Here is a 90,055-nt window from a genome sequence, read left to right as displayed (position 1 = left end):
TTGAAAAATTAATGGAATCTTAGATTTATGGTGCTTTTCGACCAGACACTATTTACAGGCAAAAAAACTTGTTTTTACTTTAATTATATTTGGCTATAAGTAGGGTGAAAAATGTACTTACAGCCAAATATAACTTCACTTTAGAGAAAGGATATGCCATGAGAAACAAAGGCAACAACCTTTATTTTTTACAATTTCCTGAGCCCCAAAGGGGTGACATTTACTGAACGAAGGGTGCAGCCCTTCGTTTCTAATCAGTCTATTTGTTTGATCTTTCCGCATAAATCCACTTTTTTTCAAAAAATATTATTAAGCCAAAAGCCTTTTAAGTAAAGGGTTTCTGTAATTTTCTCATCACTAAATGGAAATTATTTCATTTCATACAGTACTTTGTGTTGCATAGTACCTTTTTTTGTTCATATCTTTGTGTTGTCAATTTCTAAAACTAAAAAACAAAAAATCATGAAAACTAAAATTTTAAGCCTCGCATTAATCATTTCATTTTTGCTTATTCAGCAAAACGATTTAAGTGCAAAAGAAAAATCCGATATACATCAGCGTATAGATATTGAGCAATACATAAAATATCCTGATGCTGCCCGGTCCGACAATTTAAGCGATCAGGTAATAGTAACATTCCAGGTTGATTCAACGGGAAGAGTTGAAATAAATGCTGTAGAAAGTCAGTACGAAATATTTAAAAAGGCCATTCAGCAACAAATGAGTAATATTATCTTGAATCAACTGGATACAAACAAACTCTACAATATTATCATCAATTTTAAACTAATGTAAAATGAAATCGAATGAACTTAGAAAACACTAAAATACAGATGCGCAAAGGGGTGTTGGAATACTGTATTCTTTCGGTGATTTCCAGTAAGGAGCTCTATGCCTCGGATATCCTGGAAATACTGAAAGATGCAAAACTGATCGTTGTAGAAGGCACCTTGTATCCGCTGCTTACCAGGCTCAAAAATGCCGGTTTGCTCAGCTACAAGTGGAAAGAATCAACTTCAGGACCACCGCGCAAATACTATCAACTGACGGAGATCGGTAAAACCTTTCTCCTGGAACTGGAAGCCACATGGAATGAATTGCACTATGCCGTAAAAGTCACTACATCAATCAATAAATCTAAAGACAATGAATAAGACATTAAGTATAAACCTCAACAGCCTGGTTTTTCAAATCGATGAAATAGCATATGAAAAACTCAGCAATTACCTGAAAGCAATAGCCAACCGCTTCGAAGGAATGGAGGGTGCAGATGAAATCACATCTGATATTGAGGCGCGCATTGCCGAAATGTTTTCCGAAAAACTAAGCAATACAAAACAGGTCATTAGCCTTGCTGATGTTGAAGCTGTAATAGAAGTGATGGGACGTCCTGAGGATTTTGAAACAATCGAAGATGAGTTGGAAGCTGAGCCCGCCCCTACTAAAGGCAAGAAATACCCGAGAAAATTATTTCGCGACACTGAAAACTCAATAGTAGGGGGTGTGTGCTCTGGAATCAGTGCCTATCTTGGAATTTCTGATCCTATTTTTCTGCGCCTAATTTTCCTGATTGCATTCTTTGGATTTGGTTCCGGTTTCTTGCTCTACATCATTTTGTGGATCGTTATTCCAGAGGCTAAAACAGCTTCTGACAAGCTGCATATGCGTGGCGAAGCTATCAATGTTTCTAATATTGAAAAAACCATCAAAGAAGAGTTTGACAACATAAAAAAAAACATTGACGGAAATCAATCCGCCAATAAGATAACAGGACTAGCTAAAGAACTGGTAAGCAATATTTTAAACGTACTCTATGTATTGTTAAAAGCCATTCTAAAAATTGCAGGTCTCCTCTTTGTGATTATTGGAAGTATCGCACTCACTGCATTGCTTGTAGTTCCGCTTGTATTTTTGTTTTCAGGTGATGCTTCACTAATGACCTTTTCAGATTTTTATTTTGAAAACAGCATCCACAAATATTGGAGTTATATCACAATTTTAACCCTAGTGCTCATTCCGCTTTTAACCCTGATATACTTGGGCTTGCGATTTCTTGGTGGCAGGCGCTTCAGAATTCCTGTGTTTTCAAAAAGCATGATTCTGGTCTTTTTCATTACGCTAATTAGCATAATTGCACTTTCTGCATATACTGCCACTTGTTTTTCAAGCAGCAGCAGCGGAAGTAAAAAAGTAATGCTTCAATTGCCGGAATCACAGCGCATACATCTTGAAGGACAAAAAATAGCACCGGCAGGAAAACCAGTTGTCTATTTTTTCAATCGCGATGAATACATTGTAGATGAGGACATGCTTTGGCTCGGGGATAAAGTAAAATTAGATGTTTTACAAAGCCCGGATGAAACAGCTTTTTTAGAGATCATCACAAAGGCTAAAGGCAGTTCAAGAGGCCAGGCATTCGACAGGCAGGAATCCATACAGTTTAATATCAGTATGCAAGATTCAGTGCTGCGCATTCCTGCACACTTCCCGATTGAAGACCCTGAAAAACTGCGCGGACAGGAAGTACAATTACATCTAAGGCTGCCACTGGGGGCACAAGTATATTTAGCCGAAAGTTCTAAATCAGTGATTTATGATATCAAAAATGTGACCAACACCTATGATGGAAATATGATTGGCTATACCTGGGAAATGCGACCTGCCGGACTCACATGCATAGATTGTAATGGTGTTGCTTTAAACCGTCAACAAAATTTTTCCATGGAGGAATTGATTTTGAATGAAGATTTTACAGAGGTTGAAGCCAATGGGGCTTTTGATATTCACATTTCGGAAGGGCCCTTTTTATTGCAAAGTGATGGGGAAAATGAGATTGAATATTCTGTTAAAAACAATCGACTGCAAATTGAAAACAAAAAGCGCAGCGGCTTCTTCGACAGGCAGACAAAAATCAACCTGCAAATGCCCGAACTTTCTGAGCTCGAACTCAACAGTGTTGCAGATGCATCGATTAAAGGCTTTGAAAACAGCAAAATGGACATGCGTATTTCAGGAGCCAATAATTGCAGAATTGATATTCAAGCGGAGGAACTCAACCTGGAAATCAATGGTGCAGCAAAAGTCAATTTAGAGGGGGAGAGTGAAAAGCTTTATTTGGAAATAAACGGTGCCTCTAAATTGGATGGGACAGCCTTTAGGACCGAAAATGCAAAAGTTAAAATTGCAGGTGCCAGCAAAGTAGATGTCTGGGTAACAGACAAATTAGATGCAAAGGTTTCAGGAGCCAGTAGTTTGAATTATAAAGGATTGCCTGAAATAGTATCGGATGTGTCCGGTTTTTCATCCATAAAGCCGATTCAATAAACAATACCCTTTTCGTTCCTATTGTTGGGAAATGTCTCTTGCTGCGGTGAGGGGCATTTCCTTTTATGTTTTGCATAATTCGGGTTTAATGCGCAATAAATAGCTCACTTTGCAATAAATTAATAGAAATACTTACCTTTGTTACTTCCAAATAAACATATAAAATTGATTATCATGAAAAATGTTTTGCTTGTTTTTGTCATCTCGCTAATAGGCACCAGTGTTTCTGCCCAAATTTGCGATACAATTACTAATTTTAATTTAGCAACTGATACACCCACACTATATGGAGCTCAGGGAGGAGGAGCCCTTATAGGCCACAATAGTTTTGGTGTTTATGGTTTTGCTGAAAAAATCACAAGCTCTTTTTCCAGTGCAGAAGTTACCGAACTAAACTTTGTATTTGGTAGAGCTGAAACCAATAATCCAGGGAGTGCTGTTGTAACGTTAACTGTATGGGAGGATGACGGTGGCAATGATGCTTTTGGTATTCCAAATGCGCCAGGTACTGTAGTTGCTACTAACGATGTTTTGATAGCAGATATTGAAACAGATGTAGCAAATCAGGATTTTACTACTGTAACTTTTGCTACCCCACCTGTTGTAAGTGGTGATTTTTATGTTGGTTTTCAAATCTCATATGCGCAGGGAGATACTGTAGGTCTTGTTACAAACAGGAGCGAAAGTGTTCCTTCCACTCTTTTTACAGATGTTACACCTCTTGGCTTTCCCGGTTGGGGCAGAATGGATTCTCTGGCAGGAACAAATATTTCGGGATTAATACTTGTAGATGTTTGTTTTGTTTGTCCAAATATAAGCGGGATAACTTCTTCAACAGAAAGCTCCTGTGATACTGATGACGGCACAGCTGAAGTTGTTGCATCCGGTGGAGACAGCCCTTACTCTTATGAATGGTCAGACCCGCTGAGCCAAACTACTCCAACTGCTAATAACCTCGCCCCAGGTACTTATACTGTAACCATTACAGATAATAACGGCTGTACAGCAACTGAACCGGTAATTGTAGATGAGGCAGAAAGTCCCACAGTAATAGTAAATGATGCTACTACCTCTGCTTGTGGCAACAGTGATGCAAGTTTAACAGCCAATGCCAGTGGTGGTGATGGTAATTATTTATATACCTGGACAGGTGGAACAAATGGGGGTACATTAAGCAATCTTGGAGTTGGAAGCTATGATGTTACAGTAACGGACGGAAACGGATGTACTGCCTCAACTTCAGCTTCTGTAAGCGATCCTGGAAATCTTTCTGTAATTTTAAATGTACAGCACATTAGTTGCAATGGATTTGATGATGGAGAAGCAAATGCTATTGTGAGTGGGGGTTCCGGTTCAGAAACTTTTACATGGTCTGATACCGGAAGCGGTTCTGCAATTACAGGACTGGAACCGGGTTCCGTTTCTGTAACTGTTACAGACCAATCTTGCAGTGCTGTAGCCAACAAAACAATTACAGAACCGGATGCTTTGACATTTAATCAATCATCTGAAGATGTAACTTGTGAAGGAGGCTCAGACGGCTCTGCAAGCGTGACTGTAAGCGGAGGCACTCCTCCTTACAGCTATGCCTGGCCTTCTACTAATAGCGATTCTGTTGAAACAGGGCTTTCTGCAGCAGATACTGTAAGCTTAGTTATTACAGACTTAAACGGATGTCAAACTACAGCCAACTTCAACATAGCTGATGGAGAAAGTCCTTCGGCCACTGCAACTGCTACAGATGCTACCGGTTCTGATGACAATGGAAGTGTTGAAGTACAGGCAACTGGCGGAGCAGAACCATACACCTATGAATGGGATGATGATGACAATCAAACTACTGAAATCATCACTGATCTTAGTACAGGAACATATACAGTAACTGTAACAGATAATAATGGTTGTGAAACTACTGCATCGGCCACAGTTGACAGAGATGTTGCAGTTGAAAACATAGAAGAAATCATAAGCTTTCAGCTTTTTCCGAACCCTACCAATGCAAATGTAAATTTGAAAATGAACATGAGCAGATCTGTAAATGTATTGTTGGAATGGGTTAATGTACTTGGCGAGCGCGTGATAAAAGAAGACCTGGGCAATACCTCCAATATCAACAGAAGCTATGACTTAGGACAATTTGCTTCAGGAATTTATTTTGCAAGAATAAGCATAGGCGATCAAACCATTATCAAAAAAGTGATCGTGAATAAATAAAAAATAATCTTCCTTCTATTATTAGAATAAAGGCTGTTTTGCATCTGTAAAACAGCCTTTATTATTTTTTACACCTAAGGAATACCGATCAGTACATTTTCTAAAGGCATAATGCGGGTTAAAATAAACTAATAGAATTCTTTACCTTTGTTGCTTCCAAATAAATCACAAAAATTATTGCTATGAAAAGGACTTTTTTAATATTTATGTCGGTGCTGTTAAGCGCGGGCCTATTTGCACAAACTTTAGATACTTTAGATTATCCAATAACAAATGCTACTGGTTTTACTGCACCTGGTGCGCCTAATGGTGGTGGTGCTGCGGGTAGCAATATATTTGTGGATGAAGTAGGCCAGGTTTTTAGCCATCCCGGTGGTACGGTAGAACAAGTTATTTTTTGGCTGTTTGACGTAATAACTGTAGGTAGCCCGGATAACTTTGAGTTCAGTATTTATGATGTGTCTAATGGCTTTCCAACTGGGGCACCTTTGGCTACGGAAGTGGTGTCAGCTTCAAGTTTTAATACTGGTTCGGTATTAGACACAAGTACTACTGTAATTACTTTTTCAAATCCACCCACAGTTTCTGGAGATTTTGCGATTGTAGTGAATGTCGATTTGTCAACTAAAAATGATTCTTTGATTTTTGTTACAAATAATTTTGGGGATGGTTTGAATGCACAAAATTCCATTGCTAATTTTAATGGCACAAGCTGGACTCCAGGTTGGGATGCATTGGATGATTTCTGGATAGATTGGGATAGGGATATAATTATGTTCCCGGTAGTTCAAAGTTCCACACCACCACCTGTTGGTACTTGCGATACATTAATAAACATTGATCTGGCAAATGATACTTTAACCATTTATAATATTACAGGAGGTGGAACATTAGCCGGACACAATGCTGAAGGTTTTACAAGATTTGCTGAAAAATTTATTTCACCCTATACCAATTCTGAAATAAATGAAATTTCTTTTGCATTTAATGATGCGCAAACGAGTAATCCGGGCACTGCAACTATAACTGCCAGAATTTGGGAGGATGACGGTGGCCAGGACTTTTTTGGCATACCAAATGCTCCGGGTACAGTAATAGCATCTGAGGACATTTTGATCACTGATATTGCTACAGATATTACTAATAATGACTTAACAACGGTTACTTTTACTACCCCACCTGTAGTTTCCGGTAATTTTTATGTTGGCTTTGAAGTTACTTATGCTGCAGGTGATACAGTGGCTTTAATTACAAATCAAGATGAGAGCATACCTTCAACTTTATTCACAGGACTTCCTACAGTCTGGGGTCGGGTTGATTCTGTTTATGGATTGGATATTTCAGGTTTGATACTTGCAGATATTTGTGAATCCACTACACAGCCTGCACCTGTTGCCAATTTTGAAGTTAACAGAAGAACAGTACTCGAAGGCAATGATGTTCAGTTTACAGACTTATCGACTAATAACCCAAGTTCATGGAGCTGGACCTGCCCCGGTGGAAATCCAGGAAACCCAACTCAAGAGAATCCATTGGTCACCTACAATACTTCAGGGGTTTATGATGTCAGTCTTAATGTAAGTAATTCAGGAGGTTCTGATGATATTACGGCAAGTGATTTTATAACTGTTTTAGAATGGCCTGCTTTGCCCGACTGTGATACAATTTCTAACTTTTCACCTGAAAATGATGCATTACTGATTTTAAGAAGTCCCTTTAATGGTTATGTTGCAGGACACAATGCATTCATGGATCAAGCCAAAGCAGATAAATTTAGTGGCCTGAATGCCGGAGATGAAATAACTGGTGCAGCACTTGGCTTTGCAGTTGCAGATTTTGCCAACTCCAGCTCCAGTATAGATGTAAATGTTTGGGACAACAGCGGTACAGGAGGTGCTCCAGGAGCAATATTGGCTTCTGAAACAATTACGATCCAGTCTATTGCAACAGATATTTCCAATAATTCATTGACTTATGTAAACTTTACCAATCCTGTAACAGTAAATGCCAGCACTGATTATTATGTGGGCATTTCTTTTACTTATGCTGCCAATGATACCGTAGCACTTTATGTTAATGCTGACGGAGAAGCGGCCCCCGAAACAGCATGGGAGCAATTTGCAAGTGGTAACTGGTTTCCTTATTCAGATACTGATAGTTCATGGAATACAGAGAGAGCACATCTTATTTCCCCACTTGTTTGTGCAGGTTGCCCAACAATCGGAACTACTATAAACACAACAAATGCCTCCTGTGGTGCCTCTGATGGAACTGCTACAGTTAATGTTATGGGAGGAGCAGCTCCATACAGCTTTTTGTGGTCAGATGGGCAAATGGCTTCAACTGCCACCAATCTTGCCGCAGGTTCTTATGATGTAACAGTTACAGATGCCAACAACTGTACTGCAACAGCATCAGCCAATGTTTCCGATACGGGAAGTCCAAGTGTTACATTAGATGATAGCGGAGAGGTAAGTTGTAATGGAGGCAATGATGGTTATGTTTCAGTGGTTGTAACAGGAGGAACACCACCTTATACTTACACCTGGAGCTCAGGTGGAAATACCGCTACTGAAACAGGTCTTTCTGCAGGCACTTATGATCTCACAGTAGAAGATGCCAATGGTTGTTCTGAAACATTCTCTGAAACAATTGCTGAGCCTACTGCACTTTCAGTAAATATAGCTTCAGTTACCGATCTCGGTTGTGCATCTGTAAACGATGGTGCTGTTGATATTAATGTAAGTGGAGGCACATCACCCTATACTTTTGCCTGGGACAATGGAGACAATACTGAAGACATCAGCGGACTTGCTGCCGGTACTTATGAAGTAACCGTAACCGATGATAATGGCTGTACAGAAATGGCTACCGCCACAGTTGACCCACCTGCTAATCCGCTATCAGTATCTGTAAATAATGCACAAACAAGTGCTTGTGGAGCAAATGACGCTACCCTTACGGCCAATGCAAGCGGTGGTTCAGGTGGCAATAGTTATAGTTGGACAGGTGGCTTGTCAGGCGCTTCGGTCAATAACCTGAGCCCTGGAAATTATACCGTTACAGTAACTGATGGCAGCGGTTGTACTGCAACGGCTTCAGCTTCAGTAAGTGATCCCGGAAGCTTGTCTGTAAGCCTTGACATTACGAATGTGAGTTGTAATGGTTTTAGCAATGGTGAAGCTACTGCAAATGTTACGGGAAATATCGGCACGGTAAGTTATAACTGGGATGTTTCTGGAAGCGGATCTACAGTTTCTAGTCTCGCGCCAGGAGCTGTTTCCGTAACAGTTACCGAAGGCAGTTGTTCTGCTTCTGCCAATGGAACAGTTACAGAACCAGACCCGCTTAATGTTTCTGTTACTCAAACAAATGTCACTTGTAATGGTGGCATCAATGGAACAGCTTCTGCTTTTGTAACAGGTGGAACAGGAAGTGGAACTTATTCTTACCAATGGTTGACAAACCCAATAAAAACCACTTCTTCTGTTACTGGGCTTGAAGCCGGGTCAATTATTCTGAACGTAACCGATGCCAATAACTGTCAGGCAGCTCCCGTAACAGTAACCATTACTCAACCTTTAGATATTTCTGTACAATCTATCAATACCACACCGGTTACCTGTTATGGAGATAATGATGGAACCGCAGAACTGATAGGGGTTAGTGGAGGTACAGCTCCTTATGCATACAACTGGAGTGCTAGTGGCTCTGCTTCACTGATTACAGGCTTATCGGCTGGAAGTTACCAGGTAACCATAAGCGACATCAATAACTGTCAAAAGGTACTTACTGCCAATATAGGAGGCCCAGATTCAATTTCCATATCTGTAGCCAATGTTTCAGATGCATCATGTAACGGTGATAGCGATGGAAGCATTAGCTTAAGTGTAAACGGTGGCAATGGAGGATACAATTGGTCAAATGGACAATCCGGAGCTTCTACTACACTAAGCAACTTGGCTGCTAATAATTATTTTGTAACTGTAACAGATAATGAAGGGTGTTCTAAAATTTCTGAATCAATTGAGGTTGACCAACCGGATCCATTAACACTTACACCTTCTTTTGAAAATGTAACCTGTAATGGTGGTTCAGACGGAGAAGCAAGTGTTGCAGTAAATGGAGGCATCCCACCATACAGCTTCAGCTGGACCCCTGGCTCTAACAGCGATTCTGTTAACACAGGGCTCCCGGCAGGCCCTTTTACTGTTGTTGTAACTGATGATAATGGATGTGACAAATCAAGCAGTTTCAATATAGCTAATGGTGCTTCTCCAGCTGTAAATATTACTTCTACTGATGCATCTGCAAATGCAGATGACGGCACAGCTACAGCTGTTGCTACAGGAGGTGCAAGTCCTTATACATATAGCTGGGACGACCCCGACAACCAGGATACTCAAACCGCTACGGGTTTAGCACCGGGCACATATACTGTAACTGTTACAGATGCCAATGGCTGCCCTACAACTGCCACTGTTGAAGTGGAAAGAAGCGTATCTATTGGTGACATTGCTGATATCAGCAATTTACAATTGTTTCCAAATCCAACTTCAGGAACTGTTAATCTGAAATTAGAGCTCAGCACTACTGCCAAAGTCCAAATCGAATGGATCAATGTTTTGGGCGCACAGGTAGCTTCTGAATTTTTTGGAACAACTACTACGGTTAACAAAAGCTATGACCTAGGTCAATTTGCTGCCGGTATTTACTTTGCCAAAATCAGAATTGACAATGAAATGATCGTTAAAAAAGTGATTGTTAGCAAACAATAGGTTTTCTTCATACAGATTAAGAAAGGCTGTCTCATTTTGGGGCGGCCTTTTTTATTTTCTGGCATTCTGAGCACTAAAGAATTTCCGAACTCAGGTTATAAAATTGAAATCCTGTACTTTCCTTTATACGCAAAGCTGTAATTTTGCAAAAAGATCCCCCATGAACGAAAAATTGCGCAGCCGCATGAAGCATTTGTTTTTTATTTCCCTGCTTCTCGGCATGGCATTTATCGTTTTTTTACAACACAGAAGGAAGTCCGGTATTGAAGAAAGTTTTTTCTTTCCCTATTCAAAAACACTTCATAAAACCGAATACTACGATAATGGTAAAATTAAAAGCATGGGTACTTTTCGTGGCAAACAAAAAGACGGGGACTGGTATTACTGGGATACCAGTGGCAACAAAACAAAACTGGAAATTTACGAATACGGGGATTTAAAGGAAGTGAAAATGCTGGATGATGGAAAGAAATAAAGCCGTAGCTATCTGGTTGTTTATCGGGGTAGTCATGCTGTTTTTTCAGATTATCATTGGTGGCGTTACCCGCCTTACCGGTTCCGGACTCTCAATTACCAAATGGGAAATTGTTACCGGAACATTGCCTCCACTTTCCGAAGAAAATTGGGAAGATGAATTTGACAAGTACAAAGCCACCCCACAGTATCACAAAATCAACAAAGGCATGTCCCTGCCCGATTTTGAATTCATTTATTTCTGGGAGTATTTTCATCGACTCTGGGCGCGGAGCATGGGTCTGGTTTTTTTATTTCCGCTTATATGGTTTTTGTGGAAGAAAAAAATCAGGAAAGTTTTAAAACCCCACCTTGCAGGCGTTTTTACTTTAGCGGCACTAGTAGCCTCTTTTGGCTGGATCATGGTGGCCAGCGGATTAGTAGATCGACCCTGGGTGAACGCCTATAAACTCACCGTGCATCTTTCGTTGGGAATACTCCTTTATGCCTGGGTACTTTGGCTGGCGATGGATGAATTATTGGTGCATAAAAGAACAGCAACACCACAAATACACAAATGGACGAGTATATTTATCGGTCTTTTAACATTGCAAATTATTTTGGGCGGATTGATGTCGGGCATGAAAGCCGCTCTGATTTATCCCACCTGGCCAGATATGGGGGGCAGCTTTATTCCTCCTGTTTTACTTGATTTTTCCAATTTCAGCCTTTCTGCTTTTAAAGATTATGATAGCAATATTTATGCTATGGCCTTCGTGCAGTTTTCTCACCGCAACCTGGCTTATCTGCTTACAATTTTCGGATTTGCACTTTGGGTGAAGGCAGGAAAACCTCAAATTCAAGCATTGAACTCTGCCCGGCATCTATTTTTGCTAATGCTCTTTGTTCAGGTCGCACTTGGGATTATCACAATTTTGATGAGCAAAGGACAAATTCCCGTTTTCTGGGGTGTGGCACACCAAGCGGGGGCTATTTTGCTGCTTTCAACAGCGCTTTATTTGTTTTTTGTTTCGGGGAAAAGGAAAAGATAACTTTTTGGGTTTAAACAAGTCCATCACATTGCTGCTGGATATGATACAAATGAGCCTTTCTGTTCGAAATGATCAATGGTTTTACATTTCCATAGGATTTGAAGTTGAGATTTGACTTAGGACAAGATTATGGAATACTTGCTGTTTCTACACGGATGAATAAAGAGAGAATATTTTAACCTAAAAATCCAAACACATATAGTGTAATATTATCCGAAATTATTAATTTTAGCGCATATTTATTCTGAAAACAACTATGTTACTATTTACTAATTATTATTATTTATTTAAGGGTTTAAATTCAAAATAATTCTTCATCAAAAAACAAAACCATGAAAAAGACAATTATTTCAATCCTCACTTTTGTGATATTTTCACAAGGAATTCTTTTAGCTGACGACTCTGCAAAACAAATTGAAGCAGCTCTTCAAAGCAATGACAACAAAAAACTCGAAGAGCTATTTAGCAGTGGAACTGACCCGAATATCAAAAATGCCAATGGAGACCCTTATTGCGTTACGGCTGCTATTTGGCCGGAAATGATTGAAGCGTTTATCAAAGCTGGAGCTAATGTAAACGAAGCCGGTAAATCCGACTATTCTCCCCTACTGATGGCTGTTACAATGGCAAGTGAAGAAAGCGTAAAACTATTGATAGAAGCAGGCGCTGATGTCAATTTTTCTCAAAAAGCAAATGGGCTTTCTGTACTGCACTATGCTACATGGAGGAGCAATTGCGGTAAATGCATTGAATATCTTATTGCAGCGGGAGCCAATGTAAATGCTTTAGACAATAACAAGGAAACTCCAGCAACACTAATGGTAACTGCAATGTCTCCTGAAGAAAGGGCAAGTACGGTACATTACACCACCAATGCAATGAAAAATTTTGGCTACAATAATTTGCCTGAAAAATATACCAACCCAAAAGCCGAGGATTGGGACAGCCCCGCAGATATAATGGGCTTATTGCTTGATGCCGATTTAGATCCAAATTTAAAAAACAAGCAAGGCGTAAATGCTTTAATGAATGCAGCCTATTTTAATAAAGTGGCCATTATGGATAAATTGGTCAAAAATGGAGCTAAACTCAAAGACAAGGATAAATTGGGGAAAACAATTTGGGCTTATGCTATTGATGGTGGTGCAGGAGATGCCCTGGTTTATATGATCAACAATAAAATCGCGAATGTAGATGAAACATTTACCTGGTTTGATGATAAAATGGGCATTAACATGAAAGGCATGACTGCTTTATCTGTAGCATCTGTAAACGGGAGTGCAGAAAGTATAAAAACCCTTTTGGATTTAGGTGCTAAATGTTATTCTACCTCTTCCGGAAATTTTTATTCTGGCGGATGTCTTGGAGTGGTAAAAGACAAAACACCCTTGGTTTATGCCATAGAATCGGGAAAGTTGGAAAATGTAAAAGTAATCATCGAGAATTGTGAAAAACCGAAAATATGGCAAAACTGGTCTTTATTTGAAGTTCGGCCAACTAAAATCGCGAAATACAATCATTGCTATGGAGGTAAGTCTTGGCTGAGACCATGGACCTATGCTGAATATTATGGCTTTTCGGATATAGCCGATTACTTACAAAAAGAATTTGACACCTATACTTTAGGTAAAGCGAAATGATTTCTCTGTGCTTCGCTAGGGATTAATCAGGAGAAAGGTAAGATTGATCAAACAACATTCCTCAAACCCTATCCGTAGCGCCCTCGCTACGGATCAATCACTTCATTGCTTCAAATCCTTTTCCAACAAATCCTGCAAGGCATCGGGCAGTTTGGGTTTCAAATTGACCAACTTTTTATAAAATGGTATTAGAGACAATGCCGCTAAAATCACTACTATACCAAATACAAAATAAACCCAAACCACCCTGCCTTCAGTAGTGAAAAAAGCATTGGAAATTAGTGCCACAATAACTATTCTAAACAGCACATTCATGGTCATAAAAACGCTGCTGCTGCGCCCGATCAGTTGATTGGGAATGTTTTTGAAAAAATAAGTCACGCGCATAATACGAATACCTGCATTGCAAAGTCCCAACAGAAATGTTACCGCATAAAACCAAAACAGATTGGTATTAAAACTGTTAAATACAAAAATTGCCCCACCGCATACCGATAAAATGATCACAGCCTTTACCATAGTAAATCCATAGAATATCCTGGTGATGGCCAAACCAGCCAGCACACTGCCAAAGGCAAAATACATTTCATATGCCGCATACACATCTGCTGCCTGTAGCAAGTGCTGTTTGATATAAATGGGTTTGAGGTAAAAATTGCTGATCAGTACACCCAGGAAAACCCCAAATGTGGCATTTCCAAACAAAAACAGCAAGGGATTTTTCCTCAAGAAAATCAAGCCGGTTCTTACTCTTTCATAGACCGTTTGAATTTCTTTCACCCTTGTTGAAAAAGGCACAAAACGGATCTGACTGACCAGAAAAAATGCAATGAGATAAGTAGAGGCATTCAGCATAAAGACCTTTTGCAAACTCCAGGGCTGAATTTCAAACCCCACAGGAATAGCAAATCCAAGCAAATTTAAAGTCCCATCTTTAGTGCCTGCCAGTAGAATTGCAGCAAGGGCTCCGGCAAAAGCAGTGGTGGTTTGCCCCTGTATTTCAATATAGGAAGTAATGCGGCTGTAGTTTTTCGGCTCGGTAATTTCCTGCAAAAAAGCATAGAGATTAGGATAGTGGATATTATAAATCAAAAAAGTAAACCCAAAAACCATGGCTACCAAAAGTGCAGGCACAAAACCATTCAACATTCCAACCGCAGCCACAACAGATAAAAACACGGTACCAACAAGTGTATAAACCTGCATGATATTTTTCCTGTTGAACCGATCAATCAAAGTACCGCTGTACAATCCCCAAAACAAAGAGAGAAAAGCAATGATCAGATAAATCTTTCCAAACAAAGCAGGTTTTTCCAACTGATTGCTGAAATACCAGGGAATTGCGATCATACTGATGCCTTGTGCCATTCCTGAAACGGAATTGGCAGAAAATAGAAAAAACAATGCTTGTTTGTTTTTCAAAGCATTAATACTTTTAAGCGAGTGAAATTACTCATTTTTGAGCCCTGCTTATGCAAACAGAAAAGATCCTTCTTAAACTTATGCGCTATTGTGCCTACCAGGAACGTTGCCCGGCAGATATTCGAAAAAAAGCTGCAAAGTTTGAAATCTCAGAAGCTGAAACAGAAGCACTGATTAAAAGGTTAATAGAAGAAAACTATATCGATATAAAGCGTTATGCCAGTGCCTATGCACGAGGAAAATTTCATCAGAACAAATGGGGAAAAGTAAAGATAGAACAGGGTTTGAGGCAAAAAGAAATTGATGAGAAACACATAGATTACGGGCTGCGGGAAATTTCCCGAAAAGAGTATTCAGATACACTTCAGAAACTGATTGCCCAGAAATGGAAATCAGCTAATGGCAAAAATGATTTTGAGAAAAAACAAAAGCTTGCTGCTTTTTTGCTGCGAAAGGGCTATGAATCGGATTTGGTTTGGGATTTAGTGAACCAAATAAAATAACAGACAGGTGATTTGTTAAAAGGCTCCTTAAATAAGAAGTACAGTCCCCTTCATTTCGATGTAATAACTACCTTTAGAGAAATGAAATAGCCAAATGAACGTATAAAAAAACCTCTCAAATTCTTGAGAGGTTTTTGCTGTGTTGACCCACCAGGGCTCGAACCTGGACTCTTCTGGACCAAAACCAGACGTGTTGCCAGTTACACCATGGGTCAATGGAGCCACAAAAATAAGCATTAAAACAATTACAGCGCAATACTCTGTAGATTTTTTTGATCATTCTTAAATGTAGAAAGCCTTAGAATATCATTAGCTTTGGTTTTCAATAAGAGATTTAGTGGCAGATAAGGCAAAAATAAAATCGCGTTTTTGGTGGGTGGTCAGGAATATTTTATTTCCGGTCGCTGGTGTTTTACTGCTTTATGTGGCTTTTCGCGGAAAAGATTATTCGAGTATATGGGAAGCGATGAAAGAAGCCAACTTGTGGTGGTTTTTCCTTCCGCGTATTTTCATGCTTTTATCACATTGGGCCAGAGCCTGGCGCTGGGTGCTGCAATTGCGCACCTTTGGACACAATACTTCTATCCACACTGCCTTTCATGCAGTGCTGGCTACTTTTTTTGTCAATATTTATCTTTCAAAGGTGGGGGATTTTTATCGCTGTTGGGCTTTAAAAGAAACAGAACAAATTCCATTTAGCCGATCTTTTGGCACATTAATAATGGAAAAATTAGTTGATCTGATTATGCTTATCGGTTTCTTTGGCCTTGCTACAATACTTAAGTACAAGGAAGTTTCCGGTTTTTTGAAAAACCAGATTTGGAACAACCTCAAAGAAAAAGTGCTTTTAGTCCTGCCGCAGGAATACTGGCTGCCATTAATGGGGGGATTTGTCTTGCTGGCAATTATAGCTTTTTATATCTGGCGAAAATACAATTCGGGACAAAGTACTTTTCAAGCCAGGATAAAAGAAATTTTCACCAATATATGGCAGGGCGTAATTTCTATTAAAAACATAAAAAACAGCAGTGCTTTTATTGCATTGAGCTTCTTTATTTTCCTATGCTATCTGATTAATTTTCAGCTCTGTTTCTATGCAATGGAAGGCACTGCACACCTCAATATTATTGATGCACTTTTTATTTTCGCCACAAGTGCATTCAGCCAGGCAGCTCCGATTCAGGGTAATATTGGCGCTTTTCACTGGGTGGTTTCAGAATCGCTTCAGGTTTTAAAAATCACTCCTGAAATTGCACTGGCCTGGGCAACTGCAATGCATGCAACGGGCATGGTTTTTAGAATAGTTACAGGTTTGATCAGTGTGCTTTATTTAAAAAGCAGAGGCGTTGGGATTGCAGCGCTTGGAAAGCAAAATGAAGAAGCGCACAAGGGATAAAAAAGAAGTTTATATTTGCTTTGGACTAAGCTAAATCCTGAAAATATTTTTTTTAAAATGAATTGTCGATAGATTATAAAATGATCAATGTTACTAAAACCTTTTTGCCACCAAAGGCAGAATATGATAAATACCTGGATCGGATTTGGGCATCAAACTGGATCACAAATAAAGGGCCATTAAGTGCAGAGTTGGAAAAGAAACTGGCTGATTATCTAAATGTGAAGCATATTATACTTGTTTCCAATGGCACAATCGCTCTACAACTTTTATACAAAGCACTGGGGCTTAAGAATAAGGTAATTACAACGCCCTTTTCATATGTAGCCACTACTTCCAGTATAGTATGGGAAGGTCTGGAGCTGATTTTCTGCGATATTGATCCCGAAACACTTTGTCCTGACTTCAAAGCCATTAGATTAGCTCTGGAAAATGACAGTTCAATTTCAGCAATTGTACTGACCCATGTTTATGGCAATAGCGGCCCCCTGGAAGAGTATCAGCAATTGGCCGATAAGTACAATATTCCATTGATATACGATGCTGCGCATAGTTTTAATGTGAAGTACAATAATCAATCGATCTTAAATTTTGGAAAAGCAGCCACATTGAGTTTTCATGCTACTAAATTGTTTCACACTATTGAAGGTGGTGCCATAGCTACCAATGATGATGAACTTGCTACAAAAGTGGAATACATGAGGCGTTTTGGACATGATGAAATGGGTGGTTTTTTCGGCCTGGGTATTAATGCAAAATCATCGGAATTCAATGCTGCAATGGGTCTGGCTGTTTTGCCCTATGTTTCAGAAATAATTGAAAAACGCAAAGCAATATTTGAAATATACGATAGGTATTTGACCGGAAAAGTAATTCCTCTTAATTGGAATGAGGCGCTGGATCAGAATTACGCATATTACCCTGTTTTTCTAAAAAGTGAACCTGATGTAATTAAAGTCAAGGATTTTTTACAGAAAAAAGACATTCACCTAAGGCGTTATTTTCATCCTTCTTTGAATCAATTGCCATATGTAGAGCATGTTTCCTGCCCGGTATCTGAAGACCTTGCATCAAGGGTTTTGTGTTTGCCACTGGATATTGACTTGGATGAAGCAGAAATAAAAAATGTAGCTGAATTGTTCTTGCAAGCTTTAAACTCCTGATCTGCCAAAGCAGACCTCTATTTTTCTAAAATCACAAAAAACCCTTCGGCCAATTTTTTCTTCTGTGAATTAAAAACCATCATGCGGTATTCTCCGGGTTCAGGAATTTCATACCTAAAACTGGTATATTTCCAGCGTGCTTTAATTGCAAATTTTTGAGTCCGCTTGTGGTTGTTAAAACGTTTTGAAAAATCTTCCTTTTGATAGAGCTCTACAATGAGCTCGCTGTCATCAAACTGTTCCTGAATTTCAAGAAAAACATAAAAATAATTGCTCGATGCCTGTTTGTAAAATACAGTACTTACCCCAACCGGGACACCATTGTTTACGCCTCCACAAAAAACAAGTGAGGTAGGTTTTGGAAGCGCCATAGATTTACTAAGATCTTTGGATTCTGTACCTTTTGTTTCTTCTACAGTTTCCAGTGAGATATTGTAGATATTCTCATCGTCTATATCTGTGCCGAGATCTTCAAGTGAAGCAGGTGGAGTGTTTTTTTCGTCAGCCCTGGGTTCCATCGTAATTTTACCACTGTCAATTTTTTCAGGATCAATTTTTTCTGTTTTCTGCTCCGGCTCATCATCGGGAATATATTCCCCAGCTACTTTACTTTTCTCTTCCAGGTCACTGGTTTCTTCAAATTCCCGGTAACCAACAATTATTTTATCCCCAACTGACAAATTGTTGGACTTCATATCGTTCCAGGTCTTAATGTCCAATACAGAAACCTTGTATTGGCGCGAAAGGCTGTAAATGGTATTGCCCTTTTCAACCGTATGGAAAACAGGTTTTTGCGTTTCCTGTCCCCAAAGCAAGATACTGCTCAGAAAAAAAGAAATATAAAAGCTGTATGTCAATAGTTTTTTCACACTTGAAGATAAATATACTGATAGAAATCAGATTTCCTCATTCAAATTATTTTTTTGGGAGCTTTCATTAATGCGGATAATCAATTTGCACTTGACAGCGCATTGCTAAGTTCTGAAAAATTCAAAGCAATTTCTGATTATGTATTGAATTTCTGTTTGTGAATAAATCATTCATGTAGACTCAACAAGTGGTTTTAAAGCATATGCATTACTAATATTTAAAATCGCTTAAAATCGAAAAAATATCGCGTTCGGCCTTTACTTGCTCTACATGAATACCCAGTTCAGAAGCGCCTTCAAGATGCATTAGCGTATCATCAAGAAAAAGGGTCTCTTCAGGCACTAAACCATTTTGTGTGAGTACATGCTCAAAAATTTCTGCATCGGGCTTGCGCATAGCTACTTGCTGAGAGTAATAGCAATTTTCAAAAAAGGAGCTTAAGTCTTCAAGTTGATGTGCTCTATTCAGAATTTGATTGAATGCGCGATAATGAATAGTATTGGTATTGCTCAAAAGGAAAATTCTGTAATTGTTTTTAATCTTGTTCAAAAAATTCAGGCGCTCTATAGGAATTGAACCAAGCATTGCATTCCATGCTGCATCAATTTCTGAATCGCTTAGATTTTCGCCAGTAAAATCTCGAATGTACTGCCTGAATTGAATATCGCTGATTTTACCTTTTTCGAAGGGATAAAAAATTTGCTGTTGTGCTTCAGGGGATTTTAGCACATGTGCTTTTTCTCCGAGTAATTTATAAAATGCAGCTTCTGTGGCCGACATATCCAGGTTAATAATTACCCCGCCCAGGTCGAAAATGATGTTTTTTATAAAATGCATGGATAGTCTATTTGTTTTGACTGCAAATATGTAAATTTGCATTTCATTTTTCAGCAGCATTCTATCTGCAAACAGAAAAAGGGCCTATAGCTCAGTTGGTTAGAGCAGTGGACTCATAATCCATTGGTCCCAGGTTCGAGTCCTGGTGGGCCCACTTTTTTTCCTTTCTTTCTATTATTTTATTCCTGAACTACAAAGCGTTTAACAGCTAAGCCATCATTCAGTTGAATTTGGATAAGATAAACTCCTGTCGGCCAATCGCTCACATTAATGCTAAATTGAGTTGTATTTTGCCCCATCACTTTGCTCCAAATAGATTTTCCATTCAAATCAAAGATTTCAGCATGCTCAGCTTTTTCATCGCTGTTCCATTCTATTTGCACTGAAGTGCTTGCGGGATTGGGATATATTTTCAAAAATCGACTGAATTCTGCGTCCTCAACATTAACACTGCTGTCCATTGGCACTTCAATTACTGTTTTCAACAAACAGCCATTGGCATCTATTAAATTGAGAGAATAACTTCCTGCAGCAATATTTTTCAATGTATCTGAACGGGAAGGCCCCTGCCATTGATAAAGATAGGGAGGAGTTCCACCCTGTGGATTCAATACTATACGGCCACTTCTGTTGCCATTGTCAGGCGTTACTTCTGGGTTGATATATAAAGAATCTGCCTGGTCAATAAAAACTGAATCGGTATAGGTACAGGAATTACTGTCTGTAAGCGTAAAACTATTGTAAGCATACTCAAGCTGATTATTAGTAAATGTATTTTGCCCATCTTCCCACAAAATATCAATGGGACTTACTCCTCCTGAAGGGATAATAGTGGCAATGCCATCTGAGCCCCCATGACAACTCACATCTTCCAGAATGGCATTAAAGGTTAAAGCATCAGGCTCTGTAATTTCAAAAGCAACTTGCTTTGAACATTGATTACTGTCTGATACAGTTACCTGGTAATTGCCTGCCAATAAATTGCTGTCAAAAGCAGTAGTAATACTACTGTCCTGCCACTGATAGGTATATGCACCAACTCCACCACTTACATCAATAGCAGAAATGCCATCTGCATTACTATTGCACGTTACAGGTGTCGTATTGATATTGATTTCGAGCGAATCGGGCTGCTCGATTGAAAAACAAATTTCTTTGGTACATCCTGTGCTATCCTTTACGGCAAGTGTATGTTGTCCTTTCGTCAGGCCAGTGAAAACCGGGCTACTTTGATAGGTTTCACGGTCTATCGTATAACGGTAAGGAGGAGTCCCTCCTGTAGCTGCAACCTCTACCATTCCTGAAGTATCACCAAAACATTTGTTGTCTTCAGTACTTACTAACTGCAGATCAAGCCCACTGTAATAGCTGCAACTGTATATTGTGTAATCAGTAATTACAGTACCATTTTCATCAATCACCTCTAATGTTACAGCATTGTCTCCATCAATTGATATCTTCCCAAAACCGTCATTGGTATTTAAATTGCCTATGCCCTGACCACCTTCGCTCCAGACTAAGCCAAAACTCAAAAGGGGCACAGTTGTTACCAGTGCTGAATTGGTTTGTGACAAACAACCGGCCATTATTTCCGGCAAACCACCTGCCTGGCCATTATCAATTCCCGAAGTATGCGTGTCTCCACTCATCATTACTACCCCGTCAATATTTTCGCGATTCACCATGTTAATAATAGAATCCTGATCCATAGGATAGCCGCTCCAACAATCAACCAGGGCAGATGCCAGTGGCAACCCTGCAAGATTGGGTAAATTTAACACACCCTGAATAGCATCTCTGTAGGTGAGATTAAAAGCAGTAGCTGTAGTAATAAATTTCCAGGTAGCAGTGGATTTTTTCAGGTTTTCCAATAGCCAGGCTCTTTGCTCGTCTCCTAAAATTGAATGTCCGGGAGGAGGTGCGTAAACATAGTCTCCATTGACTTCCTGTATAGCGTCATTTACAGGCGATCGGGCAGCACGATCATCCAACATAAAAACTTCAATATTTCCATAGCGGAATTTGTGATAAGTTCCCTCGGAAGAGTCCACCGGTTCAAAGCCTGGAAAAAGATCGTAATATCCTTTGATAGCATTTCGCCTGGTGCCCGGAGGAAAAGGGATTTCCAATAGAGTGGGGTTTGTCCCAAAATCTGTATAGGAGGATGTATTTCGCGAAGTATTGTCATCCACATAATCATGATCATCCCAAACATAATCCATCCATGTGGTTTTCAGGAATTCTTTCATGTGCTGATAATCGTACTTGTTTTTATAGGCTTCAATTACACGTGAGTAATCTGCCGGAAAAAAATCATTGTTATTTGGCAAATTATCTGTATCATCAGGATATCCCCAATCGCCTATTTGCAAGAAAAAGTCTGCCGGATGATTGAGCATTTCTGCAAAAACCTCATCATTGCTTCTGTTTTCGTTTTGACAAGACCCCATCAGGAAAGTATAATTGCCACTTTCTCCATCACATGGTTTTGTCTTAAAAGTCCCCACATCAGAAGCGGGGCTTCCACCTAAATAGGCCTGGTGATAATAGCGGGTATTGCTTTCAAGCTCGTTTAGATTGAATTTTAACACATTTCCATTGGCCGGATCGCTGCTTGCATTTATTGAATCGTAGCTGCTGAAATTGGCCTGTTTAGAATAGCGCAACTGAGCATTTATGCTTTGATCGGCAAAGAAGAGCACTTTTGCTTTATTTTGAGTAACTCCGCCCGTAACAGGTCCATGAGTAATGTTCTGGGCAAGAGCTATAAGACTTCCTGTGATTAAACAGAAAAGTAAAATAATGGATTTATTCATTGAGTATTTGCTTTAATTCTTTTGGATAATTGGTAATAATACCCGCCACATTCCGGGCAATCATCTTACGCATTTTCTTTTCTTCATTAACAGTCCATATATAACTTGAAAGAGACTTATTATTCACTTTATTTAAAAAAGCTGAATTGACAAAGCTTTCGTTAGGGTTTATTCCGCTGATACTTACTTTATTTTTCCTAAAATAGTTTCCCCATTTCAAACTGTGGTCAATATATAAAGGGAATCCCGGATAAATACCCACTAATAATTTATAAATGGGAGCAGTAATACCTGTTTTTTCCATTTGTTCCAGGGAATGATCATAAAAACTCTGAAATTCTACCCATTCCTCTGCATTCATTTCCTTTACTAATTGCCAGGCTTTTTGCTCAATTTCAGGATAATAATCACTGCCTTTTTTTACTTCTATTAATAGAGGACATTTACCCACACATAGTTGCAATACTTCTGAAAGTTCAGGAATTTTAGTCCCGCTGAACTTTTCATCATACCATGAACCTGCATCAAATTCTTTTAATTCATTTAGCGTAAAATCCACTACATACCCTTTTCCGTTTGTTGTGCGATCAATTGTAGCATCATGAATCACAATGATTTCCCCGTCTTTACTCAGGTGGATATCAATTTCTACCATATCAACACCAATTTCAAGTGCTTTCTCAATTGCCGGAATTGTATTTTCAGGACAGTAGCCGGAGGCTCCGCGATGCGCAATGATTTTCGGATCTTGTCCATACTGAAAAAGGGGCATGCTTAAAAGCAGAGTGAGTATAAAAAGGAATCGATTCATTATTGCTTTGAGCCTGTAAAAATAAGCAAAATGATATACAGTCAAGTAGCAAAAACAGTAATGCAATTACTTAATGGCATAAAAAATTAGCTGCACTTGTGGCAAATAACAAATCGGGTTTGGCCTTAGCTGTAAAACCCATTGATTCTGCATAACCTACAGCCGCTTTATATACCTTGAAGGATGGAAATTCAGGACTTTTATTGAAATCCAAATCGATTTGCTTTATTGAATAACCGCAATGTTCGCGGATATATGAGGCCAGGTCTACAGAACGTTCAAGTTCTCCCCATAAGCGCGGCCATATCGCTGTTATTTTATTGACCTTTTCCTTTTTGTAAACCACATGTGCCCCATTTTGATAAAAGCGAAATAAAACAGTGCTTACATAAACGGTGTATCGGCTGTAGTTTTGACTATCACAACCTACATATATCTCTACATCTGGGTGCAGTTGCCTGTATTGACAAATATATTCTGCCAAATCGATCTTTTGACTGTTCCCCATTTTTATAAATGCATTCATTATCCGTATTTTTCAGAAAAATAAATAGTAACCTGCCCAAAAGACAATGCCTTTTGATAAAAAGCATCGAAAAAATAATAAAATAGCTTTAAAAACTTTAATTAGTTTATAAACAAGTAGAATGAACATAAAATTAGAACAACTGATTCCCTTTCCCCTAAAAGAAAGAGACTTAAGTAACTCACAAATTTGGAATCGGTCATTTGAACTGGAAAATGGCATAAGCTATCAGATTCAGGCAGCATCGGGTACCGGAAAATCAACTTTCTTACAGATCATTTACGGCAATCGCAAAGATTTTGAAGGCAAAGTGTTTATAGAAGGCAAAGACAGCGCAAAGTTAGGGGTCAATGATTGGGCAAGTTTGCGGAAAAACCGCTTTTCAATTGTTTTCCAGGATTTAAGGCTCTTTTCAGAATTGAGCGCTGTAGAGAATTTAAAACTTAAATTTCATCTTGAATCTGAGCATTCCTGGGAAAAAATTGAAAATATGATTGAAAAACTTGGGGTAGCCCATCTTTTGGACAGAAAAGCCAAGCACCTATCTTATGGAGAAAGACAACGATTTGCAATTATCCGGGCTTTAATTTCTCCTTTTGAATGGTTACTTCTTGACGAACCTTTTAGCCATCTCGACAAAGCAAATGCTAAAAAAGCTGCAGAATTGATCCAGGAAAATTGTAAAGAAAGAAATGCCGGAATGCTTGTGGCCGGCTTAGATGAAGATGCCTATTTTAATTATGACAAAACTTTACTGCTATAATGATTCGATTATTGTCTAAAATTCTCCTTGCACGCCAGGGACTTTTTCAGCTTTTGTTTGCCATAGGCGGACTGGCACTGGGGATATTTATTGTGATGATGGCCTGGCAGCTCTATACAGATGTGCAAATCCTGCTTAGTGATAAGGCTGAAGAGTCGGAATACATCATCATTAATAAAAAAATAACACTTGCCAATACAATGAACAGCAGTGTGTCTCAATTCAAGCCAGAAGAAATTGACAGCATAAGAAAACAGGATTTTGTGTTTGATCTGGCTGGTTTTGACAGGAATACATTTAAGGTCAATGCCGACTTTTCCTTTGATGTGGGCTTTGACGCCAATTTTTTCTTAGAAGCTGTTCCTGAAAAATTCCTGGACAAAACACCCGAGGATTTCAAATGGCAAAAGGGCGATAAATTTATTCCGGTAATGATTTCTGCAGAGTTTGTTCGCCTCTACAATTTTGGTGTAGCCACTTCACAAGGCCTTCCGCAAATGCCGGAAAGCGCCATTCAAATGTTCCCTTTCAAAATCATTATTTCCGGAAACGGAAAAGAACAGGTTTTTGATGCACGCGTTGTAGGGTTTTCCGAAAGAGTGCCTTCAGTTGTAGTCCCTACAAATTTTATGAATTGGGCCAATGAAAATTTCGGATCAAAACAATCCAAGCCCAATAAGCTGATTGCAAAAGTTGACCTGGAGAAAGAGGAGGCGATAAAATCTTATTTGAGTGAAAATCATTTGCAGACCAATGAAGAAAAACTGAAGAGCAGCAAAATTGCACAGGTTTTGCAATGGGTATTGACAGCAGTCGGGTTTATTGGAATGGTTTTTATTGCACTTTCGCTGGTTATTTTTGTGGTGCATTTCCAATTGCTGATTTCTAGAGCACAGACAGAAATTTCACTATTACTCGATATCGGATATGCTACGGGCAAAATTCAATTGGTGCTCAATTTACTTTTAATACCTGTGATTTTATTGATTGGGATTTTGGCTTTTTACTCAGCCCTTGTAGGCATAGAAGAACTTCATACGCTTTTGAAGATAAAAGCAGCAATTACTGATTTGAATATTCAATATCGAAAACTTATTGAGATTACGATGGGAATTTTACTGTTCACCCTTATCATTAACAACCTCTTCATTTATAAAACTATCAGGGGTAAAGTGTAAAAATCATTTCATAGGCAATCTCTGGTTTTCAATATTGAATGTTTCCTTTGTTTTTCGCTCCTGAAAATCGTCTATCATTCTTCCGTTGATATAGACGAAACCAATTAGCAAAATACAAAGCACCACAATCAGTACATTGATGGTCTGGTTTTTCTCCATTTTTCTCATTCTGAGTTTCATGGCTTATAGTTTTGACGCTTTAATAATACAGAATTTACAAAGAATTATTGTATTAATAAAGTCCTTAAAGCCAAAAATTGTTGAAAACCTATAAAAATCAGTTGTTTAATTGATACTCCTGATTATCAAAACTGGGTGTTTCAGGTGTTTTAATTTGAATATAGGCGTGTTTAGAAGAATTGTGGCAATTGTTGCACTCTGTAATTAATAAGCGATAGGCGGATTCAAAACTTTCTTTATTTTTAAGATTTTCTTCAAAAGTTTCTACTGCCTTCAGACCAAATTGCTTCATTAATGGACTGATCTCCACTCCATCGTAAATCATATTCACATCATGGATACGCTCCATACTTTCTTCTATTTCATGCACATAAAAATCTGTTAGTTCTTTATTGCCAGCCTTGCCTGAAAACCAAAGTTTGTCAGCATAGGTAAGTAGGCGTTGCATATGCACAGCCAGTTCTATTTCTTCCTGATCTTGCTCAGAAAGTGAATCTATTTTCTGTTCAATCTGACCAATTTTTTTTGCGCTTTGTGCCTGCTCAGAACGCAGGTTTACATTTAAAAATAACAAATAGGCATTGAATGCCACTATCAGGAGAAATGCAATAAAAAGTATAGTGTTTTTCATATCTATTAAGCTAAGAAAAATTTATTTTCTACAAAACTGATCAATAAGTTGCTGATGTTGTGGATAAATAATAGAAAGTTTTGATTTTTCAGCCAATTCAAAGTCGGAAAAATCAAACCCCGGTGCTACAGCACAACTTACAAGACTATAATTTCCTTTGGTCTCAGCAGCAAACCAAGAAAGTGCCGGAATACAACATTGCAAATCTCGTTCAGCACCCAATTCATAGCACTTATAAGTACCGTCTTCCATAATAACATGAATATTCAGGTCAGCACCGCGATGAAAATACCATAATTCATCAGACTGAATGCGGTGGAATGCTGAAAAATAATCTTTTTCCAACAGGAAATAGATGGATGTTATGTAATTTCGTGCTCCTGAAAAGCGCTCAGGTAAAGCTGCTTTCGATATAGACTCACTGCTTCTAAAAACTTCTTTGTAATAGCCTCCCTCGGGATGTGCTTTCAAGTTGAGCTTATTTACAAGGTTATTATGTTCAGACATGTGGTGAAGTTTTGTAAATAATGTGGTTTTACAAAAATACAGTGTTAAATAATTAATTGTGTTTAGCAGAAACTCTATACCATTTTCCACACTTTTTATCAAAGTCGTGAATGATAAACCTTTTAGAATGTTCATAATTTTGACTTAATCTAAATTATTGATTTTCTAAATTGTCGAAAGAGTTTTACCCCGTTTTTCCATTTGTGTTGGTTTACCGGTTTTTTTTATTTACTAAATTCAATAAGCTATGTTCACCACAAGCGATGCTGCCTCCAATTCTAAATTATCAGAAATCACTACAAGTTTGAAAAAGAAGAAAACATACACTTATGAAGAAGCACTGGAAGCTTCAAAAAAATATTTCAACGGAGATGAACTCGCTGCCGGTGTTTGGATTAATAAGTATGCGCTGAAAGATTCTGATGGGAATATATACGAGTGCACACCTGATGATATGCACCGCAGAATGGCAGGTGAAATTGCGCGGATAGAACAAAAATACCCCAATCCATATTCTGAAGAAGAGATTTTTCAATTGCTCAAAGGCTTTAAATATATAGTGCCGCAAGGTGGACCAATGACAGGTATTGGCAATGAATATCAAATAGCATCGCTTTCCAATTGTTTTGTAATTGGCAACGATGGCAATTCCGATTCCTATGGCGGCATTATGAAAATCGATCAGGAGCAGGTTCAGTTGATGAAAAGACGCGGTGGCGTTGGGCACGATCTTTCCCATATTCGCCCAGGTGGCTCTCCCGTGAAAAACTCTGCGCTTACTTCTACGGGCGTTGTGCCTTTTATGGAGCGCTATTCAAATTCAACTCGAGAGGTGGCGCAAGATGGCAGACGTGGCGCATTAATGCTGAGTATTTCCATCAAACATCCCGATGCGGAAAAATTCATTGATGCAAAAATGGACGGCACCAAAGTAACCGGTGCTAATGTTTCTGTGCGTATTGACGATGATTTTATGAAAGCTGTAAAAAATGGAACGCCATATATACAGCAATACCCTGTTGACAGTGCTGATCCATTGATCACTAAAGAAATTGATGCGAAAAAGCTATGGAATAAAATCGTTCACAATGCCTGGCAATCGGCCGAACCGGGCATTCTTTTTTGGGATACCATAATCAACGAGGCCATTCCCGATTGCTATTCCGATCTGGGTTTTAAAACAGTATCTACCAATCCATGTGGTGAAATTCCACTTTGTCCCTACGACAGTTGTCGTTTGCTGGCCATCAACCTGTATTCCTATGTGAAAAATCCATTTGAGAAAAATGCGGAATTTGATACTAAATTGTTCAAAGAGCATGTACACATGGCGCAGCGCATTATGGATGATATTGTAGATCTGGAAGTTGAAAAAATTGATCATATCCTGGAAAAAATAGAAGCTGATCCAGAAGATCCTGAAATAAAAAGAATAGAGCACCGCCTTTGGAAAAATATCCGCAAAAAATGCCGTCAGGGTCGAAGAACAGGTGTGGGCATTACCGCTGAGGGCGATATGCTGGCAGCTTTGGGCATTCGCTACGGTTCTGATAAATCCATTAAATATTCAGAAAATTTGCACAAAACCCTTGCAACTGAAGCCTATCGTTCGTCTGTAGAAATGGCTAAAGAAAGGGGTGCTTTTCCCATTTATGAAGCCGATCGGGAGCAAAACAATCCTTTCATCATGCGATTGAAAGAAAACGATCCTGAACTGTATGCCGAAATGACCAAGCACGGCAGAAGAAACATTGCCCTGTTGACCATAGCGCCAACCGGTACAACAAGCTTGATGACTCAGACTACTTCCGGTTTAGAGCCTGTATTTATGCCCGCATACAAGCGCAGGAGAAAAGTAAATCCCAATGATAAAAATGCTCGTGTAGATTTCACGGATAATGTAGGAGATTCCTGGGAAGAATATGCCGTTTTTCATCATCATTTTGCTACCTGGTTAAAAACCAATGGCTTTGACCTGGAAGCAGTTCAAAAAATGGACAATGATCAATTGCAGGAGGTTATTGCCAAATCACCTTATTACAAAGCCACTGCCAATGATGTGGACTGGGTGCAAAAAGTAAAATTGCAGGGCGCTGTGCAAAAATGGGTAGATCACTCCATTAGCGTGACCGTGAATGTGCCCAATGAAGTTTCTGAAGAAATGGTGGGCAATATTTACCTCACAGGCTGGGAAAGCGGTTGCAAAGGCATTACCGTTTATCGCGATGGTTCCCGTTCCGGTGTTTTGATTTCCGATTCGGATAAAAAACAGGAAGGAAAGGTCAATGAGTTTTTGGAAACCAATCCACCCAAACGACCCGATGTATTGGATGCAGAAATAGTGCGCTTTAAAAACAACAGCGAAAACTGGATTGCCGTGGTTGGAATTTTAAATGGCAGGCCCTATGAAATCTTTACCGGAAAAGCTGAGGATTCCTTCTTTATGCCCGATTATGTGCAAAAAGGGGAAGTGATCAAAAATCGCAATAAAGACAATGGGCTTTCTCGCTACGATTTTAGATATGTGGACAAAGATGGTTACGAAATTACCATTGGCGGGCTTTCCCGTGCTTTCGATTCAGAATATTGGAATTATGCCAAATTGATTTCAGGTGTATTGCGCCACGGAATGCCACTGCCCTATGTAGTGGATATGGTTTCTGAGCTGCACCTGAGCGATGCTTCTTTGAACACCTGGAAAAATGGTGTGGTGCGCGCTTTGAAAAAATTCATTGCAGACGGCACTGCCCCTACCGATAATGTTTGCCCCGATTGTGGTGATGCGGCCTTGATTTATGAAGAAGGCTGCCTCAACTGCAAAAGCTGCGGACATAGTAAGTGTGGCTAAAGAAAAATTGAAAACCTATTCTTTTTTATGCGCAAGCTGGGGATCAGCCAAAAGCTTTTTGATATTGCCCAGGAATCCTTCTTAAACGGTACAGAGCTTGAGGTCATTAATATGAAAGTTGCTTAGTGCAAGTTTCACGCAAAGAACGCCAGGGAATATCGCAGCACTCGCAAAGATTTCTCTCTGCGGACTTTGCGTGGTGGAATATAGAGACTCCAGAATCTTATTGACTTTGAAATTAGGTGGAAACAAGAACCCTGAGTTAAAATTGTTTGTTCAGCGATTTATAAAAGAGCTGTATAAAAAACACAATACTGTAGATTAACTTTTGCCAAGTTTATTATCTTTAAATAGCCTGAAAAAATCAAAGCAACATGATTACAAAATCACAAATCATTGATTCCCTTGATAAACTGCCAGAAAAATTAAGTATTGACCAGGTGGTAGATCATTTGATATTTTTGGAGAAAGTCCATAAAGGCCTTGATGATTCAAATAAAGACAAGGTAAATACCAAAACAGAGGCAAGGAAAAAGCTGAAAAAATGGCTAAAGTAGTATGGACTGATAATGCCATTGCTGATCTTGAAGATATTGGTGATCATATTTCAAAAGATTCCGTCCGTTATGCAGAAATTACAGTAGAACGATTGTTTGAATCAGTTGATATACTTGAAAAACATCCGAAGTGCGGAAAAAAACTGGCGACCTTTAATAATGACAATTTAAGGGAGTTAATCAGGGGAAATTACAGAATCGTTTATTTTATCAAAGACAGTTTAAGAATTGATATTCTTACGGTTCATAATTGTGCAAGAGAGCTGGGCAATACTTTTGATTTTACCGATTGGGTTGATCCCATAGAAGATTAATACGCAAATGAAGATCGTTTGGAAGTATTGGTAAATTGGCATTCAAAGAAACACAACCCAAATACACCCGTCATTCTGGAAAATTTTCCCTAGAAAATTTATCAAAAATCTTCATCTATGGAAATGATTTTTTCACACAAAGAACACCAAGGAATATCACAGAGCAAGCAAAGATTATCCTCTGCGGACTTTGCGAAAAAGCTTTGCGCACTTTGCATGGAATATAGGGACTCCATAATCTACAGCGGGATGGTTTTGAAACGGTTTTTTTGCAGAAGAACTGCTACGCTAACTTTCGCAAGCGGGGCTATGTAAGATTCTTGATGAACTTTGAGTATTCATCTAATACTGGTTTGTAATCTTCTGTAAATTCTTTAGTGACTTCGTTTAATGATTTTAAATTAACCTTGAAACTAGTATGAATCTCGTCAACTACAGTTATAGGTTTTTGAATTTCGACTAGTTTGTATATGTCAAGTTCAGGTAATTGAAAGTTTTGCGATTTTAAGTCTTCAACAAACTTTATTGAGTGGTTTATAATCGAAATATAAATTTTATCATTTAACCTAAGGTTACAAGTCACAAAATTATAGCAATCTTTAGCATCTTGATATCCACTTAACAGGTAGTCATTATCTTCTCTGCTAAATAAATCTTCAAATCTACTTTTAGTGTAAATTGACTCAAAAACACAGCCGTGAGTTAAGCTCGAAATTGTAGAGAAAGGATATTTTTCAAATAGTTCTGTTGGTTCTCCCATTACAGGTATTGTTTCTCCATAATACCTATCGAAGCCTGAGAAATAATTATGTTTCACCTCAGTAATTTTTATTTCAGCTGTCTCTTTTCTTCCATAATCTTTATAGATAGTATTAACTATGTGATGACCTAACTCATGATAGAGTTTCCTTTCAATTTCTTTATAATTCATTATTTTATTTGTTTTAAAACCTCCACCAACTCCGCAATCATCATAGCGGTGGCGCCCCAGATGACTTTTCCTTCCAAATCGAAATAGGGTGAATTGATTTCCAAACCTCCGGCTACGGTAATCTTTTTAAAGCCCCGGTTCTTTTCTTCTAAAAACACCTCAATAGGTGTGGTGTGGATTTGTGCCACTTCAAAAGGATCGCGCACAAATTCATAGGGCGGTCGTAAAATGCCAATAAAAGGAGTTACCAAAAAATTACTGGGTGGAATATAGAGCTCGGTGAGTTTGCCTACCAACTTTACCTTTTCTTCCTGAAAACCCACTTCTTCCCGTGTTTCGCGCAGGGCGGTATGCTCTAGGTCTTTGTCTGTATCGTCTTTTTTGCCCCCGGGAAATGCCATTTGTCCGCTGTGTACGCCTTCGTATTTTGAGCGTTCTATCAGCACCGTGTGAATGCGTCCTGCTTTTTCGAAAAAACCGATCAACACTGCTCCTTCCCTAGCATTTTTGCTGTAGTGCGCATATTGAGAGGGGGTCATGCGGCCTTCGGGTGCCATTTTGTATTGGGCTTCCAATCCCGGTAGGCCATTGGATAGGGCTTTTTTCAATCGCTCTTCAAAAACATTGATTTTTAAATCCACTACAGTAATTATCAGTTTATAACGAGTTGTTTATAAAAGCTGTCAGCATTATTTATATCGGTTTTTTGACACACCTCTTATTGTATTTAAGTTGCTCAAAGATTCCATATTTTCCCTTTCATACAAAATCTTAGGGATTTATAAATAGCGGGTTCTTTGATTTTTTCTCTGTACTTTTTTCTTGAAAAAAAAGTACCAAAAAATTCAAGGCGCGACCAATTGGGCTCATAAAATCTACGCAACACTGCGTTATTGCGACTAAACTTGCTACGCAATTAGCAGGAAATTTTGTAAAAATTTCCTGATTGCTGTGCTTCGGACAAAGTCGCAATAGCCACTCCGTTTATGCTTGTTTTATGGCTCAATTGCTCAATGCCGAATAAAGCCCGATTTAAGCTTCCAGCATCTAATTTTCTTTTTTTATTAAAAGAACATTGATCTTCAAGTTCACAGCCTACATATTTCTGCGGTACTGCCCGCCCACTTCAAACAGTCCTTCGGTTACCTGCCCAAGCGAACAATACTTGGTGGCTTCCATCAGCTTCTCAAAAATATTTTCATTTTGCACCGCTGCTTCTTTAATCACATTCAATTGCTCGGCTGCTTGTTTTGCATTGCCTTTGTGCAATTGGTTTAGGTTGTCGATCTGCGCTTCTTTCTCTTCTTTGGTTGCGCGGATTACTTCTCCAGGAATCAGCGTAGGAGAGCCTTTGGAGTCTTTGAAGGTATTTACGCCCATGATTTTTAGCTCACCATTGTGTTTCAAAGTTTCGTAGTAAAGACTTTCTTCTTGAATTTTTCCACGCTGATACATGGTTTCCATAGCGCCCAATACACCGCCTCTTTCAGTGATTCTATCAAATTCCGAAAGCACCGCTTCCTCCACCAAATCGGTCAATTCCTCAATGATAAAAGCTCCCTGCAAAGGATTTTGGTTTTTCGCCAGTCCCAACTCGTGATTGATGATGAGCTGAATGGCCATGGCCCTGCGCACCGATTCTTCGGTAGGCGTGGTGATGGCCTCGTCATATGCATTGGTGTGCAGCGAATTGCAATTGTCATAAATGGCATACAGCGCTTGCAAGGTCGTGCGGATATCATTGAAACCAATTTCCTGTGCATGCAACGAACGGCCCGAGGTCTGAATATGGTATTTCAGCATTTGGCTACGGGCATTCGCACCATATTTTTCTTTCATGGCTTTTGCCCAAATTCTCCTTGCCACCCTTCCGATTACGGCATATTCCGGATCGATTCCGTTGGAGAAAAAGAACGACAGGTTGGGCGCAAATTTATTGATGTCCATGCCTCGACTGAGGTAATATTCCACATAGGTAAATCCATTCGCCAGCGTAAAAGCCAACTGCGAAATGGGGTTGGCACCAGCTTCCGCAATGTGGTAGCCAGAAATGGAAACGGAGTAAAAATTGCGCACGCCCGTATTGATGAAATATTCCTGCATATCGCCCATCAGACGCAAAGAAAATTCGGTAGAAAAAATACAGGTGTTTTGTGCTTGATCCTCTTTTAAAATATCTGCCTGTACGGTGCCGCGCACTTTTGGCAGGGTTTCTGCCTTGATTTTATCATAGACCTCTTTTGGCAAAACCTGATCGCCCGTAACGCCCAAAAGCATCAAACCGAGCCCATCACTTCCCTGTGGCAAATCGCCCAAATATTCTGGTCGCTTGACACCTTTGTCTTTGTAGATTTTTTCAATTTTCGTTTCAATTTCAGCTTCCAATCCCTTTTCCTTGATATACTTTTCACAAGCCTGATCGATGGCGGCATTCATGAAAAATCCGGTGATGATCGCTGCAGGGCCATTGATGGTCATGGAAACGGAAGTGCCGGGACTTGCCAAATCAAAACCTGAATAAAGCTTTTTGGCATCATCCAGACAGCAGATGGAAACGCCAGAGTTGCCGATTTTCCCGTAAATATCCGGTCGGTGGTCAGGGTCTCTGCCGTAGAGCGTTACCGAGTCGAAAGCAGTGGAAAGTCTTTTGGCTGGCAATTCGTAAGAAACATAGTGGAAACGCTTATTGGTTCGCTCTGGCCCGCCTTCGCCCGCAAACATTCGCGTAGGATCTTCGCCTTCTCTTTTGAAAGGAAAAACACCTGCGGTGAAAGGAAATTCGCCAGGTACATTTTCCTGCAAATTCCATTTCAACAAATCGCCCCAGGCCTTGTATTTAGGCAGGGAAACTTTGGGTATTTGCAAATGAGACAAAGACTCCGTGTGAGTTTTTACGTGAATGTCTTTTCCGCGCACTTGATAAATAAATTCATCTGCTTTGTAGCGTTTGAATTTCTCTGGCCACTCTTCAATTAATTTTTTGTTGCGAGGATCAATGTCCAATTCCAGTTTCTCCTTGCTGCTTTTTAAAGCGTCAATGGCAGATTGTTCTCCGCCTGTTTCTTCCAGTAAATCAATCGATTTTTGAAGGCTGTATAATTTCTGTGCAATTTCAGATTGCTTTTCTACCCAATCATCGTAGTGTCGGTTGTTCTCAGAAATTTCAGACAAATAGCGTGTCCTGTTGGGTGGAATGATGAAAATCTTTTCCGATTGCTCATTGCCCGCTTCAAAATTGGAATTTAAATCTGTGCCCGTTCGCTCTGTGATTTTGTCCATCAAAATTCGGTAGAGCTTGTTCATGCCGGGGTCGTTGAACTGCGAAGCGATTGTGCCAAAAACAGGCAGATATTCATCTTTGCTTTCCCACAACTGGTGATTTCTTTTGAACTGTTTTTTCACATCGCGCAAAGCATCAAAAGCACCGCGCTTGTCAAATTTGTTGAGCGCAATAACATCTGCAAAGTCCAGCATATCAATTTTTTCGAGCTGGGTTGCTGCGCCATATTCAGGGGTCATTACGTACAAGCTCAAATCGGAATGATCGATGATTTCCGTATCGGACTGGCCAATGCCGGAAGTTTCCAAAATCACCAAATCAAATTTGGCAGCTTTAAGAATATCCACCGCTTCCTGCACATATTTGGAAAGTGCCAAATTGGATTGACGTGTGGCCAAAGAGCGCATATAAACTCTATTGCTTGAAATCGCATTCATGCGAATACGGTCGCCCAACAAGGCTCCACCCGTTTTTTTGCGAGATGGATCTACCGAAACAATGGCAATTCGTTTGCTTTCAAAATCAACTAAAAATCTGCGCACCAATTCATCTACCAATGATGATTTCCCGGCTCCACCGGTTCCGGTAATTCCCAAAACCGGGACTTTATTTTTTTCGGCAGCAGCTTTTATATCAGGACTGAATTTTTTGTATTCATCGGCAGCATTTTCAGCTATAGAAATAACTCTGGCCAATTCGCCACTTTTCTTTGCTTCCAATTTATCGAGTTGGAAATTTAATTTTTCTTCCCAAACAGGAAAATCGCATTGCTCAACCAAATCATTGATCATACCCTGTAAACCCAATTCACGACCATCATCTGGCGAATAGATGCGCGTGATGCCATAAGCTTCTAATTCTTTGGCTTCATCGGGTAAAATTACCCCACCGCCTCCGGCAAATATTTTGATCTGCCCTGCATTGTTTTCGTGCAGGAGGTCGTACATGTACTTGAGGTATTCCACATGTCCGCCCTGGTAGGAAGTCATGGCGATGCCTTGTACATCTTCCTGAATGGCGCAATCCACTACATCCTGCACGCTGCGGTCGTGCCCTAGATGAATCACTTCACAGCCAGTGGACTGTATTATCCTGCGCATGATATTGATAGAAGCATCGTGGCCGTCAAATAGCGAGGCGGCCGTTACAATTCTTACTTTATGTTTGGGTTTGTATATTTTTGGTTGATTCATTTCCACATGGTGTTTGTCCCTCAAAATTAAGGAATTTGTGGTGGGGATAATAGGATGCTGATTACACTGGTTGGGCTGAGTTTTGCTTTAGTGGTCGGAAGAGCTGGAGTTGTCCCGTCACTGTTTGAACTTTAAAACAAAAACAGAAGGTTTGTATATTTGGATTGGAAACTTAATCATCAGTTATGAAAACACATACCTATCGCATATTGCTTACCGAAGAACCTGATGGAGGATATACCGTAACTGTTCCTGCACTGCCTGGCTGCGTAACATATGGAGAAACCATGAAAGAGGCTGTTGCTATGGCAAAAGACGCCATTGCACTTTATATTGAAAGTCTTGCTGCACATGGCGACCCAATTCCAAGTGAAGAAGTTATTTTTGAACATATGGTTTCTGTGGCCGTATGAGTTCTTTGCCCTCATACACTCCAAAAAAATTAATCAAATTACTATTGAAAAAAGGATTTTTACTCGATAATCGAGATTTAAATGCTCCGAGGCTTGCCTCTAGATCAAAAATATTTTTTCAAATAAATACTTCGTGGGCTTGCCCCGAGGATTTTTTTACTTGACAGAACTTCGGGCAGCCATCACATTTACATGCTTCCCGACCGCTCTAAAAGAGTGATCGTCCCCAAACACAATAAAGATATTCCCAAAGGGACATTGATCAGCATTATCAAGCAAGCGGGCATTGATAAAAGTGAGCTGTAGAGTGTTGTATTAGAATGTAAACATCCATCATGTTACTTAATTGAACTTTAAAACAAAAATATAAGGTTTGTATATTTGGATTGGAAACTTAACAATCAGCTTATTATGAAATCACAAAATATACTTATAGCACACCCCAAAACTGATGAAGAGGTAAATGCCCTGAAAGCTTTTATGAAAGCACTTAAAATAAAGTTTGAGGTTTCCCCGGAGTCAGAGTATAAACCTGAGTTTGTAGAAAAAGTACTGGACAGTCGAAAAGAAGCCAAAGAAGGAAAGGTGACAAGGGTGAAAAAAGAAAACTTAAAAGACTTCCTAAATATAAAGTGAGCTATCATTTAGATTTTACGGATACAGCAAAGAAAGATATTTCTGCACACAAAAAAGCGGGAAATAAAACTGTACTCAATAAACTCTTAACGCTATTGGAAGAATTAGCGGAACATCCATTTACAGGGACTGGAAAACCTGAACCCCTAAAACATAATCTTTCTGGCATGTGGTCGCGAAGAATCAGCAGGGAGCATAGGCTTATTTACGAAGTAGAGGCAAATACAGTAAATATCCTTTCAGCTAAAGGACATTACAAATAAGTTTGCTAAAGTTGAAGGGTGGTAGGTGGTGTTTGGAATGACTTTTTTAGAAAAAAGGATTTTTACTCGATAATCGAGATTTAAATGCTCCGAGGCTTGCCTCGAGATCAAAAATATTTTTTCAAATAAATACCTCGTGGGCTTTCCCCGAGGATTTTTTACTTGACAGAACTTCGGGCAGCCATCACATTTACATGCTTCCCGACCGCTCTAAAAGAGTGATCGTCCCCAAACACAATAAAGATATTCCCAAAGGGACATTGATCAGCATTATCAAACAAGCGGGCATTGATAAAAGTGAGCTGTAATTGTTAAATGAATTACGAACCATTCCTATCAACTTTCCCCGTTGATAAGTTTCAATCCATTTAATAGCTGAAAATTTCTGAAAAGCGTACTTTTGATTTCAAACTAACCCCCTGAATTATGCCAAGCGTTCAAGACCTAAAAAACATTGCCCAACAAGTAAGAAGAGATATTGTAAGAATGACCAATGGCGCAAGTTCCGGGCATCCGGGCGGATCCATGGGTTGTGCAGATTTTTTTACGGCTCTTTACTTTTCAGAGTTAAACCACTCCACGGATTTCAATATGCAAGGAGATGGAGAAGATTTGTTTTTTCTTTCCAATGGACATATTTCCCCGGTTTGGTACAGTGTTTTGGCGCGCTCAGGATATTTCCCCGTGGAAGAATTGAGCACTTTTAGGAAAATTGATTCCCGGCTTCAGGGCCATCCCACAACAATGGAAGATTTGCCAGGCATTCGTGTAGCCTCCGGTTCTCTTGGCCAGGGGCTTTCAGTTGCCATTGGTGCCGCTTTATCAAAAAAACTAGATGGAGATACGCAAATGGTATATTCATTGCACGGTGATGGGGAATTACAGGAAGGACAAATCTGGGAAGCTGCTATGTTTGCTGCGCATAATAAAGTTGACAATCTGATTTCTACCATTGACTGGAACAGCAAACAAATTGACGGTGATCTAAAAGATGTATTGGATTTGGGCGACTTACGCGCAAAATGGGAAGCTTTTGGCTGGGATGTAATGGAGATAAATGGCAATGATATGGAGGCTGTATTAAAGGGATTGAAAGAAGCCAAATCCAGAACCGGAAAGGGAAAACCCGTAATGATCCTGATGAAAACCATTATGGGAAAAGGCGTTGATTTTATGGAAGATGACCATGGGTGGCATGGCGTAGCACCAAATGATGAACAATTAGAAACTGCCCTGACACAATTAGAATCGTCTTTAAGCGATTATTAATAAGTATAAATCAATTTGCCTTGAGTCCTGTTAAATTGTTTTTTTATGGACTGATATTTTTATTGCTGTGTGTTTTTTCACTTTCAGCACAGGATGCCTATTCAGAAAAATATTTCGCTCAAAAAACCCGAATATTACTAATACTGGACGCTTCCGGCAGTATGAACGAAACCTGGGAAGGTCAGCAGCGCTTTGAAATCTCTAAGTCAATTTTGAGCAATATGGTGGATAGCGTAGAAGCCAGCAACAAGGATGTAGAGTTTGCCCTACGTATTTTCGGACACCAATCGCACAAAGACGAACGCAATTGCAAAGACAGCAAATTGGAAATTCCCTTTGGCACAAATAACTCCAAAAAAATAAAAGCAAAACTAGCATCAGTCGAACCACAGGGCTGGACACCCATCGCCTATTCACTTTTGCAAGCTGCCGATGATTTCACCAATGTACCGGGCGTAAAAAATGCCATTATTCTGGTAACGGACGGGCTGGAGAATTGTGGCGGTGATTTATGTGCCGTAGCCGAAGCCTTGCAAAACAAAAGAATTACACTAAAACCATTTATAATTGGTGTAGATATTCAGGAAAATGCCTTTCCGGAATTCGATTGTGTGGGCTACTATTTTGATGTTTCCACAAAAGATGCATACAAAGTAGTGCTGGATAAAGTAATTTCCCAGGCACTGAACACCACCACTGTTCAAATCGATTTGCTCGATGAAGCCAAAAAAGCCAAAATCACGGATTTAAACATCAGTATATACGACAGTAAAAGCGGTATTTTGATTTATAACTTCATCCATACTTTTAATAAAAACGAATTGGCCGATACTTTGCTGCTCGATCCTGTTGGCAGATATGATTTTGTAGTCAATTGTATTCCTCCTGTAGAAAAAAACGATGTTGAATTGATTGCAGGAAAACACAATATTATAAAAATAGAAGCTCCACAAGGCCACCTCTATTTAAGCACAGCTGACGGGCAAAGTCATTCCAATACAAAATGCCTTGTTATGCGAAAGGGAAAAAATGAGATATTGTATGCCCAACGTATTAATAGCAGGCAGCGCTATCACAGTGGTATTTACGATCTGGAATTGCTTACACTACCGAGAATTCGCATGAATGGAATTAAGATTGGAGGCGATAAAATAAAAGAAATAAGAATTGCAGCTCCCGGAACACTTAGTACTTATGGCAAAACAGATCAGAAAGCCACAATATTTAAAGATGATATTGATATGACCTGGGTAGCAGAACTGGAGAATATCAATGGGAAAAACCAATTGCATTTACAACCAGGTGCATACAAGCTTCTTTTACAGCCTGCTAATTCAGAACATACTGAGGATAGTAAAGTAATTGATTTTTCAATTGAGTCAAATGCAGAAAATGTTTTAAGATTTTGAGCAAGGGATTTTCAAAATATGCTTTACTTTTTTTGCTCCTTTTTTTGGGACAAAATGTTCTGGGACAAACAGAACAAAGAACCCGTATACTACTACTGCTCGATGCTTCAGGGAGCATGAACAATTCCTGGAATTCGGCAAGCCCTATTTCCAAAATGGCTTCAGCCAAGCAAATACTAACTGAATTGGTTGATAGTCTTAACAAAAATCCAACTATAGAAATTGGCCTTCGAATATATGGGCACCTTTCACCCTTGTCTTCCAGAAACTGCCAGGACACACGTCTGGAAGTGGGGTTTAGCAGAAGTAGTGCTGATTTTATCAAAAAGAAGCTACGCAATCTTCGCCCCAGGGGAATTACGCCTATAGCCTATTCTCTTCAGCAAGCTGCAAGTGATTTTCCAAGCACCAATGCCCGGAATATTGTGATTCTAATGACAGATGGGGAAGAATCTTGTGATGGCGACCCTTGCGCTGTAGCAAGAGAACTGGAAGCCAAAGGAATTGTATTGAAGCATTTTGTAATAGGTGTTGGGCTCGAAGGTGATTTTCAGGAAGCTTTTAACTGCTTCAGCGGATTTTTTGAAGCAAAAAACCCCCTAAGCCTGAAATCTGCACTTGATAATATTATTTCGAGAATTGTGAATAAAACCACTACACAGGTACATTTACTTAATAAAAAAGAACTGCCTGAAATTACTGCTTTGCCAATGGTCTTTTTTGATCACTTTGACCACAAAGCAGATTATACATTTTATCACAAGCTGGATAAAAACGGAATCCCGGATTCATTAAATATTGATCCCATTACAGATTATGACCTGCGCATTTACAGCCTGCCTGTCGTTCAGAAAAACAAAATTACACTTACACCAAATGAGCACAATACTATAAAACTAAAGCTTTTAGAGGGCAGCTTACAGCCTAATATTCTTGGAAAAACCCTGAATAATAACCTCAACAATCAGATAAAATGTTTGATGAAAAAACAGGACGGCACACTTTTTCATGTACAAGACCTCAATACACAACGAAAATACCTCAGCGGAAAATATCAGATTGAGTTGCTCACATTACCACACAAAAAAATGGAGCTTGAAATAAAAACAGGGGAACTGAGCAAAGTGGAAATTCCAACACCAGGCATTGCCAATATTAAAAAGCCCTATAAATTCATCGGGGATATTTACCTTGATGAAAAACGAATGAAAAAAATCTACGCAATACAGGAACGTGATGGGACAGAAACAGTAGCTTTGCAACCGGGCAAATATAAATTGGTTTATCGCATACAAAATGCCCGTTCTATGCACGAGACCAAAACCATTTCATTTGAAATTAAATCAGGAGAATCAATCTTACTAAATTTGTGATATGCTGGAAAAAATAAAAGTAACAGGAGAAAAAGATACCCGCTCCGGTTTTGGTGATGGGATGACAGAATTAGGAGAGAAAAACAAAAATGTAGTAGCACTGTGTGCTGATCTTACAGGCTCTTTAAAATTGGGGGATTTTGCAAAAAAATTTCCTGATAGATTTGTTCAAACAGGAATTGCGGAAGCCAATATGATGGGCATTGCTGCCGGATTAGCCATTGGTGGTAAAATCCCATTTGCTTCTACCTTTGCCAATTTTGCTACCGGCAGAGTCTATGACCAAATTCGACAGTCCATTGCCTATTCACAAAAAAATGTAAAAATATGTGCTTCACATTCCGGATTAACTTTGGGAGAGGACGGTGCTACCCATCAGATTTTAGAAGATATTGGCTTGATGAAAATGCTGCCCGGAATGACTGTAATCAATACCTGCGATTACAACCAAACAAAAGCGGCCACATTGGCCATTGCAGAACACGAAGGCCCGGTCTATTTGCGATTTGGACGTCCTAAGATGCCCATTTTCGTTCCTGAAGATCAGGAATTTAAGATTGGCAAAGCATGGAAAATATGCGAAGGAACAGATGTGACAATTCTTGCTACCGGACACCTTGTATGGAAAGCCGTAGAAGCTGCCCGTGTTTTAAAAGAAAAAGGCATCAGTGTTGAATTGATCAATATACACACCATTAAACCACTGGACGAAACTGCAATTTTAGAATCTGTGAAAAAAACAGCTTGTATCGTGACCGCAGAAGAACATCAGATATTTGGCGGAATGGGCGAAAGTGTTGCGGGTCTGCTGGCCAGAAAATATCCAGCCCCAATAGAAATGGTAGCAGTAAATGACAGTTTTGGAGAGAGCGGGAAACCGCATGAATTGATGACCAAATACAATATAGACACTGCCGATGTTATTGCCGCTACTGAAAAAGTGCTCAAAAGAAAATAAAACTTGCCTTTGCTTAATAACTTTTTCTATCGGCTATAGATCACCATTCTTGTCAACTCTATAAATTAAGCATGCGGGATCTGGATCGGGAAATATTGAAGCTATTCAAAGTAGAAGTCACAAAAGAACAGGGCTTTAACCTGCTTGTAAAAACATACAGCGAAAAACTATACTGGCAAATCAGAAGAATGGTTTTTCTGCATGAAGATGCCGATGATGTGCTGCAAAATGTATTTATTAAAGTATGGCGCTACTTAGATAATTTCAAGGAAGACGCTGCGCTGCACACCTGGCTCTACCGTATAGCTTATAATGAAAGCATCAGTTTTCTCCGCAAAAACAACAAGCATCTGGTAGTTGAAGATCAAGAAGCATCAGCTTACCTGACTGAGCAAATAAAAGCCGACCCTTATTTTGACGGGGATAAACTGGAGCTGAAATTACAGGAAGCAATTGCCGCCCTTCCGCCAAAACAGCGCATGGTCTTCATTCTGAAGTACTATGATGAAATGCCCTATAATGAAATGAGTAATGTTCTGGAAACTTCAGAAGGCGCACTAAAAGCCAGTTATCATCATGCTGTGAAAAAAATTGAAGCATTCTTTAAAGAGGATTAAACCTTTTCGTAAAAAATCATTCTAAAACACAATGACTCAGAATAAAGACATAAAAAAGCTGCTTGAACGGACAAAAGCAAAAGCACCTAAATCAGGGCTTACTGTTCCTGGCAATTATTTTGAACAATTGCAGGAAAGGGTCATGCAAAATGTGCTTGATCAAAATACTACTAAGGTAGTACCCATTGCGCATGGGCCCGGAAAAAATGTTGCCGCACTTTTAATAGCAGCTTCTTTCGCAACTGTTTTATTTCTGGTAAATATGGGCTCGGATAAAATAAAATCTGAAAACCCTGTACTTATGGATTATACTACTGAAGTAATCAATGATTATTTAGAAAAAAACACAAGTGAAATTGAGCTGATGGCCTATGCCGATGAAATTGAAATGTCTTTGATTGCAAATAATGACAATGAACTTTCCGGCATTCAAAGTAAAATGATCGGTGATTTCCTTATGAGTGAGTCTGATGAATCTGATTTGGGTGAATTTTACGATTATTAATTTACAAAATATATAATTATGAAAAAGCTAATTTTAATAACCTGCATTGCACTTGTAAGTTTAAATATTTTTGCCCACAGGGGTTATGGACAAGAGAGCCATGAGAAAATACAAAAAATGAAGGTGGCTTTTCTTACTGAAAAATTGGACCTCTCCGTTGAAGAAGCACAAGCTTTTTGGCCTGTTTATAATAATTATGAAAAGCGCAGGCGAGAATTGAGGGAAAAATATAAGCCTAATTATAAAGATGAAGATTTCGATATTGAGTCGCTTTCAGATAAAGAATTAGAGGCTTTTATTGACGGTAAGTTGGAATATGAAAGGGCAAAGCTGGAATTAAAAACAAATTATCACGAAGAACTAAAGCGTATTTTTTCAAATAAAAAGATAGCTCAACTCTACTCTTCAGAGCATGCTTTTAAAAAGTATTTATTCAGCGAAATGAAAAGCAGATCGGAAAAGTGTGAGGGAAAGAAAGATAAATAATTTCCTAATTCAGGTTATTATGGCCACTCAAGATCAATGTTTTTTAAGGGTAAAATAGAAAGTTGTTCCTATTCCCGGTTCCGACTCTACCCAAATCTTACCACCATGTCGCTCAATTATATTTTTGCAAATGGCAAGCCCCATTCCAGAACCTTTAAATTCATCGCGGGTATTTAACCTTTTGAAAATCTCAAAGACTTTCCCTGCATATTTTTGTTCAAATCCTATACCATTATCAGCAACAGAAAAAAGGTAATGATCTCCCTTGTCCTTTGATATTATTTTGATTTCAAGCGATCTGTCAGATTTAAATTTTATGGCATTGCCAATCAGGTTTTGAAACACCTGAGCCATATTTGACGCATCAGCTTTTAATTCGGGAAGCGGGCCAGCAGTAATCTTAGCATTGCTGTCCTCTATTTCCTTGTTCAGCTTTTCAAGAACTTGTTTTAATACTGTATCTAAAGCTACCGGTTCTACATCTTTTACATTTGTACGTATATGAGAATACTCAAAAAGATCATTAATAATGCTGTGCATTCGTCTTACACCTTCTTCTACGAATTGCATGTAATTTTTTGATTTTCCTTCTACAAAAATGTCTTTATGCCTGCGCTGTATCAATTGCATATACGAGGTAATCATGCGCAGAGGTTCAATCAAATCGTGGGTAGTAACATAGGCAAATTGCTCAAGATCGGAATTGTAGCGCTTCAATAATGTCTCTGCCTGTTCTTTTATTTTTTCGTTGCTCAGAATTAGTTCTTTCTGGCTTTTGCGCATTTCAAGCATCATTATATTAAAAGCCTGGGTAAGTCTGCCAATTTCATCCTTTGATCGAATGGGCAATGCCTTGAGTTCCAGATCACCTGAACTGATTTTTTCAGAGGCCTGAGTAAGCGTTTCAAGTGGATTTGTGATTTTTCTGGTAAGATATATTGCCATTAAAATTGCAATAATCAATATAAATACAATGGTTATAGACGTTGTGTATATTGTTGATTCTATAGTGTCGCTGGTAAATTGAAGAATACTCAAACGATTCTTATTTACGCTTTTTAGGGCTTGCTCTACCGGTATTTCAACTATCACAATCCAGTTGTATTTGTTGCGATAATGAGAAATCAGTGTTTGTTCGCGCAAAAAGGTGCCGCTTTCATTTTTAAGCATTTGTTGGATATACCTGTATTTAGAATAATCTGAATTTTGCGACATTTCTTTGGGAGATGGATGTGATATCAGCTTACCATCAGCAGAGACCAAATAAATAATGCTCTTTTCATCTAATCGGGTACTGAGCAGGTAATTGTTCAAAAAAGTAAGATCAATTTCAAAAATACAGCCGCCCTTATAGTTACCAGCCATATCAATAATAGGCTGTGCTATCAGTACAAAACTTGATTGATTGCTGTTGGAGTGCATTACATCAGAAATATAAGATTTGCGCTTGGAGAGGCTGTCATTTATCTGTGTCAATAAAGTAGGAGCCACATCCTCTGTGTTGAGCGCAATAAACCCTTCGCGTTTCAGAACAATTTCAGCAAACTCATTGATTACAAATGCTTTTAAAATAGCCGGCTCGCTTGCTATTAGATTTGAAATATAGCGATTGATTTCATTGTGGTTAAAATCAATAAAATCGGGAGACAGCGTAAGTGCATTGAGTTTGTTGCCAATTCGGTCAATTTCCAGCTCTATGTTCAAGCCTTCATTACGCGCAATATTTTCATTTTTTGAGGATATTTCTTCCCTTAGTACTTTTGAGTTTTCCTCAATTAGATTTTGTTCCAGTTGTTTTATATTATCACCTAAAACCCAATAAAATGCAAAACCGGTAACCAACACCGGTACAATTGCAATCAAAAGGTATGGGATCAGGTATTTGTAAAACAATCTGCTCATAATGGAAAAAGCTAAGGTATGCCTGCGCCTAAATTACAAAAGGCTGAATCAATTTTGCTAAGGCATGTGTATTAATGTGTCTAAGATTTCTTGATAAATATTGAAATTCTAAAATCCCTACACTTCATATTGGGCTCAGATGCTTACTTTTGCAGCGTAAATCCTTATTGAGTGAAAACTATACTACTATTTGCTATTGCGTTTATTTCTATTCCATCACTGTCAGCTCAGGAAAAATTTACCTTAAGTGGTTACATCAGAGATGCTCAAAGCGGAGAAGAGCTTATTGGCGCATCAGTGTCTGTACCGGAGATTAACAAAGGTGCTACAACAAATGTATATGGATATTTTTCCCTGACGCTACCAAAAGCAGGCTATACTTTTGAAATCCAATACCTGGGCTACAACAAATTAATTCGGGAAATTGAACTCAACAAAGATTTAACCCTGAACTTTGAATTAGAGGAAAGCAGTGAAAAATTAGAAGAAGTAGAAGTAGTAGGCGAGCGCAGCAGCACTAAAAATATAGAAAGCGTAGAAATGAGTGTTACGGACCTTTCAATTGCTACCATAAAACAAATTCCCGCAGTATTTGGTGAAGTAGATATAGTAAAGAGTATACAATTGTTGCCCGGAATTACTAATGCAGGAGAAGGTGTTGGCGGTTTTTTTGTGAGAGGCGGGAGCGTTGATCAAAACCTGATTCTACTGGATGAAGCTACTGTTTACAATCCCTCACATTTGCTGGGGTTTTTCTCCGTATTCAATCCTGATGCTATAAAGGATGTGAAACTCTACAAAGGAGGCATCCCTGCAGAATATGGCGGGCGCTTGTCTTCACTGATGGACATACGTATGAATGAAGGGAATATGAAAAAATGGAGTGTAAGTGGTGGTATTGGCTTGATTTCCAGTAAACTTACAGTAGAGGGACCATTAAAAAAAGACAAAGCATCTTTTATAGTTTCAGGACGAAGGACTTATGCAGATTTGTTTCTGAAACTTAGCAGGGATGAAGCACTTAGAGACAACCAACTGTATTTTTACGACCTAAGCGCCAAGGTGAATTATAAAATCAATGATAAAAACAGGGTTTTCCTCTCTGGCTACTTTGGGCAAGATCGATTTATTTTGGGCAATGCCTTTTCTACCGGATGGGGAAATAGTACCGCTACCATGCGTTGGAACCACCTGTTTTCTCCAAAGTTGTTTTCCAATTTCACATTCATCTACAGCAAATTCAATTATTCACTCGGTATACCACAGGGCGCCTTTGCTTTTGACTGGGATGCTTCTATCCGGGATTTTTCAGTAAAAAGTGATTTTACAGCTTATGTCACCCCAAACAGTACTTTAAAATTTGGATTTCAAGCCATACATCACACTTTTGAACCGGCCAATTTCCAACCAAGCGGAACGGAGGATGAATCATTTTTAAAAGCATTTAAAGTTCCGAACAAACACGCTATAGAACCCGCTGCATATTTCAGCAGTGAACACAAAATCGGAAGTCACGTAGTTTTACAATACGGCCTGCGCTATTCGGCTTTTTACAATATAGGACCGGGACAGGTTTTTGAATATGAGGAGGATGGCGAAACTGTGAAAGACACTACTTTTTATGATTCTTTTGAAGGCATAAAATTCTATCACGGACTTGAGCCACGTGTTTCTGCCAATTTTATCATAAATGCAGATAATTCGATAAAAACTTCTTACAACCGCACCCGGCAATATTTACACCTGATTTCCAATTCCACAGTTTCTTCTCCCTTTGATATATGGGTGCCTAGCGACCCATTTATTAAGCCACAAATAGCAGATCAAGTTGCGCTGGGCTATTTCAGAAACTTTTTTGGGGGAGGCCTGGAAACTTCAATAGAAGTGTACTACAAAAAAATGCAAAACCTAATTGATTATAAAGACAATGCAGAATTGCTTTTAAATGACAAACTTGAAACGCAATTGCTTAGTGGAGATGGACGCTCCTATGGTGCTGAGTTTTTTATTAAAAAACCAAATGGGCGTATTACCGGATGGATCAGCTATACGCTTGCCCGAACTGAACGTGAAATTCCGGGTATAAATGATGGCAAGGTATATCCTGCAACGCAGGATCGCAGGCACAACCTCAGCGTAGTGAGCAGTTTTAATATCAATGAAAAATGGTCTGTTTCTGCCAATTGGGTGTATTATACCGGATTGGCCGTCACTTTTCCTGTTGGCCGTTTTACCTACGATGGTGTTGTTGCACCAATTTTCAGCGAACGGAATGGTTACCGCTTGCCGGATTACCATCGCCTGGATCTGGCAGTAAATTTTTCCTGGCAAAAACGCAAAAGATGGTCCAATCAAATAAACCTGTCATTCTATAATTTATACAATCGGAAAAATCCATTTTCCTATACTTTCAGGCAATCAGGTGAAAATGATACAAAAGCTGTAAAAACCTATCTTTTCGGTATTGTTCCTTCATTTACTTACAGTTTTAAATTATTATAAATGACACAACAAGCCATAACAATCTTATTTTTAGCTTTCAGCACTTTATTTTTTCAGTCCTGCGAGGAAGAAGTTGATATTGATCTGGACAATATAGATCCTGTGCTAGTGGTAGAAGCTTTGATTAGCAATGCCCCTGATAAAACTCCATATGTAAAATTGAATATGAGTGGGGACTATTTTGACAACAAAGCGCCAGAGACCGTTTCTAATGCTCTTGTTATAATTACTGAAGATAATCTTCTGAGCGATACGCTAATGGAGACCAAAGCCGGTTATTATGAGACACAGAATATACAAGCAGGAAAAATAAATTCTGATTATCGACTGTATATTAAAACAGCAAATGGAGAAATATATGAAGCCGATGGGCGCTTACATCCAGTTGCTCCACTCGATTCTCTAAGTGTGTTTTACCGGGAGGAGACCCCTTTTTCTTATGAAGAGGATGGCTATTATGTTACCATAAATTTTCAAGAACCCGCTGCTACCAGAGATTTCTACCGCTTAATTTTCTATCTGGGCGAAGAACAATACGATTCGGAAGAACTGATCTACGCTAGCGATGACCTGGCAAACGGCCAGTATATCCGAAACATTGAGTTTTCAGAATTTGTGGTTTTTCCGGGAGATACAGTCCGGGTAGAAATGCATTCACTCACAGAGCAGTATTATAATTTCCTGAGCTCATTAGATGAAAATCAAAATTCAGGTGATTTATTCGACACTCCACCTTCTAATATTCAGGGCAATATTTCCAATGGTGCATTTGGTTATTTTGCCACATCTGCCATTACACAGATAACAACTATAATTGAGGAGTAAACCATTGCTTTATCAGGGCTTGACTAAAGCCTTCCTTTTCTTATCTTCTCCAAAATAGAATTACTTTTGCCAAAAAGAAAAAACATGCAAAAGCTGTCTGTAAATAACGAATGGAGCCGACTGGATAAAGTAATTATTCACCGCCCGGATGACGGGATTGAACGCGTCACGCCCAAAAAATCAGAGCAGTTTCTTTATGATGATATTGTCTTTTTGCCCCGTATGCGCAAAGAGCACGATGTGCTTACAGGTATTTTTAAAATGTTTTTGGGCAAAAAAAATGTACTCGAAACTGAGCAACTATTTTATGAAGCTCTTCAACAGCCCGATTCGCGCAAAGAGGAATTGCTAAAATATGTGGCCGAAGAAGAAAATTTAAATACAGAAAAACTCAATATTCTTAAAAACCTGGACAATGAAGCACTCACCTATACTTTGTTTACAGGGATTTTAAAAGAAAGCAATAAAATCATTTTAGACCCTTTGCCCAATTATGTATTTACCCGCGATATTGGAGTAATGATCAAAGACCATATTCTAATTTGCCAGGCATCAAAAAAAGCCCGTACCCGGGAATCTCTAATCACTTATTTTATTGTCTATTTCAATCCGCTTTTTGCAGAGCAGGTAAAAGACAAAAAGATCATCGACTTCACCGAAGAAGCAGATGAAGTAACTTTGGAAGGTGGAGACGTGATGATGTACGACAATGATTATTTGTTGGTAGGGTGCAGTGAGCGCTCTACCCCTGAAGCATTTGATGCGTTGAAAAAAAAGGTGTTTGAGAAAAAATTACTCAAAAGTATTGTCAAAATTGAAATTCCAAGAGAACGCTCATGTATGCATATCGATACGGTTTTCACCCAGATCAGCAAAGATCATTTTGTGATTTTCAAAGCTTTTTTGACCGGTGAAAAAACTGTGATTACTGAATATACAAGTGAGGATGCAGAGCTAAAACACAATAGTCTTGAAGCTTTTTTGCGCAGCAAAAACCCCAATGTAGAATTCATCTATTGCGGCAATGGCGAATACCCTTATGACGAGCGCGAACAATGGACTGATGGATGTAATCTTGTGGCACTAAATGATGGGGTGGCTATTGCATACAAACGCAATTACAAAACTGCTCAAGCATTGACAGATAAAGGATACAAAGTAGTAGATGCACAAATTTTACTCAAAGCCTTTGAGCAAGGGATTGTAAAACCGAGTGAAATTGAAAAAACTATCATAAGCATTCCTTCTACCGAATTGTCACGTGCCAGGGGCGGGCCACATTGCATGAGTTTCCCTCTGAGCAGGGTTTAGCAATATAATTCTTAAGCCTATTGAGCAGTTCATTTAATTTATTTGGCAAGAAACTTAATTTTTTATATTATAAGTAGTAAATTGAAAACTAAAAATAAAAGCAATGCCAACTACACAAACAGCCCCCGAAACCCAAGAAAAAAAAGCCACTGCAGAATTCAACAATACTTCAAATGCAGAGATCAAAAGAATTTTTGACCTACAACAAGGCAATAAGCAAAATGTAAAAGACACTACTGTAAGTCAGCGCAAAAGAAAATTGCGCACACTCAAAAAAGTGATCATGCAAAAGCGGGACAAAATTCGCCAGGCTTTGTTCGATGATTTCAAAAAACCATTTTCAGAAACAGATCTCACAGAGATTTATCCCACTACTTCTGAAATCAAACATGCTATAAGCGAACTGGGCAACTGGATGAAGCCTCAAAAAGTAGAAACACCGATCTCTTTTGCCGGTTCTTCATCCTATATTATGTACGAACCCAAAGGGGTTTGCCTTATCATTTCACCCTGGAATTACCCATTCAACCTCTGTTTAATTCCCTTGGTTTCTGCTATTGCGGCAGGAAATACGGTTATTTTAAAACCCTCTGAGTTTACTCCACATACCACAGAAATTGTAAAAGAAATTATATCGGAATTATTCGATGAAAATGAAGTAGCAGTAGTTGAGGGCGATTACACTGTTTCCGGTGAATTGCTCAAGCTCAAATTTGACCATATTTTCTTTACCGGCAGCCCAAACGTTGGCAAAATCGTAATGCGCGCTGCTGCCGAAAACCTTACATCAGTAACCCTGGAACTCGGTGGCAAATCTCCTGTAGTACTGGATGATACGGCAAATATCAATTCTGCTGTTAAGCGGTTGACCTGGGGGAAATACCTCAATTGTGGGCAAACATGCATTTCGCCTGACTATATGATGGTGCACAGCAAAAAATACGATGAAACTCTTGAAAAGCTAAAAAAGAATATTGAAAAGGTCTATGGTGCTACAAAAGAAGAACAGCAAAAAAATGAATCTTATGCCCGTATCGTTAATGAAAAACATTTTCATCGCCTGAAAGGATTAATAGAAGATGCAGTAGAAAAAGGTGCCAATATTTACTACGGTGGAAATATGGATGAAAGCGAAAATTATATTCAACCCACTATTTTAACCGATGTTCCAGACAATGCCAAGATCATGCATGAGGAAATTTTCGGCCCCTTATTCCCCATTCAAAAAATTGATGACATTAAGGATTCAATAGAGATTATAAGGAGTAAAGAAAAGCCACTGGCCATGTATATTTTCAGCACTAAAGACAGCAATGTCCGCTATTTGCTGAACAACACTTCATCAGGTGGAGTTACGGTAAATGATACTGTGCTGCATCATTCTCAACCCAATTTGCCTTTTGGCGGAGTAAATCATTCCGGGATTGGCAGCGGCCACGGTATTTTTGGCTTCAAGGCCTTTTCACACGAAAGAGCTGTCATGAAACAGGCGTCTGGCTTCAGTGCTGCTGAAGGTATGTATCCACCTTATGGAGGTATTAAAGACAAGCTTATTGACCTTACTATCAAGTATTTATAAAATAAATTTCATGAATAGAATCACTCGGATAGCTGGCAGCTTACTTCTATTTTGCTTCTTTGTACTAATGCTTAATGCCTGTAGCAAAGAAGATGATGGGATTAGAAAAGACACGAGTATCGATGGACAATTCAGAGGAACGATAAAACTCACCGCAAACCATATTTATCGCCTGAGTATACCACAAGAAGACAGCCTTGCAGAGAATGCAAAAATCACGCTTTACAGGACCTACGAGGATCTATCTTATGAAAAATCTCCCGTTATCAGTGGAACAACTGATTCTCTTGGCCGGGCTAATTTCTACCAGTTGCCGGATTCAGTTTATTATATCAATGCGGTATATAACAATGAAAGCGTAGAAGAACAGGTTAACTTGAGCGGTGAAATCAATTTTGTAGAAATCAATTTTTATTAAAGATTAAGATATAGTATGCCCAATTCTGAAAAACTGAGGTATTTGAGAAAGAATTATGGAATTAGTGTTTTAGAGTTGGAAAAAATGGAAGCAGATCCATACACAGAATTTAAACAATGGTTTTCCAAAGCACTTTCCTGTGAAGAGATAGACGAGGCTAACATTATGGTTTTGGCAAGTTCAGGTGAAAACATGCAGCCCTCAGCCCGTATTGTCTTACTTAAAGGATTTGAACCAGATGGCTTGATTTTTTATACCAATTACAAGGGCAGAAAAGGAGAACAACTGGCAGAAAATCCTAGGGCTTCACTTTTGTTTTTTTGGGGCCCTTTGGAAAGACAAGTGAGAATAGAAGGAAAAGTGGAAAAAGTAAGCCCTGAAGCCTCTGATGAATATTTTCATTCCCGTCCCAAAGGCAGCCAACTTGGAGCAATTGCCTCAGAACAAAGCACTGAAATTCCTTCTCGCCAAGTGCTGGAAGATAGATTAAGCGAATTGGAAAAGAAATATGCTAATACTGATAAAATTCCACGCCCTGAACACTGGGGCGGCTATACTTTGAAACCCCACTACTGGGAATTTTGGCAGGGCAGACCCAATCGCCTGCACGATAGAATAGCATACCAGCTTGATGGATCAGGGGAATGGAAAATGTCAAGACTTGCGCCCTGAGCGGTGATTAAGCCTTTCTAACCTGAGTTCGATAATTATTTAAGAGCTCAGAAATTCACTAAAACGTAATAGGCAAGGCGCATTTGAGAAGGTCTATCGGGATAAACCAAGCAAATGCAACGCTGCATATTGCGTTTTATGGATTTCAAATGCCGGAAAACAGCAATCTTCTTCCTGGAAATATCTCAAAATAGCCCGCTATTCCATCAATATTTCCAGTCGAATCTCACTGTTTTCTGGCATTCTGAGCAATAAATAATTTCCGAACTCAGGTTTCTAATCTTCAATCACTTCGGTTTCAATTTCAAGCGCATCTGGAGCTTTCAGCACTTTGAATTCGGTTCTTCTGTTGTCCTGGTGTTTTGCCCTGGAGCATTTAACACCGTTTGAACATTCATTTACCAATAGAGATTCGCCATAGCCTTTGGGTGTTAATTGATTTAATTTTGCCCCTTTATCTATCAGGTATTTCACTGCTGATTCCGCTCTTTTTTCTGAGAGCCACTTATTATAGGTGTCGCTTCCACGGCTGTCTGTATGTGATCTTAGCTCAAGTTCCATTTCGGGATATTTTATCAGGTATTTTACAATCCGATCCAATTCCTCAGCCGCATCGGGACGGATATTGTACTTGTCAAAATCATAGTAAATATTTTCCAGCTTAATTACGGCACCTTCATCGAGTCTTGTCATTTCAAGCTTGGTCATTTGCAAATCCTGGTAAATTAATTTTGAAGTATCAAAAACTGCTAAACTTGTATTAATTCTTTTTTCACTCACCAAAAACCAGGCATGTTTTTCAGCACTCAATACATATTCCATATCGTAGTCAATAGGAAAGCTAAACCCTCCGTTCTGATCAGACATCATTGAATCCAGGGCTTCTCTTTCCTGGCTTTCAAGCAATACCATTGCATCCGGTATAGGATTTTGTGACTTCAATTCCACCACTTTACCTTTAAGCACAAGATCACTTCTATACAAAGGTATTTTAACCGGGGGCAATTCTGCATCCAGGTTTTCTGTACTTACATTTTTTTGATTGGGTTGATAAGTGATTTTCGCAGCTCCAATGTCATAAACATTTCCCAGCGCTACCCAAAAACCAAATTTGCCCAAACTGTCTGTTTTCATTTGATCCAGTGTATCCCCATTTTCAACTAAATATACGTCAGCACCTTCCAGTCTTTTATCGGTTTCACCATCATATACAAAGCCCTTTAGCAGCATTCCTTTGTCATCAAAAGAAAGGATATTGTCATTGTCAAAATCACCGCCCCTGTTGGAAGATAAATAACCTGTCTTTTTATCTTTTCTCATAATCAGCCCAAAATCATCCGCATTGGTATTGATCGGGTAATTCATATTGACCGGCTCCGACCAAGCGGTATTTTCTTTTTTGGAATAATACACATCGAGCCCGCCCAGTCCTTTTCGGGCATCGGAGGCAAAATACAAGGTGCCATCAGGATGTATATAGGGAAAGGATTCCTCTCCGGCTGTGTTGATTTCAGGGCCGAGGTTTTTGGGTTCTCCAAAACGGCCATTGCTGTCAATTTCTACACTGTACAAATCAAGAGTGCCATACCCGCCTGGCATATCCGATGAAAAATAAAGCATTTTGCCATCTTGCGTAAGTGTGGGGTGGCCGCAGGAATATTCATCGCTGTTAAAGGGCAGTTCTTTAAGGTTCCCCCAACTCACATTTGAACTATCACCACTGCTTTTTGCAGAAAATATTTTCAATCGCATAATATTTTCCTCTCCGGTTTCTTTTTTGCGCTTAACATAATTATTGCGGGTAAAGTACATTGTGGTGAATGAGGTATCAAAAGCCAGCGGCCCTTCGTGATACCTGTTGTTTACATCAGAGTCCAGTCTTTTGGGCTTGGCATGGCCCGAATCACTCATTTCAGATATATAGAGATCGAAAAAAGGTTTGTTGTACCAGTAATCGTCTATTTTGGATCCTTCATTTCTCGATGAGGGAAAAACAATACTGCTGTCTTTATAAAATGCCGGGCTGAATTCCTGCGACTCATCGTTAAAATCGAGAAATTGCACACCGAAATACAATGAATCTTTTATCAGTTGTTTGACCTCTTCATAGCTGACATTCAATAGTTTACTACGGGGATCCTCAGGAGCCAATTCTGCATATTTAATGAAATTTTGCTGTGCCTTTTCATAATCCCTCACAAAGCGCAGGCATTGCCCGTAGTGCAGATAATCTTTTGGGCTCACATTTGCAGTGTCAGCAACTACTTGTTCGTACCAACCCACAGCAGTAGCATAATCCCCACGTATACGGTATGCATTCGCTAAGCCGTGAATGGCTTCAAAATTTGAAGGGTTCTTTTCCAACACTTTCTCGTAGGTTTCCACAGATTTATCAAAATCAAAGAGATTGAGTTTTTTATCTGCTTTATTGAGTTTCATTTTCTGGGAAAATGACTCTTGCACGCTTATTCCCGTAAGTAAAATCAGGAGGATGAGTAGTTTTTTCATAATTGTGCTGTATTGAAAATCTTTTAGACTTTAGTAAAACCAGGAATCAAAAATATAAAAAATACAATTCGTTTCAGACAAATATTTAAGATTAATGAGAAAAATTCAGTGTGTAATAATTTATATGAAATAGTAATTCAAAAATTTATATGGAATAAAGCTTTCGAGATTAAAAATGCCTGACAAATGTATGTTTTAACTCCAGTAGTATTCCGCTAAATGTTTGCAAATTAAAGTTATATTATTTACAATTTCCACTTTTAAAGTAGAAATTTTAATTCTGTAAAGCAGCTTCTATAAATTATAAATATAGCACATTAATATCAGTTAATGTGCTTCAAGCCAATTCTTTCCGGTTCCCATTTCCACAAGAATAGGGACTTTTAGGTCTAATGTATTTTTCATACAGCTTTCTACCAGGGGTTTCAGCTCCTCTAATTCATCTTTGTGCGCATCAAACACCAGTTCATCATGCACTTGTAGCGTCAATTTCGACTTCCAGTTTTTTTGTGCCAATTCTTTATGTAAAGCTACCATTGCAATTTTTATCATATCAGCAGCACTGCCCTGAATAGGGGTGTTGATGGCATTACGTTCTGCAAATCCCCTTACCGTTGCATTGCGGGAATCGATGTCGCGCAAATAGCGTTTTCTGCCCATCAGTGTTTTTGCGTAACCGTTTTTCTTTGCAAATTCCACCGATTCCGTCATGTATTTTTTAATACCGGAATATTCCTTGAAATAATCTTCAATCATCTGTGCTGCATCTCTTCTTGGAATATTGGCCCTTTGCGAAAGGCCATAGGCAGAAATGCCATAGATAATCCCGAAGTTGACCATTTTGGCATTGCCGCGCATTTTTCGTGTGACTTCTTCCAAGGGCACTTTATACAATTTTGCCGCAGTTGAAGCGTGAATATCCTGTCCCTCCTTGAAAGCATTGAGCATGGCCTCATCTCCGCTAATATCAGCTACCAACCGAAGTTCGATTTGCGAATAATCAGCGGCCATTATTACATATTCCTCGCTACGTGGAATAAATGCCTGTCTTACTTTCCTACCGCGCTCTGTGCGGATAGGTATATTTTGCAAATTGGGATTATTGGAACTGAGCCTACCGGTAGCGGTTACAGTTTGCAAAAAGTGGGAATGTACCCGCCCGGTTTTGGGGTTGATGGCATTGGGCAATGCATCCACATAGGTAGATTTGAGCTTGGTCAGCTCACGATAATCGAGGATATATTCCACGATTTCATGTTCATTGGCCAGCTTTGAGAGTTTTTCCTCATTGGTGGAATACTGCCCGGTTTTGGTTTTTTTGCCGGTATAGGGAATTTCCATCTTGTCAAAAAGCACAGTCCCCAATTGCTTTGGAGAATCCATATTGAATTCCGTGCCGGCCAGTTCAAAAACTTTTTCACGGTGCTTTAAAATATCCGTGTTCAGCGTTTCAGAATATTTTTTCAGAAAATCGGTATCCAGCGCCACGCCTTCCTTTTCCATTTCTGCCAATACCCTTACCAAAGGTGTTTCTATTTCATGGAACAGTTTATCCATGCCTTCTTCCTTGATCATGGGTTCAAACTTTTCGCGCAATTGCAGGGTAATGTCCGCATCTTCCGAGGCATATTCTTTTATTTTATCGAGCGGCACATCGCGCATACTGCCCTGGTTTTTTCCTTTTTTCCCGATCAGTGATTCAATATCTACCGGGGAATATCCCAGGAAATTTTCTGCCAGACGGTCCATTTTATGGCTTGAATCGGGGTCGAGTAGATAATGTGCAAGCATGGTATCAAATAGGCTGCCCTTCACAAAGACATCATACCACATCAAAACCACAATATCGTATTTCAGGTTTTGCCCTGTCTTCTCGATTTTCTCATCCTCAAATACAGCTTTAAACTTTTTGAGCAGGGCTTTGGCCTTATCCTGATCTTCTGGAACCGGCACGTAATAAGCCTCTTTTGCTTTTAGGGAAAAAGAAAGCCCCACCAGTTCGCAGTTGTTGGCATCCAGGGAAGTGGTTTCTGTATCGAAGCAAAAGCCTTTGGATTTTTCAAGTAGCGCTATTAGTTTTTCAATTGCACTGTCGCTTTCTACAAGATGGTATTTGTGGTCTGTATTTTCAATATGCTTTCCTCCATTGTCAGGTTTAAGTTCATCTACAGGCGGATTATTGCTGCCTTCATTTTGACTAAAAAGATCCAACTGCCCTGTCTTGTTTACTTTCTTTTCGGTATTCACAGAAAAGTCATCCCCCAGTATCCGCTTGCCCAAAGCCCTGAATTCAAGCTCGGTAAAGAGTTCTTCCAGGAGTTTTTTATTGGGTTCAGAGCGGGTCACATCTTCCTCGTCCAGATCAACAGGAGCATCAATTATAATTGTGGCGAGCTGCTTGGAGATGAACGCCTGCTCTTTGTTTTCTTCTACCCGTTCTTTCAGTTTGCCTTTGAGCTCATCTGTATGTTCGTACAACGCTTCCATAGAGCCGTATTCTTTTAAAAGCTTGACCGCTGTTTTGGGCCCCACGCCAGGTATTCCGGGAATATTATCTGAAGCATCGCCCGACATGCCCAGCATATCTATTACCTGGTCTATTCGGTCGATGTCCCATTTTTCCTTTACTTCCTTTATGCCCAGAATTTCCCTGGGCTTTCCCTGGTAAGAGGGTTTATACATAAGAATATTATCGCTTACCAATTGCCCAAAATCTTTATCGGGCGTAACCATGTAGGTGGTATAGCCTTCCTTTTCTGCCTTTTTGGCCAGGGTGCCAATAATGTCATCTGCTTCATAGCCGGCCAGTTCCATTGTTGGAATTTGAAAGGCTTCCAGCAATTTTTTGATAATAGGAATGGCAAGTGCAATATCCTCCGGCATTTTCTCCCGATTGGCTTTGTAAAAATCATGCTCGGCAGCGCGGTCTGTAATTTGCTCCATAGAGTCGAATACCACTGCAATATGAGAGGGGTTTTCCTTGTTGAGCAATTCCATTAAAGTATTGGTGAATCCATAAATAGCCGAAGTATTCATGCCTTTGGAGTTGACAATGGGACTTCTGCTGAAAGCAAAATAGGAACGATAGATCAATGCAAAAGCATCGAGTAAAAAGAGTCTTTTGTCTGAATTGGCCATTGGTTTTGTTTGATGTTTAACAGGCGAATAAAGTTACATTATCAGCTTGACTTGTTTTAGTTTTTGGATTTAAAGCACCGGTAAAATAGAATAAGCATCAGAATTTTTTATGCAAATTGAAAGTTTAAGTTTCAATATGCAAGATGCTTTTATGTGAAAATGCTTTTCAATTTTTCGTAAATTCAGGCGGGAAATAAAATAACATAGATGAATTTAGATTTAAAAGGAAAAAACGCCCTGGTTTCCGGCAGCAGTAGTGGAATTGGTCGCGCCATCGCTGAAGAACTTGCCTTGCTTGGTGCCAATATCACTCTTGTTGCACGCAGTGCCGACAAATTGGCCAATGTAATGCGCCACTTGGATGACAGCGTGGGCCAAAGCCACGAATACCTGATAGCCGATTTCGGCAACCCGAACGAGTTAAAGACCAAGATAAACGCACATTTAAAAAACAACAATAAAAAATTTCAGATTCTTGTAAACAATACCGGTGGCCCTCCTGGAGGAATGGCCATTCACGCAAGAGTAGAAGAATACCAAGAGGCTTTCAGGAAGCATTTGGTCTGCAATCATATTCTTGTTCAGGCGGTACTTGATGGAATGAAAAAAAGCGGCTATGGACGCATTATCAATGTGATCTCTACTTCTGTAAAACAGCCGCTGCAAGAGCTGGGCGTATCCAATACCATTCGCGGAGCAGTGGCCAATTGGTCCAAAACACTGTCCAATGAACTGGGAGAATTCGGCATTACGGTAAACAATATATTGCCGGGTGCTACTGCAACCGAGCGCCTTGCGGAAATTGTAGAGAGCAAAGCCTCTAAAAAAGGCCTTTCCAAACAGGCAGTAGAGGAAGCCATGAAAGCAAAAATACCATTGAAACGATTTGCCGAGCCCAATGAAATAGCGGCAGCAGCGGCTTTTCTTGCAAGCCCGGCAGCAGCATATGTCAATGGCATCAATATGCCCATAGATGGCGGAAGAACAGGATCTTTGTAATGGAAAAACTACTGAATTATATCAATGGCAAACTCATAGAGCCGGAATCCGGACAATGGCTAAACAATATTGAACCCGCCACCGGAAAATGCTATTCTAAAATCCCGCTTTCTAATAAAAAGGATTTAGATATTGCAGTAGAAGCTGCACAAAAAGCTTTTCCGGAATGGAGCAATTGCGGTCATGAAACCCGCTCAGAATGGCTACTGAAACTCTCCGATGCCATTGAAGCGCATATGGATGCATTGGTAGCTGCTGAAAGCAAGGACAATGGAAAACCCGAAAAATTGGCCCGTGCAGTGGATATCCCAAGGGCTTCAGCCAATTTTAGGTTTTTTGCCAAAGCAGCTTCGCAATTTGCCTCAGAATCGCATTTTATGGAAGGCGAGGCCATCAATTATACGCTGCGCAGACCTTTGGGAATTGTGGGCTGTATTTCCCCCTGGAATTTACCTTTGTATCTTTTCACCTGGAAAATAGCTCCGGCACTTGCAACAGGAAACTGTGTGATTGCCAAACCCTCCGAAATCACCCCGATGACGGCTTTTATTTTGAGTAAAATCTGTATTGAGATAGGTTTTCCAAAAGGTGTATTGAATGTTTTGCACGGCAATGGAGCTGAAATCGGGCAGGAAATTGTATCGCACCCGAAAATCAAGGCAATTTCATTTACGGGAGGAACACAAACTGGCAAACAAATAGCAGCCACCGCAGCACCGATGTTCAAGAAACTCTCATTGGAATTGGGCGGAAAAAACCCCAATATTATTTTCGATGATGCCAATTTTGAAAATGCACTGAATACTTCTGTGAAATCCTCATTTGCCAATCAGGGACAGATTTGTTTGTGTGGTTCCCGAATTTTTATCCAGGAAAGCATTTACAAAAAATTTAAAACCGCATTTGCAGCAAAAGTCAAAGCTTTGAATATTGGCGATCCATTAGATCCTAAAAATCAGATGGGGGCAGTGGTTTCAAAAGCACATTTGGAAAAAATTGAGCATTATGTTGATCTGGCAGTGAAAAGCGGAGGAAAAATAATAGCAGGAGGAAAACGTATTTCCCTTGATGGCCGCTGTAAACAGGGCTATTTCTTTGAACCCACAATCATCGAAGGACTAGATGCTTTTTGCCAAATCAACCAAGAGGAAATATTCGGCCCTGTAGTCAGTCTGATTCCTTTCAAAGAAGAACAGGAAGTTTTGGAATTTGCCAATAGCACAGCTTATGGTCTATCATCTACAATATGGACGAATAATCTAAACAGGGCACATCGTATGGCGGAAAAAATAGAAAGTGGCATTGTATGGGTCAATACCTGGCTTTTGCGCGATTTGCGGACTCCCTTTGGAGGCACCAAACAATCAGGTGTGGGACGGGAAGGTGGCTGGGAAGCCATGCGTTTTTTCACAGAAGCAAAAAACATTTGCATCAAATACCAATAATTATGAGTGACAAAACATACAGCGATAAAGCACCTAAGCCGGTTGGCTTGTATCCTCATGCCAAGAAAGCGGGAAATTTATTATTTCTTTCGGGAGTAGGGCCTCGAAGGGCCAATTCTGATAAAAACGATTCAAAAGTTCCGGGACTGGAATTGGACCACAACGGAAATTTCAAGGAATTTGATTTTGAAGCACAATGCCATTCTGTATTTCAGAATGTAAAAGCCATTTTGGAATCCTCCGGAGCTGAATGGGAAGACTTGGTGGACGTAACGGTTTTCCTTACCAATATGAAAAGGGATTTTCATGCTTTCAATCGCATTTATGCGGAGTATTTTAAGGAAAACCAACCTTGTAGAACCACGGTGGAAGTAAACAGCTTACCCACTCCTATTGCAATAGAGTTAAAGTGTATTGCAGCCTTTAAGGCATAAATTCTTTTCGGAATTCTTTCACGCCCCATTCCTTTAATTCCAATTCTGTCCAGAGTTCGGGATAAAAAACAATGAACTGGTTTCTCGGAGGCAGGTATTTTTGCCAATTGGTACCGCCTGTTGCTTTAATGTCTTCAGGATCTTTTTGCAGATAACGCACAGCAGAGCGGTAGTGCATTAATGGCCACTGCACATTTGCATAATGGTCTAATTTGCGCAGCTCGTGTTTTAAATTATCCAGGTTTTCTTTGCTTTCCCTTTTTAGCTTGCGATATAGAAAATAAAGGTTTTGCTTGCGATATTCATCGATCATTTCTATGAAATCATCTCCATATTTGACCTCAAATTGTTTGAGTGTTAGCGTTTTCTTTTTGGTTTCCAATTCAGTTGCCCCTTTTTTCCAGTAAAGGTTTTTGTACAATCTTTTGGCGTCTGTCCGCTTATCGAACTCTGCTCTTTTTTCATGCCATGTCAAAAGGTAGGCATCGGTAGCCATCAACTCAATTATTCGATATTGAGCAGATTGAAATCCACTGGCAGGCAGCAGAGCCATTCTAAATTTCAGAAACTGCTGCTTGTCCATGCCTTCGATCATTATTTCAAAAGACTTGATCAGACTTTCGAAATAACTGTTCATGCGCTTCACCTGCGTGGTAAAAAAAGATGACGTAAGTTTATCTCCGCGCTCCCTCACTTGCTCTCCTGCATGCAATACCAAGCGAAAATAAAGCTCTGTAATCTGGTGGTATAGGATAAATATCTTTTCATCGGGATAGGGTGTACGGGGAACTTGTAAGTTCAGTAGCACATCAAGGCGGATATAATCCCAATAAGTCAGGTAATCAGCATAAAGCAAACCGTCAATATAGGACAGCATATCCTGACCCATAGCAGCATATTTCTCCCGGAGTTTTTCAAGTTTCTCGGTCAATAGCGGATCCTGTTCCATATTAGTAATTTATTCTTTTTTGTGCTTTTGCATTCTTTTTCCTTTTTCGTAAAGCAACTGAAAGATCAAAAACAGCGCAAGGCAATAACCCACCCCCATTAAAGTATATTGAAACTTCCATTCTGCAAAATTTTGATAAACCAAATAAACCAGTGGAATGGAAATTAAAGAGATAAGAAAAAGCACGACAGCAACCCACCTGTCGGAGAGTCCGAGATAGGCCAGATGGTGCGTGATGTGGTCTTTCCCGCCAACAAATGGCGATTGTCTTCTTGCAAGCCTTCTTATAAAAACAGTTGTAGTATCAATCAGTGGCACTATAAAAAGCAAAGCTGGAATAATGAATTGACGGAGCTCAAAAAACTCAATATTATTGCTCCTGAAATTCCAGAAAAACAGCATACTTATGCCTGCAAGCAATACACCCAGGAATTGGCTACCGGTATCGCCCATATACATTTTTGAAGGATGCCAGTTGAAAAACAAAAAGCCTATTAAACTTCCTAGAACCCCAAGAATTATAATCAGGTAATGATTGTCTATATACCCGTTTAGCAAAATCAGCAATAAAGCGCCCAGCAGAATAGAAATAGACACGGATGTAGTAATGCCATCCATATTGTCCAGCATATTGATGGAATTCATCAGCCCAATGACCCAAATCATTGAAAGCAGGTAATTGAGCTCTGGAATATTGGTTGCTTCTATGGTGTATCCGGTGAGTATAAGCAGGCTTGCACAGGTAAACTGCCCTATAAACTTCACCAGTGGATTGGTATTATAGGCATCGTCTGCAAGTCCAAGTAAAAAGCCCAGGCTTGATGCTACCAATAGGCCAATCAATTCTTTGCTGAAATATTCATTGCCATCTAAGGGCGCAATACCCAATACAGCTATGGAAATCAGAAAAACAATATAAAAGCTAAAGCCCCCGAGTGAAGGTTTTGATTCAGCACTCCACCTGATCTGTTCTCCGGCTTCCTGCACATTCCGCATTCCAAGATTTCTTGAAAACCTTAAAATCAAGAAATTAATCAATATTGAAAAAAATATGGCAATGGCAAAGAAAAGGCCGAAAAAGACCAGATTAAAAACAGGGATTTGTTCTAAACTATTCAAAACTCAAAAGTTATAAATGATTGTTGCCAATTTGTCTATTCAACTAAAAAAACGCCTGAATATAGATTTTTTTTCTTTTAAATCCTCTACATAGTAACCCGACCCTGTTCCGTATCCATAGCCATAACCATAACCGTAGCCATAGCTGTAGGAGTATGCAGAATCACTTCTGCCAATATCATTCAATACAATAGAAAGCTTTTTGAGCTCATTCTCTTCAACCAGTGTTTGCAAGTTAGTTACAAAATTTATTTCAGAGTAATCTGCTCTAAATACATAGATCGGGTAATCTACCCATTTTATAATTTCCAGACCATCAGTAACCAAACCCACAGGAGGTGTATCAAATACAATATAGTCGTATTCCGCTTCGAGTACATCGGTCATTTTTCTGAAATTTTCAGAAAGAATAAGTTCAGCGGGATTCGGAGGGATTGGCCCTGAAGTGATGATATCAAATCCGGCTTTTCCAGACTGGTATATGCAGTCATCCAATTGATCTCTACCGGCCAGTATAGTGCTGAGTCCTTTTTCATTTCCTATTTCAAAAATAGAATTGAGTCTTGGACGTCTCATATCCATATCTACCAGTACAACTTTTTTACCGAGCTGGCTTAATATACCGGCCATATTCAAAGCTATAAAAGTTTTTCCTTCTCCTGAAATGGTGGAACTGATCGCTATTTTCTTACACTCCTCCGCACTTGTCAAAAATTGCAGATTGGATCGGATAGTCCTGAAAGCTTCAGCAATTTGGGATTTTGGTTTAGTCTGAACAATAACCGTAGAAAGCAGGTCTTCCCCTTTTAAGGAAGGAACAATTCCAAGAATATTGGCACTGGAATTGGCTTTTATTTGCTCTATTGAAACAATGGAATTGTGCAATAAATACCTTAAGACAATAAGCAATAAACCTAAGAACAAAGCACCTGCAATAGCCATCAACCAAATTACAGCAGCATCTAAACCAACAGGGGTTTTAGGCAGCTTTGCCCTTTCAAGCACTATATAATCTGTGACTATTCCTGCTCTTGCTATAGAAATTTCAGCCTGTTTTTCAAGCAGGTTCAAATAGTAAGACTCATTGATCTTGTATTTTCTGTTCAGCCTTTCAAATTCTGCTTCTTTTTCAGGCAATTCAAAAAACCTAACAAATTCCTCCTGGTAATTTTTCTCAACATTTTTCAATCTGAAATTCAGGCGCTTTATATTATTCATCAATTCCTGATTCAATCTGAATTTTATATCATTGATCTCTTTATCAATCAATTTCGCTTTTGGATGCTCACTGGTAGTTTTTCTCAATAAAGCCTCTTTTTCTTTTTCCAACTCTATCAAGGTATTCACATATTGAATAGAACTTGACAACTGCTCTTCCAAAAGCCCGGGAGATATCATCCTCAGATCCTGTAACTGATCAATATAGCCCACATACCAGTCGATGATATTGAGGTCATAGCCGAGCATTTCTTTTTGTTCTTCTAATTTGCTCAATCTCTCAAAGATATTACTGGCTTCATTTTCAGGGCTGAGAAAATTGTTTTCTAAACGGAATTGTTTTAAGGAATCCTGGTACATATTGAGCTGCTCGGTAAAGTTCCCAATTTGAACCTGAAGAAATTCCAATATATTATTGACACTTTCCTGTTTTCTTTCCAGATCATATTTTCTAAACTCCTCTGACACCGTGTTTACAATGTCTGTAGCTTTAGATTGGTTTTCATCTTTATAACTGATCTCCAAAGTCCTGGTACTGGCATTAATAGGAGAAACAATGAGAAGACGGGCAATTTGAGAGGCATAGGCGTCTGAATCATTAATTATAAAAAAATAATCACCAGTTAGATTTCCTGACTTATATTCTTTGTCACTAATTTCAATTTTTCCACTGAAATAGCTGTTTTCAAAATATTCTCCAATTCTTATGCGCTGCTGTTCTGATTTATCCCTTACCACATAATTCAATAGTGCAGTTCCATCTTGATAAAACTCGATATTAATTTTTATTCCGTAGATAGAAGAATTATAAATTTGATCGTATTCAAGCTCAAAAGAAGCTGTAGGATAAAGTTCTGCAGATATTAATTTTGTCCGTCCTTTCCGGTAATAGGAAATGTCAAAATCCAGCTTTTCAACTACCCTTTTGGTAAAAGCAGTCGCCTTAATGAGTTGAATTTCCCTTAATATCTCATCTCTGTCCAATGCAAGAAATTCATTGTCCGCCCCAAGTAGTTTAGCGGTTTTTTCCGATTTCAGCATCAGGGTGGAAGAAGCCTGATAGACCGGATTGGTATAGCGCAAATACAATATAACACTGAGGGCTGCTATAAATATAAAAAGCACCACCCATACAATGCTCTTTTTTGCAATTGATATAAACAAGCCCAGGTTGAAGTCTGAACCCAGGGCCGATTGTATAGACCTTAAAAAATTATTATTACCCATTAAACTCTCCTGGTAATTAATAAATATATTGTAAGCAAACTTGAGAGTAAGCCCAAGATTGGCGTTACTTGTTTCAACAGTTCTGCAGCAACCGGAGTTGTAGGCGCTACTATAATCAAATCATTGGGTTGAATGATCATATCTGCATCCTTAAGTCCAGCTATAGTTGACAAATCAATTTTTCTAATGCTTGGATTTTCATAATCGCCACGAATCACCCTTATGTTCCGGGACTTAGAACCTCTTGTTACCCCACCTGAGGCTGCAAGCACTTGAATAAGCGTCATATTGTCATTAATAAGGGGCACCACTTTGGCACCTTCAAGCCCCATAAATACATAGGCTCTCCGATCTTCCATTCTTACCATCACAAAGGGATCGTTGTACAGGTAGGAATACTTTTCTTCCAGCAAATCTTCCAGTTCAGTTCGAGTAAGCCCCTCTACCAGTATATCTCCTATTACCGGAAGCTCCACCATACCATCAGGTTTGACCATATACTGCGCCCCTCCACCTCCGCGCAACATTTGCTGCATGTTCATGTTGTTCTGTCCATCAGTTTGTGTGCCGGTGGTCATATCGATCAACTGAATGCCACTTTGTGTGGTTAAGGTAAAGCTGATCCAGTCACCGGGAATAATTTCCAATTCCTGCTTTTTCAACTCTTCAATTTCGTAGTAAAAATAGCTTTGGTTTTCCCTGAGCATATAATTGGGGAAAATCACTTTACAAGAGCTCATTGAAAAGAGACAGAACAAAGTGGCAAGCAGAAATAAGTAGGCGTGTTTTCTATTCATAATCAGTGTAAAAATACAAATTATAATTTGCTGCAAGTTCAGGATTTTATATTCAAAAGTTGATTGTATAAATTCTCTGTATCACTGACCAGTCTTTTGTAATTAAATTTGTTCAGGGCGTGTGCTGCACTGTTTTTGCTCATTTTCATCCGAAGGGCATCATCTTCAACCAGCTTCAATAGGTTTTCAACGAATTGATTTTCATCCCCTGAAGGGCTCAAAAGAGCCGAAGTCCCTTCTTTCACCACATCCCGAATTCCACCTACTGCTGTACTCACAATGGCTTTATTTGCTGCCTGTGCTTCTATCAGACTCACAGGAGTGCCTTCATTAAAAGAACTCAGTGCGACAATATCCAGTCCGGCATAAGCCCAGTCTATATTCTTTATCCAGCCTGTAAAAACTACAGGAGATTTATTTTCCGAAAAGTCTTTAAGGGCATAATTCAATTCCAATTCCGTACACAAATGCTGCAGTTCTGCCCTCAATTCTCCGTCACCGATAATGATAATACGCACTTTTTTATTGCTTTGCTTCAATAATTTTTTCACCGCCCTGAAAAAAAATGCATGATTTTTAACTGGAACCAAACGACCTACAATACCAATGGCAATTTCATCTTCTGCCAATGCATAATGCGCTCTAAAATCCTTTCTTTTTTCATCAATATTTTCCTGAAATCTACTCAAATCAAAGCCCAGGGGAATGACCACTGATTTTTCTACCGGACAGATATTAAAATCTTCGCAAATTTCCTTTTGCTGCTGCCGACTAATGGTAATGATCCGGGTGCTGATACTTGCCAAATAGCGTTCAAGGCTAAGGAAAACTTTTGTTTTTAAGGGATTAAAATAAGAATGGAATACATGACCGTGAAAGGTGTGCAATATAACCGGAACCCCCTCTCTGTGCGCTGCTATCCTGCCCAGTGCCCCGGCTTTGGCAGCATGGGTATGGACTATGTCGGGCTTGTATTCCCTGATAATTTTTCGAATGGCACGATAAGCTGGAATATCATTGAATGGATTTATGGCGCGGTGCATTTTCTCGATATAAACCGGCTCCAATCCCAAATTTTTGGCAATAAACTCAGAGCTTGCTTCACTTTCATCTTTCATGCCCGCTACCAATAGGGTCTCGTAATCGCTACTAAGATATTTCGAAAGATAGGAGGCGTTGTAGGTCGGCCCTCCCAAATTCAATCGATTGATTATTCTTAAAACTTTTGGCACTTTATCTATTTAGATCATGTATTTTTTCCACCAAGACTGAAAAACAATAAGCGCCCATATCTGTGCATGGACTTCGCCAGGGTCATTGGAAAACAATTTCCTTTTCAGGGCTTCAATTTCATGCAAATTAAATATTCCCTGTGCACTAATAAAATCTTTTTCCAGCCATTCATTTTCTATTCTGCTTCGAAGCGATGTTTGAAACCATTTTAACAAAGGCACTTCAAAACCGTGCTTTGGCCTATTGTACAATTCTTCAGGGAGCAATTCCCTAAAAGCATCTTTCAAAATCCTTTTGCGAAATCCGCCCCCTATTTTATATTCTTCAGGCAGTGCAAATGCAAAATCTACCACATTGTGGTCCAAAAAAGGCACCCTCACTTCCAAGCTATTGGCCATAGACATGGAATCTACCTTTACCAACATATCGTTTTGCAAAACCAATTGCATGTCTGCTCTTAAGGTATCATTGATATTATTTTCCTGCTCAAATTCATCCAAATACTTTGCTTTGAGTTTCAGGAATGCTGCCTGGTCTTTATGGCTAAATGTTTTCAAAAGCTTTTCGGCAGCAGCTTCATCTACAAAAGCGCACCAGCGCCAATAGCGTTCTGCCGGTGATTTTTTCAAGCCCGTAGCAAAGCGGTCCAATTGTCGGAATAAATTGGAAAACTTGTCATTCCTGGATTTAGGCAGGGCTTTCCAAATTGGGGATCCTGCTTTGACCAATGCATTTAGAAAACCTCCCTTTCTCGCCCTGTAATCTGCCAAGTGCTTGTTGTAGCCCGAAAAGACTTCATCTGCACCATCTCCGGAAAGCGAAACCGTTACATGTTTTCTGGTCAATTTGCTCAATATATAAACCGCAATGGCAGAGCTATCGGCAAAAGGCTCATCTATATAATCCAGAATATCATCCAAATGTGCATACAAATCGTCATTGCTGAGGGAGAATACGGTGTGCTTGGTTTTATATTTTTTAGCAACTAGGTTGGCATATTTTGTTTCGTCAAAATAAGGCTCATCCTTGTAACCAATCGAAAAAGTATTGAGCTGACGGGTGTGCCTTGATGCCAGTGCCACAATTACTGAAGAGTCTATTCCTCCGCTTAAAAACGCGCCCAGCGGCACATCGGCAATCAATCTTTTTTGTACGGATGCTTCCATTCGTTTTATCAATTCTGCCTTGGCCGCTTCGTAATCGTATTTTTCAACTGATTTTTCTGGCAGCTTATAATATTGTTGTTTGGTGATTTCACCATCCTTATTAATTTGCAAATAAGTGCCAGGGTCAATTTTCTCGATTCCTTTTAAAATACTGAGTGGCGTGGGGATATAATTGAGTTGTAAATAGGCTTTAAGCGCTACAGGATTTAATTCGCGCGTTATGGGCAACTCCATCAAGGCCTTCATTTCAGAAGCAAAGGCAATCATGGAATCATCGCGATATAGGAGTAAGGGCTTAATTCCAAAACGGTCGCGGGCAAGGAACAGGTCCTGCTTTTCTTTATCATAAATGGCAAAAGCAAAAAAACCATTGAACATTTTCACGCATTCCACTCCAAAATGGATATAGGCATAGAGCAAAACCTCCGTATCCGTACCTGATGTGAATTTCACCCCCTTTGATTCAAGCTGTGCAGCTATTTCCTTAAAATTATAAACCTCACCATTGAAAACAATAGTGTACCGACCAGCGGAATCGCTCATGGGTTGATTTCCGGCAGCAGAAGTGTCGATAATAGAAAGGCGGGCATGGCCTAATATAGCATTGGGAAAACTTTGAATTTTTTGGAAATCGGGACCGCGTTTCGACAGGCAATTGACAGCCTTGGCCATATATGGCTCAAACCTTTCCACCTCTGATATTCCAAAAACCCCTGCTATGCCACACATACGCTGCTGCTAAAATTCATAAGTTGATGCAAGATAAAAGGATTGAACACAATTTTGAAACTTGACTATTTGAATAGACTTATAAAGTTATTCTTATTGGCACTAACAGAAAACTCTGATTTTATTTTTTCAATTGCAGCCTTTCCCATTTTAATTCTCAGTGCTTGATTATTCAACAATTCTAAAATACGCTCTTCCCATTCTTCAGGAGAATTACACCAAAAACCATTGATTCCATTATCTACTATGTTTTTATTTACCGCCACTGGCGAAACCAGTGCGGGAATACCCAAAGACATGTATTGCAGGGCCTTGAACCCACACTTCCCTCGGGTCCATTCATCATCTGGAATGGGCATTAAACCAATATTAAAGCGCAGCAAATCCCCTACTTCCGTTTCCTTTGTCCAAGGAATAAATTTCAGGGACTTCAGGTTCCAGTCAGGTTTGCGGTCAGATATCAGAATAAACTCGAAGTCAATTTGATCTTCTAATTTTTTAATTACTGGAATAATTTCATTTAAATACTTGACAGTAGAATGAGACCCGGTCCAGCCAATAGCAGGTTTTTTGCTGTTTTGGTCTTTCACTTCTTTATGTAAATTTTGCCTATCAATCGTTGTGGGATTTAAAACCACATTTTGATTGAACTGACGGGCATACTCACACAAGTATTCATTTCCACATGAAATTTTATAAGCCCATTGAATTATTTTTTTTGTCTTTCCATAAAATTTGGTTTTAGAAAATAGCTTATTGGAATCAGACACATTTTCCAACCATATGGCATCGTCAAAATCAAAAATTATTTTTTTGCGAAAAACTTTAGCTATCAGATATTCAAAAACAGGAGGCCCTATTGGTGCTGCTTCCCTGTGAATAAATACGTAATCGTATTTTCTGAGCTGAAACAATATCAAAAATCTTCTTAAAAAGCCTTTCAGTATGCCCAACAGCTTCTTTAATACCCGTCCTTTTTGATACAATACTTTCCAGGTTGCATCATCTATAAAAGACTGCACATCAAATTCAAGACCTTTCTCTTTCAGAAATGTAAAGTACTGTTCGAAACGAAAACGCTGTGATGGAGCAGAGCTCTGTGGATATGGTACCAAAAACAAGAGCTTCATTGCTGCAATATTTCATTATATACTTCCCAATAACGATCTACACCAAGTGAAAGGTCGTAATATTTAAAGGCGCCTTTTCTAATATGTGCTTTATCAAATTTTGAATCCTCTAATTGTGAAAGTGATGCTTCATAAGCCGAATAATTGAATTCATTTACACATACTCCACAGTTGGTGTCCTCAACTATCAAATCCACATCCCCAACTCCTGAATTGCAAATAAGCGGAATGCCCATGCCCATAATCTCGCCCATTTTAGTGGGAGAAGAGCCACTTTTTGAAAAAACAGGCTTGATAAAAAATATAGAATAATCAGCTACAGCCAAATGCAGCGGCATAGCATCACGAGAGCTTGCTGTTATTATAATTTCAGATTCCGGGATTTTTTTTGCACGCACTTTTTGCAGAATAAATTCTGGCTGCTCAGTAGTGAGAAACAAAAACTTAGTTGAAGAGTATTTTTTTCTAAAAACATTGTAAAAATCGAGCATTTCATCGGGCAAATACCAGGTGCCAACAGAACCACTATACACAAGTACTTTTTCTCCTCGGTTGATGCCCAATTTAGTTTTCAGGGCATTTATTTCTTCCTGATTAACTGATCTATAATCAAAAAGCTCCAGATCGGCACAACAGGGAATGACCTGAATAGGGACAGGATTGTTTTTCACTTTTTCCCAGGAATGAATAATCGTCTTGCCTTTTTCCGTAAGGCTTACGGTGTAAGCGGCATTTTCAAGAAATTCCAATTCTTTCCTTTTGAAAAACTGATATACTTTCCGAAACAAAAAATTGCTTTGTTTCCAATGACCACCATCAACCCGTTCATCGGCATAAAAAGCACGCATATCGAATACAAAGGGAAGCTTGAAATTCAATTTCATTCTCAATCCTACCATAGAAGTGATGTAGCCCCGGCAGTGTATCAAATCAAAGTTGTGTTTTTTATCTAACGACTTAACTTTTATAAAAAGACGTTCAATATCAAAAAGAGTAGAAAGTACTGGGGGCTGCTTGGTATACTTTAAGGGATGCCAGTGAATATTAGCTTCCTTTAAAATTGTACTTATTAAAGCCTTGTTTTTTTGAAAGGCTTGTTTTTTTTCAAAACTAATGAGGTGGAACGCCACGCCTTTTTTAGCAAGTCCTTTTAAATAGGGAATTACCTGCGATTGGCCAAGCGGATCTGTCATCCCGTCATAACAGAGATAGAGTGCGCTTATTTTTTCTGATGCTTTATCCATAAATTCGCTCAATCATGCTTATAATTCACCGTCAAAAGCTTTGACACACGCAAAAGTAAATAAGGCTTATTTACAATGGAATTAAAAGACCTTTTTCTCACACCGATTTACTTGCTGATTTTTTATGCAATTGCATCGAGAATTAAAGGTAAACATTTTTCAGATCATCCTTTTGCGCCCTATTTTATGCCAGCTCTTTACGTGAAATTTGTTGGAGCTATTGGCGCTGGAATGGTTTATTGGTTTTATTATGGATATGGGGATACCAGGGGTTTTTACAAGAGGGGTGTATATCTTGCAGAAGCCCTTATGGACAATCCGTCTCATTTTTTTCATTTAATGTTTCCTTCCAATGATGGCAATGCTTCAATGGAAGTAATGAATATACTCCATTCATTGCGTGCCCTTGAAGACCCTGCCTCCTACTTCATGTTTAAAATATCTGCAATACTCTCATTTTTTACTTTTTCAACTTACACTTGTATTGCTCTGTTTTTTGCATTTTTTTCCTTTCTGAGTTCTCTTTACTTCTACAAGGTACTGTATCGAAGATTTCCTGAATTATATAAAGAGATTGCCATTGCCATTTTTTTTATTCCCTCTGTATTTTTTTGGGGTTCAGGCCTGTTCAAAGACAGTCTTACAATGTCAGCTTTATTTTTAGTAGCAGGGGCTTCTTTTAATATTGTTGAACGCTACAAAACACAAAAGTCATTTTTTATTTTGCTTTTTGGGGCTTATCTGATATTAAATATCAAAGCCTATATATTGTTAAGTTTTGCACCTTGTTTTGGTTTGTATTTGTTCTTGTCTTATAATTACAAAATAAAATCAGTTTTACTAAGAGGTATGCTATTGCCTTTTTTTTTAATTGTTGGTATTGGAACAGGGTATTTCTTACTCCAACAAGTAAGCTCATATGCGGGTGGATGGTCTCTGGAAAACATTGAAGACAAAGCATACGATATGCAGCAATGGCACAATCAGGTGAAAATTTATGAAATGGAAGGGAAAGGGTCGGGGGGAGGATCCTCCTATTCTGTGGGAGCAATTGGTGATTTTTCTATTACGGGGATGTTAAAAAGCTTTCCCAAAGTCATAGTTATTACCTTCTTCAGGCCTTTTCTTTGGGAAGTGAGCAGCCCCACTATGCTGTTTACTTCACTTGAAGGCTTGTTTTTCTTGCTGCTCACCTTAAAAATCGTTTGGAAAAACGGCTTTAGAATCTTTTTTTCCGGGATTTTCAACAATCCCATTGTTTTGTTTTTTCTTTCCTTTGCACTGATCTTTGGTTTTGCCGTAGGCTATACCAGTTTTAATTTTGGCGCATTGTCCAGGTATAAAATTCCGGCATTGCCCTTTTATTTATTGTTTCTTTATTTCAGCAGCTATTTTATGAGAGAAAAGACAAATCAACAGGAAAAACCTATTCCTCAAAAGCAGAACTTGAATAACTTACACACACAACACGCCCTTAACTAAAAAGAATGGATTCAAATCAAACAAAATCAAATGATTTAATAGTTGTTGGCGGAGGCATAACTGGACTTAGCGCTGCCTATATTGCAGCAAAAGCAGGTAAAAAAGTAACAGTAATTGAAGCTGGCAAAAGTTTTGGCGGGCTATTAAACACTTTTGAAATAGGAAACAACAGGCTTGAACACTACTACCATCATTTTTTCACACATGACAAAGAGCTCAATTGGTTAATTAAAGAACTTGGATTGAGCGATAAGCTTTTCTTCAAAAAAACTTCAATGGGTGTGTACAGAGGAGGCGAAATTTATGACTTCAATACACCATTTGACTTGTTGAAATTCAGTCCAATCACATTAATAGATAAAATTAAATTTGGATTTACAAGCCTTTTCCTCGGTAAATTTGCCGATTGGAGAAAATACGAGCATATTTCTTGTTTGGAATGGTTTAAAAAATGGTCCGGTAAAAGCACCACTTCATCCCTTTGGCTCCCAATGTTAAACATAAAATTTGGGCCTTATGCCTCTAAAGTCCCCCTTTCCTGGATGATCGGAAGGCTCAGGCAAAGAATGAATTCACGAAAAAGCGGAGATGAGAGATTGGGTTATTTGGAAGGCAGCTTACAAGTGCTATTAGACAAATTACTAGCGGAATTAAAAAACTTAGGAGTAGAATTGATATCCGGAGAACCACTTCAAAAAGTGAATACAGCAGAAAATAGAATTTCAGGTATCGAGACTACAAAACAGGAATACAAAAGTTCAAAATATTTATTTACCATTCCTGGAAATTATTTGAGTGAAATTATTAAACCAAATCTTCCTGATTTATCCACTCAACTTGCCAACATAAAATATTTCGGTGCTATCTGTATCATTCTTGAATTGAAACATAAGTTGAGTGACACCTATTGGCTAAACGTAGCCGATGAGGGTTTTCCATTCGGGGGAATTATTGAGCATACTAATTTTATTCCTCCCGAAAACTACAATGGAAGTCATATTGCCTACCTCTCGCGATATTTTGCCATGGAAGAGAATATTGCCAAAATGAATGAAGATGAAGTCAAATCCATGATGATCAGTCATTTGCCAAAAATTTATCCTGGCTTTAAGGAATCCTGGCTTAAAAATATTTTTATCTTCAGAACAAATACTGCCGCAACTGTTTGTGATCTGAATTTTTCAGGGAAGATTCCCAATTGTAAAACGGCTGTAGAAAACATGTTTATAGTGAATATGAGTCATGTATATCCGGATGAACGAAGCACCAATAATTCAATTAAAATTGCTTCTGAAGCATGTAATGCAATGGGAATTAAAAATAAAATTACAGATAAAACCAATTCATTAGCAGGTAAAATCGGGTTTAAAAAATGATATCCATAGTCATTCCATTGTACAATGAAGAAGAAAACATTGATCAGCTTTACACAAGACTGAGCAATGCAAGTAGTTCATGGGGCGACACCTACGAGCTTATATTGGTTGATGATGGTTCTTATGACAATACCCCGGAGCTGTTGAAAAAATTGAGTGAGGAAGATGCGCGGGTAAAAACCATAAAATTGTCCAGGAATTTCGGGCATCAGGCAGCCATTTCTGCCGGTATAAAGTATGCCAAAGGCGATGCTGTGGTTATTATGGATGGTGACTTACAGGATCCCCCCGAAAAACTCTCTTTGTTTTTAGATAAATGGCGCGAGGGCTATCATGTTGTTTATGCCATAAGAAAAAAACGCAAGGAAGGATTATTTAAAAAATTGGCCTACAAAGTGTTTTACCGATTGTTGTCATTTATCAGCGATATAGATATTCCACTTGATTCCGGTGATTTCTGTGTAATGGACAAAAAAGTAGTAAAAGTCCTGAACCGTGAAATGACTGAGCACACGCGCTTTGTGAGGGGATTGCGCGCCTATGCGGGATTTAAACAAATAGGCGTGGAATATGAAAGAGACAAAAGAGCAGCCGGTGAAGTAAAGTACACCTTCAGAAAACTGCTGAAACTCGCATTAGACGGTTTGCTCGACTTTTCTACTTTCCCATTGAGAATAGCGACTTACCTGGGCTTCCTGATTGCGATTCCCTCATTTTTGGCAGGTGTTTTCTTTATTGTGCACCGAATAGTCGGTTTCAATGTATTGGGCTATTCACCATCCGACACCCCTGGACTGGCGTCACTTGCCGTAGGTGTATTTTTCCTTGGGGGTATAATGCTGATTATCCTGGGAGTTATCGGGGAGTACATTGGAAGAATTTACTTTGAAGTAAAAAAACGTCCTTTCTACATTATTGACGAAATCTATAATGACAAAGAGTAAGATCGTCAAATTTCTCTCCGGAAGCATCGGGATTCTTATTTCCATAGCCCTGGTCTGGTACATTGTAAAAAGTTATGACCTCAGGCAATCCTGGGAAATCATTACCTCCACTTCCCCGTGGCTATATTTCAGTATGGTACTGGTTTATCTTTCTACCTTTTATTTTCGCACATTGCGGTGGAAATTAATGCTGCTCAATATTTCAAAGCTCAATTTTGGATTGCTTATAAAAAGCATTGTCCTGGGCTTTGCAGGCAACAACCTGATTCCTGCAAGAGGTGGGGAATTGCTCAGAATGGAATATTTCAGTAAAAAAACCAAAATCGGACGTACAACTTCATTCGCATCGATTGTTTTGGAAAAAATACTGGACGCAAGCGTTTTGCTTTTCTTTTTGTTTTGCGCCAATCTTTTACTGGAAGCAAGGAACGAGGCAATTGCAAATACCATTAAACTGGCGTCATTGTTTGTATTGCCTGTTGTTTTAACCCTGGTGATACTAAGAATTAAAGGACATATTTTTATTCACCGGATCCAACAAAATGAACATAAAATATTTAAACTGTTGGGCAGTAAACTGGAAGAAGTTTACTCAGCGCTATTGTTCTTGAAATTTGACCGCAGAACCATTCAGGTAATTGTTTTGAGTTTAATGATCTGGCTGCTTGAGGGGCTTGTATTTATTATTGGCATTCAATCCATTGGAATTGATCAATTGGTTTTTCCTATTGGCATGATTGCTTTGTGTATCGTTAATTTTGGGATATTAATTCCTTCCTCACCGGGCTACATTGGAGTTTTTCAAGCTGCAATATTGATTGCCCTGGGCTCATTTGGTATATCTGAAACCGATAGCCTTGCAGCCGCAATTATCATCCACAGCAGCCAGTTTATCCCAATTACGCTTATTGGTTTGATGATATTTTTGTTTGAGTATTTTAGAAATCAACAAAGTATCATTAATAAAGCCACATAACTATTCCTGCGATTTCTTAATAACCGCGAATTTTTCACCGCTTTTTTCATCAGTAATAATCTCTTCTATTATTGGTTTAAGCTCATCGGGAATTGCTGTATTGGGGGCAATCATCAAATAGTCGATATTATGGGCTTTGATAAAGCGCGCCTGTGCAGCTCCAATTGAAATAAATTGGCCTCCTGCTTTTAGCTGATTGACAAAACGGGTAAAAGGGGCATTGGCCACTTCGCGGGCTACTGTAGTACGCGCCTGGGTTTTAAAGCTATCAACCGGTATTTCTACGGTAGTAAGTGAAATCTGTCTGACTTCACTCTTAATGGATTTAATATACACAGGTGGTTGATGATAGGGGATTGCAGCCCAGTAAGAATTCAATTTTTCGGGGTTGAGGATATGCGCAATTATTACATCTTCTTTTTTGTTCAATGCTTCCTCAATCTCTTTCAGATAATTTACAGAGCGACCCACAATTTTGAAGAAACTGAAAAATTCATTGTTCTTGCCAATGGTGGCATAATTGACCAATAACAAAACACCAAGCAATCCAATAAAAACTTTGTATGTATGCTGATTCAATTGTTTGAGTTTTTCAACAAACCAGGCTAGCAGAGCAAAAAGCAGGATATTTAAACTAATAATTGAAGGCAGGACATAGAATTGCACCGAATCCTTTAAAATATTGGTAAAACTCCAGGTTAAAAGGCCTATGGCATTAATCAATATGACCATTATTATAAGATATAGATAGTTGTGCGGTAATTTCAGTTGCTTGTGGAAGAACATTGCACAAAGCAGCAACACTATATGCAGGAAATATATAGACAGCATGATTACTACTGTTCCTCCAATTATGAGCAATGGGCGCAAGGGGTAATCTTTCAGCCCATTTAATATTTCATCCGGGCTGAATTCACGGATTGGTTTTTCTGGGGAAAATTGGGCAGTCAGAAAATAGAACAACACAATAAAACCGGCAAGCAAAACCGGTAAAAACACCATCAGCTGATGTTCCTTTGTTTTGAAAAAAGAAAACCGGTATCCAGCCATTCCCATCAAAAACAAAGCGCCAAAAACTGCCGGTAAATTGACCACGTTTGCAATGGGCAATGCCAGTAGTGGAATAAAAAAAAGCCTGTTGTTTTTAATCAGCATTATAAATGCAGGAAGAATCAACAGGGCTATCATCATGTTTTTGGTATTGTCGCCCACTCCAAAAACGAAAGTTGGTGTTTGGGGAAGAAACTCCCATAGAGGAATACCTGAAAAAAAGATAAAAAAAGGGGCGAGAAAGTGAATGGCTTTGATATTGGTAATGGCCCGGGAAAGGGCAATAAACCCCATTGCCAATATTGACCCGAGCAATGGAAACAATCCAGTAACCTGTGCCTCCACACTCAATACATCAAGTGTCTTGTAATAAAGACTTGCCAACCAAAGCTCTGTGTGGTGGTACAAGCCTGGACCGTATAAATTTGTGTTGATCACATCAATCATCGAATCCCTGGTCTCTACTCCATATTTAGTATAGGCTTCCAATACAATGCTGTAAAAATTGTAATCACCATGGGGGATATTGTTATACGGGATATTGTAATACAAACTGCCATTTAGCACAAACAATACCAGGGCTAAGAACTGTAGTGTTAACAGTGGTAGTATATGCCTCTTGCTGAAAGCAAATTGCTTTTCACCCATTGCTCCATAAACGTATTTATTCCTCAGCCACATGGCCAAAAGACCAAGCAGCACAAATCCCCATTGAATGCTAATCCCTTTTGTAACAACGACCGCATATACTACAATGATGGCCAGTATTCCCAAAAGGGTTTTGGCAAAGACATTTAAAAAGGCATCTTCTATATTTTTAAATCCACTGACATAATATACAATTGACCCCAATAAATAGGCCATTAGCAGTAATGCGCTTGTAAAAACAGGAACAGTATATGAAAAAAGCGCAAAAGGAATATCAGGCATTGATATAATATTCAGGTCTGTTGAGAAAGTAAATTATATAGATTCATTTTTGAGAAATCGCTGCATAAGAATCATCAACCACAAGCGATTGTAAAGATAAGTTTCTCCCTTAAAAAACCGTTGAACATATTGATGCACAGTAGAATAATTGAACACCGCTGCATCTTCTATGGCTTCTTTACTTAGGTATTCTTCAATCAAAAACCGCCATTCCCCTTGCAGCCACTCCACCAGGGGAATGCTAAAGCCCCATTTGGGGCGTTCAAACAAGGCTTTGGGCACAAGCTCATAAAGCACTTCCTTCAGTAAATATTTAGTAATTCCTTTTTGCTTCCGCAGGTCTTCACTCAAATTCAACGCAAAGGCGATCAACCTGTGATCAATCAAAGGCACCCGAACTTCAAGGGAATGCAACATGCTTGCCCGGTCCACTTTCACCAGCAGATCATCCTGCAAATAGTATTTCATATCAAAAAGGGATTGCTGTTCGGGGAAACTTAATGCCCTGCCAGGGGTAATGATTTCCTCATTAATAGAAAAACCACTTTTATAATCAGGGCTCAACAGTGCGGTGATTTCCTTTTCAGAAAACAAATATTGTTCCTGGGAAAAAATATGGGATTTAAGGCGTTTTTCGCTTTGATAATCAAATAAGCCTGCTGCTCTTTTAAATCGGCTATTGCCACGCTTTAACAGCTCATGTGCCGGTTTTTTTAAAATTTTTGAGAGCGGGTGGCTGAGCCGTTTGCCCCATTCATAGCTTCCATAACCGAGGTAACTTTCATCTCCCCCATCTCCCGATAAAATGACTTTTACATGCTCACGGGCAAATTTCGATACCAGCATGGTGGGAAATGCAGAACTGTCGGAAAAAGGCTCATCATAGGCTTCAAATACTTTGTCCAGACGCTCCAGGGCATCTGCATAGGAGAGTATTTTTTCATGGTGATTGGTTCCCAGTTGTTTGGCCACTTTAGCTGCATAATTGGCCTCATTGAATTTACCTTCCTTAAAACCAATGGAAAAAGTATTTACGGGTTTGTCCGAAAGTTTTTGTGCTATAGCGGTTACCAAACTTGAATCAATACCGCCACTCAAAAAGGTGCCCAATGGCACATCACTCACCATCCGGTATTCTACTGCACTGAACAAGAGTTCCCGCAATTGCTTTTTGGCCGCATCCACATTTGAAATCACCTCACTTTTGACCTGTTCTTCCAGTTTCCAGTAAGTTTTAATTTCAAATTGATTTTTACCTACTACTGCATAGGCACCCGAAGGGAATTTTTGAATATTTTGATAAATACTCAAAGGAGCCGGAATATAGCCCATGTAAAGGAAATCATTGATGGCCTGTTTATTGATTCCGCCTTTTTCAAGGGAAGCTATTTGTTTTAAAGATTTGAGTTCGGAAGCAAATAAAAAATCATTGTCATGGCGATAAAAATACAAGGGCTTAATGCCCATGCGGTCGCGATAAACATAAAGCAATTCATCCCTTTTATCATAAATAGCAAAGGCAAACATGCCATTCAGTTTTTCAACAAAACCCGGGCCCCATTTTACAAAGGATTCCAGCAACACCTCTGTATCGGAATGGGTTTTCAAACCGGTATCTAATGCTTTGGACAGTTCCCTGTAATTGTAAATTTCACCATTGAAGACCATCACATACCTGCCACAGCGGGAGTGCATGGGCTGATTGGCATTGTCTGACAAGTCGATAATACTCAGCCTTCTGTGTCCCAGCCCGATAGTATTGTCGTAATAATAACCCGAAGCATCCGGTCCCCGGTGTACAAGGCAGTCGGTCATGCTTTCCAAATCGGGTTTGGAAAAATGCCTGTCAAAACTTAAAAAACCACTTATGCCGCACATTTGAATAATACTTAACTCACGGAAAAAGGATGTTGTGCAGGAGCCAATTTTGCAAAAGGGTGATAATCGCCTTTCAGGCCAACGGGTTTCATGCTCCTGATTTGTTGTACGATTTCGATGGATTTCCGGGCCTCAGCTATTCTGTAACCATTTCCTTTTAGAATATGCTCATAACTCAGGGTATGCAGGTCGGTGAATCCGCTGCTGAATTCGATCTCCTCATCCTCCAGTTTCATAGAACGATAGGTTCTTTTGTCGGTTTTTTTCACTTCATCAGGCAAAGTATCGGCATTGATGCTTAAAAACCAGCGCACCCTGGCTTTCTCAAATTCCAGGTAACCGGCAGCGCGGTCGTGGCTGTGCACATGTACCGTATTTTCCTGTATGTTTCCAAAAATCCAGGACAGCATATCAAAGAAATGCACTCCAATATTGGTGGCAATTCCCCCGGATTTTTGCAAATTCCCTTTCCAGGAAGTATAGTACCAATTGCCCCTGGAAGTGATGTAAGTCAGGTCAAAATCCAGTTTTTTATCATTGCTGAGCTTTGCCACCTTTTGCTTCAAATCAATAATGGCAGGATGTAACCTGAGTTGCAGGATATTATAGATATTTTTCCCGCTTTCCTGCTCTAAAGTTTCAAGGGCATCAATGTTCCAGGGATTGAGCACCAGGGGCTTTTCGCAAATTACATCTGCATCATTTCGCAGGCCAAAACGAATATGTGAATCGTGCAGGTAATTGGGAGAACAAATGCTCACATAGTCTATTTTAGAACCTTTTCTTCTCAGCTTATCGATGTGCCGGTCGAAGCGCTCAAACTCCGTGAAGAAATCCGCCTGTGGAAAATAGGAATCAATAATCCCCACACTGTCAAAAGGATCAAGGGCGGCAACTAAGTTGTTATTGGTTTCTTTTATGGCTTTCATATGCCGGGGGGCAATGTATCCGGCTGCCCCGATTAAAGCGAAATTTTTCATGATTGATCGTTCGGTTTATTAAAGTGTTTTGTTTTTAAAAAATATACTGAAAGCGTTTATTTTTATCTATACTGCTTGCTCTGAACCGAATTGCAAGGTAATCAAATTATCAGAATCAGGGTTACTGTCTATTTGTGTACTTCAGTGTTTGGAAATTGAAAATCACTATTTTTGAAGCTCTGATTTAAGCATTTGGGATATTAAAACCTGAGTTCGGAAATTATTTAGTGCTCAGGACTAAAGGGTTCTGCCTTTTAACATTATATTGCTTTAAATTAAAAACCATACTGGTGTCATGTCAAGCACTAAATAACGGTCTGTCGGCTATAATACCTCTGCAAACCTACCCGAACCCCGCCTAACGTCAGTCGGGCAGATGGGACAGGCGGGAAGCCGTCTGACCGTTCGGGTTAAACCGTCAAAGTATGTTTGACTCTACACTAGTATAAACAAATTTTTATACGTGAAAAAAGTACTCTTGATCACTTATTTTTTTCCCCCTGGAAATTTTGCAGGCAGTTACAGGATGAAAGCCTGGGCGGAGCATTTGCACAAATTTGGATACTACCCGATAGTGGTAACCCGGCATTGGGCCGATAATGAAACAGATTTTACAGCTATAAGTAATGAAAAGGAAACGACAGAAAAAATACATGAAAACTATACAGTTTACAGGCTTCCCTATTACGGAACCTTTCGGGACAGATTGATCAAAAAATACGGTGACAAAGCTAGATTTATCGGTAAAATATTTTCTTTTTTTCAGTTGATTGCCCAAAATTATTTTCTTCGCAGCATACCTTTTGTGAATTTATATGATTTTGCGCGAAATTATTTAATAAAGAATCCTGATATCAAAATTGTATTGACAAGTGGGCGGCTTTTCCATCAGTTTCAGTTCTGTTATTTGCTAAAAAAAGAATTTCCGCGTATTGAATGGGTTGCCGATTATCGGGATCCATGGAATACCAATACCAATAACAAACAAAATTTAAGAAGAAGGTTTTTTGAAAATATTGAAAGGAAATTTGAAAAAAAATGGACAAGTTCTTGTGCGTTTTTCACCAGCTGTTCAGAAGGATTTGTTAAAAGCATAAAGCAACTGGTCAATAAAGAAGGCTATGTAATCACCAATGGTTTTGAAAAATTGATTGACACAACTAATAATATCCCTAATAATAAACTTACCATCGCATATATTGGCAACTTATATCCGACACAAAAAATTGAAGTTTTTTTAAGCGGCTACAAAAAATTTTTGAGGCAAAACCCCAAAGCCAATATTATTCTCGACTTTTGGGGAATTAGTGTGAATATCGGACAAAAAGCAAGAATTGCTAAGAACTTAAAGGGTTTTAAAAGTTTTTATAATATTAAGCCCTGGGTAAAAAAAGAAACCATGATGGTGCAAGTCAGAAACGCTGATTGTTTTTTAATTTGTGGTATTCCCGAACGAAAAGGCACACATTCTGCAAAGTTTTTTGATTATCTGTCTTTAAAAAAACCAATTATTTTATCCCCTTCTGACAGGGATGTTTTGGAAACAACAATTTCAGAAACCAATACAGGTTTTATTTTAGATAATACTGAAGCGGTTTTTGACTGCATAAATTTCTGCTATAAAGAATGGCTCACTTCAGGCAAGATTACCTATCAGGGTAATGAAAGTAAAATCATGGAATACACTTATGAGAATCAGGTAAGTAGATTGGGGGAATTACTTTCAAAGCTAAACAAATAGAATCTGAAACTCCGGATGAATAAGCATGACTATAATATTGTTCCTTTTGAAAAAAAACACCTGCACAAGCTTGCAAAGCTGATGAAAATTCTTTGGGGCAAAATGGAACAAGAGGAGATTGTTCAATTGCTTGAATGGCGCTACCTACAAACGCCCATTCAACATATTCCGCACAGCTTTGTTTTGGTTAAAAATGATGAAGTACTTGCTTTCAGAGGCTGGTTTATTTTGAAGTTGACACACTGCGATCAAATATTCTATACTGCAAGCCTGGCCGATGCGGTTGTGCATCCATCAGAAAGACGAAAAGGTTGGTTCGAAAAAATGACAAAATTTTCATTAGGGCAAATACAAAAATGCAAAAGTGTACCATTTACAACTGCAATCAGCTCAAATGAAAAAAGTATTCCCGGCTATTTAAAAATTGGATACAGGGTATTATTTGAAATTAATGAATCATACAACATTAGGCCTTTTTCATTTTTATTCACACAGAAAGTTCACTTCAACAAGGATAAGGAAATATATACTAATAATGTACTGATAACCGAGGTCCCGCAACTGCAAATTATGGAATTCTTGTTTGAGGAGCGGATTAAAAATAACAGAGGGGCATTGCAGGTCAAATGGGATAGTGGATATTTGGATTGGCGGTTTAAGAGACCAGATAGTAAATATGTGTTCTCATATCTTTGTAATGAAGATGCAACAATTGGGTTTTTAATCTTCAAGTCATGGGGCAATGACAGGTACTCTTTGGTTGAATTTGTAGCGGATACTTCACAAGATTTTTATAAGATATTAAATGCTTTTGTTAAAGTGATGAAACCTAAAATTATTTCCTGTTGGGAGCATGCTTTAAAAAAACAAAACATCAATAATCGCTTTTTCGATGGGTTTTATTCCATTCCAAAGTGTTTTAATTTCAAAAAGAAAAGTACTTCACACCCGCTCCTCTATATGCCAAACTCAAATATTGAAAATTTATCTAAAAGTAGCGAATCCGACCTTTCTGATCCAAGAATCTGGCAAATCAATGAATTGTATTCTGACAGCATTTGATTTACCTAGCAATCATTGAATGAAATCCGGCTATTTTAAATAAATTTTCAGATATACTGGCATAAAAAGGCTCAATTCTATTTACAATATAAGGTTTGTCTTCAGGGAGGTTCTCAATTGCTTTTTCCCCGGTCAATTGAATGTATTCGTAGCCGGCATCAATCACTGTTTGCAAACTTCTTTTATTATACAAACCATTGGGAAAAGCAAACCGATCAACTTCACAATTCAGCTTGTTTTCTATTATTTTTTTAGTTTCTATTATTTCCCTTTTTAAGATTTCTTCTGAATGGTTTTGGGATAAATTTATATGGGTTTTTGTATGGGAGCCCGGAATAACCAATCCTGTGTCGGTTAATTTTTTTATTTCATCCCATTTAAGCATAGGGGTATATTTATAATCACCCTTTAGTTGACGTTCCCAAACATCAATTTGATCTTGGATTTCTGCTAATTTAAAAGTGGATAAGTGCCTGAATATATCCAAAGCTATTTGTCCTTCATTTCTGTCTGATTCAAGTTTTGGCAATTCCAAGCCCATTAGTTCAGGTTGAAGATTATTGATTGCAAAAGCCTCAACCAAACAATTGATTTTTTGGGTCCAATTAGGCAGTCCTGTTTCCGCACAATCTGTTATTACATTCATAGTAACAGGGACATTTAAATGTTCCAAAACCGGAAAAGCATATTCAGCAAAATCTGAAAAACCATCGTCAAAAGTTATAATAGCCAAAGGTTTTTTACTTTTAAAATTGTGCCCTAATTCAGTAAAGTCAATTATTTTAAATCTGTCATTGACAAAATCCATTATTCCTGAAAAAACATCGGGATTTAGAGGTGAGTAAGCGGGGCTATATTCTATTGAAACACGATGAAAATACAATACATAGAGCCTGTGTTTTTGCAAATAAAAAACAGTATTTAATAACCCTGCTCTTTGCGCTATTTGAAATAAATACGCCCTCATTCAATAATCATTAAATTTTTCTGAAAAAAACAGCGGATTATATTTTGTGTATTATTAGCGTATCAAAAACCAATATTTTTTCTTCCCCAGCGTTTTTTGGGTTTCAGGTGATAGCTGATCAGTATTTCATGTGCATTTCCCATTTGGATCCGTGTCTCATTAATGGCCTGATCAAAGGCATAACCAATTTGAACGCGCTCTTTTATCATAAAGCCAATCTCCGCCACCATGGTCTTGCTGCTTCGATAGGCCGCACCTACCCAGAAAATTTTCTTGTAATTGAACCTCAGGTGTCCATCAATCTGAAAGGGCGCTCCATTTACATATTTAAACCACACCATAGGCTCAATGAAAAACTTGTGATGTGCCTTTGATTCAACCAAAGGAATGCTTCCGCCCATTACGATATAGTGGTGCAATTCCCTTTGCATGATGCTTTCGCCCATCGGATCGGAAAAGCTGATATTAAAAGGCACCAATTGCGGAACCGAATAACCCAGGTAAAACTCATCAAAGTAATAATAAAGTCCTACCCCAAAATTGGGCATAAAAGCAGACTGGTTGCTGTTCATCAAAGCCTGGTCATTGGACTGCTCCATTTGTATGTCCGAAGCATTCAGGCGGTACTGGTACACCGCTCCCGAAATACCAAAAGAAAGCCTACTCCGCCTGATAAATTCCGGCCACCTGAAAGGATTGATCTTTGCAAAACTAATTTGGTAATTGTAAGAAATATTAATTCCCATAAAGGAGGTTGGCCCTGTTTTATCATAAATGATCTGTCCCCCCAGACCCATACTGTAACGCGGGATGGGACTGCGGTAATTGGCACTCATGGTGCGGGGATTGCCTTCCACTTGTGTCCACTGCTCCCTATAGGTTATGGAGCCAATTGCATGATCCTCTGATCCCGCTATGGCGGGGTTCAGCACAAAACTGTTGTCCCGGTACAAACTAAAAATGGGCAATTGCTGCGCCATTAAAGCCTCAGCCGAGAAAAATATACATAGTGCAAAAATGACTTTCTTCATAATTGAGCCTATTTAATAATGGTTACGTTTCCACTGACCACTTCATCAATATTGTTCAGCCGGATAAAGTAATAGTATGTTGCTGCCGGCAATTCCTTGCCGTTGTAGGTGCCACCCCAGTCGTTGTTGTAGGGCTTCGCCTGGAACACCTCATCGCCCCAGCGATTGAGAATGATCACCTCATTGTCCGGGAAAAATTCCAGGTCGCGAATTACCCAGGTATCGTTTACGCCATCCGCATTTGGCGTAATACCATTCGGAATGAAAATATTCACATCGTCTTTCACATTGATCACGATGGAAGCCGTATCAATACAACCGGTTTCAATATCAGTGGCAATCACAAAATAATTCTCAGAACGCTCGGGACTTGCCACCGGATTGAAACAATCATAGCAATCCAGCGAAGTGCCTTCGGGGAACCAACCTAAATTCAGGTCTTCCCGGTCGTTCAATACAATGACTTCCAATTGTACTTCATCACCTTCAAAAATGGTTTGCGGAGATTCGGGTTCCAAATCTATTTCCGGTGCATCAATCTCATTAATTGTAAATTCAAGTGTGGTATCACATCCATTGGCATCCACTAAAGAGACTGTATACTGACCAGTCGTCAATGAATCCGCAGTCGCTTCATTTAATTCTGAGTCATGGCTCCAATTATAGGTAAACGGTTGGGTGCCGCCAATAAAATTCAGGGCAATCCTGCCATCATCATTTCCACAATAAACATCCTTAACCTGTGCACCCAGGAAGTCGGGGCTATTGATGTCATTCACCTGAATGTTCAATACCGTATCACAGGTACTTGCATCACTGATGGTCACCGGGTATGTTCCTGCAAAAAGCTGCGTTGCAGTATTGCCGTTCAAAGTGCTATCATGCGCCCATGCAAAAGTCAATGGCGGATCATCCGTACTGACATCAATGGATATCGCTCCATTGTCGTCCATACAGGTACTTGATGTTACATCTATTGCATTTACCTGTGGACCCGGTCGCTCTACTATAGTTGCAGAAACGCTATCCGTACATCCATTGGCGTCTTCGATCAGCGCAAAATATTGGCCTGTTCCCAAATCCGCAATTGAATTACTTGTGTCTGTTACATTTAAAGTAGTGCTAATCACCACAAAGCTTCCATCTGTCCAGAAATAGGAAAATGGTGCTGTACCTCCGCTTGAGCTTACGGTCAATCCACCGGTTTCCCCACCATTACAATGGGTATTGCTGTCCACTTGTATGGTCAAAAGCAATTCATCCGGTTCGGTGATTAAAACGGAGTCCATGCTTTCACAAGCATTGTCATCCGTCACCGTAACTGCATATGTTCCTGCACAAAGCCCATCTGCAATGGAATCCGTTGCTCCATTTGACCATTCAAAACTGTATGGCAAGGTGCCCCCTGTAACTCCAGCTACGGCTTCACCATCACAGGATTCAAAACAAGTCAGGTTACTGGAATCAATTATGCCCAACTGTAAAAGTGCAGGTTCAATGATTTCAACGCTGATAATGGTATCGCAGCCATTGGCATCGCTCACTACCACATCGTAAACGCCTGCACACAATCCTGAAATAACAGAGCCGGTATCCCCATTGCTCCAGTTATAGGTATAGGGTGCAGTACCCCCGGAAGCACTTACAGTAGCTGATCCATCACATTCTCCGTTACAGCTTACATGGGTGGTATCAGAAATGCTGGCTGTAAGAATTGTTGGTTCGGTGATGTTTACACTTACGGTTGTATCACAGCCATTGTTATCTGTAATCGTTACATCGTATGCTCCAGCACAAAGTCCTGTGGCTATTGAATCTGTTTGTCCATCGCTCCAGACGAAGGTATAAGGCGAAGTCCCACCTGTTGGTGTTACCGTAGCAGAGCCATCGCATACACCATTGCAGCTTACCATTGTAGTATCACTGATTAAAGCGGTCAATACAGGAGGCTCGGTGATTGTAACACTGATAACCGTATCGCAGGCATTTGCATCACTTATGGTTACATCATAGCTTCCGGCACAAAGTCCTGTGGCTATGGAGTCTGTTTGTCCATCACTCCAGGCGAAAGTGTATGGAGGGGTACCGCCCGTTGGAGTGGCAGTAGCTGAACCATCACAAAGTCCGCCACAACTGATCATTACTGTATCAGAAATGCTTGCTGTTAATAAAGGCGGTTCTATGATGTCAACATTGATAATGGTATCGCAGCCGTTGGCATCGCTTACTGTCACATCATATGTTCCAGCACATAGGCTTGTGGCTATGGAATCCGTTTGTCCGTCACTCCAGGCAAAAGTATATGGTGCAGTGCCTCCGGAAGGTGTCACCGTTGCCTCTCCAATACATTCCCCGTTGCAGACAAGGTGCAAAGTATCCGTTATACTTGCTGTCAATACAGCAGGTTCTGTAATCGTTACATTGATTATCGTATCGCAAAGATTGGCATCACTAACTGTAACGCTGAAATTACCAACGCATAGTCCTGTAGCTATGGAATCCGTTTGCCCATCACTCCAAATATAGCTATAAGGACCTGTTCCTCCGGCAGGTGTAACTGTGGCTGAAGCATCACATTCCCCATTGCAAGAAACCATTGTGGTGTCCGTGATACTTGCCGATAAAACAGCAGGTTCTGTAATCGTTACATTGATCACGGTATCACAAAGATTGGCATCACTTACCGTTACATCATAGGCTCCGGCACAAAGACCCGTGGCTATAGAGTCCGTTTGTCCATCGCTCCAGGCAAAAGTGTATGGAGGTGTGCCGCCTGTTGGTGTTACCGTGGCTTCGCCATCGCATGCACCATTACAACTGACCATTGTTGTATCACTGATTGATGCTGTCAAAACAGGGGGTTCGGTAATGGTAATGCTCAGTACCGTATCACAGCTATTGGCATCGCTTACCGTTACATCATATGTTCCGGCACAAAGTCCCGTAGCTATGGAGTCGGTCTGTCCATCGCTCCAGG

At 39.3% G+C, this 90,055-nt stretch carries 72 protein-coding genes and 2 tRNA genes; 44 read left to right on the top strand and 30 right to left on the bottom strand.

What is annotated here, in order from left to right:
- Positions 1-462 precede the first annotated feature (462 nt).
- The 8 genes from WD048_08305 (at position 463) to WD048_08270 (ending at position 13,461) form a co-directional block, all read left to right on the top strand.
- Positions 463-795, top strand: coding sequence for a hypothetical protein (locus WD048_08305; protein MEX0812205.1), 333 nt, complete (start codon positions 463-465; stop codon positions 793-795).
- 11 nt (positions 796-806) lie between these two features.
- Positions 807-1,154, top strand: coding sequence for a PadR family transcriptional regulator (locus WD048_08300; GenBank protein MEX0812204.1), 348 nt, complete (start codon positions 807-809; stop codon positions 1,152-1,154).
- Positions 1,147-3,324, top strand: coding sequence for a DUF2807 domain-containing protein (locus WD048_08295; GenBank protein MEX0812203.1), 2,178 nt, complete (start codon positions 1,147-1,149; stop codon positions 3,322-3,324). Before WD048_08300 ends, WD048_08295 begins: the two co-directional genes overlap by 8 nt.
- A gap of 174 nt (positions 3,325-3,498) precedes the next feature.
- Positions 3,499-5,538 (top strand): T9SS type A sorting domain-containing protein, encoded by a 2,040-nt coding sequence (locus WD048_08290; protein MEX0812202.1) that lies wholly within the window; start codon positions 3,499-3,501, stop codon positions 5,536-5,538.
- A 182-nt stretch (positions 5,539-5,720) separates the two neighbouring features.
- Entirely contained in the window at positions 5,721-10,316 is a 4,596-nt protein-coding gene (locus WD048_08285; protein ID MEX0812201.1) for a T9SS type A sorting domain-containing protein, read from the top strand.
- 160 nt (positions 10,317-10,476) lie between these two features.
- Positions 10,477-10,791, top strand: a complete 315-nt coding sequence (locus tag WD048_08280; protein ID MEX0812200.1) for a hypothetical protein — start codon at positions 10,477-10,479, stop codon at positions 10,789-10,791.
- A complete protein-coding gene (locus tag WD048_08275; GenBank protein MEX0812199.1) occupies positions 10,778-11,821 on the top strand; it encodes a COX15/CtaA family protein in 1,044 nt (347 codons plus the stop codon). The genes WD048_08280 and WD048_08275 overlap by 14 nt, the downstream gene beginning before the upstream one ends.
- A gap of 332 nt (positions 11,822-12,153) precedes the next feature.
- Positions 12,154-13,461, top strand: coding sequence for an ankyrin repeat domain-containing protein (locus WD048_08270; protein ID MEX0812198.1), 1,308 nt, complete (start codon positions 12,154-12,156; stop codon positions 13,459-13,461).
- 102 nt (positions 13,462-13,563) lie between these two features.
- On the opposite strand, the gene WD048_08265 is transcribed toward WD048_08270, so the two are convergent.
- Positions 13,564-14,883 (bottom strand): MFS transporter, encoded by a 1,320-nt coding sequence (locus WD048_08265; protein ID MEX0812197.1) that lies wholly within the window; start codon positions 14,881-14,883, stop codon positions 13,564-13,566.
- A 50-nt stretch (positions 14,884-14,933) separates the two neighbouring features.
- Between WD048_08265 and WD048_08260 the strand changes: the two genes are divergently transcribed.
- On the top strand, positions 14,934-15,386 hold the full coding sequence (locus tag WD048_08260; protein MEX0812196.1) for a regulatory protein RecX: 453 nt from the start codon (positions 14,934-14,936) through the stop codon (positions 15,384-15,386).
- Positions 15,387-15,528: 142 nt separating this feature from the next.
- On the opposite strand, the gene WD048_08255 is transcribed toward WD048_08260, so the two are convergent.
- Positions 15,529-15,601 (bottom strand) — tRNA-Gln (locus WD048_08255).
- Positions 15,602-15,723: 122 nt separating this feature from the next.
- On the opposite strand from WD048_08255, the gene WD048_08250 reads away from it, so the two are divergent.
- Positions 15,724-16,782, top strand: a complete 1,059-nt coding sequence (locus WD048_08250; protein ID MEX0812195.1) for a lysylphosphatidylglycerol synthase transmembrane domain-containing protein — start codon at positions 15,724-15,726, stop codon at positions 16,780-16,782.
- A gap of 80 nt (positions 16,783-16,862) precedes the next feature.
- The gene (locus tag WD048_08245) at positions 16,863-17,945 is read left to right on the top strand and encodes a DegT/DnrJ/EryC1/StrS family aminotransferase (GenBank protein ID MEX0812194.1); all 1,083 of its coding nucleotides are present in this window, start codon (positions 16,863-16,865) and stop codon (positions 17,943-17,945) included.
- Positions 17,946-17,962: 17 nt separating this feature from the next.
- On the opposite strand, the gene WD048_08240 is transcribed toward WD048_08245, so the two are convergent.
- On the bottom strand, positions 17,963-18,814 hold the full coding sequence (locus tag WD048_08240) for a LysM peptidoglycan-binding domain-containing protein (GenBank protein MEX0812193.1): 852 nt from the start codon (positions 18,812-18,814) through the stop codon (positions 17,963-17,965).
- A 211-nt stretch (positions 18,815-19,025) separates the two neighbouring features.
- Positions 19,026-19,652: an HAD family phosphatase gene (locus tag WD048_08235; protein ID MEX0812192.1), complete on the bottom strand. Its 627-nt coding sequence runs from the start codon at positions 19,650-19,652 to the stop codon at positions 19,026-19,028.
- 80 nt (positions 19,653-19,732) lie between these two features.
- Between WD048_08235 and WD048_08230 the strand changes: the two genes are divergently transcribed.
- A tRNA-Ile gene (locus WD048_08230) sits at positions 19,733-19,806 on the top strand.
- Positions 19,807-19,831: 25 nt separating this feature from the next.
- Here WD048_08230 and WD048_08225 read toward each other — a convergent pair.
- The 3 genes from WD048_08225 to WD048_08215 all read right to left on the bottom strand — a co-directional run bounded on the left by WD048_08225 (position 19,832) and on the right by WD048_08215 (position 23,805).
- Positions 19,832-22,468, bottom strand: a complete 2,637-nt coding sequence (locus WD048_08225) for an alkaline phosphatase D family protein (protein MEX0812191.1) — start codon at positions 22,466-22,468, stop codon at positions 19,832-19,834.
- On the bottom strand, positions 22,461-23,240 hold the full coding sequence (locus tag WD048_08220; protein MEX0812190.1) for a glycerophosphodiester phosphodiesterase family protein: 780 nt from the start codon (positions 23,238-23,240) through the stop codon (positions 22,461-22,463). The genes WD048_08225 and WD048_08220 overlap by 8 nt, the downstream gene beginning before the upstream one ends.
- Before the next feature lie 109 nt (positions 23,241-23,349).
- On the bottom strand, positions 23,350-23,805 hold the full coding sequence (locus WD048_08215; protein MEX0812189.1) for a ribonuclease H-like YkuK family protein: 456 nt from the start codon (positions 23,803-23,805) through the stop codon (positions 23,350-23,352).
- A gap of 121 nt (positions 23,806-23,926) precedes the next feature.
- On the opposite strand from WD048_08215, the gene WD048_08210 reads away from it, so the two are divergent.
- Positions 23,927-24,568: an ATP-binding cassette domain-containing protein gene (locus WD048_08210; GenBank protein MEX0812188.1), complete on the top strand. Its 642-nt coding sequence runs from the start codon at positions 23,927-23,929 to the stop codon at positions 24,566-24,568.
- A complete protein-coding gene (locus WD048_08205) occupies positions 24,568-25,746 on the top strand; it encodes a hypothetical protein (GenBank protein ID MEX0812187.1) in 1,179 nt (392 codons plus the stop codon). The genes WD048_08210 and WD048_08205 overlap by 1 nt, the downstream gene beginning before the upstream one ends.
- Before the next feature lie 3 nt (positions 25,747-25,749).
- On the opposite strand, the gene WD048_08200 is transcribed toward WD048_08205, so the two are convergent.
- The 3 genes from WD048_08200 to WD048_08190 form a co-directional block, all read right to left on the bottom strand.
- Complete coding sequence (locus WD048_08200) at positions 25,750-25,926, bottom strand: hypothetical protein (protein ID MEX0812186.1); 177 nt, start codon at positions 25,924-25,926, stop codon at positions 25,750-25,752.
- Between the two features lie 97 nt (positions 25,927-26,023).
- Positions 26,024-26,557 carry a hypothetical protein gene (locus tag WD048_08195; GenBank protein MEX0812185.1) on the bottom strand — a complete coding sequence of 178 codons (534 nt, stop codon included), beginning with the start codon at positions 26,555-26,557 and terminating at the stop codon, positions 26,024-26,026.
- A 21-nt stretch (positions 26,558-26,578) separates the two neighbouring features.
- Positions 26,579-27,064: a cupin domain-containing protein gene (locus tag WD048_08190; GenBank protein MEX0812184.1), complete on the bottom strand. Its 486-nt coding sequence runs from the start codon at positions 27,062-27,064 to the stop codon at positions 26,579-26,581.
- A gap of 247 nt (positions 27,065-27,311) precedes the next feature.
- Here WD048_08190 and WD048_08185 point away from each other — a divergent pair, with 247 nt between their 5' ends.
- The 3 genes from WD048_08185 (at position 27,312) to WD048_08175 (ending at position 30,783) form a co-directional block, all read left to right on the top strand.
- Positions 27,312-29,912 (top strand): adenosylcobalamin-dependent ribonucleoside-diphosphate reductase, encoded by a 2,601-nt coding sequence (locus tag WD048_08185; protein MEX0812183.1) that lies wholly within the window; start codon positions 27,312-27,314, stop codon positions 29,910-29,912.
- Between the two features lie 374 nt (positions 29,913-30,286).
- Positions 30,287-30,469 (top strand): hypothetical protein, encoded by a 183-nt coding sequence (locus WD048_08180; GenBank protein ID MEX0812182.1) that lies wholly within the window; start codon positions 30,287-30,289, stop codon positions 30,467-30,469.
- Positions 30,457-30,783, top strand: coding sequence for a type II toxin-antitoxin system RelE/ParE family toxin (locus WD048_08175; GenBank protein ID MEX0812181.1), 327 nt, complete (start codon positions 30,457-30,459; stop codon positions 30,781-30,783). The genes WD048_08180 and WD048_08175 overlap by 13 nt, the downstream gene beginning before the upstream one ends.
- A gap of 307 nt (positions 30,784-31,090) precedes the next feature.
- On the opposite strand, the gene WD048_08170 is transcribed toward WD048_08175, so the two are convergent.
- The 3 genes from WD048_08170 to WD048_08160 form a co-directional block, all read right to left on the bottom strand.
- A complete protein-coding gene (locus WD048_08170; GenBank protein MEX0812180.1) occupies positions 31,091-31,714 on the bottom strand; it encodes a hypothetical protein in 624 nt (207 codons plus the stop codon).
- Complete coding sequence (locus tag WD048_08165; protein ID MEX0812179.1) at positions 31,714-32,355, bottom strand: CoA pyrophosphatase; 642 nt, start codon at positions 32,353-32,355, stop codon at positions 31,714-31,716. The genes WD048_08170 and WD048_08165 overlap by 1 nt, the downstream gene beginning before the upstream one ends.
- 454 nt (positions 32,356-32,809) lie before the next feature.
- Positions 32,810-36,187, bottom strand: a complete 3,378-nt coding sequence (locus tag WD048_08160; GenBank protein MEX0812178.1) for a methylmalonyl-CoA mutase family protein — start codon at positions 36,185-36,187, stop codon at positions 32,810-32,812.
- A gap of 185 nt (positions 36,188-36,372) precedes the next feature.
- Here WD048_08160 and WD048_08155 point away from each other — a divergent pair, with 185 nt between their 5' ends.
- The 12 genes from WD048_08155 (at position 36,373) to WD048_08100 (ending at position 44,116) form a co-directional block, all read left to right on the top strand.
- Positions 36,373-36,600, top strand: a complete 228-nt coding sequence (locus WD048_08155) for a type II toxin-antitoxin system HicB family antitoxin (protein ID MEX0812177.1) — start codon at positions 36,373-36,375, stop codon at positions 36,598-36,600.
- 126 nt (positions 36,601-36,726) lie between these two features.
- The gene (locus WD048_08150; GenBank protein MEX0812176.1) at positions 36,727-36,906 is read left to right on the top strand and encodes a type II toxin-antitoxin system HicA family toxin; all 180 of its coding nucleotides are present in this window, start codon (positions 36,727-36,729) and stop codon (positions 36,904-36,906) included.
- 105 nt (positions 36,907-37,011) lie between these two features.
- A complete protein-coding gene (locus tag WD048_08145) occupies positions 37,012-37,236 on the top strand; it encodes a DUF2683 family protein (GenBank protein ID MEX0812175.1) in 225 nt (74 codons plus the stop codon).
- Positions 37,233-37,499, top strand: a complete 267-nt coding sequence (locus WD048_08140) for a Txe/YoeB family addiction module toxin (GenBank protein ID MEX0812174.1) — start codon at positions 37,233-37,235, stop codon at positions 37,497-37,499. Before WD048_08145 ends, WD048_08140 begins: the two co-directional genes overlap by 4 nt.
- Before the next feature lie 113 nt (positions 37,500-37,612).
- The gene (locus WD048_08135; protein ID MEX0812173.1) at positions 37,613-37,807 is read left to right on the top strand and encodes a type II toxin-antitoxin system HicA family toxin; all 195 of its coding nucleotides are present in this window, start codon (positions 37,613-37,615) and stop codon (positions 37,805-37,807) included.
- A gap of 118 nt (positions 37,808-37,925) precedes the next feature.
- Positions 37,926-38,768, top strand: a complete 843-nt coding sequence (locus tag WD048_08130; protein ID MEX0812172.1) for a transketolase — start codon at positions 37,926-37,928, stop codon at positions 38,766-38,768.
- A gap of 20 nt (positions 38,769-38,788) precedes the next feature.
- Entirely contained in the window at positions 38,789-40,177 is a 1,389-nt protein-coding gene (locus WD048_08125) for a VWA domain-containing protein (GenBank protein MEX0812171.1), read from the top strand.
- Positions 40,174-41,550 (top strand): VWA domain-containing protein, encoded by a 1,377-nt coding sequence (locus WD048_08120; GenBank protein MEX0812170.1) that lies wholly within the window; start codon positions 40,174-40,176, stop codon positions 41,548-41,550. The genes WD048_08125 and WD048_08120 overlap by 4 nt, the downstream gene beginning before the upstream one ends.
- A gap of 1 nt (position 41,551) precedes the next feature.
- Positions 41,552-42,508: a transketolase family protein gene (locus WD048_08115; protein MEX0812169.1), complete on the top strand. Its 957-nt coding sequence runs from the start codon at positions 41,552-41,554 to the stop codon at positions 42,506-42,508.
- Between the two features lie 71 nt (positions 42,509-42,579).
- On the top strand, positions 42,580-43,125 hold the full coding sequence (locus WD048_08110; protein MEX0812168.1) for an RNA polymerase sigma factor: 546 nt from the start codon (positions 42,580-42,582) through the stop codon (positions 43,123-43,125).
- Between the two features lie 31 nt (positions 43,126-43,156).
- Complete coding sequence (locus WD048_08105; protein ID MEX0812167.1) at positions 43,157-43,630, top strand: hypothetical protein; 474 nt, start codon at positions 43,157-43,159, stop codon at positions 43,628-43,630.
- Between the two features lie 18 nt (positions 43,631-43,648).
- Complete coding sequence (locus tag WD048_08100; protein ID MEX0812166.1) at positions 43,649-44,116, top strand: hypothetical protein; 468 nt, start codon at positions 43,649-43,651, stop codon at positions 44,114-44,116.
- Positions 44,117-44,149: 33 nt separating this feature from the next.
- Here the strand turns inward: WD048_08100 and WD048_08095 are convergent, their stop codons facing one another.
- Complete coding sequence (locus WD048_08095) at positions 44,150-46,018, bottom strand: ATP-binding protein (protein ID MEX0812165.1); 1,869 nt, start codon at positions 46,016-46,018, stop codon at positions 44,150-44,152.
- Between the two features lie 171 nt (positions 46,019-46,189).
- Here WD048_08095 and WD048_08090 point away from each other — a divergent pair, with 171 nt between their 5' ends.
- From WD048_08090 to pdxH, 6 genes are all read left to right on the top strand, one after another.
- The gene (locus WD048_08090) at positions 46,190-48,520 is read left to right on the top strand and encodes a TonB-dependent receptor (protein MEX0812164.1); all 2,331 of its coding nucleotides are present in this window, start codon (positions 46,190-46,192) and stop codon (positions 48,518-48,520) included.
- A complete protein-coding gene (locus tag WD048_08085; GenBank protein ID MEX0812163.1) occupies positions 48,521-49,345 on the top strand; it encodes a DUF4249 domain-containing protein in 825 nt (274 codons plus the stop codon). It begins immediately after the preceding gene.
- An 84-nt stretch (positions 49,346-49,429) separates the two neighbouring features.
- A complete protein-coding gene (locus tag WD048_08080; protein MEX0812162.1) occupies positions 49,430-50,656 on the top strand; it encodes an arginine deiminase family protein in 1,227 nt (408 codons plus the stop codon).
- A gap of 103 nt (positions 50,657-50,759) precedes the next feature.
- Positions 50,760-52,235, top strand: coding sequence for an aldehyde dehydrogenase family protein (locus WD048_08075; GenBank protein ID MEX0812161.1), 1,476 nt, complete (start codon positions 50,760-50,762; stop codon positions 52,233-52,235).
- A 10-nt stretch (positions 52,236-52,245) separates the two neighbouring features.
- Positions 52,246-52,653, top strand: a complete 408-nt coding sequence (locus WD048_08070) for a hypothetical protein (GenBank protein MEX0812160.1) — start codon at positions 52,246-52,248, stop codon at positions 52,651-52,653.
- A 15-nt stretch (positions 52,654-52,668) separates the two neighbouring features.
- Positions 52,669-53,325, top strand: a complete 657-nt coding sequence (gene pdxH, locus WD048_08065) for a pyridoxamine 5'-phosphate oxidase (GenBank protein MEX0812159.1) — start codon at positions 52,669-52,671, stop codon at positions 53,323-53,325.
- Between the two features lie 276 nt (positions 53,326-53,601).
- Here pdxH and WD048_08060 read toward each other — a convergent pair whose 3' ends face one another.
- Together WD048_08060 and polA are read right to left on the bottom strand one after the other, a co-directional pair.
- A complete protein-coding gene (locus WD048_08060; protein ID MEX0812158.1) occupies positions 53,602-55,833 on the bottom strand; it encodes an OmpA family protein in 2,232 nt (743 codons plus the stop codon).
- A gap of 327 nt (positions 55,834-56,160) precedes the next feature.
- Positions 56,161-58,971, bottom strand: a complete 2,811-nt coding sequence (gene polA, locus WD048_08055; GenBank protein ID MEX0812157.1) for a DNA polymerase I — start codon at positions 58,969-58,971, stop codon at positions 56,161-56,163.
- A gap of 207 nt (positions 58,972-59,178) precedes the next feature.
- On the opposite strand from polA, the gene WD048_08050 reads away from it, so the two are divergent.
- The 3 genes from WD048_08050 to WD048_08040 are packed head-to-tail and all read left to right on the top strand — an operon-like array spanning position 59,179 to position 61,849.
- Positions 59,179-59,970, top strand: coding sequence for an SDR family oxidoreductase (locus tag WD048_08050; GenBank protein ID MEX0812156.1), 792 nt, complete (start codon positions 59,179-59,181; stop codon positions 59,968-59,970).
- Entirely contained in the window at positions 59,970-61,415 is a 1,446-nt protein-coding gene (locus WD048_08045) for an aldehyde dehydrogenase (protein ID MEX0812155.1), read from the top strand. Before WD048_08050 ends, WD048_08045 begins: the two co-directional genes overlap by 1 nt.
- A gap of 2 nt (positions 61,416-61,417) precedes the next feature.
- Complete coding sequence (locus tag WD048_08040) at positions 61,418-61,849, top strand: Rid family hydrolase (GenBank protein ID MEX0812154.1); 432 nt, start codon at positions 61,418-61,420, stop codon at positions 61,847-61,849.
- Here the strand turns inward: WD048_08040 and WD048_08035 are convergent.
- The 8 genes from WD048_08035 to WD048_08000 all read right to left on the bottom strand — a co-directional run bounded on the left by WD048_08035 (position 61,839) and on the right by WD048_08000 (position 72,661).
- Positions 61,839-62,798 carry a tryptophan 2,3-dioxygenase family protein gene (locus tag WD048_08035; GenBank protein MEX0812153.1) on the bottom strand — a complete coding sequence of 320 codons (960 nt, stop codon included), beginning with the start codon at positions 62,796-62,798 and terminating at the stop codon, positions 61,839-61,841. The genes WD048_08040 and WD048_08035 overlap by 11 nt on opposite strands.
- 9 nt (positions 62,799-62,807) lie before the next feature.
- Entirely contained in the window at positions 62,808-63,917 is a 1,110-nt protein-coding gene (locus WD048_08030) for an MraY family glycosyltransferase (GenBank protein ID MEX0812152.1), read from the bottom strand.
- Between the two features lie 39 nt (positions 63,918-63,956).
- Positions 63,957-66,362, bottom strand: coding sequence for a polysaccharide biosynthesis tyrosine autokinase (locus WD048_08025; protein MEX0812151.1), 2,406 nt, complete (start codon positions 66,360-66,362; stop codon positions 63,957-63,959).
- Positions 66,362-67,159, bottom strand: coding sequence for a polysaccharide biosynthesis/export family protein (locus WD048_08020; GenBank protein MEX0812150.1), 798 nt, complete (start codon positions 67,157-67,159; stop codon positions 66,362-66,364). Before WD048_08020 ends, WD048_08025 begins: the two co-directional genes overlap by 1 nt.
- A gap of 38 nt (positions 67,160-67,197) precedes the next feature.
- The gene (locus WD048_08015) at positions 67,198-68,391 is read right to left on the bottom strand and encodes a glycosyltransferase (protein ID MEX0812149.1); all 1,194 of its coding nucleotides are present in this window, start codon (positions 68,389-68,391) and stop codon (positions 67,198-67,200) included.
- A 9-nt stretch (positions 68,392-68,400) separates the two neighbouring features.
- Entirely contained in the window at positions 68,401-70,287 is a 1,887-nt protein-coding gene (gene asnB / locus WD048_08010) for an asparagine synthase (glutamine-hydrolyzing) (protein ID MEX0812148.1), read from the bottom strand.
- A 65-nt stretch (positions 70,288-70,352) separates the two neighbouring features.
- Positions 70,353-71,417, bottom strand: a complete 1,065-nt coding sequence (locus tag WD048_08005) for a glycosyltransferase (GenBank protein ID MEX0812147.1) — start codon at positions 71,415-71,417, stop codon at positions 70,353-70,355.
- Entirely contained in the window at positions 71,414-72,661 is a 1,248-nt protein-coding gene (locus tag WD048_08000) for a glycosyltransferase (protein MEX0812146.1), read from the bottom strand. Before WD048_08000 ends, WD048_08005 begins: the two co-directional genes overlap by 4 nt.
- A gap of 75 nt (positions 72,662-72,736) precedes the next feature.
- On the opposite strand from WD048_08000, the gene WD048_07995 reads away from it, so the two are divergent.
- Genes WD048_07995 through WD048_07980 form a run of 4 tightly spaced genes read left to right on the top strand, consistent with a single transcriptional unit; the run spans position 72,737 to position 77,439 of the window.
- Positions 72,737-74,143, top strand: coding sequence for a hypothetical protein (locus tag WD048_07995; GenBank protein ID MEX0812145.1), 1,407 nt, complete (start codon positions 72,737-72,739; stop codon positions 74,141-74,143).
- Between the two features lie 5 nt (positions 74,144-74,148).
- A complete protein-coding gene (locus WD048_07990) occupies positions 74,149-75,519 on the top strand; it encodes an NAD(P)/FAD-dependent oxidoreductase (protein MEX0812144.1) in 1,371 nt (456 codons plus the stop codon).
- Positions 75,516-76,463 carry a glycosyltransferase family 2 protein gene (locus tag WD048_07985; GenBank protein ID MEX0812143.1) on the top strand — a complete coding sequence of 316 codons (948 nt, stop codon included), beginning with the start codon at positions 75,516-75,518 and terminating at the stop codon, positions 76,461-76,463. The genes WD048_07990 and WD048_07985 overlap by 4 nt, the downstream gene beginning before the upstream one ends.
- Positions 76,450-77,439: a lysylphosphatidylglycerol synthase transmembrane domain-containing protein gene (locus WD048_07980; GenBank protein ID MEX0812142.1), complete on the top strand. Its 990-nt coding sequence runs from the start codon at positions 76,450-76,452 to the stop codon at positions 77,437-77,439. The genes WD048_07985 and WD048_07980 overlap by 14 nt, the downstream gene beginning before the upstream one ends.
- On the opposite strand, the gene WD048_07975 is transcribed toward WD048_07980, so the two are convergent.
- From WD048_07975 to WD048_07965, 3 genes are read right to left on the bottom strand one after another with little or no spacing between them, the layout of a single operon-like run.
- Positions 77,440-79,419: a hypothetical protein gene (locus WD048_07975; GenBank protein ID MEX0812141.1), complete on the bottom strand. Its 1,980-nt coding sequence runs from the start codon at positions 79,417-79,419 to the stop codon at positions 77,440-77,442.
- A gap of 33 nt (positions 79,420-79,452) precedes the next feature.
- On the bottom strand, positions 79,453-81,297 hold the full coding sequence (asnB, locus tag WD048_07970) for an asparagine synthase (glutamine-hydrolyzing) (GenBank protein MEX0812140.1): 1,845 nt from the start codon (positions 81,295-81,297) through the stop codon (positions 79,453-79,455).
- An 11-nt stretch (positions 81,298-81,308) separates the two neighbouring features.
- Positions 81,309-82,277, bottom strand: a complete 969-nt coding sequence (locus WD048_07965) for a Gfo/Idh/MocA family oxidoreductase (GenBank protein MEX0812139.1) — start codon at positions 82,275-82,277, stop codon at positions 81,309-81,311.
- 463 nt (positions 82,278-82,740) lie between these two features.
- Between WD048_07965 and WD048_07960 the strand changes: the two genes are divergently transcribed.
- Both WD048_07960 and WD048_07955 read left to right on the top strand, forming a co-directional pair.
- Positions 82,741-84,018 (top strand): hypothetical protein, encoded by a 1,278-nt coding sequence (locus WD048_07960; protein ID MEX0812138.1) that lies wholly within the window; start codon positions 82,741-82,743, stop codon positions 84,016-84,018.
- 15 nt (positions 84,019-84,033) lie between these two features.
- Positions 84,034-85,080 carry a hypothetical protein gene (locus tag WD048_07955; protein MEX0812137.1) on the top strand — a complete coding sequence of 349 codons (1,047 nt, stop codon included), beginning with the start codon at positions 84,034-84,036 and terminating at the stop codon, positions 85,078-85,080.
- A 1-nt stretch (position 85,081) separates the two neighbouring features.
- On the opposite strand, the gene WD048_07950 is transcribed toward WD048_07955, so the two are convergent.
- From WD048_07950 to WD048_07940, 3 genes are all read right to left on the bottom strand, one after another.
- On the bottom strand, positions 85,082-86,047 hold the full coding sequence (locus tag WD048_07950; GenBank protein MEX0812136.1) for a polysaccharide deacetylase family protein: 966 nt from the start codon (positions 86,045-86,047) through the stop codon (positions 85,082-85,084).
- Positions 86,048-86,109: 62 nt separating this feature from the next.
- Positions 86,110-87,078, bottom strand: a complete 969-nt coding sequence (locus WD048_07945) for a type IX secretion system membrane protein PorP/SprF (protein MEX0812135.1) — start codon at positions 87,076-87,078, stop codon at positions 86,110-86,112.
- A gap of 8 nt (positions 87,079-87,086) precedes the next feature.
- On the bottom strand, positions 87,087-90,055 hold a 2,969-nt coding region (locus WD048_07940; protein ID MEX0812134.1), incomplete at its 5' end, for a gliding motility-associated C-terminal domain-containing protein.

It is taken from the genome of Chitinophagales bacterium (assembly GCA_040877935.1).
Classification (GTDB): Bacteria; Bacteroidota; Bacteroidia; order Chitinophagales; family CAIOSU01; genus JBBDNB01.
Note: the sequence above shows the minus strand (reverse complement) of the source record. Positions and strands in the feature narration are given on the sequence as shown.

What these genes read in the sequence shown, in the direction of transcription:
- WD048_08305 (MEX0812205.1), top strand. Translation starts at nt 463, where the DNA reads ATGAAAACTAAAATTTTAAGCCTCGCATTAATCATTTCATTTTTGCTT.
- WD048_08300 (MEX0812204.1), top strand. Translation starts at nt 807, where the DNA reads ATGAACTTAGAAAACACTAAAATACAGATGCGCAAAGGGGTGTTGGAA.
- WD048_08295 (MEX0812203.1), top strand. Translation starts at nt 1,147, where the DNA reads ATGAATAAGACATTAAGTATAAACCTCAACAGCCTGGTTTTTCAAATC.
- WD048_08290 (MEX0812202.1), top strand. Translation starts at nt 3,499, where the DNA reads ATGAAAAATGTTTTGCTTGTTTTTGTCATCTCGCTAATAGGCACCAGT.
- WD048_08285 (MEX0812201.1), top strand. Translation starts at nt 5,721, where the DNA reads ATGAAAAGGACTTTTTTAATATTTATGTCGGTGCTGTTAAGCGCGGGC.
- WD048_08280 (MEX0812200.1), top strand. Translation starts at nt 10,477, where the DNA reads ATGAACGAAAAATTGCGCAGCCGCATGAAGCATTTGTTTTTTATTTCC.
- WD048_08275 (MEX0812199.1), top strand. Translation starts at nt 10,778, where the DNA reads ATGGAAAGAAATAAAGCCGTAGCTATCTGGTTGTTTATCGGGGTAGTC.
- WD048_08270 (MEX0812198.1), top strand. Translation starts at nt 12,154, where the DNA reads ATGAAAAAGACAATTATTTCAATCCTCACTTTTGTGATATTTTCACAA.
- WD048_08260 (MEX0812196.1), top strand. Translation starts at nt 14,934, where the DNA reads ATGCAAACAGAAAAGATCCTTCTTAAACTTATGCGCTATTGTGCCTAC.
- WD048_08245 (MEX0812194.1), top strand. Translation starts at nt 16,863, where the DNA reads ATGATCAATGTTACTAAAACCTTTTTGCCACCAAAGGCAGAATATGAT.
- WD048_08235 (MEX0812192.1), bottom strand. Translation starts at nt 19,652, where the DNA reads ATGCATTTTATAAAAAACATCATTTTCGACCTGGGCGGGGTAATTATT.
- WD048_08225 (MEX0812191.1), bottom strand. Translation starts at nt 22,468, where the DNA reads ATGAATAAATCCATTATTTTACTTTTCTGTTTAATCACAGGAAGTCTT.
- WD048_08220 (MEX0812190.1), bottom strand. Translation starts at nt 23,240, where the DNA reads ATGCCCCTTTTTCAGTATGGACAAGATCCGAAAATCATTGCGCATCGC.
- WD048_08215 (MEX0812189.1), bottom strand. Translation starts at nt 23,805, where the DNA reads ATGAATGCATTTATAAAAATGGGGAACAGTCAAAAGATCGATTTGGCA.
- WD048_08210 (MEX0812188.1), top strand. Translation starts at nt 23,927, where the DNA reads ATGAACATAAAATTAGAACAACTGATTCCCTTTCCCCTAAAAGAAAGA.
- WD048_08205 (MEX0812187.1), top strand. Translation starts at nt 24,568, where the DNA reads ATGATTCGATTATTGTCTAAAATTCTCCTTGCACGCCAGGGACTTTTT.
- WD048_08200 (MEX0812186.1), bottom strand. Translation starts at nt 25,926, where the DNA reads ATGAAACTCAGAATGAGAAAAATGGAGAAAAACCAGACCATCAATGTA.
- WD048_08195 (MEX0812185.1), bottom strand. Translation starts at nt 26,557, where the DNA reads ATGAAAAACACTATACTTTTTATTGCATTTCTCCTGATAGTGGCATTC.
- WD048_08190 (MEX0812184.1), bottom strand. Translation starts at nt 27,064, where the DNA reads ATGTCTGAACATAATAACCTTGTAAATAAGCTCAACTTGAAAGCACAT.
- WD048_08185 (MEX0812183.1), top strand. Translation starts at nt 27,312, where the DNA reads ATGTTCACCACAAGCGATGCTGCCTCCAATTCTAAATTATCAGAAATC.
- WD048_08180 (MEX0812182.1), top strand. Translation starts at nt 30,287, where the DNA reads ATGATTACAAAATCACAAATCATTGATTCCCTTGATAAACTGCCAGAA.
- WD048_08175 (MEX0812181.1), top strand. Translation starts at nt 30,457, where the DNA reads ATGGCTAAAGTAGTATGGACTGATAATGCCATTGCTGATCTTGAAGAT.
- WD048_08170 (MEX0812180.1), bottom strand. Translation starts at nt 31,714, where the DNA reads ATGAATTATAAAGAAATTGAAAGGAAACTCTATCATGAGTTAGGTCAT.
- WD048_08160 (MEX0812178.1), bottom strand. Translation starts at nt 36,187, where the DNA reads ATGAATCAACCAAAAATATACAAACCCAAACATAAAGTAAGAATTGTA.
- WD048_08155 (MEX0812177.1), top strand. Translation starts at nt 36,373, where the DNA reads ATGAAAACACATACCTATCGCATATTGCTTACCGAAGAACCTGATGGA.
- WD048_08145 (MEX0812175.1), top strand. Translation starts at nt 37,012, where the DNA reads ATGAAATCACAAAATATACTTATAGCACACCCCAAAACTGATGAAGAG.
- WD048_08130 (MEX0812172.1), top strand. Translation starts at nt 37,926, where the DNA reads ATGCCAAGCGTTCAAGACCTAAAAAACATTGCCCAACAAGTAAGAAGA.
- WD048_08115 (MEX0812169.1), top strand. Translation starts at nt 41,552, where the DNA reads ATGCTGGAAAAAATAAAAGTAACAGGAGAAAAAGATACCCGCTCCGGT.
- WD048_08110 (MEX0812168.1), top strand. Translation starts at nt 42,580, where the DNA reads ATGCGGGATCTGGATCGGGAAATATTGAAGCTATTCAAAGTAGAAGTC.
- WD048_08105 (MEX0812167.1), top strand. Translation starts at nt 43,157, where the DNA reads ATGACTCAGAATAAAGACATAAAAAAGCTGCTTGAACGGACAAAAGCA.
- WD048_08100 (MEX0812166.1), top strand. Translation starts at nt 43,649, where the DNA reads ATGAAAAAGCTAATTTTAATAACCTGCATTGCACTTGTAAGTTTAAAT.
- WD048_08095 (MEX0812165.1), bottom strand. Translation starts at nt 46,018, where the DNA reads ATGAGCAGATTGTTTTACAAATACCTGATCCCATACCTTTTGATTGCA.
- WD048_08085 (MEX0812163.1), top strand. Translation starts at nt 48,521, where the DNA reads ATGACACAACAAGCCATAACAATCTTATTTTTAGCTTTCAGCACTTTA.
- WD048_08080 (MEX0812162.1), top strand. Translation starts at nt 49,430, where the DNA reads ATGCAAAAGCTGTCTGTAAATAACGAATGGAGCCGACTGGATAAAGTA.
- WD048_08075 (MEX0812161.1), top strand. Translation starts at nt 50,760, where the DNA reads ATGCCAACTACACAAACAGCCCCCGAAACCCAAGAAAAAAAAGCCACT.
- WD048_08070 (MEX0812160.1), top strand. Translation starts at nt 52,246, where the DNA reads ATGAATAGAATCACTCGGATAGCTGGCAGCTTACTTCTATTTTGCTTC.
- pdxH (MEX0812159.1), top strand. Translation starts at nt 52,669, where the DNA reads ATGCCCAATTCTGAAAAACTGAGGTATTTGAGAAAGAATTATGGAATT.
- WD048_08060 (MEX0812158.1), bottom strand. Translation starts at nt 55,833, where the DNA reads ATGAAAAAACTACTCATCCTCCTGATTTTACTTACGGGAATAAGCGTG.
- polA (MEX0812157.1), bottom strand. Translation starts at nt 58,971, where the DNA reads ATGGCCAATTCAGACAAAAGACTCTTTTTACTCGATGCTTTTGCATTG.
- WD048_08050 (MEX0812156.1), top strand. Translation starts at nt 59,179, where the DNA reads ATGAATTTAGATTTAAAAGGAAAAAACGCCCTGGTTTCCGGCAGCAGT.
- WD048_08045 (MEX0812155.1), top strand. Translation starts at nt 59,970, where the DNA reads ATGGAAAAACTACTGAATTATATCAATGGCAAACTCATAGAGCCGGAA.
- WD048_08040 (MEX0812154.1), top strand. Translation starts at nt 61,418, where the DNA reads ATGAGTGACAAAACATACAGCGATAAAGCACCTAAGCCGGTTGGCTTG.
- WD048_08035 (MEX0812153.1), bottom strand. Translation starts at nt 62,798, where the DNA reads ATGGAACAGGATCCGCTATTGACCGAGAAACTTGAAAAACTCCGGGAG.
- WD048_08025 (MEX0812151.1), bottom strand. Translation starts at nt 66,362, where the DNA reads ATGGGTAATAATAATTTTTTAAGGTCTATACAATCGGCCCTGGGTTCA.
- WD048_08020 (MEX0812150.1), bottom strand. Translation starts at nt 67,159, where the DNA reads ATGAATAGAAAACACGCCTACTTATTTCTGCTTGCCACTTTGTTCTGT.
- asnB (MEX0812148.1), bottom strand. Translation starts at nt 70,287, where the DNA reads ATGTGTGGCATAGCAGGGGTTTTTGGAATATCAGAGGTGGAAAGGTTT.
- WD048_08005 (MEX0812147.1), bottom strand. Translation starts at nt 71,417, where the DNA reads ATGAAGCTCTTGTTTTTGGTACCATATCCACAGAGCTCTGCTCCATCA.
- WD048_08000 (MEX0812146.1), bottom strand. Translation starts at nt 72,661, where the DNA reads ATGGATAAAGCATCAGAAAAAATAAGCGCACTCTATCTCTGTTATGAC.
- WD048_07995 (MEX0812145.1), top strand. Translation starts at nt 72,737, where the DNA reads ATGGAATTAAAAGACCTTTTTCTCACACCGATTTACTTGCTGATTTTT.
- WD048_07990 (MEX0812144.1), top strand. Translation starts at nt 74,149, where the DNA reads ATGGATTCAAATCAAACAAAATCAAATGATTTAATAGTTGTTGGCGGA.
- WD048_07985 (MEX0812143.1), top strand. Translation starts at nt 75,516, where the DNA reads ATGATATCCATAGTCATTCCATTGTACAATGAAGAAGAAAACATTGAT.
- WD048_07980 (MEX0812142.1), top strand. Translation starts at nt 76,450, where the DNA reads ATGACAAAGAGTAAGATCGTCAAATTTCTCTCCGGAAGCATCGGGATT.
- WD048_07975 (MEX0812141.1), bottom strand. Translation starts at nt 79,419, where the DNA reads ATGCCTGATATTCCTTTTGCGCTTTTTTCATATACTGTTCCTGTTTTT.
- asnB (MEX0812140.1), bottom strand. Translation starts at nt 81,297, where the DNA reads ATGTGCGGCATAAGTGGTTTTTTAAGTTTTGACAGGCATTTTTCCAAA.
- WD048_07965 (MEX0812139.1), bottom strand. Translation starts at nt 82,277, where the DNA reads ATGAAAAATTTCGCTTTAATCGGGGCAGCCGGATACATTGCCCCCCGG.
- WD048_07955 (MEX0812137.1), top strand. Translation starts at nt 84,034, where the DNA reads ATGAATAAGCATGACTATAATATTGTTCCTTTTGAAAAAAAACACCTG.
- WD048_07950 (MEX0812136.1), bottom strand. Translation starts at nt 86,047, where the DNA reads ATGAGGGCGTATTTATTTCAAATAGCGCAAAGAGCAGGGTTATTAAAT.
- WD048_07945 (MEX0812135.1), bottom strand. Translation starts at nt 87,078, where the DNA reads ATGAAGAAAGTCATTTTTGCACTATGTATATTTTTCTCGGCTGAGGCT.